Below are 102,901 nucleotides of genomic sequence, written 5' to 3' on the forward strand. Positions count from 1 at the left end.
GCCAGCTGTTCTGCGGTAGGATCCGGGTTGATTGCGCAGTCGCCGTAAACGTAAACCTGTTCAGGCAGCAGCATGAAGAACACGGAGGAGACCAGCGAGCTGCCCGGTGCCGTTTTGATCAGCTGCAGCGGTGGGCGGATGGTATTCGCGGTGGTGTGAACCGCACCGGAAACCAGGCCGTCAACTTCGTCCTGCTCCAGCATCAACGTGCCCAGCACCACGTTGTCTTCCAGCTGCTCGCGCGCAACGGCTTCGGTCATGCCTTTGTTCTTACGCAGCTCAACCAGGCGGGCAACGTAGCTTTCGCGAACCACTTCAGGGTCAACGATTTCGATACCTGTGCCCAGCTCAACGCCCTGAGACGCCGCTACGCGGTTGATCTCATCCGGGTTACCCAACAGCACGCAGGTCGCGATGCCGCGCTCTGCACAGATGGCCGCCGCTTTAACGGTACGTGGTTCGTCGCCTTCTGGCAGCACAACGCGTTTGCCCGCTTTACGCGCCAGCTCGGTCAGCTGGTAACGGAAGGCCGGTGGCGACAGACGACGGCTGCGCTCGGAGGTGGCAGTCAGGGATTCGATCCAGTCTGCGTTGATGTAGCCAGCAACGTATTCCTGAACTTTCTCGATACGCTCGTGGTCATCAACCGGCACTTCCAGGTTGAAGCTCTGCAGGCTCAGGGAGGTCTGCCAGGTGTTGGTGTTCACCATGAAGACCGGCAGGCCGGTTGCGAACGCGCGTTCGCACAGCTTGCCGACGCGTGGGTCCATCTCGTAGGCTCCGGTCAGCAGGATGGCGCCAATTTCCACGCCGTTCATCGCCGCCAGGCACGCTGCAACCAGCACGTCAGGACGGTCTGCGGAGGTGACCAGCAGGGAGCCTGCGCGGAAGTGTTCCAGCATGTGCGGAATGCTGCGCGCACAGAAGGTCACGGACTTCACGCGGCGGGTGTTGATGTCGCCTTCGTTAACGATGGTAGCGTTCAGGTGACGCGCCATATCGATTGCACGGGTGGCAATCAGATCGAAGCTCCATGGCACCGCGCCGAGTACCGGCAGCGGGCTGGATTCCTGCAGCTTAGCCGGGTCAACTTTGATGACTTTCGCTTTGGAAGAGTCATCGAAGATTTCGGACAGGTCAGGACGCGTACGGCCCTGCTCATCCACAGGCGCGTTCAGCTTGTTGACGATCACGCCGGTGATGTTGGTGTTTTTCGCGCCGCCGAAGCTGCTGCGCGTCAGTTCGATGCGCTCGTTCAGCTGCTCAGGGGTATCAGTGCCCTGAGACATCACGAAAACGATCTCTGCGTTCAGGGTTTTCGCGATTTCAAAGTTCAGAGACTGGGCAAACTGGTGTTTGCGGGTTGGGACCAGACCTTCAACCAGCACCACTTCCGCGTCCTGCGCGTTAGCGTGGTAGTTAGCGATGATCTCTTCCATCAGCACGTCTTTCTGGTTGCTGGAGAGCAGAGACTCAACGTGGCTCATCTTCAGCGGTTCAGCCGCTGGCAGATTGGAGTTTTTACGAACGATGGTGGTGGTCTGGTCTGGCGCATCGCCACCGGCACGTGGCTGGGCGATAGGCTTAAAGACGCTCAGACGAACGCCTTTGCGTTCCATAGCACGGATCACGCCAAGGCTGACGCTGGTCAGGCCGACGCTGGTTCCGGTAGGGATCAGCATAATAGTACGGGACACGGTTTATCCTCTTTCGTTACCGCCGCGTTGGGCGGGTTACAAAACAGCACCGCCAGCATTGCTGGCGGTGTGGAATCAGGCAGTCAGGCGGTGCGCGTCTTGCGCGATGACCAGCTCTTCGTTAGTTGGGATAACGATAGCAGGACGGGTGCCTTCTTTGTTGATGAAACCAGACTTGCCGAAGCGAGCAGCCAGGTTACGCTCGTGATCAACGTCGAAGCCCAGAACGCCCAGTTTGCCCAGGGACAGTTCACGAACCATTGCCGCGTTCTCACCGATGCCACCGGTGAAGATAACCGCGTCCAGGCGACCGTCCATCAGCGCAGTGTAAGAACCGATGTATTTCGCCAGACGGTGGCAGTAAACGTCCATTGCACGTTTAGCGTCTGCTTTTTCTGCGTAGTTGTCTTCAACGTAACGGCAGTCGCTGGTGACTTCGGTCAGACCCAGCAGGCCAGACTCTTTGGTCAGCATTTTGTTGATGTCGTCAACGCTCATGCCCAGGGTGTCGTGCAGGTGGAAGATGATCGCCGGGTCGATGTCACCGGAACGGGTACCCATCACCAGACCTTCCAGCGGGGTCAGACCCATGGAGGTATCAACACATTTACCGTTGCGGATAGCAGAAACAGAACCACCGTTGCCCAGATGGCAGGTGATGATGTTCACTTCTTCAACAGGTTTGTTCAGGATTTTCGCGGCTTCCTGAGTCACATAGAAGTGGCTGGTGCCGTGCGCGCCGTAACGACGTACTCCGTGCTCTTTGTACAGGCTGTACGGCAGGGCATAGAGGTAAGACTCTTCCGGCATGGTCTGGTGGAACGCGGTGTCGAATACGGCCACGTTTTTGTCTTTCAGATTCGGGAAGGACTTCAGCGCTTCAGCGATACCGATCAGGTGCGCCGGGTTGTGCAGCGGTGCGAAGGATGCAGAGTCTTTGATGCCCTGAATCACTGATTCGTCGATCACAACGGAGCTGGTGTATTTTTCGCCGCCGTGGACGATACGGTGACCAATCGCAGTCAGCTGAGCAGACAGTTCTGGTTTTTGTGCCAGAATAGTGTTAACGATAAAGTTCAGCGCTTCACTGTGAGCGGCGCCTGCACCTAAAGCCGCTTCTTGTTTGCTGCCGTCCATCTTCCACTTGATACGTGCTTCAGGCAGATGGAAACATTCGGCCAAACCAGAGAGGTACTCGTCACCGTTGAGCGCATCGATGATGGCGAATTTCAGTGAGGAGCTACCGCAGTTCAGAACCAGTACTAACTTACTCGACATGGAAGTACCTATTATTGATACGTGGCTAAAAAAACGTCAGTGAGTCTAACAGCGTAACGCATGATGACTCAGACATTTATGATTAACATCATGGCAAACGAACATTCTGGCATGATGAAAGAAATAACTATGATTTTATGCCATTTTGCACAATTTTCAGCCAATGGCATAATATGCGATAATTTGACGAGTTAATGCTTCTCGTCTACGGCCCTATCAGGCTGGCACAGGATACCCGATACGGGGTAGCGATGACAAAATATTTTGAACGTTGTCATAGCCTGTTGTGGTTTTGCACAAAAATTTTAATTTTTATATGTGAAGTTGAGGTACAGCCATGTCGACACCGGAAATCCCGTCCGTGAACTTTTTCAGTCTGTTTCGTCGGGGACAGCATTACGCAAAGACGTGGCCAATGGAAAAGCGCCTTGCGCCAATGTTTATTGAGAATCGCACTATCCGCGCCACGCGCTATGCGATTCGCTTTATGCCCCCGGTCGCCATCTTTACCCTGTGCTGGCAAATCGCCCTCGGTGGACAGCTTGGTCCTGCCGTCGCGACGGCGCTCTTCGCGTTAAGCCTGCCGATGCAGGGGCTGTGGTGGTTAGGCAAACGCTCCATTACGCCGCTTCCGCCTTCTATTTTACACTGGTTTTATGAAGTACGTGGAAAACTGGAGGAGGCCGGGCAGGCGCTGGCCCCGGTTGAAGGCAAGCCGGATTACCAGGCGCTGGCGGACACGTTAAAGCGTGCTTTTAAGCAGCTGGATAAAACATTCCTCGATGACTTGTGATTGATCATCGAAACGACTAACAAAAGAAGGCACAGTAACCCACCGTTACCGTGTCTTTTTTTTACAGTGCAATGCGCTACAGGAGTCGAAAGATGGAAATGACCCATGCTCAACGTCTGATTTTGTCTAACCAGTACAAGATGATGACTATGCTTGATCCCGATAACGCTGCGCGCTACAGCCGCCTGCAGACCATCGTCGAACGTGGGTTTGGTTTGCAAATGCGCGAACTGGACCGCGAGTTTGGCGAGCTGAAAGAAGAAACCTGCCGCATCGTGATCGACATTATGGAGATGTACCACGCCCTGCATGTGTCCTGGACGAATCTCAAAGACCAGCAGACCATTGACGAACGTCGTGTGACCTTCTTAGGCTTTGACGCAGCGACGGAAGCGCGCTATCTGAGCTATGTTCGCTTTATGGTGAACACCGAGGGGCGTTATACCCACTTTGATGCGGGCACCCACGGCTTCAACGCGCAGACCCCAATGTGGGACAAATACCAGCGCATGCTGAGCGCGTGGCACGCCTGCCCGCGTCAGTACCATTTAAGCAGCAACGAAATTCAACAAATCATTAATGCCTGACGGAGGTGCGTGTGCAGTGTAAAGGTTTTCTGTTTGATCTGGACGGTACGCTGGTGGATTCACTGCCGGTTGTGGAGCGCTCGTGGTGCCACTGGGCCGACCGGCACGGCATCGACCACCAGGACGTGCTGAATTTTATCCATGGCAAACAGGCCATTACCTCATTGCGGCACTTCTTAGCGGGGCGTTCTGAGGAAGAGATCCAGACGGAGTTCAAATACCTGGAGCAGATTGAGGCCACCGACACCGAGGGCATTACCGCGCTGCCCGGGGCGCGCGAACTGCTTGAGCATCTGAACGAAGCGCAGATCCCGTGGGCTATCGTCACCTCCGGCTCTGTTCCGGTCGCTCATGCCCGCCATAAGGCGGCCGGCTTACCGAAGCCAGAGGTGTTCATTACGGCTGAGCGCGTCAAACGCGGCAAGCCGGAGCCGGATGCCTTTCTGCTTGGTGCAGAAATGCTGGGCTTCGCGCCTGCAGAGTGCGTGGTGGTGGAAGATGCGGCCGCTGGCGTGCTGGCCGGGCTGAACGCCGGTAGCCACGTCATTGCCGTAAACGTTCCGGCGGGGTCCCCACGCCTGGACGAGGCGGACATTGTGATTAATTCCCTGGCGGCACTGGCGGTGTCAAAAGCACCCGACGGAGTTGTAACCGTCTCGCTAAAAATGTAATCCCATGATATAGCCCCACGCTGCTGGGGCTTTTTTATGGCAAAATTTCTCATCTTCCACTGACAAGGATAGGTTGTGAACGGTGAACTGATCTGGGTTCTGAGCCTGCTTTTAATCGCCATTATTCTCTTCGCCACAGGCAAGGTGCGCATGGATGCCGTCGCCCTGTTTGTCATCGTCGCGTTTGTGCTGAGCGGCACGCTCACGCTACCGGAAGCCTTCTCCGGGTTCAGCGACCCTAACGTTATTCTGATTGCCGCCCTGTTTATCATTGGCGACGGCCTTGTTCGCACCGGCGTGGCGACCATCATGGGCGCGTGGCTGGTCAAGGTGGCCGGCAGCAGTGAAACCAAGATGCTGATCTACCTGATGCTGACGGTCGCCGGGCTGGGAGCGTTTATGAGCTCAACGGGCGTGGTCGCCATTTTTATCCCGGTGGTGCTGAGCGTCTCCATGCGGATGCAGAGCTCGCCGTCGCGCCTGATGATGCCCCTGAGCTTTGCCGGTTTGATCAGCGGTATGATGACGCTGGTGGCGACGCCGCCGAACCTGGTCGTCAACAGCGAGCTGATTCGGGAAGGATTTCAGGGCTTCAGCTTTTTCAGCGTCACCCCGCTTGGGCTGGTGATTCTGGCGATGGGCGTGGTCTACATGCTGCTGACCCGTTTTGCCCTGAAAGGCGACAAGCAGGATAAGAACAAAGAGGGGTGGAAGCGACGCACCTTCCGCGATTTGATCAAAGAGTACCGCCTCACCGGGCGGGCACGCCGCCTGGCCATTCGCCCCGGCTCGCCGCTGATCGGCCAGCGGCTTGATGACCTGAAGCTGCGCGAGCGTTATGGCGCGAACGTGATCGGCGTAGAGCGCTGGCGCCGTTTTCGCCGGGTGATCGTCAACGTTAACGGGGTGTCCGAATTCCGCGCGCGAGACGTCCTGCTGATAGATATGTCTACCGCCGAGGTGGATCTGCGCGAGTTCTGCAGCGAACAGCAGCTGGAGCCGATGGTATTGCGCGGGGAGTATTTCTCCGATCGGGCGCTGGATGTGGGTATGGCCGAAGTGTCGCTGATCCCGGAATCGGAACTGTTGGGTAAAACCGTGCGTCAAATGGGGTTCCGTACCCGATATGGCCTGAACGTTGTTGGGCTGAAGCGCGATGGCGTAGCGATGGAAGGGGCGGTAGTGGATGAGCCGATCCTGCTGGGCGATATCTTCCTCGTCGTCGGTAACTGGAAGCTAATCAGCCAGCTCGGGCAAAAAGGGCGCGATTTTGTGGTGCTTAACATGCCGGTCGAGGAGAGCGACGCCTCCCCGGCGCACAGCCAGGCGCCCCACGCGATTTTCTGTCTGGTGCTGATGGTGGCGCTGATGCTGACCGATGAAATCCCCAATCCGGTCGCAGCAATCATCGCCTGCCTGCTGATGGGGAAATTCCGCTGCATAGACGCCGAAAGCGCGTATAAAGCCATTCACTGGCCGAGCATTATTCTTATCGTCGGGATGATGCCCTTTGCCCTGGCGCTGCAAAAAACCGGCGGGGTGGATCTGATCGTAAAAGGCTTGATGGACGTGGGCGGCGGGTATGGACCGTACATGATGATGGTCTGTCTGTTTGTCATGTGCGCCACGATCGGGTTGTTTATCTCCAACACCGCGACGGCAGTGCTGATGGCGCCCATTGCGCTGGCGATGGCGAAATCCATGGGCGTGTCGCCGTACCCGTTTGCGATGATGGTCGCGATGGCGGCGTCCGCGGCGTTTATGACGCCGGTTTCATCGCCGGTGAACACGCTGGTGCTGGGGCCGGGGAATTATAAGTTCAGCGATTTCGTGAAGCTGGGCGTGCCGTTCACCGTGCTGGTGATGGTAGTGTGCGTGGTGTTAATTCCGGTTTTATTCCCGTTTTAAGCGTGAGCGCAGAAGCGCTGGCCGGGTAAGGCGAAGTCGTTACCCGGCGAAAAATTACAACGGTGAATCCTGGCTAATCTCATCCAGCGATAGATGGAAGCTCGGCACAAATACCTGCATGAAATAGTCCATCTCTTCGCTGCGGCGGGATTCCAGCGTTTTTTCCAGGCGCGTTTTCGCCAGTAAAAACTCATTATTGCCCGCAGACAGCTCTTCCAGACACTTCAGATAGGCGCACAGCGCGTCGGCCTGCTTGACCAGCGACTTTTCATCTTCCGTGTACTGGTGCTCGTCGATGAGCGGTTCAAAGATATCGCGCAGCTCTTCGGGCACCATCTCGATAAGCTTTTGCTGGGCAATCTTCTCGATAGCCTTATATTCCTGAGCAATCTGCGAATTGAAATATTTTACCGGCGTAGGCAGGTCGCCGGTCAGCACCTCTGATGCGTCGTGGTACATCGCCAGCAGCGCGATGCGCTCGGCATTCACCTGCCCGTTAAATTTGCGATTCTTAATGGCAGCCAGCGCATGAGCGACCATGGCAACCTGCAGGCTGTGCTCAGATACGTTCTCTGTACGCACGTTGCGCATCAGCGGCCAGCGGTTGATCAGTTTCAGGCGGGAGAGGTGGGCAAAGAAATGGCTCTGACTCATAGGTTACCTTTTGTCTTTACTGCGACAGGACTTTATTGTGCGGGGAGGGGAGGGAAGATGCAAATCAGGCTACCGAAGTAGCCTAATTTTTAAGATTACTGATGGTATCCAGAGAGGAATCGCCCAAATCGGCTGATGGCCATTTCGAGATCGTCTTCGCGCGGCAGGGTCACGATACGCACGTGGTCCGGCCACGGCCAGTTAAACGCCGTCCCCTGAACCAGCAGCACTTTTTCCTGCAGCAGGAAATCGAGCACCATTTTCTGATCGTCGTGGATATTGAAGCGCTTCGCGTCAATTTTCGGGAACATATACAGCGCCCCGTTCGGCTTCACGCAGGAGACGCCCGGGATATCGTTGATCAGTTCCCATGCGCGGTTACGCTGCTCGTACAGACGACCGCCAGGGACGATGAACTCGCTGATGCTCTGGTAGCCGCCCAGCGCCGTCTGGATCGCGTGCTGCGCGGGCACGTTGGCGCAAAGACGCATCGACGCCAGCATCTCCAGCCCTTCAATATAGCCTTTGGCGTGTTTTTTTGGGCCGTTCAGCACCATCCAGCCCTGACGGAAACCGGCTACGCGGTAGGTTTTAGACAGGCCGTTGAAGGTGACGGTCAGCAGGTCCGGGGCCAGCGCGGCGATAGAGTGGTGCTGCGCCGCGTCATACAGGATCTTGTCGTAGATTTCGTCAGCGAAGATGATCAGGTTGTGCTGGCGGGCGATCTCCACGATCTCCAGCAGCAGCTCTTTTGAATAGACCGCGCCCGTCGGGTTGTTCGGGTTGATGATCACAATCCCACGCGTGCGAGGTGTGATTTTCGCGCGAATGTCATCCAGATCCGGGAACCAGTCAGAGGATTCGTCGCAAAGATAATGTACCGCTTTACCGCTGGAGAGCGATACGGCAGCGGTCCACAGCGGATAGTCCGGCGCGGGAACCAGCATTTCGTCACCGCTGTTCAGCAGCGCCTGCATGGCCTGAACGATTAGTTCGGAGACGCCGTTGCCGATATAGATATCTTCGACGGTAACGTCACGCATACCGCGCGCCTGGTAGTGCTGCATAATGGCTTTACGGGCGGAGTAAAGTCCCTTTGAGTCACAATAGCCTTGTGCCGTAGGCAGGTTGCGGATCACATCAACCAGAATTTCATCCGGCGCTTCAAAACCAAATGGCGCGGGGTTACCAATATTGAGCTTCAGAACCTTGTTGCCTTCTTCTTCAAGGCGTTTTGCCTCTTTCAGAACCGGGCCACGGATGTCATAACAGACGTTATCAAGCTTGCTGGATTTTTCGATAGGGGACATGAACCTTTAACCTTTTCGCTATTATTGCCGCTCCCTGCCGTGGAAGTCAGCACGGAATAATGTACTCCCCCCTCGCTTCGTTTTGAAGGGTGTGCAGTAGAAGATTTTGTGCTTACTGCGAAATTGTGATGAATCTTTTTTACTATTGACTGACGCTTTTACTGCCTTAACGTAACGCGCAAACCATAAGTAAAGGTTAATTGTGCTGCATATTTCTATGAAATATGTATATTGTTCTGGTGTAAAATAAAAGGCGCGCAGACAACAAGCAGAAGTCACGCTGGGTGACTTTTCGTAAAACCTGAGTGTTGAAGGGGTCTTGCAGTAATAGCCCGGAGCGGCTAAAAGTTAATCATGTGAAATTAATGTTAAGTGTTATTAATGAATGGCCATAATCTAAATTAAAATTTATTTATTATTAACCAACAAAATGCAACTTTAGTTAATTCTAATAAAATTAGTTTAGAAGCTTAACAAACCCCTTTAATCCTGAATATTGCAATAAGACTTATAAATAAAGTGGATTTGGGTTAAGATGTCTATAAGGAAAGCAGTAGAAAGATGCAGTGATTTTGCATATTTGAAACTGATTTTCCGATTTAATTGATTGTTATTGTTGGAGTTATCTCTGGCTGGAATGTGTCAAACATCTCCTGCTACGTTGACAGCGCTGCGAAAAAGATGGCAGAAAAAGTGTTACGCCTTTAATGTAATTTACATAACCCTGCGAACATCTAAATATCCTGAACGTTTAAGAGAATAAAAATAACGTCATGAAACGTGCTTTCTGACTGTTGATATAAAGCAGCACAATAACTATCTGTCAGGCAGTCTGCCGGGCCGGGATGCGAGGGAAAACCTTCAGAAGGAATTGCTTAACTGTTACACACAGCTTCAACCCGGGCAGCTCCGCACGAGCAACCTGAAAGTGAATAGATATGATAAATGCAAATCGTCCGATAATGAATCTCGACCTCGATCTGCTGAGAACGTTTGTTGCGGTCGCCGATCTCAACACTTTTGCAGCAGCTGCTGCCGCCGTCTGCCGAACTCAGTCCGCCGTTAGCCAGCAAATGCAGCGGCTGGAGCAACTGGTTGGGAAAGAGCTTTTTGCCCGTCACGGGCGCAATAAGCTCTTAACGGAACACGGTATTCAGCTACTGGGTTATGCCAGGAAAATTCTTCGCTTTAATGATGAAGCATGTATGTCATTAATGTTTAGCAACCTTCAGGGGGTGTTAACCTTAGGGGCATCTGATGAGTCAGCGGATACTATATTGCCGTTTCTTCTCAATCGAATTAGCTCGGTTTATCCGAAGCTTGCGCTGGATGTAAGCGTAAAACGTAACGCCTTTATGGTTGAGATGTTAAATGAGAACAAGGTCGACCTTGTGGTTACGACGCATCGTCCCGGGCAGTTTGATTGTCTGACCTTGCGCACATCGCCAACGCACTGGTATTGCGCGGCGGAATATGTGCTGCAAAAAGGGGAGCCTGTACCGCTGGTTTTACTGGACGATCCGAGTCCTTTCCGCGATATGGTGCTGACGGCGTTAAATGAAGCCAACATTCCGTGGCGTCTGGCCTATGTAGCGTCCACGCTGCCCGCGGTGCGTGCCGCCGTGAAAGCGGGTCTTGGCGTAACGGCCCGTCCGGTAGAGATGATGAGCCCTGATTTGCGCGTTCTCGGTAAATCTGATGGTCTCCCCGCGCTGCCGGATACCGAGTATCTGCTTTGCCATAACGCCTCCAGTCATAACGAGCTGGCGAAGGTGGTGTTTGAGGCAATGGAAAATTACCATAACCCATGGCAGTTCGAGCATGTTACCTCCGAAGGGGGGGATGATTCCCTGATCGTTGAAGGTGACTTTGAGTGATCAAAAGCTCAAAATTCTGGTAACAAATTGTAAGTGTAAAAAAAAGCCACTCGTGCCGTTTTCGCACGCAGTGGCTTTTTTTTGCCAATATTATCCTCGCTCGTTACAAGGTTTTCATAAATAAGTCATACATATCAATGGGGTAAATGCATCTGCTCAAATGCTGTTCACTTTCTGTTCTAACTTCATCCATAACCCGTTGATGTTAAAAAAGCAGCAAATATGTTGCCGGTTTTTTGGGTGAATTAACAAAAGCGTGTCTCAGATCAAGAAAATACTCCTATTTGGGGGGAGGAATCGTTGGCAAATCCTGTCAAAATAGGAGGGTTATTTTTTTTACTTCCAAAACGGACACGATTCAACAACGCGCATTTGACGAAAAGTCAGGTAACCACCAGGGTTAAAGGGCACCAAATGTTAATGAGAATCGCTCGATGTAATTTAATGTGAAGAAACCTTTGTTAAAGTTGACAAAAGGTTATAGAAAGGAGTAAAAAACCCCATCATTTTGCTGTCTATGTCCCATTTCTGACAGTTAGTGTAAGGTTATTTGTTCCTCCCCATGAATCGATGTGATGCCTATCTGCCAGCAAGAGCAGTGTCGTCGGTATCACTTTTGATGAGTAAGCAATGAGTATGTCAACATCCACAGAAGTCATCGCTCATCACTGGGCATTCGCAATCTTTCTTATTGTAGCCATTGGCCTGTGCTGCCTGATGTTAGTCGGCGGCTGGTTCCTGGGCGGTCGCGCCCGTGCAAGGCACAAAAACACACCTTTCGAATCAGGTATTGATTCAGTAGGTTCCGCTCGCTTACGCCTGTCTGCCAAGTTTTACCTGGTAGCGATGTTCTTCGTCATCTTCGACGTGGAAGCGCTCTACCTGTTCGCGTGGTCGACCTCCATTCGCGAAAGTGGTTGGGTGGGCTTTGTCGAGGCCGCAATTTTCATTTTAGTGCTACTGGCCGGTCTGGTTTATCTGGTGCGTATTGGCGCGCTTGACTGGACGCCTGCGCGTTCACGTCGTGAACACATCAACCCGGAAAACAGTATCTCTAATCGTCAGCAGTAACAGCGAGGCAATAAGATGGATTATACGCTCACCCGCATAGATCCTAACGGTGAGAATGACCGTTACCCCCTGCAAAAACAGGAGATCGTAACCGACCCCCTGGAGCAAGAAGTCAACAAAAGCGTGTACATGGGCAAACTCGAACATGCCATGCACGATATGGTCAACTGGGGTCGTAAGAACTCCATCTGGCCATACAACTTTGGCCTTTCTTGCTGCTACGTTGAAATGGTGACGTCATTCACTGCGGTGCATGACGTTGCGCGTTTTGGGGCCGAGGTACTGCGTGCTTCCCCGCGTCAGGCTGACCTGATGGTGGTGGCCGGTACCTGCTTTACCAAGATGGCACCTGTTATCCAGCGTCTGTATGACCAGATGCTGGAGCCAAAATGGGTTATTTCCATGGGCGCATGTGCAAACTCTGGCGGTATGTACGACATTTATTCCGTTGTGCAGGGCGTTGATAAGTTCATTCCGGTGGATGTTTACATCCCGGGCTGCCCGCCGCGTCCAGAAGCCTATATGCAGGCGCTGATGCTGCTGCAGGAGTCTATCGGTAAAGAACGTCGCCCACTCTCATGGGTTGTTGGCGATCAGGGTGTCTATCGCGCGAACATGCAGTCCGAGCGCGAGCGTAAACGTGGTGAACGTATTGCCGTCACCAACCTGCGTACGCCTGACGAAATTTAATTTGCGCCTGTAGGCCTGGAGAAAACCTTCGCATATCACTACTCAAATAGCGCGAAGCCAGGCTTAACAGTCACCACGGACCATTTGCAATGGTGAACAATATGACCGACTTAACCGCGCAAGAAGCCGCCTGGCAGACCCGGGATCATCTTGATGACCCCGTCATTGGCGAACTGCGCAACCGTTTTGGGCCGGATGCCTTTACCGTTCAGGCGACCCGCACCGGGGTACCCGTTGTTTGGGTGAAGCGTGAACAATTGCTGGAAGTTGTCGATTTCCTCAAGAAATTGCCAAAACCTTACGTCATGCTGTTTGACTTACACGGCATGGACGAACGTCTGCGTACTCACCGCCAGGGTCTCCCTGCTGCGGATTTTTCCGTTTTCTACCACCTGATCTCAATAGACCGCAACACGGATATCATGCTCAAGGTGGCATTGTCTGAAAACGACATGCATCTGCCGACGATCACCAAACTTTTCCCGAACGCCAACTGGTACGAGCGTGAAACCTGGGAAATGTTCGGCATGACCTTCGACGGCCACCCGCACTTGACGCGCATCATGATGCCGCAGACCTGGACCGGCCACCCGCTGCGTAAAGACTACCCGGCACGTGCGACTGAATTCGATCCGTTTGAGCTGACCAAAGCCAAGCAGGATCTGGAGATGGAAGCGCTGACCTTCAAGCCGGAGGACTGGGGCATGAAGCGCGGTACCGAAAACGAGGACTTCATGTTCCTCAACCTCGGTCCGAACCACCCGTCTGCGCACGGTGCATTCCGTATTATTCTTCAGCTTGATGGCGAAGAGATTGTCGACTGCGTCCCTGACATCGGTTACCACCACCGCGGTGCTGAGAAGATGGGCGAGCGTCAGTCCTGGCACAGCTACATTCCGTATACCGACCGTATCGAGTACCTCGGCGGCTGCGTAAACGAAATGCCATACGTGCTGGCCGTTGAGAAACTGGCAGGCATCACCGTACCGGATCGCGTTAACGTGATTCGCGTTATGCTGTCAGAACTGTTCCGCATCAACAGCCACCTGCTGTACATCTCCACGTTCATTCAGGACGTCGGCGCGATGACCCCGGTCTTCTTCGCCTTTACCGATCGTCAGAAAATCTACGATCTGGTGGAAGCGATTACCGGTTTCCGTATGCACCCGGCCTGGTTCCGTATCGGCGGCGTGGCGCACGATCTGCCGCGCGGCTGGGACCGCCTGCTGCGTGAGTTCCTCGACTGGATGCCGAAACGTCTGGCGTCTTACGAGAAAGCCGCACTGCGCAACACCATCCTGAAAGGCCGTTCCCAGGGCGTTGCCGCCTACGGCGCGAAAGAAGCGCTGGAGTGGGGTACGACAGGTGCTGGCCTGCGCGCGACCGGTATTGATTTCGACGTGCGTAAAGCCCGTCCTTACTCTGGCTACGAGAACTTCGACTTTGAAGTCCCGGTTGGCGGCGGCGTGTCCGACTGCTACACCCGCGTGATGCTGAAAGTGGAAGAGCTGCGCCAGAGTCTGCGCATCCTTGAGCAGTGCCTCAATAACATGCCGGAAGGCCCGTTCAAAGCGGATCACCCGCTGACCACGCCGCCGCCGAAAGAGCGCACGCTGCAGCATATCGAAACCCTGATCACCCACTTCCTGCAGGTTTCCTGGGGCCCGGTCATGCCGGCGCAAGAATCCTTCCAGATGATTGAAGCGACCAAGGGTATTAACAGTTACTACCTGACCAGCGACGGCAGCACCATGAGCTACCGTACCCGCGTGCGTACGCCGAGCTTTGCGCACCTGCAGCAGATCCCGTCCGCCATCCGCGGCAGTCTGGTCTCCGACCTGATTGTGTATCTGGGTAGTATCGATTTTGTTATGTCAGATGTGGACCGCTAATTATGCACGAGAATCAACAACCACAAACCGAGGCTTTTGAGCTGAGTGAAGCAGAGCGTGCAGCCATTGAGCACGAGATGCACCACTACGAAGACCCGCGTGCGGCGTCCATTGAAGCGCTGAAAATCGTACAGAAACAGCGTGGTTGGGTGCCGGATGGGGCGATCTATGCGATCGCGAAAGTGCTGGGTATTCCGGCCAGTGACGTAGAGGGCGTAGCCACGTTCTACAGCCAGATCTTCCGTCAGCCGGTCGGCCGCCATGTGATCCGCTACTGTGACAGCGTTGTCTGCCACATCACCGGCTATCAGGGCATTCAGGCTGCGATTGAGAAGAAGCTCAATATCAAGCCGGGCCAGACCACGTTCGATGGACGCTTTACTCTGCTGCCAACCTGCTGCCTGGGTAACTGCGACAAGGGGCCGACCATGATGATTGATGAGGACACTCACAGCCATCTGACGCCGGAAGCGATTCCTGACCTGCTGGAGCAGTACAAATGAAAACTGTAATTCGTACTGCTGAGACGCATCCGCTGACCTGGCGTCTGCGCGATGACAAACAGCCGGTATGGCTTGACGAATACCAGAGCAAAAACGGCTATGCCGGCGCGCGTAAAGCCCTTGGTGGCATGGCGCCGGACGACATCGTTAACGCGGTAAAAGATTCCGGCCTGAAAGGCCGCGGCGGCGCGGGCTTCTCCACCGGCCTGAAGTGGAGCCTGATGCCGAAAGACGAATCCATGAACATCCGTTACCTGCTGTGTAACGCCGATGAAATGGAGCCGGGCACCTATAAAGACCGCCTGCTGATGGAACAGCTGCCGCACCTGCTGGTGGAAGGCATGCTGATCTCCGCGTTTGCGCTAAAAGCGTACCGTGGCTACATCTTCCTGCGCGGGGAGTACATCGAAGCGGCAGAAAACCTGCGTCGCGCGATTGCAGAGGCTACCGAAGCGGGCCTGCTGGGTAAAAACATCCTGGGCACAGGGTTTGACTTCGAACTGTTCGTGCACACCGGCGCCGGGCGTTACATCTGTGGTGAAGAAACCGCGCTGATTAATTCCCTTGAAGGCCGCCGTGCGAACCCGCGTTCCAAGCCACCGTTCCCGGCAAGCTCCGGCGTCTGGGGTAAACCGACCTGCGTCAACAACGTCGAAACCCTGTGTAACGTCCCGGCTATCCTCGCGAACGGCGTGGAGTGGTATCAGGGCATTTCCTCAAGTAAAGATGCCGGTACCAAGCTGATGGGCTTCTCCGGTCGCGTGAAGAATCCTGGCGTCTGGGAACTGCCGTTCGGTACCACCGCGCGCGAAATTCTTGAAGACTACGCCGGCGGCATGCGCGATGGCCTGAAATTCAAAGCCTGGCAGCCGGGTGGGGCAGGGACGGACTTCCTGACCGAAGCCCACCTTGACCTGCCGATGGAATTCGAAAGCATTGGTAAAGCAGGCAGCCGTCTGGGTACGGCGCTGGCGATGGCCGTCGACCACGAGATCGGCATGGTCTCGCTGGTGCGTAACCTGGAAGAGTTCTTTGCTCGCGAGTCCTGCGGCTGGTGTACACCGTGCCGTGACGGTCTGCCGTGGAGCGTGAAGATCCTGCGCGCTATCGAGCGCGGCGAAGGCCAGCCGGGCGATATCGAGACGCTTGAGCAACTGTGTCGATTCTTAGGGCCAGGCAAAACCTTCTGTGCCCACGCACCGGGTGCCGTCGAGCCGCTGCAGAGCGCGATTAAATATTTCCGCGACGAATTCGAAGCAGGCATCAAGCAGCCGTTCAGCAATACCCATTCGATCAATGGTATTCAGCCGAACCTGCTGAAAGCGCGCTGGTAAAAACAGAATTTTGATTAACGCTCGGTTTCGGCCGAGCCAACTGGAAGCATGCTAATGGCTACGATTCATGTAGACGGCAAAGAATACGAAGTCAACGGGGCGGACAACCTGCTGGAAGCTTGTCTGTCTCTTGGCCTCGATATTCCGTACTTTTGCTGGCATCCGGCGCTGGGCAGCGTCGGTGCTTGCCGCCAGTGTGCGGTGAAGCAATATCAAAACGCGGAAGACACGCGTGGTCGCCTGGTGATGTCCTGTATGACGCCAGCCACCGAAGGCACCTTTATTTCGATTGATGACGAAGAAGCCAAACAGTTCCGCGAAAGCGTGGTGGAGTGGTTGATGACCAACCACCCGCACGACTGTCCGGTTTGTGAAGAGGGCGGTAACTGCCACCTTCAGGATATGACCGTGATGACCGGTCACAGCTTCCGTCGCTATCGCTTTACCAAGCGTACCCACCGTAACCAGGACCTTGGGCCGTTCATCTCTCACGAAATGAACCGCTGCATCGCCTGCTACCGCTGCGTGCGTTACTACAAAGACTATGCAGACGGTCAGGATCTGGGCGTGTACGGCGCGCATGACAACGTCTACTTCGGTCGTCCGGAAGACGGTACGCTGGAGAGCGAATTCTCCGGTAACCTGGTAGAAATCTGCCCGACCGGCGTATTCACGGATAAAACCCACTCCGAGCGCTACAACCGTAAATGGGACATGCAGTTTGCACCTAGCATCTGCCAGCAGTGCTCCCTCGGCTGTAACACCAGCCCGGGTGAACGTTACGGCGAACTGCGTCGTATCGAAAACCGCTACAACGGTACCGTTAACCACTACTTCCTGTGCGACCGCGGTCGTTTCGGCTATGGCTATGTGAACCTGAAAGACCGTCCGCGTCAGCCGGTTCAGCGCCGTGGTGACGACTTCATTACCCTGAACGCCGAGCAGGCGATGCAGGGCGCGGCAGATATTCTGCGCCAGTCGAAGAAAGTGATCGGTATCGGCTCCCCGCGCGCCAGCATCGAAAGCAACTTTGCGCTGCGCGAGCTGGTTGGGGCAGAAAACTTCTATACCGGTATCGCCCAGGGCGAGCAGGAACGTCTGCAGCTGGTACTGAAAGTGCTGCGCGAAGGCGGTATTCATACCCCTGCGCTGCGCGAAATTGAATCTTACGATGCGGTTCTGGTGCTGGGTGAAGACCTGACGCAGACCGGTGCACGCGCGGCTCTGGCGGTTCGTCAGGCGGTGAAGGGCAAAGCGCGCGAGATGGCAGCGGCACAGAAAGTGGCTGACTGGCAGATTGCGGCAATCCTTAACATCGGCCAGCGCGCGAAGCATCCTCTGTTTGTGACCAACGTCGACAACACCCGCCTGGACGATATCGCCGCGTGGACCTACTGCGCGCCGGTTGAAGATCAGGCGCGTCTTGGCTTTGCGATTGCCCACGCGCTGGACAACAACTCTCCGGCCGTCGAGCTGGAGCGCGACCTGCAAAACAAGGTCGACGTGATTGTTCAGGCCCTGGCGGGCGCGAAAAAACCGCTGATTATTTCCGGTACCAACGCCGGCAGCGCGGAGATTATTCAGGCGGCAGCCAACGTTGCCAAAGCCCTGAAAGGCCGCGGTGCGGACGTTGGCGTGACGATGATTGCCCGTGCGGTGAACAGCATCGGTCTGGGGATGATTGGCGGCGGCTCGCTGGAAGAAGCGTTAAGCGAACTGGAGTCCGGTTCCGCTGACGCCGTTGTGGTGCTGGAAAACGACCTGCATCGCCACGCGTCTGCCGCTCGAGTTGACGCCGCGCTCTCCAAAGCGCCGCTGGTGATGGTCATTGACCATCAGCGCACCGCGATCATGGACAAAGCGCACCTGGTGCTCTCTGCGGCAAGCTTCGCAGAAAGTGACGGTACGGTTATCAACAACGAAGGCCGCGCCCAGCGTTTCTTCCAGGTTTACGACCCGGCGTACTACGACAGCAACACCGTGATGCTGGAAAGCTGGCGCTGGCTGCACTCCCTGCACAGCACCGTGCAGAGCCGTGAAGTGGACTGGACGCAGCTCGACCACGTTATCGACGCGGTAGTCGAAAAACTGCCTCAGCTGGCAGGCATTAAAGATGCCGCGCCTGAAGCAAGCTTCCGCATTCGCGGCCAGAAGCTGGCGCGTGAACCGCACCGCTACAGCGGCCGTACCGCAATGCGCGCCAACATCAGCGTGCACGAACCGCGCCAGCCGCAGGATAAAGACACCATGTTTGCCTTCTCCATGGAAGGGAACAACCAGCCGTCTGCGCCGCGTTCGCAAATCCCGTTCGCATGGGCTCCGGGCTGGAACTCCCCGCAGGCGTGGAACAAGTTCCAGGCTGAAGTGGGCGGCTCCCTGCGCCACGGCGATCCGGGCGTGCGTCTGATTGAAGCCTCCGATACCGGTCTGGACTTCTTCACCAGCGTACCGGCGAGCTTCCAGTCTCAGGATGGTCAGTGGCGTATTGCGCCGTACTACCATCTGTTCGGTAGCGACGAGCTGTCCCAGCGTTCACCGGTCTTCCAGACCCGTATGCCGCAGCCTTACATCAAGCTCAACCCGGCGGATGCCGCGAAGCTTGGCGTTAACGCGGGCGCGAACATCGCCTTTAGCTACGAGGGCCAGACAATCAGCCTGCCGCTGATTATCTCTGAAAGCCTGACAGCAGGGCAGGTGGGTCTGCCGATGGGTATGCCTGGCATCGCGCCGGTTCTGGCGGGTGCGCGTCTTGATAATCTGCAGGAGGCAAAAGCATGAGTTGGTTAACGCCGGATCTTATCGACATCCTGCTGAGCATTCTGAAAGCGATTGTTATCCTGCTGGTGGTGGTCACCTGCGGCGCGTTCATGAGCTTTGGTGAACGTCGTCTGCTCGGTCTGTTCCAGAACCGTTACGGGCCGAACCGCGTGGGTTGGGGTGGTTCACTCCAGCTGGTGGCGGACATGATCAAGATGTTCTTTAAAGAGGACTGGGTTCCGCGCTTCTCTGACCGCGTGATCTTTACTCTGGCACCGATGATCGCCTTCACCTCGCTGCTGCTGGCGTTTGCTATCGTTCCGGTCAGCCCGACCTGGGTGGTGGCTGACCTTAACATCGGCATTCTGTTCTTCCTGATGATGGCAGGCCTCGCGGTTTACGCGGTGCTGTTCGCAGGCTGGTCCAGTAACAACAAATACTCGCTGCTGGGTGCGATGCGTGCTTCCGCGCAGACCCTGAGCTACGAGGTGTTCCTGGGGCTCTCCCTGATGGGCGTGGTGGCGCAGGCCGGTTCATTTAACATGACCGACATCGTCAACAACCAGGCCGACATCTGGAACGTTATCCCGCAGTTCTTTGGGTTTATTACCTTTGCTATCGCGGGCGTGGCCGTGTGTCACCGTCACCCGTTTGACCAGCCAGAAGCCGAACAGGAACTGGCCGACGGTTACCACATTGAATACTCCGGCATGAAGTTCGGCCTGTTCTTCGTGGGCGAGTACATCGGTATCGTCACCATTTCCGCGTTGATGGTAACGCTGTTCTTTGGTGGCTGGCATGGCCCGTTCTTACCGCCGTTCATCTGGTTCGCGCTGAAAACCGCGTTCTTCATGATGATGTTCATTTTGATTCGCGCAGCGTTACCGCGTCCGCGTTATGACCAGGTAATGTCCTTCGGCTGGAAAGTGTGCCTGCCGCTGACGCTCGTCAACTTGTTGGTAACGGCGGCTGTCATTCTCTGGCAGCAGCCATAAGGGGCTATAGACCATGACCTTAAAAGAATTATTGGTAGGTTTCGGCACCCAGGTACGCAGTATCTGGATGATCGGCCTGCACGCGTTTGCCAAACGCGAAACCCGGATGTACCCGGAAGAGCCGGTATATCTGCCGCCGCGCTACCGTGGCCGTATCGTGCTGACGCGCGACCCGGACGGTTCCGAGCGCTGCGTTGCCTGTAACCTGTGTGCGGTAGCGTGCCCGGTCGGCTGTATCTCTCTGCAAAAAGCAGAGACGGTAGACGGCCGCTGGTATCCTGAGTTCTTCCGCATCAACTTCTCACGCTGCATCTTCTGCGGCCTGTGCGAAGAAGCGTGCCCAACCACGGCGATTCAGCTGACTCCAGACTTCGAGCTGGGTGAGTACAAGCGTCAGGATCTGGTGTACGAGAAAGAGGATCTGCTGATTTCCGGTCCGGGCAAATACCCGGAATATAACTTCTACCGGATGGCGGGTATGGCAATCGACGGCAAAGATAAGGGCGAAGCAGAGAACGAAGCTAAGCCTATCGACGTCAAGAGCCTGTTACCGTAAGGAGAGGGCAATGGAATTCGCTTTTTATATCTGTGGCCTTATCGCCATCCTGGCTACGCTGCGAGTGATTACGCACACCAATCCGGTGCATGCGCTGCTGTACTTAATCATCTCGCTGCTGGCTATTTCCGGGGTGTTCTTCGCGCTGGGCGCGCACTTCGCCGGTGCGCTGGAAATCATCGTTTACGCCGGGGCCATCATGGTGCTGTTCGTCTTCGTTGTGATGATGCTGAACCTGGGCGGCTCTGAAATTGAGCAGGAACGTCAGTGGTTAAAACCGCAGGTGTGGATTGGCCCGGCAATTTTGTCGGCCATCATGCTGGTGGTGATCGTTTACGCCATTCTGGGTGTTAACGATCAGGGCATCGATGGCACGCCAATTGGCGCGAAAGAGGTGGGTATCACGCTCTTTGGCCCATACGTTCTGGCGGTGGAACTGGCCTCTATGCTGCTGCTGGCAGGCCTGGTTGTGGCTTTCCACGTTGGCCGGGAAGAGCGTGCTGGCGAGGTGCTGAGCAACCGCACTGACGACCGCGCGAAAAGAAAAACGGAGGAGCGCGCATGATCCCCTTAACACATGGACTGATCCTCGCTGCGATTTTATTCGTTCTGGGTCTGACCGGTCTGGTTATCCGCCGCAATCTGCTGTTTATGCTGATCGGCCTGGAAATCATGATTAACGCCTCCGCGCTGGCCTTTGTGGTCGCCGGAAGCTACTGGGGCCAGACCGATGGTCAGGTGATGTACATTCTCGCCATCAGCCTCGCGGCTGCCGAAGCGAGTATTGGCCTGGCGCTGTTGCTGCAGCTCCATCGTCGCCGCCAGAATCTGAACATCGATTCAGTAAGTGAGTTGCGTGGATGAACATGCTTGCCTTAACCATTATTTTTCCGCTGATTGGCTTCGTGCTGCTGGCGTTTTCTCGCGGCCGCTGGTCTGAGAATCTGTCCGCGACCGTTGGCATGGGCTCTGTCGGCCTGGCCGCGCTGGTCACAGCGTATGCGGGTATCGACTTCTTTAACAACGGACGCCAGCCTTTCAGCGTGCCGCTGTGGACCTGGATGTCGGTCGGTGATTTCAACATCGGTTTCAACTTGGTGCTGGATGGTCTGTCTCTGACCATGCTCTCCGTGGTGACCGGCGTGGGCTTCCTGATCCACATGTTCGCCTCCTGGTACATGCGCGGTGAAGAGGGATACTCCCGCTTCTTCGCCTACACCAACCTGTTTATCGCCAGCATGGTCGTTCTGGTGCTGGCCGATAACCTGCTGCTGATGTATCTGGGCTGGGAAGGCGTGGGTCTGTGTTCTTACCTGCTGATCGGTTTCTACTATACCGATCCGAAGAATGGCGCTGCGGCCATGAAAGCGTTCGTCGTGACCCGCGTGGGTGACGTCTTCCTCGCGTTCGCGCTGTTCATTCTCTACAACGAACTGGGCACGCTGAACTTCCGCGAAATGGTGGAACTGGCGCCGGCGCACTTCGAAGCAGGCAACAACATGCTGTGGTGGGCGACGCTGATGCTGCTGGGTGGTGCCGTGGGTAAATCCGCGCAGCTGCCGCTGCAGACATGGCTGGCCGACGCGATGGCGGGTCCAACCCCTGTCTCCGCGCTGATCCACGCCGCGACCATGGTAACCGCCGGTGTTTACCTGATTGCGCGTACTCATGGCCTGTTCCTGATGACTCCGGAAATTCTGCATCTGGTGGGTATCGTCGGTGCGGTGACGCTGGTGCTGGCAGGCTTTGCCGCGCTGGTGCAGACCGACATCAAACGCGTGCTCGCGTACTCCACCATGAGCCAGATTGGCTACATGTTCCTGGCGCTGGGCGTTCAGGCGTGGGACGCGGCCATTTTCCACCTGATGACGCACGCGTTCTTTAAAGCGCTGCTGTTCCTCTCATCCGGTTCCGTCATTCTGGCCTGCCATCACGAGCAGAACATCTTCAAGATGGGCGGACTGCGTAAGTCCATCCCGCTGGTCTATGTCTGCTTCCTGGTGGGCGGCGCGGCGCTGGCGGCACTGCCGCTGATTACCGCGGGCTTCTTCAGTAAGGACGAAATCCTTGCGGGTGCCATGGCGAATGGTCATATCAATCTGATGGTTGCGGGTCTGGTCGGTGCGTTCATGACCTCCCTGTATACCTTCCGTATGATTTTCATCGTATTCCACGGTAAAGAACAAATTCACGCTCACGCAGGGAAGGGGATTACCCACCACCTGCCGCTGATTGTGCTGCTGGTACTCTCCACCTTCGTTGGCGCGATGATTGTGCCACCGCTGCAGGGCGTACTGCCAGACACCACCGAGCTTGAGCACGGTCGCGTTCTGACGCTTGAAATCACCTCCGGTGTGGTCGCTATCGCGGGCATCCTGATTGCGGCATGGCTGTGGCTGGGCAAACGTACGCTGGTAACCGCCGTTGCCAACAGTGCGCCGGGCCGTCTGCTGGGCACCTGGTGGTACAACGCGTGGGGCTTCGACTGGCTGTACGACATGATCTTCGTTAAGCCGTTCCTGGGCATTGCGTGGCTGCTGAAACGCGACCCGTTGAACAGCCTGATGAACATCCCGGCGATCCTCTCCCGCTTTGCAGGTAAAGGCCTGCTGTACAGCGAGAACGGCTACCTGCGCTGGTATGTGGCGTCCATGAGCATCGGTGCGGTTGTCGTGCTGGCGCTGCTGATGGTATTGCGTTGATCGTTAAGTGAATTTTATTCGAATTCGTTGAAAATCAGGCCCCTGCTGGGGGCCTTAAAAAGGAATGTAAATCGCCATGTTACTACCCTGGCTAATATTAATTCCCTTCATCGGCGGCTTCCTGTGCTGGCAGACCGAACGCTTTGGCGTGAAGATGCCGCGCTGGATCGCGCTGATCACCATGGGATTGACGCTCGCGCTTGGCCTGCAACTGTGGTTGCAGGGCGGTTACTCACTGACCCAGTCTGCGGGCATTCCGCAGTGGCAGTCTGAGTTCATCCTGCCGTGGATCCCGCGTTTCGGCATTACGATCCACCTGGCGATTGACGGTCTGTCGCTGCTGATGGTGGTGCTGACCGGTCTGCTCGGCGTTCTGGCGGTACTTTGCTCCTGGCGAGAAATCGAAAAATACCAGGGCTTCTTCCACCTGAACCTGATGTGGATCCTGGGCGGCGTGATCGGCGTGTTCCTTGCCATCGACATGTTCCTGTTCTTCTTCTTCTGGGAGATGATGCTGGTGCCGATGTACTTCCTGATCGCGCTCTGGGGCCACAAGGCGTCCGACGGTAAAACGCGTATCACGGCGGCAACCAAGTTCTTCATCTATACGCAGGCGAGCGGTCTGGTGATGCTGATTGCCATTCTGGCGCTGGTGTTTGTTCACCACAGCGCAACCGGCACCTGGACCTTCAACTACGAAGACCTGCTGAAGACCCCGATGTCGCACGGCGTTGAATACCTGCTGATGCTGGGCTTCTTCATCGCCTTCGCGGTGAAAATGCCGGTCGTTCCGCTGCACGGCTGGCTGCCAGACGCGCACTCCCAGGCACCAACGGCGGGTTCCGTTGACCTGGCGGGCATCTTGCTGAAAACGGCGGCCTACGGTCTGCTGCGCTTCGCACTGCCGCTGTTCCCGAACGCCTCCGCGGAATTCGCACCGATTGCTATGTGGCTGGGTGTGATCGGTATCTTCTACGGTGCCTGGATGGCCTTCACGCAGTACGACATCAAGCGTCTGATTGCTTACACCTCCGTTTCCCACATGGGCTTCGTGCTGATTGCTATCTACACCGGCAGCCAGCTGGCGTACCAGGGCGCGGTGATCCAGATGATTGCGCACGGTCTGTCCGCAGCCGGTCTCTTCATTCTTTGCGGTCAGCTGTACGAACGTCTGCATACCCGCGACATGCGCATGATGGGCGGCCTGTGGAGCAAAATTAAATGGCTGCCAGCGCTGTCCATGTTCTTCGCGGTGGCTACCCTGGGGATGCCGGGCACCGGTAACTTCGTTGGCGAATTTATGATTCTGTTCGGCAGCTTCAAAGTGGTACCGGTAATTACCGTGATCTCCACCTTTGGTCTGGTGTTCGCTTCCGTCTACTCGCTGGCGATGCTGCACCGCGCATACTTCGGTAAAGCGAAGAGCGAAATTGCTGCACAAGAACTGCCGGGGATGTCGCTGCGCGAGCTGTTCATCATCCTGCTGCTGGTCGTACTGCTGGTGCTGCTGGGCTTCTTCCCGCAGCCGATTCTGGATACCTCGCACAGCGCGATGGGTAACATCCAGCAGTGGTTTGTTAATTCTGCTTCTACTACAAGGCCGTAATTCGCCATGACAATAACTCCACAACAACTGATCGCGCTGCTACCGCTGCTGATCGTCGGATTGACGGTGGTGGTTGTGATGCTCTCCATTGCGTGGCGACGCAATCACTTCCTGAATGCCACGCTGTCGGTCATCGGCCTGAACGCCGCGTTAGTCTCTCTCTGGTTTGTTGGCCAGGGCGGGGCGATGGACGTCACCCCGCTGATGCGCGTTGACGGCTATGCCATGCTTTACACCGGTCTGGTGCTGCTGGCGAGCCTGGCAACCTGTACCTTTGCGTACCCGTGGCTTGAAGGCTACAACGACAACAAAGAAGAGTTTTACCTGCTGGTTCTGATTGCCGCGCTGGGCGGCATTCTGCTGGCGAATGCCAACCATCTGGCCGCGCTGTTCCTCGGCATTGAGCTGATCTCTCTGCCGCTGTTCGGCCTGATTGGTTACGCCTTCCGTCAGAAGCGCTCTCTGGAAGCGAGCATCAAGTACACCATTCTGTCTGCTGCTGCGTCCTCCTTCCTGCTGTTTGGTATTGCGCTGCTGTACGCACAGTCCGGTAACCTCTCCTTCATGGCGCTCGGTAAGAGCCTCGGCGACGGCATGCTGCATGAGCCGCTGCTGCTGGCAGGTCTGGGCATGATGATCGTTGGCCTCGGCTTCAAGCTCTCTCTGGTTCCGTTCCACCTGTGGACGCCAGACGTCTACCAGGGCGCTCCGGCTCCGGTGTCGACCTTCCTGGCGACGGCGAGCAAAATCGCTATCTTCGGTGTGGTCATGCGTCTGTTCCTGTACGCACCGGTGGGTGACAGCGAAGCCGTTCGCGTGGTGCTGGGCATCATCGCGTTCGTCTCCATCATCTTCGGTAACCTGATGGCGCTGAGCCAGACCAACATCAAGCGTCTGCTGGGCTACTCGTCTATCTCTCATCTGGGCTACCTGCTGGTGGCGCTGATTGCGCTGCAGAGCGGTGAGATGTCGATGGAAGCCGTGGGCGTGTATCTGGCAGGTTACTTGTTCAGCAGCCTCGGCGCCTTCGGCGTGGTGAGCCTGATGTCCAGCCCGTACCGTGGTCCGGATGCCGATTCACTGTTCTCCTACCGTGGTCTGTTCTGGCACCGTCCAATTCTGTCCGCGGTAATGACCGTGATGATGCTCTCTCTGGCGGGTATCCCGATGACGCTGGGCTTTATCGGTAAGTTCTACGTGCTGGCCGTTGGTGTGCAGGCGCACCTGTGGTGGCTGACTGCGGGCGTGGTTATCGGCTCCGCGATTGGTCTCTACTACTACCTGCGCGTGGCCGTGAGCCTGTACCTGAGCGCGCCTCAGCAGCTCAATCGCGATGCGCCATCCAACTGGCAGTACAGCGCCGGTGGTATCGTGGTGCTTATCTCCGCGCTGCTGGTGCTGATCTTCGGTATCTATCCGCAGCCGCTGATTGACATCGTGCAGCGAGCGATGCCGCTGATGTAAGCCGGTAAAAAATAAAAAGCCCGCATCTGGACTGCCCCATAAAATCGGGCAGTTCATGAAAAGCGACTAACAGGGCCTGGGTTCGGTTTTCTACCGGACTCAGGCCTTTTAATTTATGCCATGAATACCGTGAGTTACCAGGCTCTTACCCAGCGTCGAACCAATGTTCTCTCTACACCAAAGCGTACAGCTGTACGATGTACTCCCTCTTTTCCGGGAAAAAAATAGTTTTCTTCTTTAGGGTTTATGCTAAATATAAATATACCCTTTGCTTTGTCAGAGAATAAATCCGTTATTTCATGTGAAGCAAATAAATGTATACATTTATTTGGTAATTATTATTTTTGAGCGCCATGTTAAGCGGCGTGTGAATTTAATTATAACGCTGCTGTGAATTAACAAAGTATTAATGCTGACATTCAGAAGAAACGTTTAACTCTTATTCGGTGGTTTCTCTGCTGAGAATAAAATTATATTTTGATGATGGATAAGAAAGAGATGAAAAAAAGATTCATAACCACGCTGACGCTGGCCGCTATTTTGATCTCGCCTGCGCACGCCATTAGCGAGAAATACCGTGCCCAGCTTGAGCGCTCGGGATGCACGCAGGTTACGGACGGTAACGGGTGCGATATTCACAAAACCAAAGCGCAGAATGCGGCAGCCGCTCAAAAGAGTGGACCTGCGGTAGCCGACTTCCAGCCTTACGTGGGCACCTGGCAGTCACTCGATCAGAACGGAAAAGCGATCGATACGTTTACTGTCACCCGTACCAGCGTGAAGATGCGTGGCCATCTTGTCGAGCAGGCGAGGGTGGTCGACGGTCGCCTGACGTTCCGTGTTCAGGCCGCGGAGTTCAATCTGCTTCCGGAAGGTTTTGGAAGCTGGTTAACCTCAACACAATCAGGCGCAATTAAGCGTCATTAATCAGAGAGGAAAGAGCATGTGCGTTAATCTTTATGACAATGCGCGTCGCTATGCCGACGACAAGAAGTAATCATCAGCTAAAATCGCGTGCACTGCCCGAAATAAGGGCAGTGCATTCGACAGTTATGCCAGCGCTTTACGGCTGATCAACGGCCCGTCAATCTTCTTCATAGAGCGGTCCAGCACTTCCTCAATGACCGACGACAGCTCGTTCAGCTCAAACTTCGCCACATACCCGTCCGCCTTCACCTTGCGAATATGGTCTTCGTTGGCGTTGCCGGAAAGGGACGAGTGGATCACCACCGGAATATCCTTCAGCACCGGGTCGGTTTTGATTTTGCGCGTCAGCGTAAAGCCGTCCATCTCCGGCATTTCGAGGTCCGTCAGCACCAGAGCGATCTTATCGGTGATCGGCACACCCTCGGCCTGCGCCTGAGCGGCCAGCACGCCAATTTTCTCCCACGCGTCTTTGCCGGTGATGTGCAGCTGCGCCGGGATCTCCATCGCCTGCAGACCTTTCTCAAGCATCGAACGGGCCACTTTGGAATCTTCCGCCACAATGGCGACAGAACCCGGCTTGATGTTGAATTTGGTGGTCTTCAGATTGGTCGCGTGGAGATCGTGATTGGCCGGGGTGATGTCATAGAGGATCTGCTCAACGTCCAGCACCATCGCCAGATCGTTGGTGTCCGTTTTCTCATCCAGGCAGGCAATGCTGGTGATATAGCGGCCGCTGACGGCGGTTTCCGCCGCGTGCACCTGCTTCCAGTCCAGACGCATGATGTTCTCAACCGATTCCACGGCAAAGGCCTGCACGCTGCGGGCATATTCGGTGATCAGCAGGATGTTCAGCCCGGTAGTGGGCTTACAGCCCGCCACGGCGGCCAGGTCGATCACCGGGATCACCTGATCGCGAATATTCACCATCCCCATCAGGGGCGACTTCATCCCGGCGGGTTTTGTGAATTCCGGCATTGGCACAATTTCACGCAGCTTAAAGACGTTAATGCCAAACAGCTCGGATTTATTTTCGTTCAGAGAGGTGCCAAGACGGAACAGCAACAGTTCAAAACGGTTCGACAGGGTGAGATTCGCCCTGTCATCAATATCTTTCTGGAAATTATCCATTCTACCCTCGAGAGAAATGCTGACCTTTTAATCGTTATCGGCATTCTGAGAGAAAAATGAAGGGCTAAACGCTGACCTTAGCGAAATCTTCCGCCAGCTCGCACGCCGGGAACACCGCCAGGCACTCTGCCAGCAGGCTTGCACACCCCCGCGCGTCGTAGCGGGAACTGACGTGAGTGACGATCAGCCTCCCGACGCCCGCGTCGCGGGCAAGCTGCGCCGCCTGTCGCGTTGAGCTATGGCCGCGGCCGTTGGCTTTCTCTTCCATCGCCGTTTCCAGCGTGGCTTCGTGCACCATCACGTCCACGCCCTGGGCAAGCTGCAGGGCGGCAGGGCACGGCGCCGTGTCGCCGAAAATCGCCAGCTTCTTGCCCGGCTCGGGCGCGGCGAGATAATCCTGGCCGTCGATCGTGCGCCCGTCCTCCAGCGTAACGCTCTCGCCCTGTTTGAGTCGCTGGAACAGCGGCCCTGGCTTGACGCCGTCGGCAACGAGCGCGGCGGCATTCAGCGCGCCGGGTTTATCATGTTCTTCCACGCGATAGCCGTAGCACTCTACCGGATGGTTAAGCGGAAAAGCCCGCACCTGATAATCCCCGTCGTCGAATACCAGACCTTCGCCAATTTCGACCACTTCCAGCGGATAATCTGTCCACGAGCCGCTCAGGCGCAGCGTGGTTTCAACGAACTCCCGAATACCTGCAGGCCCGTAGATCGTCAGCGGGTTGGCGTTACCCGCCATGGAGCGGCTGCACAGCAGGCCGGGCAGGCCAAACAGATGGTCCCCATGCAGGTGAGTGATAAAAATTTTGTCCAGCTTGCCGGGGTGATACGCGGTGTGCAGCAGCTGATGCTGCGTCCCTTCACCGCAGTCAAAAAGCCACAGCCCGCCGCGGGTGGGGTGCTTAAGATCCAGCAGAATTGCCGTCACGTTTCGTGAGCGGGTTGGCACGCCAGCGGACGTACCCAGAAAAATCAGTTCCATAACGCAATCAGCCCTTTGCCGAACGGGGAGGGGTTTAGTATAACGTGATGAACCCCAGGAAGGAGAAAGAGATGATCCAGTGGCAAGATTTACATCATAGCGAGCTTACCGTTCATTCCCTTTACGCGCTGCTTAAACTGCGCTGCGAAGTGTTTGTGGTTGAACAGACCTGCCCGTATCAGGACATCGACGGCGATGACCTCGTTGGCGAAAACCGCCATATTCTCGGCTGGAAGGATAACGAGCTGGTGGCGTATGCGAGGATTCTGAAAAGCGAGGACGACGTCGAGCCCGTAGTGATAGGCCGCGTCATCATCAGCGGTAACGCGCGCGGTGAAAAACTGGGCTATCAGCTGATGGAAAAAACGCTGGAGGCGTGCCAGAAACAATGGCCGGACAAGGCGTTATACCTGGGCGCGCAGGCGCACCTGCAATCCTTCTACGGTCATTTCGGTTTTATGCCGGTCACCGACGTCTACGACGAAGACGGTATTCCGCACATCGGCATGGCGCGCGAAGCGAAACAGGCGTAATGGCGCGTCGTTGTCTATAGTTAGCGGACTGGTGTACTAACATGGAGAAAAATATGTCATTTCAATCCTGGGATACCCGTATCGACGACGACCTGAACTTACTGAGCGAAACGCTGGAAGAGGTGTTACGTTCCTCGGGCGACCCTGCCGATCAGAAATATATCGAGCTGAAAGCCCGTGCCGAGCAGGCGCTCCACGACGTTAAAAACCGCGTCAGCCATGCGTCTGATACATACTACTACCGCGCCAAAAAAGCGGTTTATCGTGCCGATGATTACGTCCATGAAAAACCGTGGCAGGGCATTGGGGTGGGTGCAGCCGTAGGGCTGGTGCTGGGTCTGCTGTTAGCCCGTCGATAAGCCGCATAACCACTCCCTATACGTGGGTACTGATATTTCTGATGGTACCCCGTATAATATGAGGTTTTAACAGGGAGAGGTTCGCGTGAATTCGATTTTCCTCGCGCTGGAACAACTGCGTACCCATCTTTCGCAAGCGTTACCTGCCACATCCGGCCTGCGTCATTTCGACGTCTCTTTCCCGTTAAACGATGCCTTCGATCCCCTCGCCTGGCTGGGCGAGCAGCAGTGCTATCCGCAGTTTTACTGGCAGCAGCGTAACGGCGATGAAGAGCTGGCCGCGCTGGGAGCGGTCGTCCAGTTCTCCTCTCTGGCGTTAGCCTCGCAGTTTTTAAGCGCGCAACAGGCGCCTGAAGATACCCGAATCTGCGGCCTGAACGCGTTTAACCCGGAGCAGGGCAGCCTCTTTTTACCGCGCCTGCTGTGGCGACGTACCGCGGGCAACGCCACGCTGCGCCTGCAGCTGTGGAGCGACAGCTCGCTTGAGGACGATGCCGGGGCCGCGCGGGCGTTCTTACAGCAGCTGCTTCCTGCCAGACCTATCCGTCCGCTCTCCGTGCAGGTTGAGCGCGAAACCCATCACCCGGAAAAACCGCAATGGCTTAGCCTTATCGGCAAAGCGACAGAGACGATTGCACGCGGTGATTTCGAAAAGGTGGTTCTCGCCCGCGCAACAGACCTGCAGTGTAAAGCGCGCGTTAACCCCGTCGCGCTGATGGCGGCCAGCCGCGCCCTGAACTTAAACTGCTATCATTTCTGCATGATATTCGACGCCAGCAACGCGTTTCTCGGCTCCACGCCCGAGCGTCTCTGGCGGCGGCGCGGCAAGCTTTTGCGCACCGAAGCGCTGGCGGGTACCGTCGCCAGCCATACTGACGATAAGCAGGCGCAGCGTCTGGGCGAGTGGCTGCTGAATGACGATAAAAACCAGCGTGAAAATATGCTGGTGGTGGAAGATATCTGCCAGCGTCTTCAACACCATACGCAGACGCTTGAGGTGCTGCCGGCTCAGGTCGTCCGCCTGCGTAAAGTGCAGCACTTACGCCGCTGTATCTGGACCGAGCTCAAGCAGGCCGACGATGAGCTGTGCCTGCACGTGCTCCAGCCGACGGCGGCGGTAGCCGGGCTGCCGCGACAGCCAGCGCGCGAGTTTATTCAGCACGTTGAATCCTTTAGCCGCGAGTGGTACGCCGGTTCGGCCGGGTATCTATCCCCTGAACAAAGCGAGTTCTGCGTGGCGCTGCGCTCGGCGCGCGTGCGAAATGACGCTCTGAGGCTCTACGCCGGGGCGGGCATTGTCAGCGGGTCTGATCCGGAGCAGGAGTGGCAGGAGATCGAAAACAAAGCCGCCGGGTTGCGCTCTCTGCTCCTAAGGGATTAATACTGATTCGCGCAATCCCGATTCATATCAAAATTCCAATTTTTTCTATTATTTATACTGTGTCGCATTCTTGATACCGGACAATCTCATGTCAGTAAGTTCTTTTAACCGACGCTGGGCGGCGGTGATCCTTGAAGCCCTGACGCGCCATGGCGTCAGGCACGTGTGTATTGCACCGGGTTCTCGTTCAACGCCGCTGACGCTGGCGGCCGCTGAAAACCGGGCGTTGATTCACCACACCCATTTTGACGAACGCGGCCTTGGCCATCTGGCGCTCGGGCTGGCGAAGGTCAGTAAAGAACCCGTGGCGGTGATTGTCACCTCCGGTACCGCCGTGGCTAACCTCTATCCGGCCCTGATTGAGGCCGGGTTAACCGGTGAAAAACTGATCCTGCTGACGGCCGACCGCCCGCCTGAGCTAATCGACTGCGGCGCCAATCAGGCCATTCGCCAGCCGGGACTTTTTTCTTCGCACCCTTCGCAGACGGTTTCGTTACCGCGTCCCACCCAGGACATTCCGGCAAGCTGGCTGGTCTCCACCGTCGATCACGCCATGGCGACATTGCGCAGCGGGGCGCTGCATATCAACTGCCCGTTTGCCGAGCCGCTGTACGGCGAGCTGGACGATACCGGCCTTGACTGGCAGCGGTCGCTTGGCGACTGGTGGCAGAGCGAAAAGCCGTGGCTGCGCGAGCAGACGCATCTTGAGAGCGCGAAACAGCGCGACTGGTTCTTCTGGCGGCAGAAGCGCGGCGTGGTCATCGCCGGGCGCATGAGCGCCGCGGAAGGCAGGCTGGTCGCTGAATGGGCGCAAACCCTTGGCTGGCCGCTGATTGGCGACGTGCTTTCCCAGACCGGCCAGCCGCTGCCGTGCGCCGATCTCTGGCTGGGTAACGCGAAAGCGGTTACTGAGCTTTCGCAGGCGCAGATTGTGGTCCAGATCGGCGCAAGCCTCACCGGAAAACGTCTGCTGCAGTGGCAGGCGACCTGCACCCCGGAAGAGTACTGGGTGGTGGACGCGCTGGAAGGGCGGCTCGACCCGGCGCACCATCGCGGCCGTCGTCTGGTGAGCAAAATTGACAGCTGGCTGGAACTGCACCCGGCGGAAAAACGTCAGCCCTGGGCGGTGGCGATCCCGGAGCTGTCGCGTCAGGCGTGGGAAATCACCAAAGCGCGCTGTGAGGCATTCAGCGAAGCCGGGCTGGCGCACCGTATTCGCAAGTACCTGCCGGAACAGGGGCAGCTGTTTGTCGGCAACAGCCTGGTCGTTCGGCTGATTGACGCCTTTTCGAAGCTGCCGGCGGGCTACCCGGTATACAGCAACCGCGGTGCCAGCGGCATCGACGGGCTGATCTCGACGGCGGCGGGCGTGCAGCGCGCCAGCGCGAAATCGACGCTGGCGATCGTGGGCGATCTCTCCGCGCTCTACGACCTCAACGCGCTGGCGCTGCTGCGTCAGGCGTCCGCGCCGTTTGTGCTGATTGTGGTCAACAACAACGGCGGGCAGATTTTCTCCCTGCTGCCAACGCCCCAGAGCGAGCGCGAGCGCTTCTATCTGATGCCGCAGAACGTGCAGTTTGAACACGCCGCGGCGATGTTCAGCCTGAAATACCATCGCCCGGAAAGCTGGGAACAGCTGGAAGCGGCGTTAAGCACCGCCTGGAAGCAGCCGGGCGCGACGCTGATTGAGCTGGTGGTAAACGAGGCCGACGGCGCGCAGACTCTGCAAAGCCTGCTGGCGCAGGTAAGCCAGCTGTGATCCTCTCGGGCGTGCAGCAGGCTGGAAAACCAGGCTATCCCTGGCTGGTCTTTTTGCACGGTTTTTCCGGCGACTGCCGCGAGTGGCAGGCTGTCGGGAAGCAGCTCAGCGACTATCCCCGGCTCTATCTTGACCTGCCGGGCCACGGTGAGTCAGGGGAGATAGCCGTGACGGGGTTCGACGAGATGAGCAATTTGCTCACCCGAACCCTTTTTAGTTACAACATACTAAAATTCTGGCTGGTGGGGTACTCCCTCGGCGGCCGCATTGCAATGTTTCATGCCTGCCAGCGGCCGAAGGGGCTGCTGGGGGGGATTGTTGAAGGCGGGCATCCGGGCCTGCAGGATGAGAACGAGCGTACTGCGCGGCGGGTATCCGACCACCGCTGGGCGACGCGTTTTCGCACCGAACCGCTGGAAACGGTCTTTACCGACTGGTACCAGCAGCCGGTGTTTGCCTCCCTCACGGACCACCAGCGCAAGGCGCTTATTGCCCTGCGCAGCCAGAACAACGGCGCGACGCTGGCGAAGATGCTCGAAGCGACGTCGCTGGCCGTGCAGCCCGATTTGCGTGCCGCGATTAGCGTATGCAATTCCCCTTTTGACTATATCTACGGTGAACGTGACCAGAAGTTCGCGGCCCTGGCCGCTGAGCTGGACGCCGTTCGCCATGCGATTCCCAACGCCGGACACAACGCCCACCGGGAAAACCCCGACGCGGTTGCCGCGTGTCTGGCTCAGATACTGCGTCTTCGAATAAAGGACACTCTATGATCTATCCTGATGAACACATGCTTTATGCGCCGGTTGAATGGCAGGACTGCTCCGAAGGCTACACCGACATTCGTTACCACAAATCCACCGACGGCATTGCCAAAATCACCATCAACCGTCCGCAGGTGCGTAACGCCTTCCGTCCGCTGACCGTCAAAGAGATGATTCAGGCCCTGGCGGATGCGCGCTATGACGACAGCATCGGCGTGATTGTCCTGACCGGTGAAGGCGAGAAGGCCTTCTGCTCCGGTGGCGATCAGAAAGTGCGCGGCGACTACGGCGGATACCAGGACGATGCGGGTACGCACCACCTGAACGTCCTCGACTTCCAGCGCCAGATCCGCACCTGCCCGAAACCGGTTGTCGCGATGGTGGCGGGTTACTCCATCGGCGGCGGCCACGTGCTGCACATGATGTGCGACCTGACCATTGCCGCTGAAAACGCCATCTTCGGCCAGACCGGCCCGAAAGTGGGCTCCTTCGACGGCGGCTGGGGCGCCTCTTACATGGCGCGCATCGTCGGGCAGAAAAAAGCCCGCGAAATCTGGTTCCTGTGCCGCCAGTACAACGCGCAGGAAGCGTTGGATATGGGCCTGGTCAATACCGTAGTGCCGATTGCCGATCTCGAAAAAGAGACCGTCCGCTGGTGCCGCGAGATGCTGCAAAACAGCCCGATGGCGCTGCGCTGCCTGAAAGCGGCGCTCAACGCTGACTGTGACGGTCAGGCGGGTCTGCAGGAGCTGGCGGGCAACGCCACCATGCTGTTCTACATGACCGAAGAGGGTCAGGAAGGACGCAACGCGTTTAATGAAAAACGCCAGCCGGACTTCAGCAAATACAAACGGAACCCGTAATGCGTCGCGCGCAGGTTTACCGCTGGCAGATACCGATGGACGCGGGCGTGGTGCTGCGTGAACGGCGGTTAAAAACCCGTGACGGCTTCTTCGTGCATCTGCAGCAGGACGGGCGGGAAGGCTGGGGAGAGATTTCACCTCTGCCGGGCTTTAGCCTCGAATCGCTGGATGACGCGCAGTGTGTATTGCTGGCGTGGGTAAAGGCGTGGCGTGAGGGCGCAAACCCGGCGTTGCCGGACGCGCCTTCCGCGGCCTTTGGCATCAGCTGCGCGCTGGCGGAGCTGGACGGCAGCCTGCCGGAAGAGGCTAACTACCGCGCGGCACCGCTCTGCACGGGCGACCCGGACGAGCTGTTCGCGCTGCTCTCCGCCATGCCGGGCGAGAAAGTGGCGAAAATCAAAGTCGGCCTCTACGAAGCGGTGCGCGACGGCATGGTCGCCAACCTGCTGCTGGAAGCAATCCCCGATCTGCACCTGCGTCTGGATGCCAACCGCGCCTGGACGCCGCTTAAGGCGCAGCAGTTCGCGAAGTACGTCAACCCGGCGTACCGCAGCCGCATTGCCTTCCTCGAAGAGCCGTGCAAAACCCGCGATGACTCGCGCGCGTTTGCCCGCGAAACGGGGATTGCCATTGCCTGGGATGAAAGCCTGCGCGAGGACGATTTTGAATTTATCGCCGAGCCCGGCGTCAGCGCGGTGGTGATTAAGCCGACGCTTACCGGCAGCCTGGCGAAGGTGCGCGAGCAGGTCGCGGCGGCGCACGCGCTGGGGCTGACGGCGGTGATCAGCTCGTCGATTGAGTCCAGCCTGGGGCTGACCCAGCTGGCGCGCATTGCCGCCTGGTTAACGCCGGATACGGTTCCCGGCCTCGACACGCTGAACCTGATGCAGGCGCAGCTTCTCCGCCAGTGGCCTGACAGCACGCTGCCGTGCCTCGACGCAGAGGCGCTGGAGCCGCTGCTATGAGCTTTACCGACTGGCCCTGGCGGCACTGGTGCGCGCGTTTTGCCGATAAACCGGCCCTGAGGCTAAATGACGAAGCGCTCACCTGGCAGCAGCTTTGCGCGCGCGTCGACCGCCTTGCGGCAGGGTTTCACCAGCAGGGCGTGGCGGAGGGCGACGGCGTACTGCTGCTGGCCTATAACCACCCGCAAACGCTGCTGGCATGGCTGGCGCTGCTGCAGTGCGGGGCGCGTATTCTTCCCGTTAATCCCCAGCTGCCGCGCCCGCTGCTCGACGTGCTGATCCCGCAGATGACGCTGCGCTTTGCGCTGGTGCTGGACGGCAGCTACGACGGCCTTCATGGCCTGAGCATGCGCGAGCCGGCGGATGCGTACTGCGCTGCGTGGCAGCCGGCGCGGCTGGCCTCCATGACGCTCACCTCCGGCTCCACCGGGCTGCCGAAGGCAGCGGTGCATACCTGCGCCGCCCATCTTGCCAGCGCCCGCGGCGTGCTGTCGCTGATGCCCTACGGGGATAACGACGACTGGCTGCTTTCTCTGCCTCTGTTCCACGTTTCCGGCCAGGGGATTTTGTGGCGCTGGCTGCAGGCCGGTGCGCGCTTAACCGTGCGCGAGAAGCAGCCGCTGGAGCAGGCGCTGCGCGGCTGCACCCACGCCTCGCTGGTGCCGACCCAGCTCTGGCGTCTCCTGAATAGCGAAAGCCACATCGCACTGAAAGCGGTGCTGCTTGGCGGAGCGGCCATTCCCGTGACGCTGACGCAAAAGGCCCGGGAGCAGGGCGTTCGGACGTACTGCGGCTACGGTCTGACCGAGTTTGCCTCTACCGTCTGCGCAAAAGAGGCTGACGGCGATCCGGACGTGGGGCGTGTGCTGCCGGGCAGAGAGGTGCAGGTCGTTAACGGTGAAGTCTGGATCAAAGCGCAGAGCATGGCTTCCGGCTACTGGCGGGACGGCGCGCTGATGCCGCTGACCAACGCGCAGGGCTGGTTCGCCACCCGCGATCGCGGGGAATGGCATGGGGACCGTCTGACGATTTTAGGCCGCATGGACAATCTCTTTTTCAGCGGAGGAGAGGGGGTCCAGCCGGAATCACTGGAGCGCGTTATCGCCGCGCACCCGCAGATTAACCAGGTGTTTATCGTCCCGCTGGATGACGCCGAGTTTGGACAGCGTCCGGTGGCGGTGGTGGAGTGCGAGCCGGGAACGGATATCACCCGTTTCCCGGAATGGGTGCAGGGCAGGCTGGCGCGGTTTGAACAGCCCGTTCACTGGCTGGTGCTGCCGGCTGAGCTAAAAAATGGCGGGATTAAGATCTCCCGCCAGGCGTTAAAGCAGTGGGTGAATGCCCAGCTGTCCGCGTAGTTAGCCGATATCCGGCTCCGGCTTGCGCTGGCGACGACGCAGCAGGCGCAACACCGGCGGCACCACAATCACCATGACCGCGAGCGCTAGCAGAACCTTCGCGACGCTGCTGTCCCACAGTATCGACATATTGCCGTTGCTGATGGAGAGGGCGCGGCGCAGGTTCTGCTCCAGCATCTCACCCAGCACAAAGCCCAGAATCAGCGGTGACATCGGGAAGTGCATTTTTCGCAAGATGTAGCCGAACACGCCCAGAACCACCATCAGCACCAGGTCAAACGTGGTGCTGTGCACCGCGTACACCCCCACCGCAGAGACGGCGGCAATGGCGGGCACCAGGAACCACAGCGGAATGGTCAGCATGCGGGTGAACAGCCCAATCAGCGGGATATTCATCACCAGCAGCATCACGTTAGCGATCAGCAGCGCGGCAATCAGCCCCCAGACAATATCGGGCTGCTCGGTGAACATCGCCGGGCCGGGCGTGATGTTATAGAGCGTCAGCGCGCCCATCATCACCGCCGTTGTGCCGGATCCCGGCACGCCCAGGGTCAGCATCGGGATAAACGAGCCGCAGGCCGAGGCGTTATTGGCCGCCTCAGGCGCGGCGACGCCGCGAATATCACCTTTACCAAAGCTATCGCTGTTGCCGCTGAGCTTCTTCTCGGTCATGTAGGTGATGGCGCTGGCGATAGTGGCCCCGGCGCCCGGCAGGATACCGACGAAGAAGCCAATCACCGACGAGCGCAGCGTGGTGCCGATGCACTGCGCACCCTCTTTAGCGCTAAAGAGCATCCGGCCGGTTTTGCGCACCAGCGTCTGCCCGCTGCTGGTATGCTCCAGCATCAGTAAGATCTCAGACACAGAGAACAGGCCGATCACGACGACAATGAACTGCACGCCGTCGGACAGGTGAACGCTGTCGAAGGTAAAGCGATAGACCCCGGTGTTGGCATCCACGCCGACGGTGGCTAACCCTAAGCCAATCAGCGCGGATAAAAACGACTTCAGCGGATTTTGCGCCATCATGCTGCCGAGGCAGGCAATGGCGAACACCATCAGGGCAAAATATTCTGCCGGACCAAACGCCAGCGACCACTGGGCCAGCGCAGGGGCAAACAGAATGATGCCGCCAATGGCAATCAGCGAGCCACAGAACGAACTGACCGCAGAGATGGAGAGCGCCACGCCGCCGCGTCCCTGCCGCGCCATCGGGTAGCCGTCCAGCGCGGTCATAATCGCCGCGGCATCTCCCGGCACGTTAAGCAGGATCGACGAAATGCGTCCGCCATATTCGCAGCCGATGTAGACCGTTGCCAGCAGGATCAGCGCCGATTCCGCAGGCAGATGCAGGGCAAACGCCAGCGGGAGTAAAATCGCCACGCCGTTGATCGGCCCAAGGCCCGGCAGCAGGCCGACAATCGTGCCCACGAAACAGCCTATCAGGGCGATCACCAGGTTTTCCGGGGTCATCGCCACGGCGAACCCCTGCGAGAGGTAAATCCAGGTATCCATAGCGTGCTCCGTTAATTAAGCCAGGCGCCGAGCGGTAACGTCACGTCCAGCAGGCGGTCAAAGGCGTACCACAGTAAAATCCCCATCACCACGCCAGAGATCCCCGCCGCGGGGAGGGTGGCGTTAAACAGCATGCCGATGACCATCGTCAGGATGGCGGTTGCCACAGGGAAGCCGAGCCACTCAAAGCCCCAGGCATACATCAGCAGGACAATCACCATCACCAGCAGACGCTGCAGAATGCGACGCGGCGGCCACTCGACGGTATCCGGGTGGCGCAGCAGCAGCGCCACCGAGCAGAGCAGCATCAGGCCGACGATGCCCATCGGAAAGGGGCGGGGCCCTACGGGTTCATAGCTGTATTCGCTGTGGATCTGCCAGGCGACAAACATCCCGCCAACGCAGAGCAGCAGCCATATCCCGGCAAAAATACGATCGCTCATAGCGCCTCCGGTTATTTCGCCAGGCCAAAGGCTTTCGCCTGTTCGCGATAGTCATTCACCTGTTTTTTGACGTACTCATCCAGCGGCTTACCGGTCAGGTTGAACTCAAACAGCCCGCGCAGATCGCGCTGCTTCTTAAACTCTTCGGTCTGCTGGAGTTTGTTGAACGTGTCAACCCACCACTGGTACTCGGCATCGGTCACTTTTGGCCCGACGAAGAACCCGCGGATGATCGGCCAGACCAGGTTATAACCCTGCTCTTTGGCGGTCGGGACGTTCGCCAGCTGGCCCGGCAGACGGTTTTCCGAGAAGACCGCCAGCACGCGGATCTTATCCCCGCTCAGGTACGGCACCATCTCGCTGAGATCGCCGGAAACGGCCTGAACGTGGTTGCCCATCAGCGCGGTGACCGGTTCGCCGCCGCCCTCAAAGGCCACGTAGCGCATCTTGTGCGGGTCAACCTTCGCCTGCTGGGCGAGAAGGGCCGCTTTCATCCAGTCCTGGCTGCCGATAGACGCCCCCGCGCCAATCACCACGCTGTTCGGATCTTTTTCCATAGCGGTCAGCAGATCTTTCAGGGATTTCCACGGGGAATCGGCACGTACGGCGATCATCCCGTAGTCGGTACCGACGGTCGCCAGCCAGCGCACGTCGTCCACGCCGTAGCGGCCAAACTTGCCCTGCGACAGGTTCAGCAGCGAGCCGCCGGAGAAGGCCACCACCGTTCCCGCTTCCGCTGGACGTTGCGCGACGATGGCGTTATAGGCCACCGCGCCCACGCCGCCTGGCATGTAGGTGACGCGCATCGGTTTCTCAATGGCCTTCGTCTCCAGCAGGCTGACCTGAATCAGTTTGCAGGTGAGATCGAAGCCGCCGCCCGGCTTGGCCGGGGCGATACATTCGGTACGGGACGGAGCGTCCTGGGCCTGAACGACAGAGGTACTCAACAGCAATACGCTTGCAGCAAGGGTAGAAAGCAATTGTTTTTTCATCGTTTATCCTCACGCCGGGGTACGGGTATGGGTCTTTTTTCTGATTATGTGAACCACCTTGTAGCGGTTCCGTTGCGTGATTGTTAAAACAATAACCTTTCATTTCCCTTTCAATGGGGCACCAACTTTACAGGATGTGACATGCGTCTCTTACTGGCAGAAGATAATCGTGAGCTGGCTCACTGGCTGGAGAAAGCGCTGGTGCAGGAAGGCTTTGCCGTGGACTGCGTCTCCGACGGACGTGCCGCCGACCATCTACTGCAGGGTGAAAACTACGCGGTTGCCATTCTGGACATCGGCATGCCCGGTTTTGACGGCCTGGAAGTGGTCCAGCGCCTCAGAAAACGGGGGCAGACGCTGCCGGTGCTGTTTCTTACCGCCCGCAGCAACGTGGCGGATCGGGTTAAGGGGCTGAACGCCGGGGCAGATGACTATCTGCCAAAACCGTTTGAGCTGGAGGAGCTTGACGCGCGCCTGCGCGCCCTGCTGCGCCGAAGCGAGGGGCGGACGCAGGAGCGCCAGCGCCTTGGGGAGCTGGAGTATGACGACGAGGGCTTTTTCCTGCTGCGCGATGAACCGCTTTCCCTGACGCCGCGGGAGCTCTCCCTGCTGAAGGTGCTGATGCACCGCCGGACCCGTCCGGTTTCACGCCAGCAGCTTTTCGACCAGGTGTTCAGCCTGAACGACGACGTCAGCCCTGAAAGCATCGATCTTTATATTCACCGGCTGCGTAAGAAGCTGACCGGCAGCGGCGTGCGGATCACCACCCTGCGGGGGCTTGGGTACGTGCTGGAGTGCGGCGATGAGGTGGGTTAAGCCGCAGTCGCTCTACCTCCAACTGCTGCTTTTCCTGGGCCTGCCGCTGCTGCTGCTGTGGGGACTGTCGGCCTTTAACAGCTACGTCAGCGCGCTGCAGGCGGCCACGCAGGCCTATGACCGCACGCTGTTATCCTCTGCCCGCACCATCTCGGAGCGGCTAGAGGTACGCAACGGCAGGCTGGCGGTGGACGTGCCCTGGGTGGTGCTCGACAGCTTTGAACTCAACATGAACGACCGGCTCTACTATAAGGTGGTCGACCCCGACGGCCGGGTGATCTCCGGCTATGACGATCTGCCGAAGATGCCGCCTGCGACGTCGCGCACCACGCTCTATCCGGCGCTGGCGTGGTTTTACCACACCGAATATCGCGGCCAGGCGATTCGGGTGGCGCGCCTGCTGCAGCCCGTAAATGAAGATAATATTTTTGGCATGGCGGAGATTTACGTCGCGGAGACGCTCCAGTCCCGCCGCTATCTCGCCAGCCAGCTGCTTTTTTCATCCTGGGTTTCGCAGGGGCTGCTGGTGCTGTTGACGCTGGTGCTGACCGCGTGGCTGCTGCGCCGCGTGCTGCGCCCAATGCGCCAGCTTTCGTCTCTGATGGTGCGGCGCGAGCCGGGCCTGCTCGCACCGCTGCCGGAGCTGCTGCCCTGGTCGGAGACCCGGCTGCTGATTGTCGCCTTTAACCGCTATATCGACCGGCTGCGCGGCGTGCTTTCGCGTCAGGAACGCTTTAACGCGGATGCGTCGCACCAGCTCAAAACGCCGCTGGCGGTGCTTAAAACCCAGGTCTCCGTCGCCCTCTCGCGTCAGGATCCCGCCCTGTGGCAGGAGAGCCTGCGGGCAATGAATGCCACCCTGGACGACACTATCGTGCTCACCGAGCGGCTGCTGCAGCTTTCAGCGGTGAAGGGAAAAGAGCAGGGGGAGCGTCATTTTACGCCCGTGGATCTGGTTCAGGTGGTGCAGAACTGCTGCTTCTCCCGGCTGGCGCAGGCGCGGAGCAAAGCGATCGATTTAGGGTATGACGGTGTACAGCAGCCAGTGACGATCGAGGGCGATGACGTTCTGCTGGGTGAACTGTGCGCCAACCTGCTGGAGAACGCGATTAAATATACGCCTGCAGGCGGAACCGTGACCGTTTTCCTGCGCGTGGACGGTGCTGCCGTTGAGCTGAGCGTTGAGGACAGCGGACCTGGCATTGAAGAGGATCAAATCTACCAGGCGATGCTGCCGTTCCATCGGCTGGACAACGTCGGGGACGCCCCCGGTGCCGGGATTGGGCTGGCGCTGGCGGGGGACATCGCCCGGCTGCACCGCAGCCATTTGCAGCTGACCCGCAGCGAAACGCTGGGTGGTCTGTGCGTCAAAATGCGCTTTCTGCTGCTTACGTAAAAAAGCCGCAGGTTTCAAATCGTTACAATCTTCCTGTCCGCCGCACGCAGAGTGCTTGATCCCCGGGAGACTCAGGTTAAAATCTCGCGGTTTTGGGGACTTCTCTATAATTATGCGGGATCGCGACAATGAAAAAAGTGGTATTACTGGGCCTCGGCCTGATGGTTGTATCTGCGGCGGCTAACGCCATTAGCATTAATGGTTCGGCGGGTCAGGACTATACCCACCTCGGTTTTGGTTTGGGTACTGACACCTCCGGTCTGGCAATGACCGGCGGCTGGACGCACAACGATGACGACGGCGATGCGGCAAGCCTCGGCCTCGGTCTGAATATTCCTCTTGGCCCATTCCTGGCCACCGTTGGCGGTAAAGGTATCTATACCAACCCGAACGACGGTGATGAAGGGTATGCGGCGGCCGTGGGTGGCGGCCTGCAGTGGAAAATTGGCGACAGCTTCGGCCTGTTTGGCGAGTACTATTACTCTCCGGATTCCCTCTCCAGCGGCATCGACAGCTATGAAGAAGCCAACGCCGGCGCGCGCTGGACCATCATGCGTCCGATTACCATCGAAGCGGGCTATCGTTATCTGAACCTGGCCGGTAAAGACGGCAACCGCGATAACGCGCTGGCTGACGGCCCGTACGTGGGCGTGAGCGCAGGCTTCTAATCGTTCCGGCGCGGCGTTCCGTCGCGCCAGTTTCTCTCATCTCCACCCCGCGTTTGCGCTATAGTGTTTTGACTAAATAAGCGGGAGAACACAATGATTAACGTGGAGATGTTATCCACCGGCGACGAAGTGCTGCATGGACAGATTATTGATACCAATGCTGCCTGGCTTGCCGATCTTTTCTTTGAGCAAGGATTACCGTTAACGCGCCGCAATACGGTGGGAGACAATCTTGAGTCCCTGGTCAGCATTCTGCGCGAGCGTAGCGAACAGTGCGACGTGCTGATCGTGAACGGCGGGCTCGGCCCCACCGGTGACGATCTCAGCGCGCTGGCCGCCGCGACCGCAAAAGGCGAAGGGCTGGTGCTGCACGAGGCGTGGCTTTCACAGATGGAACGCTTCTTCTCCGAACGTGGCCGCGTCATGGCCCCCAGCAACCGCAAGCAGGCTGAAATTCCCGCCAGCGCCGAGCTGGTCGATAACCCGGTTGGTACCGCATGCGGGTTTGCCATGCAGCTGAACCGCTGCCTGATGTTCTTCACGCCGGGCGTGCCCTCCGAATTTAAGGTAATGGTCGAGCAGCAGATCCTGCCGCGCCTTCGCGACCGTTTTACCCTGCCTGAACCCCCGCTGTGCCTGCGCCTGACCACCTTTGGCCGCTCGGAAAGCGATCTGGCCCAGAGCCTTGATCACCTGCCGCTGCCGCCGGGCGTGTCCATGGGCTATCGCTCCTCTATGCCGATCATTGAACTCAAATTGACAGGACCGGCCACGCAAAAAGAGGCGATGCTGGCCCTGTGGCCTGAGGTGCAGCGCGTGGCAGGCGAAAGCCTGATCTTTGAAGGAACGCAAGGGTTACCTGAGCAGATTGCAAAGCATCTCCAGACTCGCCAGCTCAGCGTGACCTTAAGCGAGCAGTTCACCGGTGGCCTGCTGGCGCTGCAATTGTCGCGCGTCAACGCGCCGCTGCTCGCCAGCGAAGTGGTGCCGTTCCAGCAGGAGACCCTGGCGCAAACCGCCCGCTGGGCGTCCGAGAGAAGGGTGAAGCATTTTGCCGGTCTGGCGCTGTTTGTCGGCGGGCTGGATGAGGATTTCCTCAACTTCGCGCTGGCGACGCCGGAAGGCACCTGGGCGCTGCGGGTAAAAATGAGCATCACCCGCCATAGCCTGGCGGTGCGTCAGGAGGTGTGCGCCATGATGGCGCTGAACATGCTGCGCCGCTGGCTCAACGGCAAAGAGGTCGCCAGCGAGCACGGCTGGATTAACGTTGTCGAGTCGCTGTTCGTTGAGTAATGCCTGTGCCGGGGCCTTTCGCCCCGGCAACGTTCAGCCCAGCGCTTTCGCCAGCAGGGTAATCGGATGTTCGCAGCGCTTGCTGGTGGACATCTCAATCTGCCATTTACAGGTTTCGCAATCCGTCACCACGATATCCGCGCCGCTCTCTTCAATCTGGCGGAACAGCGGGGCGCCAATCGCCTGCGAGGTTTCGTAGTTTTCACGCTTAAAGCCGTAGGTGCCTGCGATGCCGCAGCAGCGCGAATCCAGCACCGTCAGCTCCAGCCCCGGAATTAACCGCAGCAGCTCCAGCGTATAGAGCGACCAGCCCATTTTCTCCATATGACACGGGGTGTGATAGACCACCTTCAGCGGCAATGTTCCCAGCGGCAGCGTCTTCCCGCTGTCGAGCTTGCGCCACAGGAAGCGCGTCGCCAGCTCGATGTGCTCGCGCAGGCCGGCGTTATCCACGTCCAGCAGATGCGGATACTCATCGCGCAGGGTGAAGGTGCAGGTGGACGACGTCGCCAGCACCGGCATGCCTTTATCGACAATCGCTTCCCGCAGGGAGGTAACGTTGCTTTTGGCCTGCTTGCGCGCTTTATCGGTAAACCCGTTGGCAATCAGCGGCACGCCGCAGCACTTCTCTTTGCTGAGCAGCTGGACGCCGATTCCCATCGCGTTCAAAACCTTCAGCAGGTCTTTGCCCAGCTGTGGGTGGTTGTAATTCACATAGCAGCCGTGGAAAAAGGCTACCCGATCGTCGTACTGCGCCTGCTCCGCCGCGACGGACTTGTACCAGCGGCGGAAGGTGCCGTGAGAATATTTCGGCAGGCTGCGGTGATGGTCTATCTTCAGCGTCGCATCCAGCAGCTGGCGTACCGGCTTGAGTGAGGTCGCGGCATTCACCAGCGGGGCAAACGGCGTTGAGACGTTGCCCATCAGGTCGGTATGGCTCAGGATCGCATCGCGCAGCGACGGCTTTTGCGTGCTGTAGCGCGCCCGGGCGCGCTGGATGATGTCGCCGATTTTCACGTCCGACGGGCAGGCGACCTCGCAGCGTTTACAGTTGATGCAGTATTTCAGCGCCTCGTCGTACAGCTTGCCGTCCTTCAGGCGCAGGCGCTCGCCGTCCGGCCCGGCCTGCTTTGGCCCAGGGTAGCGCGGGTTCACGCCGCTGACCGGGCAGACGGTGGTGCACACCGTGCATTTAATGCAGCTTTCAAAACGGGTGTCGTTCATCGTTCAGCCTCCACGCGCTGGCTAATCTGCTCTGCCACATACAGCGCTGTGACGGCGCAAACCCCGCCGCCGCATCCCTGGGCGATCGGATCGTATCCGCCCAGCAGCGAGCCGATGGCAAAAAGATTACCGACGGGCTGACCGGAACGCTGCGGATGTAGCCGGTTATCGACAATCACGCCAAACTGCTGCCAGGGCTGCGGCGTAAAGAAATCACTTTGATACCAGTCCGCGCGGGAGGCGCTTTGCCGCACGTCCAGCCCCATAATGGCTTCCCGGATGCCCTCCCGGCTGCTCAGCAGCCCGTTGCTGAAGAAGCTCCCGCTCGCCAGCACCGTATAGCGGGCGCGAAGCGGGATATCCTCGTGGTTGCGTGTCCAGATTTCGCTCACCGCGCCGTCGGTCAGTGTGATTTTTTTCACCTCGTCACCCGCCATCCACACGCCGCCCTGCGCAACAAACTGGCGCTGGAGCTGGCTATGCAGGCGAATGCCGGGTACGGAAGGGGGCAGCGTGGGCAGCAGGCCGAGCGAGCAGGGCAGACGGTCCGACAGCCAGCGCCACAGGCGGTTGTCGTTTAAACCAAAGCAGGCGGGCATTAACAGGGCATCGCAGGTTTCGCCGAGCGGCCTGAGCGCGTCATACAGCAGCGGCCATTTGTCCTCGTTATCCAGAAAACGGGCGATATTCACCGCGCGAAACTCGCTCGGGTTATCGCGCAGGATATCCAGCTCGGGCAGCTCTATTTCCGCCGTGTCGGCGTTGACGCCCTGGCGACAGAGCGATGCTGCCGCGAGATGGGGCTGAAAATCCAGAAAGCCGCTGATACCCACCACCCGCACTCGTCGCGCGCTGACGGGGGCAACGGGGACTTCCTCCGGGCTGAGCCACGCGGATCGCAGGGTGCCGAGCGGCGTAATGCGCTGATGATTTTGCCTGGCGCTTCCCTGCAGACGCGCGCCGCAGTCCGCCAGCAGCGCTTCGGCTTCCAGCGCAAAGCGGTCAATATGCTGTGCGCCAATCAGGTGGTAGGGGTGCTCCGGCGCCAGCCTGTCGCGGTACGCTTCATTCACCAGGTCCAGCGAGCCCGACGAGAAGTGCAGGGCGCTCTGGCCGCGGGTGATAATGGCGCAGCGCAGCCCCTGCCTCGTGAGTTTGATGCCGCAGAGCAGGCCTGCCAGCCCGCCGCCGACGATGACGGTGTCAAATTTCATCGTGTTGCTCCTTCTCCAGGCCGCAAAGCCCCTGATAGACCCAGCGGGTAAATTCGCTTTCGCGCAGGGCATCTCCCCAGGCGACAGGCTGAATGCCTTTCCAGCGCTCGTTCAAAAATGCGCTGAGCTGATCGAGCGACTGGGTGGCGGTGGTGGTATGAAAACGCTGCAGCAGCCCGGCCGCACGACAGGCGCACAGCTCGCCCTGACAGGTTCCCATTCCGACGCGGGTGCGGCGGCGGAGATCCAGCAGGCTGTTGACCGTCAGGTTCTCTACCGCGTACTGCACCTCGCCTGCGGTAACGGCTTCGCACTCGCACACCAGGCTGCGGCTCAATCTTCCTTCACCGAGCCACTGTGGCGTTCTGTCGCCGTGGCGGTAGATGGCCGAACCGCGCAGCGGCGCGGGCAGGGAGATGATTTTTTGCAGCGTTTTTTCGGTAGGCTGGCGCGATCCCGGCAGCGGCTGTTCTGCCGTAACGCACGGTTCGGTATTCCCGAGCTTGCGGCAGACGGCATCGGTCGCCCACTCGGCCATCAGGCGGTAGGTCATCAGCTTGCCGCCGGTGATGGTGATAAACCCGTCCATGCCGTCGCGCTCGGCGTGATCGAGCAGCACAATGCCCCGACTCACGTTGCGTCCGCTCGGATCGTTATCGCTGGCGACAAGGGGGCGCACGCCCGCGTAGGCGCGCAGAATACGCGTTTGCGCCATCACCGGCGCCAGTTTTTCCCCTTCGCGCAGCAGGGTGTCGACCTCCTCGGCGGTCACGCGGTTGACGTCAATCTCGCTGTAGTCCACGTGGGTGGAGGTCGTGCCGATTAACGAAATGGTGTCGCCCGGCACGAGGATATCGGCGTCAGACGGCTTGCGGCAGCGGTTGATGACGTGGTTATTGATGCGGTGGTCGAGGATCAGCAGCGAGCCTTTGGCCGGGAACATACGTACCGACAGGTCGGCATACTCCGCAATGCGCTGGCCCCAGATCCCCGCCGCGTTGACCACCACGGCGGCGTGCAGCTCGCCGTGCTCGTTATACTGCGTATCAAACACCCGCACGCCGCAGATGCGATGACCCTCGCGGATAAGCCCGGTCACTTCATGCCCGGTCAGAATGCGCGCGCCGTGCTCGCGGGCGTCCAGCATGTTGGCGGCGGTCAGGCGGAACGGATCCACGGTGCCGTCAGGCACCTTCACCGCACCGATCAGTGACGGGTTCACCGACGGCTCCAGCCGCCGGGCTAGCGCCGGATCCATAGCCTCAGCCTGAATACCCGCCGCAGTGCAGGCGGTTATAAAGGTTTTCTGAAAGGCGAGGTCATCTTCGGGAAGGGTAATAAAGAGGCCGTCGGTTGGCTCAATGCAGTGCCGGGCGATGCGCTTGAGGATCTGGTTTTCAGCGATACATTCGCGCGCGGATTCACCGTCGGTAACCGCATACCGCGCGCCGCTGTGCAGCAGGCCGTGGTTTCGTCCGGTTGCGCCCGTGGCAATATCGTGGCGCTCCAGAAGCGTGACGCTTAAGCCGCGAAGGGCGCAGTCGCGTGCGATGCCGGCGCCGGTTGCGCCACCGCCAATGATAATCACATCGCTGTAGCGTGGATCGTGAATTGTCATTGCCTTTCCTCTATGTTCGTTTTTTAGCATTTAGCCACATAGATCGTGTGGTTTGTTTGATTTCGAACATAAACGCGCGAAATTCGAAACTGAAACGTGATTTCATGCGCTATTTTGCGCATCCTGTCATATTTCTGTAACAATCTGTGCGTTGATTCACAGTAACAAACCGCATGTTTTTTTAACATCCCCGCCTCTGTAACCGGGCGCGAGATGCCTGGTCATTTTTTGAAAGGCCACGGAGGCTGTTATGCTCAGTATCTTCAAACCTGCGCCGCATCGGGCGCGTCTGCCAGAGGCAGAAATTGATCCGCTATACCGTCGTCTGCGTTGGCAAATTTTCCTGGGGATCTTCTTCGGGTACGCGGCGTACTACCTTGTACGTAAAAACTTTGCGCTCGCCATGCCGTATCTGGTGGAGCAGGGCTTTTCACGCGGCGATCTGGGATTCGCGCTGTCGGGGATCTCTATCGCCTACGGTTTTTCTAAATTCATCATGGGTTCCGTGTCGGATCGCTCGAATCCGCGCGTGTTTCTCCCTGCCGGTCTGATCCTGGCGGCAGCGGTGATGCTGTTCATGGGCTTTGTGCCGTGGGCGACGTCCAGCATTGCCATTATGTTTGTTCTGCTGTTCCTCTGCGGCTGGTTCCAGGGGATGGGGTGGCCGCCGTGCGGACGTACCATGGTGCACTGGTGGTCGCAGAAAGAGCGCGGCGGCATTGTATCGGTGTGGAACTGCGCGCATAACGTCGGGGGCGGGCTTCCGCCTCTGCTGTTCCTGCTGGGGATGGCCTGGTTCAACGACTGGCACGCGGCGCTCTACATGCCTGCCTTTGGCGCTATTCTGGTGGCGATTATTGCTTTTGCGCTGATGCGCGATACGCCGCAGTCCTGCGGCCTGCCGCCAATTGAAGAGTACAAGAACGACTATCCGGACGATTACAGCGAGAAGCACGAAGAAGAGCTGACCGCGAAACAGATATTCATGAAGTACGTGCTGCCGAACAAGCTGCTGTGGTACATCGCGGTGGCGAACGTGTTCGTTTACCTGCTGCGCTACGGCATCCTCGACTGGTCTCCGACCTATCTGAAAGAGGTGAAGCACTTCGCGCTGGATAAATCCTCCTGGGCGTACTTCCTGTATGAATACGCCGGGATCCCGGGCACGCTGATTTGCGGCTGGATGTCGGACAAAGTGTTTAAAGGCAACCGCGGCGCGACGGGCGTGTTCTTCATGACCCTGGTGACCATTGCCACTGTCGTTTACTGGCTCAACCCGCCGGGCAACCCGTCCGTAGACATGGCCTGTATGATCGTTATCGGCTTCCTGATTTACGGTCCGGTGATGCTGATTGGTCTGCACGCGCTGGAGCTGGCGCCGAAAAAAGCGGCGGGCACGGCGGCAGGCTTTACCGGTCTGTTTGGCTACCTCGGCGGTTCGGTCGCGGCGAGCGCCATTGTGGGCTATACCGTTGACTTCTTCGGCTGGGACGGCGGCTTTATGGTGATGATCGGCGGTAGCGTGCTGGCGGTTCTGCTGCTGGTTATTGTGATGATCGGCGAGAAACGTCACCACGCGGAAGTGCTGGCGCGTCGTCAATAAGGAGCATTGCGATGAAATTAACTCAATTAACCACCGGCCTGCTGCTGGCAGGCCTGATGACAGGCTCTGCGCTGGCGGCGGATAAAATTGTTATCGCCCACCGCGGTGCCAGCGGCTATCTGCCGGAGCATACGCTGCCGGCGAAAGCGATGGCCTATGCCCAGGGCGCGGATTATCTGGAGCAGGATCTGGTGATGACCAAGGACGACCAGCTGGTCGTCCTGCATGACCACTATCTTGACCGCGTGACCGACGTGGCGGAGCGTTTCCCGGACCGCGCGCGCAAAGATGGTCGTTATTACGCCATCGACTTTACTCTGGATGAAATCCGCTCTCTGAAGTTTACCGAAGGCTTTGAGATTGAAAACGGCAAGAAGGTGCAGGTCTATCCGGGTCGCTTCCCGATGGGCAAATCCGACTTCCGGATCCATACCTTCCAGGAAGAGATTGAGTTTGTTCAGGGGCTGAACCACTCTACCGGGAAAAACATCGGTATCTACCCGGAAATCAAAGCGCCGTGGTTCCACCATCAGGAAGGGAAGGACATTGCCGCGAAGACGCTGGAGGTGCTGAAACAGTACGGCTACACCAGCAAGAAGGACAAAGTTTACCTGCAGTGTTTTGACGCCGCCGAGCTGAAGCGCATTAAAACCGAGCTGGAGCCGAAGATGGGGATGGATCTCAACCTGGTGCAGCTGATTGCCTATACCGACTGGAACGAAACCCAGGAGAAACAGCTGGACGGGAAGTGGGTGAACTACAGCTACGACTGGATGTTTAAGCCAGGCGCGATGAAGCAGATTGCGCAGTACGCCGACGGCATCGGGCCGGATTACCACATGCTGGTGGCGGAAGGCTCAACGCCTGGCCACGTGAAGCTGACGGCGATGGTGAAAGAGGCGCACGCCAGTAAGATGCAGGTGCATCCTTATACGGTGCGTGCAGACCAGCTGCCGCCGTATGCCACGGACGTGAATCAGCTTTACGAGGTGTTGTATAAGCAGGCGGACGTGGACGGGCTGTTTACGGATTTCCCGGATAAAGCGGTGACGTTCTTAAAATAGAAAAAAGGGCCGTAAGGCCCTTTTTTACATCTCGATCTCAATATCGCCTTTTGCCCGGCAGCAGCAGGGCAAAATTTCCCCATCACTGATAAAGGCCAGCGGCTCGGTCAGCCAGTCCACCTGGCCTGCGACCAGACGGCAGCGGCAGGAGCCGCAGTAGCCTTCACGACACTGGTACTCTACCTCCACCTGATGCGCTTCAAGCGCCACCAGCAGTGAAGGGTGCTCTTCCTGGCACAGCACTTCGGTGCCAGAAAGGCTCAGCGTTACGCGGCTCATCAGAGCTGGAAGTCGCTCAGGTCGTCGGTGTTGACTTCAGAATCAATCTGACCGACCAGATAAGAGCTCACTTCCACTTCCTGCGGCGCAACCTGAACGTTATCGGATACCAGCCAGGTGTTGATCCACGGAATCGGGTTAGAGCGCGTCTGGAACGGCAGGTCCAGGCCAACCGCCTGCATGCGGATGTTGGTAATGTACTCAACGTACTGGCACAGGATGTCTTTGTTCAGGCCAATCATGGAGCCGTCGCGGAACAGGTAGTCTGCCCACTCTTTCTCCTGCTGGGCCGCCAGCACGAACAGGTCATAGCACTCCTGCTTGCACTCTTCGGCGATTTCCGCCATCTCCGGGTCGTCCGTACCGCTGCGCAGCAGGTTCAGCATGTGCTGGGTGCCGGTCAGGTGCAGGGCTTCATCACGGGCGATCAGGCGAATGATTTTGGCGTTGCCTTCCATCAGCTTGCGCTCGGCAAAGGCGAAGGAGCAGGCGAAGCTCACGTAGAAGCGGATCGCTTCCAGGGCGTTAACGCTCATCAGGCACAGGTAGAGCTGCTTTTTCAGCGCGCGCAGGTTCACGGTAACGGTTTTGCCGTTCACGCTGTGGGTGCCTTCACCCAGCAGATGCCAGTAGCTGGTCATCTCGATCAGCTCGTCGTAGTAGTGCGCAATGCCTTCCGCGCGCTTCTGGATCTGCTCGTTGGTGACGATATCGTCAAACACCACCGCCGGATCGTTCACGATGTTGCGGATGATGTGGGTATAAGAGCGGGAGTGGATCGTCTCGGAGAACGCCCAGGTTTCCACCCAGGTTTCCAGCTCGGGAATGGAGATCAGCGGCAGCAGCGCCACGTTCGGGCTGCGGCCCTGAATGGAGTCCAGCAGCGTCTGGTACTTCAGGTTGCTGATGAAGATATGCTTTTCGTGATCCGGCAGCGACTGGTAGTCAATACGGTCGCGGGAAACGTCCACTTCTTCCGGACGCCAGAAGAAGGAGAGTTGCTTTTCAATCAGCTTTTCGAAGATGTCGTATTTTTGCTGATCGTAGCGTGCCACGTTGACCGGCTGGCCGAAGAACATCGGCTCTTTGAGCTGGTCGTTTTTCGTCTGTGAAAAGGTGGTATATGCCATGAGTGTGTCCTGTCTTACGAAATAAAGGCGGGGATATCCCCGCCCTTCATTAGATCTTACATGCGCCGCTTTCGCAGCCATCGTCCTGAATTGACGGTACCAGGTCGTCCTGCGCGTCTTCTGCACCGTCACGGGTGTTGTGATAGTACAGCGTTTTCACGCCAAATTTGTAGGCGGTCAGCAGGTCTTTCAACAGCTGCTGCATCGGAACCTTGCCGGACGGGAAGCGCGTCGGGTCATAGTTGGTGTTGGCAGAGATCGACTGGTCGATAAACTTCTGCATGATACCCACCAGCTGCAGGTAGCCGTCGTTGTTTGGCATCTCCCACAGCAGCTCGTAGTTGTTGCCCAGCGTTTCGTAATCCGGCACCACCTGACGCAGCACGCCGTCTTTCGATGCTTTGATGCTGACGTGGCCGCGAGGTGGCTCAATACCGTTGGTGGCGTTGGAGATCTGCGAAGAGGTCTCGGACGGCATCAGGGCAGAGAGCGTGGAGTTACGCAGGCCGTGCGTTTTGATGGACTCGCGCAGGCCTTCCCAGTCCAGGTGCAGCGGCTCGCTGACGATCGCATCCAGGTCTTTCTTATAGGTGTCGATCGGCAGAATGCCTTTTGCGTAGGTGGTTTCGTTGAACCACGGGCACGCGCCTTGCTCTTTCGCCAGCTCGTTAGAAGCTTTCATCAGGTAGTACTGAATGGCTTCGAACGTCTGGTGCGTCAGGTTGTTAGCGCTGCCGTCGGAGTAACGCTTGCCGTTTTTCGCCAGCCAGTAGGCGAAGTTGATCACGCCGATACCCAGGGTACGACGGCCCATCGCACCGCGCTTAGCGGCCGGGATTGGGTAATCCTGGTAGTCCAGCAGGGCATCCAGCGCGCGAACCGCCAGTACGGCCAGCTCTTCCAGCTCGTCCAGGCTCTTAATCGCACCCAGGTTGAACGCGGACAGCGTACACAGGGCGATTTCGCCGTTTTCGTCGTTCACGTCTTCCAGCGGTTTGGTCGGCAGGGCGATCTCCAGGCACAGGTTAGACTGGCGCACTGGCGCAACCACCGGATCAAACGGGCTGTGGGTGTTGCAGTGGTCAACGTTCTGGATGTAGATACGGCCAGTAGAGGCACGTTCCTGCATCATCAGGGAGAACAGGTCTACCGCCTTCAGGCGCTGTTTGCGGATGCTGTCGTCTTTTTCATATTTGGTGTACAGACGCTCGAACTCGTCCTGATCGGCGAAGAACGCGTCGTACAGGCCCGGGACGTCGGACGGGCTGAACAGGGTGATGTCTTCCCCTTTCAGCAGGCGGGTGTACATCAGCTTGTTGATCTGCACGCCGTAGTCCATGTGACGCACGCGGTTGCCTTCCACGCCGCGGTTGTTTTTCAGTACCAGCAGGCTTTCCACTTCCAGGTGCCACATCGGGTAGAACAGGGTCGCTGCGCCGCCGCGCACGCCGCCCTGAGAGCAGGATTTTACCGCCGTCTGGAAGTGCTTATAGAACGGGATACAGCCGGTGTGGAACGCTTCACCGCCGCGAATCGGGCTGCCCAGCGCGCGGATGCGACCGGCGTTGATGCCGATACCGGCACGCTGGGAAACGTATTTCACGATGGCGCTGGAGGTGGCGTTGATGGAATCCAGGCTGTCACCGCACTCGATCAGCACGCAGGAGCTGAACTGACGGGTCGGGGTGCGCACGCCAGACATGATTGGCGTTGGCAGAGAAATTTTGAACGTCGATACCGCATCGTAGAAACGCTTCACGTAGTCCAGACGGGTGTCGCGCGGGTAGTTTGAGAACAGGCAGGCGGCCACCAGAATATAGAGGAACTGGGCGCTTTCGTAGATCTCACCGGTCACACGGTTCTGAACCAGGTATTTGCCTTCGAGCTGCTTCACCGCCGCGTAGGAGAAGTTCATGTCGCGCCAGTGATCGATAAACCCGTTCATCTGCTCGAACTCTTCTTCCGTATAGTCTTCCAGCAGATGCGTGTCGTATTTGCCCAGCTCGACCATTTTCACCACGTGATCGTAAAGCTTCGGCGGCTCAAACTGGCCGTAGGCTTTCTTACGCAGGTGGAAAATCGCCAGACGCGCAGCGAGGTACTGATAATCCGGCGCTTCGCGGGAGATAAGGTCAGCCGCTGCTTTAATGATCGTTTCGTGGATATCAGACGTTTTGATGCCGTCGTAGAACTGAATATGAGAACGCAGTTCAACCTGGGATATAGATACGTTGTTCAGTCCTTCTGCTGCCCAGTCGAGAACTCGATGGATTTTGTCCAGATTGATACGCTCGGTAGTACCGTCGCGCTTTGTCACCAGCAGACTCTGATTCATGTGGGTTTTACCTGTCCGTGAAATAAAAAATATCCCCCGCTTATCCACAGATCCGTCTTGTGACTAACTCTGTGGATAAATACTACATATAGGGGGTTTGCGATAAGAAAAACGCTATATGGTGAGTATTCTAGTATCGAATCTTTTCAGCACAAGGGTTGATTTTGACGTTAAATTGAGGTTGTGAAAGGGTAAAAAAGCGTAAGTCCTCGTACCGTAAGGCCTGGACGACATGTCAATAATTAAGAAAAAAAATTCAAAATTTGATCGAGTGCTGATTTCTTCAACGGGAGGTCAGAATTGCGCAACATGATGTCGCGCAATCTTTATAAGAATAACGAATGACGTTAGTCGTTTTTGGCGGTTGTGTGCAACATATAGTTAACATCCACGCCCGGTGCGAGTTTGAATTTATCGGTCAGGGGATTGTAGTGCAGGCCGGTGATGTGCTGCTCTTTCAGCCACGTCTGGTCAACCCAGCTTAACAGCTCGGCCGGCTTGATGAATTTCTTCACGTCGTGCGTGCCTTTCGGCACCATGCGCAGCACATATTCTGCGCCGACGACGGCCATCAGCCAGGCTTTGCCGTTGCGGTTGATGGTCGAGAAGAAGACCTGGCCGCCCGGCTTCACCAGTTTTGCACAGGCGTTGACCACGGACTGCGGATCGGGAACGTGCTCCAGCATCTCCATGCAGGTCACCACATCGTACTGGTGGGCATGTTTTGCCGCGTGCGCTTCCACGGTTTCCTGCACGTAATCCACCTGTATACCGGACTCCAGCGCATGAAGACGGGCAACCTGCAGCGGCTCAAAGCCCATGTCCAGGCCGGTGACGGTGGCCCCTTCGCGCGCCATGCTCTCCGCCAGGATGCCGCCGCCGCAGCCGACGTCGAGCACTTTTTTACCGAACAGACCGCCGGAACGCTCCGCGATATAGCCCAGACGCAGCGGGTTAATGCGATGCAACGGTTTGAACTCACCTTCGAGATCCCACCAGCGGGACGCCACCGCTTCAAATTTGGCAATCTCTTCGTGGTCAACGTTGTGTGCCACCGGGGATTTTTCGGCATTCATGGGCGCTTTTACTCCTTATTTAGCAAGACAAATGAGTATATCAGGCAATCCCTGTGAATAAAGCGTATAGGTTTACCTGTATCACCGCGGCTGTGTTATAATTTGCGACCTTTGAATCCGGGATACAGTAGAGGGATAGCGGTTAGATGAGCGACCTTGCGAGAGAAATTACACCGGTTAACATCGAGGAAGAGCTGAAGAGCTCCTATCTGGACTATGCGATGTCGGTCATTGTTGGCCGTGCGCTGCCGGACGTCCGCGATGGCCTGAAGCCGGTACACCGTCGCGTACTATACGCCATGAACGTATTGGGCAATGACTGGAATAAAGCCTACAAAAAATCTGCCCGTGTCGTTGGTGACGTAATCGGTAAATACCATCCCCATGGTGATTCCGCGGTGTACGACACTATCGTCCGTATGGCGCAGCCATTCTCGCTGCGTTACATGCTGGTAGATGGTCAGGGTAACTTTGGTTCTATCGACGGCGACTCCGCCGCGGCAATGCGTTATACGGAAATCCGTCTGGCGAAGATTGCCCATGAGCTGATGGCCGACCTGGAAAAAGAGACGGTTGATTTCGTTGATAACTACGACGGCACGGAAAAAATTCCTGACGTTATGCCAACGAAGATCCCTAACCTGCTGGTGAACGGCTCGTCCGGTATCGCCGTCGGTATGGCAACCAACATTCCGCCACACAACATCACGGAAGTGATCAACGGCTGCCTGGCCTATATCGACGATGAAGACATCAGCATTGAAGGGCTGATGGAACACATCCCGGGCCCGGACTTCCCGACGGCGGCGATCATAAACGGTCGTCGCGGCATTGAAGAAGCGTACCGCACCGGTCGCGGCAAGATTTACATCCGTGCCCGCGCTGAAGTAGAAGCGGACGCCAAATCCGGCCGTGAAACCATCATTGTTCACGAGATCCCGTATCAGGTGAACAAAGCGCGTCTGATTGAAAAAATCGCCGAGCTGGTCAAAGAGAAACGCGTTGAAGGCATCAGCGCGCTGCGCGACGAGTCTGACAAAGACGGTATGCGCATCGTGATTGAAATCAAGCGCGACGCGGTGGGTGAGGTTGTGCTGAACAACCTGTACTCCCAGACTCAGCTTCAGGTCTCTTTCGGTATCAACATGGTTGCGCTGCACCATGGCCAGCCGAAGATCATGAACCTGAAAGAGATCCTGAGCGCGTTCGTGCGTCACCGCCGCGAAGTGGTGACCCGTCGTACCATCTTCGAACTGCGTAAAGCGCGCGATCGTGCGCACATCCTTGAAGCGCTGGCGGTTGCGCTGGCCAACATCGACCCAATCATCGAACTGATCCGTCGTGCGCCAACCCCGGCCGAAGCGAAAGCGTCGCTGGTTGCGCGTCCGTGGGATCTGGGTAACGTGGCGGCGATGCTGGAACGTGCGGGCGATGACGCCGCGCGTCCTGAGTGGCTGGAGCCTGAATTCGGCGTGCGTGACGGTCAGTACTACCTGACTGAACAGCAGGCCCAGGCGATTCTGGATCTGCGTCTGCAGAAGCTGACCGGCCTTGAGCATGAAAAACTGCTCGACGAGTACAAAGAGCTGCTGGAACAGATTGCAGAGCTGCTGCACATCCTGGGCAGCGCCGAGCGCCTGATGGAAGTGATCCGCGAAGAGCTGGAGCTGGTCCGCGATCAGTTCGGCGACGAGCGCCGCACTGAAATCACCGCGAACAGCTCTGATATCAACATTGAAGATCTGATCAACCGCGAAGACGTGGTGGTCACCCTGTCTCACCAGGGCTATGTGAAGTATCAGCCGCTGACCGACTACGAAGCACAGCGTCGTGGCGGTAAGGGCAAATCTGCGGCACGTATTAAAGAAGAAGACTTTATTGACCGCCTGCTGGTGGCCAACACCCACGACACGATCCTCTGCTTCTCCAGCCGCGGTCGTCTGTACTGGATGAAGGTCTATCAGCTGCCGGAAGCGAGCCGCGGCGCGCGTGGTCGTCCAATCGTCAACCTGCTGCCGCTGGAAGCGAACGAACGTATCACCGCCATCCTGCCGGTACGCGAGTACGAAGAGGGCGTGAACGTCTTTATGGCGACCGCCAGCGGTACCGTGAAGAAAACCGCGCTGACCGAGTTCAGCCGTCCGCGTTCTGCCGGTATTATTGCGGTGAACCTGAACGAAGGCGACGAGCTGATCGGCGTGGATCTGACCTCCGGTTCTGATGAAGTGATGCTGTTCTCTGCGGCCGGTAAAGTGGTGCGCTTCAAAGAGAACGCCGTGCGCGCAATGGGCCGTACGGCGACCGGCGTACGCGGTATCAAGCTGGCGGGTGAAGACTCCGTTGTTTCCCTGATCGTTCCACGTGGCGAAGGCGCAATCCTGACCGTCACCCAGAACGGCTACGGTAAACGTACGGCGGAAAGCGAATACCCGACCAAGTCGCGCGGCACGCAGGGCGTTATCTCCATCAAGGTTACCGAGCGCAACGGGTCCGTTGTGGGCGCGGTGCAGGTGGACGATGCCGACCAGATCATGATGATCACCGATGCCGGTACGCTGGTGCGTACCCGCGTATCCGAGATCAGCGTGGTGGGCCGTAACACCCAGGGCGTGATCCTCATCCGTACGGCGGAAGATGAAAACGTGGTGGGTCTGCAGCGCGTAGCTGAGCCGGTGGACGACGAAGAGCTCGACTCCATCGACGGCAGCGTCGCGGAAGGTGATGATGAAATCGCACCGGAAGCGGAGACCGACGACGACGCAGCGGATGACGCTGACGAGTAATCTCTTCTGACGCATAAAGGGCCGGATTCCGGCCCTTTTCTTTTGCAGATGCAGATACGTGAACGTTGCGACAAGCCGCGTTTACCGCTACCTTAACCACATTCTTTTGACCCCGACGGCGGAGCCTCGCCCCTTTGAAATACCTCGTCTCCTTTCGTACCACGCTGAAAGTTTCTCGCTATCTGTTCCGGGCGCTGGCGCTCCTGCTTTGGCTGCTGGTGGCCTTGCTGTCGGTGTTTTACATCGTCAATGCGCTGCACCAGAAAGAAGCGGAGATCCGCCAGGAGTTTAATTTAAGCTCCGATCAGGCCCAGCGCTACATTCAGCGAACGTCTGACGTGATGAAGGAGCTGAAGTATATTGCCGAAAACCGGCTGACGGCGGAAAACGGTATCCTTGCCCTGCGCGGGCGCAATGACAAAACCGAAGTGCCGGACTTCCAGCCGCTGTTCCCGGACTCCGATTGCTCCACCATGAGCAGCACCTGGCGCGGGTCGCTGGAATCCCTCGCCTGGTTTATGCGCTACTGGCGCGACAATTTCTCCGCCGCCTACGATCTCAACCGCGTATTCCTGATTGGCAGCGAAAATCTCTGCATGGCCGACTTCGGCCTGCGCGATGTGCCCGTCGAGCGCGATGATGCGCTGAAAAGCCTGCACGAGCGTATTGTGAAATATCGTAATGCGCCGCAGGACGAGCGCGGGAACAACATCTTCTGGATTAGCCAGGGGCCGCGCATGGGCGTGGGCTATTTCTACGCGCTGACGCCGGTCTACCTGGGCAATCGCCTGCAGGCGCTGCTGGGGATTGAGCAGACCATCCGCATGGAAAACTTCTTCACGCCGGGCAGCCTGCCGATGGGCGTGACCATTCTGGATGAAAACGGGCATCAGCTGATCTCCCTCGCCGGGCCGGATAAAAGTTTGAACGTCGATCCGCACTGGATGCAGGAACGCTCATGGTTCGGCTACACCTCCGGCTTCCGCGAGCTGGTGCTGAAAAAAAGCCTGCCGCCATCGTCGCTGAGCATTGTTTACTCGCTGCCGGTGGATATGGTGCTTGAGCGGATACGCATTCTTATCATGAATGCGATTCTGCTGAACCTGCTGGTGGGCGGGGCGCTGTTTACGCTGGCGCGCATGTATGAGCGGAGAATCTTTATTCCCGCCGAAAGTGACGCCCAGCGTCTGGAGGAGCACGAGCAGTTCAACCGCAAGATTGTCGCTTCGGCTCCGGTGGGGATCTGCATTCTGCGTACTCAGGACGGGACCAATATCCTGAGTAACGAGCTGGCGCACAACTACCTGAACATGCTGACGCACGAGGACCGGCAAAGGCTGACGCAAATCATCTGCGGCCAGCAGGTGAACTTTGTCGACGTGCTCACCAGCACCCATACCAACCTGCAGATCAGCTTTGTCCATTCCCGCTATCGCAATGAAAACGTGGCGATTTGCGTGCTGGTGGATGTCTCCGCGCGCGTGAAGATGGAAGAGTCGCTGCAGGAGATGGCGCAGGCCGCGGAGCAGGCCAGCCAGTCGAAATCCATGTTCCTGGCCACCGTCAGCCACGAGCTGCGTACGCCGCTGTACGGGATTATCGGTAACCTCGATCTGCTGCAGACGAAGGAGTTGCCGAAAGGCGTCGACCGGCTGGTAACGGCGATGAACAACTCCTCCAGCCTGCTGCTGAAGATCATCAGCGATATTCTCGACTTCTCCAAAATTGAGTCTGAGCAGCTGAAAATCGAGCCGCGCGAGTTTTCGCCGCGTGAGGTCATGAACCACATCAGCGCCAACTATCTGCCGCTGGTGGTGCGTAAACAGCTGGGGCTCTACTGCTTCATCGAACCGGACGTGCCGCTGACGCTGCACGGCGACCCGATGCGTCTGCAGCAGGTCATCTCTAACCTGCTCAGCAACGCCATCAAATTCACCGATATCGGCTGCATTGTGCTACACGTCTGCCGGGCGGGAGATTACCTCAGCATCCGCGTGCGCGACACGGGGGTAGGCATTCCGGCGAAAGAAGTGGTTCGTCTGTTCGACCCGTTCTTCCAGGTCGGGACCGGCGTGCAGCGTAACTTCCAGGGCACCGGTCTGGGCCTGGCGATTTGCGAGAAGCTCGTCAGCATGATGGACGGTGATATCTCGGTGGATACCGAGCCCGGCATGGGCAGCCAGTTCACCATCCGTATTCCGCTCTATTCCGCGCAGTATCCGGCGAAAGCCACGGTTGACGGGCTGAGCGATAAGCGCTGCTGGCTGGCGGTCAATAACGCCTCGCTGAATGACTATCTGTCGGCGCTGCTCAGCCATAGCGGCGTGAGGGTCTGCCGCTATGAAGGCCAGACGCCGGACGTGGACGATGTGCTCATCACCGACGAGATGCCGGAGCAGCCGTGGCAGGGGAGAGGAACGGTGCTCTTCTGCCGTCGCCACATTGGCATCCCGGTTGAACGTTCGCCGGGGGAATGGGTGCACAGCGTCGCAACGCCGCATGAGCTGTTGAGCCTGCTGGCCCGTATCTATAAAGTCGAGCTGGAAGAGAACGACGGTGCAGGCGCGCTGCCGTCACCGGAAGGTCTGGCGTCCGTGAATGACGATATGATGATTCTGGTGGTGGATGACCATCCGATTAACCGTCGCCTGCTGGCTGACCAGCTAGGATCGCTGGGCTACCAGTGCAAAACCGCCAATGACGGCGTGGATGCGCTGAATGTGCTGAGTAAAAATCATATTGATATCGTGCTAAGCGACGTCAACATGCCTAACATGGACGGCTACCGTCTGACGCAGCGCATCCGACAGCTTGGCCTGACGCTGCCGGTCGTGGGCGTAACGGCGAACGCGCTGGCGGAAGAGAAACAGCGCTGTCTGGAGTCGGGCATGGACAGCTGCCTGTCGAAACCGGTGACGCTGGACGTGCTGAAGCAGACGTTGTCGATTTACGCGGATCGCGTGAGAAAAACGAGAATATAAAAAAGGCCCGCAAGGGCCTTTTATGTTTTTCACCCTCTCCCTGTGGAAGAGGGATAGGGTGAGGGCATCAGGCCGCACACCCGTCCTGGATCAATCCTTATCCGATGCGCTCAGCGTAACGGAGGAGAGATAGTTCAGCAGGGCAATATCGTTGTCCACGCCCAGCTTCATCATTGCGGATTTCTTCTGGCTGCTGATGGTTTTAATGCTGCGGTTCAGCTTCTTGGCAATTTCGGTCACCAGGAAACCTTCGGCGAACAGGCGCAGAACTTCACTCTCTTTCGGCGACAGGCGTTTGTCACCGTAGCCACCCGCGCTGATTTTTTCCAGCAGACGAGAGACGCTCTCAGGCGTGAACTTCTTGCCTTTCTGCAGCGCAGCCAGCGCTTTTGGCAGATCGGTCGGGGCGCCTTGCTTCAGCACAATCCCTTCGATGTCCAGATCCAGCACGGCGCTCAGGATCGCCGGGTTGTTGTTCATGGTCAGAACAATGATCGAGATGTCCGGGAAGTGACGTTTAATATATTTGATGAGCGTGATCCCATCACCGTATTTATCCCCAGGCATGGAGAGATCGGTAATGAGCACGTGTGCATCAAGCTTTGGGAGGTTATTGATCAGTGCTGTAGAGTCTTCAAATTCACCGACTACATTCACCCACTCGATCTGTTCAAGTGATTTGCGAATACCGAACAGTACAATCGGATGGTCATCGGCAATAATTACGTTCATATTGTTCATGTATAAGGCTACCTTGCTACAGCAAGCTTTTGACGTAGGCGTCAATGTCGCTGATGTATTTTTCAATGCCAGAGGCATCTTTCTCACGAATTAGATGTTCCAGCGTTTCACATAACTGCTTGCCGGGAACCAGATTAAGCATGGCAAACACCCCTTTAAGCCGGTGTGCTGTCTGTGCCAGCGCTGCAAAATCATTCGCAGCGGACTCAGTATACAACCGCTTCACATCATCTGGTACTGTATCAACAAAGAGGGAATAATATCCGCTGGCGTGAAGCTCGGCATTTTCATTGCCGCCTAACGGGGATTCCGTTATCTCTTCCTGCGCCAGCTGCTCTTCTATTAGTTGTAGTACAGCTTCCTGCATCGCATTGCTTATATTAAAGTTGACGCGCAGCTGGCCAGGGCCGATTTTCCGCACGCCTGACTCATCATCGCTTAAAAGCAAGCCCGAGGCAGTAAGATTAGACGGATTATCAGTTAAAAACAGATCAAATTCTTGACTTGCCAGCCTTTCATCCGGCGTGATGCAGGTCGCGCCCCAGTTTTCGAGCTGACGAACCACAATATTGCGGATCTCGTTTGAGGTCACATCCACCATCACCACGACATCATCCAGCAGGCGTTCTTCATCTTCTTCCTGCGGATTGGCGGCCATTTTCACGTGCAGAGAGTAACGGGTGCCGAGCGATTCACGGGCCTTAATATTCAGATGGCCGCCGAGCTTACGCGCCAGCTGATCGCACAGCCAGAAGGTCAGGGCGTTAGCTTTGCCGTAATGATCGCTTTGCGTGTCATTCAGGAACGGGAAGTGCAGATTATCAATTTCACTCGCCGTGACACCTTCTCCGGTGTCCAGGATACGGAACGTCAGGCGATCCTCCGCCGACTCGTCGGTGCTCACTTCAAGGGTGATCTTGCCGATTTGCGTGGTGGTCACGGCGTACTGAATAATCATCAGAAGAATACGACGCAGCGCCTCGCGGTCGCCGTGACGTTCGTCATTGGCGGGTAAATGGTTGTTGATCAGCAGCTGCAGCCCTTTGCGCTTAATTACGGGCAGGACTTCGGGAACCACTTCATCGATCAGATCCTGAATGGAGAAGAGAGAAGGGGTGCCTTTCCAGAAATCATTCTCCAGCATGTTTGCCAGCTGGATCTCATCCACCATACGGACCAGCGAGTCGGCCTGGCAGGCGAGCTGGTGGCTTTCAGACGTGTTCAACGCCGCCGCCTGGGTCGCCAGCGTTTTTAACGGCTGCTTGAAGGCATCGCCAATATTCTGCATAAATGCCGCGCGTCCCTGCTGGTTCTTCTCATACAGCCTTTGCGCCTGCTTGAGCTTTTTATTCACCAGCACTTCGCGATCCTGATCGCGAATGATGAAGATTTGCGTACGAGGGGCCACCTGGCTGCGGAACTGACGGATCTCGTACAGTTCATTGTTAATGGTGGCCTGAATAACCCCCTGGTGCTGATCCGCCATGGCGGTGATGTTCTGCAGGTTAAGGTGCGGCAGCAGATGGTCAGCAATTTTATTGCTCATCACCGTGCGGTTCGCTTCCTGATCGTGAACTAACACCCCTAGCGGCAGCACGGAGACAATCTCTTCATTGAGCGCGCGCATTACGCGCAGCTCGTTGGTGTTGCCTGCGGAGACCGCAGACGCGTCGCTCTGGCGTCCCGGCTGGAAACGGAAGGTGCTGTAGCCAAACAGGGCCAGCGCCAGCAGGCCAATATTCAGCAGCAGCGGCAGCAGAATATTTTGCAGGGTATCAAGCAGCAGCGTGCCGAACGGTACCTGCCACACCAGTCGCATGCCGGTTGAGTTCAGCGACGAGGCAATTTCAATTTTTGAGCCGTTAAAGGAGATGGTGACGCTCTCTGCGGCCTCTTTGTCAGACGCCGCGCGCATGTTCTGGGTGCTGCTGTCTGGCTCCAGACGGAAGCTGTCGAGCGGCATATCCGGCGGGATCAAATCATTAATGGGTAAATCGAAGGCCACGACCGTCGCCAGATGTCCCGGCTGGTTAAAGGTGGTACGCAGGGTAAAATAGTGACCATTCTGCCAGGCCAGGCGGCGCAGCGATGAGAAGCTCTCACGTTCATCAAGGGCGTTGGCCTGCTGCAGCATTTCTGCCCGGCGGGAGTCGACAATGCTGCCGACCGTCGTCTCTTTAAATCCGGAGGAGAGATCCTTCAACGGCAGGGTCGAGATCAGGATCATGCTGTTGTCCTGACCGTTCAGATAGTACATCGACCACGGTACCGTTTCGGCGCCCCAGAGGGTATCGAGGTAGGTCGAAATACGCTGCGTCATCTCAAGGGTCGCGCTGTCGTGAGAGCCAAAGATAAGCGCCTCAGTCTTACGCTGCGGTTTTTCGAGATAGTAGACATCCTGCTTCAGCCGCGTCTCCTGAAGCCCATCCCCGGACGAGCTGGCAGGCGCTGCCGCAATATTGTCGTAAATCTGCCAGGTGGCGTAGCGCCAGGTATCAATGCGCTTGTGGACGGCGTGGGTAATATCCACCACCTGATAGCTCTTATCTTTTAGCCAGGCGTTAACCGCGCTCTGCACCATCACGCCCATTGTGACCAACAGCACCACGATCAAAAGAAGAAAGAAACGGGTGATGCTCCCGGGAAGGAGGGAGAATTTGCTCTGGGCGGTAGTTTCAGTCTGACTCATTGATATCTTTAACCCGTGATGGTCGTGCTCTGTGGCGATAGGGCAGTATAAAGGGTAATAACTGAATTTCCAGCGCCACTGTTCTGGAACAAGCGACTTTTTCGATGACCCGCGCGAGAGATGAAGTGCGCCTTAAATGTGTACAAGCACACAGGGCATGTACAAATAAAAAATCCATTTCGCCAGAAAATAGCACGAATTAACAAGAAATTAAGTTTTGAGCGAATTTTCCTGTTATGCAGAGGGGCTGGCGTGAATTTAGTTAATAGTCGTTACAATTACGGTGCGGTAGCACAAAAAAAGAAAAGTTACGTAAAGAAGGGTAAAAAAAAAACCGAATGCGATGCATCCGGTTGAATTAGGGATAAACAGACATTCAAAGCTGAATGACGGTAATAAATAAAGTTAATGATGATAGCGAGAGTTATTTTAGAGACTGGCGTCGATCTTGTTTTGTCATTCAGTGCGGTAACGTTTTTTATTTTAACTCTTTGATATATATTGGTTGTTTTTTCTTTTTGATTATAAGTGCTAAATTTCTAAGCTTTTTGTGCTTTGTAAAAGTTCCTTTTCATTTACACCTTGAAACATGTTGATAGATAAATGAAACATCTTCAAAGTTTTCGTATCATATTCGCATTGGATTATTCTGTAATTTTGCGGAGAATGAAATTGCCGACTGGTTAATGAGGGTTAACCAGTAAGCAGTGGCAATTATAAGGCATATAACAGAGGGTTAATAAAATGAAAGTTAAAGTACTGTCCCTCCTGGTACCAGCACTGCTGGTAGCAGGCGCAGCAAATGCGGCCGAAATTTATAACAAAGATGGCAACAAATTAGATCTGTACGGTAAAGTTGATGGTCTGCACTATTTCTCTGACGACAAGGGTGCTGACGGCGACCAGACCTACATGCGTCTTGGCTTCAAAGGCGAAACTCAGGTTAACGATCAGCTGACCGGTTACGGCCAGTGGGAATACCAGATCCAGGGTAACACCACTGAGAGCGACAACCAGTCCTGGACGCGTGTGGCGTTTGCCGGTCTGAAATTCGCTGAAGCAGGTTCTTTCGATTACGGTCGTAACTACGGCGTGATCTACGACGTAACTTCCTGGACTGACGTTCTGCCAGAATTTGGCGGCGATACCTACGGCTCAGACAACTTCCTGCAGTCTCGTGCTAACGGCGTGGCGACCTACCGTAACCAGGACTTCTTTGGTCTGGTGGATGGTCTGAACTTTGCGCTGCAGTATCAGGGTAAAAACGGTAGCGTAAGCGGCGAAAACGTCGGTGGACGCAGCCTGCTGAAACAGAACGGCGACGGCTACGGTGCATCCGTAACCTATAACCTGGGCGAAGGCTTCAGCGTGGGTGGTGCGATGTCCTCCTCCAAACGTACAGCTGACCAGAACGCACCGGGCGTTTATGGTAACGGCGATCACGCAGAAGTCTATTCTGGCGGCCTGAAATACGATGCCAACAACATCTACCTGGCTGCGCAGTACTCTCAGACCTACAACGCAACCCGCTTCGGTACTTCTAACGGCGACAGCCCGACTACCGCTTACGGCTTTGCTAACAAAGCGCAGAACTTCGAAGTGGTTGCTCAGTACCAGTTCGACTTCGGCCTGCGTCCATCCGTGGCTTACCTGCAGTCCAAAGGTAAAGACATCGAAGGTTACGGCGATCAGGATCTGCTGAAATATGTTGATGTGGGTGCCACTTACTACTTCAACAAAAACATGTCCACCTACGTGGATTACAAAATCAACCTGGTTGATGAAAATGAGTTCACCCGTCAGGCCGGTATCGGTACTGATGATATCGTCGCGCTGGGTCTGGTTTACCAGTTCTAATCGCGTCATCGTGTGACTAAGGGGCCGGATGGCCCCTTTTTTGTGCCTTTTTGGGGCCTCACAATGCAACCGTTTTGGTGTACTCTTGCCGCCCTGGCATGAGGATAATAATGAATGGACATGACTTTTTTACGCGCCAGCTTTCTGGCTATGCTTTTTTTCCTGACCGCGTGTGACGATTCCGCGCCCGTGGCGAAAACCGATGCACCCGCCGCGACGGTGCTCGAAGGCAAAACGATGGGTACCTTCTGGCGCGTCAGCGTGATGGGCCTGGATAAAACCCGCGTTGATGAACTTCGCGGTAAAATCCAGTCTCAGCTGGATGCCGACGATCAGCTGCTCTCAACCTATAAAAATGACTCGGCGCTGATGCGCTTCAATCTCTCCACCAGTACCTCCCTGTGGCCGGTGAGCGAAGCGATGGCCGATATCGTCACTGAATCAATGCGCGTGGGATATAAAACCAACGGCGCGATGGACGTCACCGTCGGGCCTCTGGTCAATCTCTGGGGATTTGGTCCCAACAAACAGCCGGTGACCACACCCGATCGGGCGGCCATTGATGATGCCCGCGCCCGGACAGGGCTAAAGCATCTGACGGTGATCAACCAGTACGGCCAGCAGTATCTGCAGAAAGACATCCCGGATCTGTTTGTCGATCTGTCGACGGTAGGTGAAGGCTACGCGGCGGATCATCTTGCCGCGCTGATGACGCAGGAAGGGATATCGCGCTACCTGGTCTCCGTGGGCGGCGCGTTAGTCAGCCGGGGCATGAACGCCAGCGGTAAACCGTGGCGCGTGGCGATTCAAAAACCGACCGATCGGCAAAACGCCGTGCAGGCCATAGTGGATATTAACGGGCACGGCATCAGCACGTCCGGGAGCTACCGTAACTATTACGAACTCGACGGGAAGCGTATTTCGCACGTGATTGACCCTCAGACCGGGCGTCCCATCACGCATAACCTGGTCTCGGTGACCGTGATTGCCCCTACCGCGCTGGAAGCCGATGCCTGGGATACCGGCTTAATGGTTCTCGGCCCGGAAAAAGCCAAAGAGGTGGTTCGTCAGGAAGGGCTGGCGGTTTATATGATCACTAAAGAGGGCGACGGGTTCAAAACCTGGAGCTCGCCGCAGTTCAACAGCTTCCTGGTGAACGACAAAAATTAAAAAGCAAGGTTGCGGGTTTTTTATCACTGGCGCTCATGCACGCTAAAGGTATGCTTGTAAGAGGAGCTGATGATGAAAAATCCAACCTACATGAACGATGAGGATCGCTGGCAGGCCGTTCTGGCTCGCGATCCACGCGCTGACGATCGGTTTGTCTTTGCCGTGCAGACGACGGGGATTTTCTGCCGCCCGTCCTGCCGCGCCCGTCATGCGCTGCGTAAAAACGTCTGCTTTTATCCCGATGTCCAGCATGCCATTCAGGCAGGGTTTCGCCCGTGCAAGCGCTGTATGCCGGACAAACGCGATCCGCAGCAGCAGAAGCTGGCGAAAGTGGAGCACGCCTGCCGTCTTCTGGAGCAGGATCCCGCGCTGACGCTGGAAGGCCTGGCGCAGCAGGTCGCCATGAGTCCTTTCCATTTCCATCGGCTGTTTAAGTCCGTCACCGGGATGACGCCAAAAGCCTGGCAGCAGGCGGCGCGGGGGCAACGTCTGCGCGCGGCGCTTGCGCAGGGAAACAAAATTACCGATGCCGTGCTGGCGGCAGGTTTTCCCGACAGCAGCACCTATTACCGCAAGGCCAACGACGCGCTGGGGATGACGGCGAAACAGTACCGCAAAGGTGAGGTATCGGTGCAGTACGCCATTGACGACTGTTCGTTAGGACGCTGTCTGGTCGCTGAAAGCGAGCGGGGGATTTGCGCGATACTGCTGGGCGACAGCGATACTGAATTAGCCGAAGAGCTGGCGACGCTGTTTCCAAACGCGGAGCCTGCTCCACGGGAAGATGCCTTTGCGCAGCGTATCCGTCAGGTCATTGCCAGTATTGATAACCGCGCGGCGCCGCTGGCGCTGCCGCTGGATATACGCGGCACCGCGTTCCAGCAGCGGGTCTGGCAGGCCCTTCGTGACATCCCCTGCGGGGAAACGGCCAGCTATCAGCAGGTGGCGCAGGCGATTGGCCAGCCCAACGCGGTGCGTGCCGTCGCCGGAGCCTGCGCGGCAAACAGGCTGGCGATTGTGATCCCCTGTCACCGCGTGGTTCGTAACGACGGCGCGCTGTCGGGCTATCGCTGGGGGGCGGCGCGAAAAGCACTATTACTGAAACGTGAGGCGAAACGCCGGGAGGGATAATGCTCGATCTTTTTGCGGATGCTGAACCCTGGCAGGAGCCGCTTGCGCCTGGAGCGACGATCCTGCGCCGCTTTGCACTCTCACGCGCGCAGGCGCTGCTTGCCGGCATAGAAGAGGTGACGGCCGTTTCACCGTTTCGCCATATGGTGACGCCGGGCGGCTACACCATGTCGGTAGTCATGGCCAACTGCGGGGAGCTGGGGTGGGCGACGAACGTGCGCGGCTATCTGTATGCCCCGAACGATCCCGCCACCGGCCAGCCGTGGCCCCCGATGCCGGCAGCTTTTCAGGCGCTCTGCCACGAGGCTGCCGTTGCGGCAGGTTACCCGGACTTCCGGCCGGATGCCTGCCTGATTAACCGCTACGCCGTCGGCGCGAAGCTCTCCCTGCATCAGGACAAAGATGAACCCGATCTGCGGGCGCCCATCGTCTCGGTATCGTTAGGTCTGCCCGCCGTCTTCCAGTTTGGCGGATTGCGCCGCAACGATCCGCTCAGGCGCATTATGCTGGAGCATGGCGACGTGGTGGTGTGGGGCAGGGAGTCACGGCTGTACTATCACGGCATTCAGCCCCTGAAGCCCGGGGTTCATCCCCTTACTGGCGAGTACCGCTATAATCTGACGTTCCGTCAGGCGGGATTGAGCAAACAAAAATAAGAATTATTCTTGATGTCCGCGCAGGGCAGTTTACACTGCTGGCTGATTTTTATTGTCCGGATTGCCTGCATGCAACTACTTCTTCTTGTCTGGCGTCAGTACCGCTGGCCCTTTATTGCCGTAATGGCCTTAAGCCTCGCCAGCGCCGCGCTGGGTATTGGCCTGATCGCGTTTATCAACGTGCGGCTAATCGAAATGGTCGATACCTCACTCTCGGTGCTGCCGGAGTTTCTCGGCCTGCTGCTGCTGTTGATGGCGGTTACGCTTGGCTCTCAGCTGGCGCTGACCGCGCTTGGCCACCATTTTGTTTTCCGCCTGCGCAGCGAGTTCATCAAGCGGATCCTCGACACGCAGGTTGAGCGCGTGGAGCAGCTCGGCAGCGCCTCCCTGCTGGCGGGGCTGACCAGCGACGTACGCGCGATTACCATCGCGTTTGTCCGCCTGCCGGAGCTGGTGCAGGGGATCATCCTGACCTTTGGCTCGGCGGCCTATCTCGCCTGGCTTTCGACAAAAATGCTGGCGGTGACCGCGGTGTGGATTGCCATCACCATCTGGGGCGGTTTCGTGCTGGTGTCGCGCGTCTATAAACACATGGCGGTCCTGCGCGAAACGGAAGATAAGCTCTATAACGATTACCAGACGGTGCTCGAAGGGCGTAAAGAGCTGACCCTCAACCGCGAGCGTGCCGAGCATATCTTCAATAACCTCTATATTCCGGACGCGCGCGAATACCGGCACCACATTATTCGCGCCGATACCTTCCACCTGAGCGCGGTGAACTGGTCCAACATTATGATGCTGGGCGCCATTGGCCTGGTGTTCTGGATGGCGAACAGCCTGGGCTGGGCTGACACCAACGTGGCGGCGACCTACTCGCTGACGCTGCTGTTCCTGCGTACGCCGCTGCTCTCGGCCGTCGGCGCATTGCCCACCTTGCTGAGCGCACAGGTGGCGTTTAATAAGCTCAAAAAATTCGATCTCGCGCCGTTCAAAGCCGAATTCCCGCGTCCGCAGGCTTTCCCGAACTGGCAGACCCTGGAGCTACGTAACGTCACGTTCCGCTATCAGGACAACGACTTCTCCGTGGGGCCGGTCAACCTGACGATTCACCGCGGCGAACTGCTGTTCCTCATCGGCGGCAACGGCAGCGGAAAATCTACGCTGGCGATGCTGCTCACCGGACTTTACCAGCCGCAGTCGGGCGAGATCCTGCTGGACGGCAAGGCGCTAAGTGCGGAGAAGCCCGAGGATTACCGCAAGCTTTTCTCAGCGGTATTCACTGACGTCTGGCTGTTTGACCAGCTGCTGGGGCCGGAAGGGCAGCAGGCCAATCCTGAGCTGGTGGAAAAATGGCTTACGCAGCTGCAGATGGCGCACAAGCTGGAGCTTCAGGACGGTAAAATCCTGAACCTCAAGCTCTCCAAGGGGCAGAAGAAGCGCGTGGCGCTGCTGCTGGCGCTGGCGGAAGAGCGTGACATCATCCTGCTGGATGAATGGGCGGCGGATCAGGATCCGCACTTCCGCCGCGAGTTTTATCAGGTGCTGCTGCCGCTGATGCAGGAGATGGGCAAGACCATTTTCGCCATCAGCCACGACGATCATTACTTCATTCACGCCGACCGTCTGCTGGAGATGCGCGACGGCAGGCTGAGCGAGCTGACCGGCGACGAGCGCGATGCGGCATCGCGTGATGCGGTGGCGCGTACGGCCTGATGCCCTCACCCTAACCCTCTCCCACAGGGAGAGGGGATAGATCGTGGCTGTAATGACGTTTTTTTCTCCACCTCGGCCCGTTGTTTATTCTTATTTACATATCCCCGCGCTATGCTTAACGCCAACTCATTTAATGGATTTATGATTGATGTCGGTATTAAAGAAAAACAGCGCCAGGCAGCGTGACCAGGAACGTGCGCGACTCATCTGGCTTCTCACGACAGATAAAGCGGTCACGTCTACGCTATTAGGCAAACTGACCCTGGCTGAGCAATATGATGTCGGCACCTTAGCCGACGATATTGCTGAGGTAGGTGCGCTGGTTGCTCATTTACCGCCGCCGGATCTGGCGGATACCCTGGAAGCGCTTCCTTCGGAAGAGCGTCACGCCCTGTGGCGCCTGGTGCAGGATCACGAGCGTGGCCAGGTCCTGCTTGAGGCATCCGAAAACGTCTGGGATGACCTGATCGACGAGATGAGCGACCGGGACATCCTCGACGCCCTGCAAACCCTGGATATCGACGAGCAGATTTACCTTGTACAGCACCTGCCGCGTAATCTGACCGGTCGCCTGCTGGCCTCTCTGCCTGCCGATGAACGCGCGCGCGTGCGTCAGGTGATGCACTACGAGAAAAACAGCGTTGGCGCGATCATGGAGTTTGGCGTTATCACGGTACGTCCGGACGTCACGCTCGGTACCGTACAGCGCTACCTGCGCCGCCTGGGCAAAATGCCGGACAACACCGATAAGCTGTTTGTCACCGCGCGGGATAAAACCCTGCTAGGCGAGCTGGAGCTGAAAACCATCCTGCTCAACAGCACACAGCGGAAGGTGAGCGAGGTGATGGAAAACGAGCCGATGGTCTTCTCCCCGGAAGACGATGCGGAAAAAGCGGCGCGTACCTTTGAACGTGATGACCTTGTGAGTGCGGCGGTCGTAGACTCCGTCGGCAAGCTGATGGGTCGTCTGACCATCGATGAAATCGTTGACGTGGTTTATGAAGAGACCGATAACGACCTCCGCGCGCTAGGCGGGATCAGCGCCGAAGATGACGTCCACGCCTCCGTCGGCAAGGCGGTGAAAACCCGCTGGGCGTGGCTGGCTATTAACCTGTGTACCGCCTTTATCGCCTCCCGCGTGATTGACGGCTTTGAACACACCATTTCGCAGCTGGTGGCGCTGGCATCGCTGATGCCTATTGTGGCCGGGATTGGCGGCAACACCGGAAACCAGACCATCACCATGATCGTCCGCGCGCTGGCGCTGGAAAATATTCAGCCCGGTAACTTCGCCTTTCTGATCTTCAGGGAAATGGGGGTGGCGCTGATCAACGGCCTGGTATGGGGCGGCATTATGGGCGGCATCACCTGGTGGCTGTATGACGATATGGCTTTAGGCGGCGTGATGATGCTGGCGATGGTGCTGAATTTGCTGGTGGCATCGATGATGGGCGTCATTATCCCGCTGACGATGACCAAACTGGGGCGCGACCCCGCGGTGGGGTCGAGCGTGATGATCACCGCCATCACCGATACCGGCGGCTTCTTTATTTTTCTTGGGCTGGCAACGATTTTTCTGCTTTAACCCGACGCTTAATCCGGGCGGGGATCAGTGCCATGACGATAATCCCGCCCAGTACGCCAACCGCCAGATTGCCGGTTGAAACCGTTGCGGCAACGGTCACCAGCATTACTACCGTTTCTGCAACCGGGGCATTTTTTATCGTGGCGGGCTGAAGGCTGTGCCAGCTGAAGGTTTTGACGGCGACAATCGCCATAATCCCCGCCAGCACCGCCATCGGGATTTTAGCCATCACTTCACTGAGTGCCGTCACCAGGATCAGCAGCACGATGCCCGCCGCAATGGTTGAAATGCGGCTTCGCCCTTTTCCCATCTCCACGTTAACGATGGTTTGTCCGATCATCGCGCAGCCCGCAATGCCACCGTAAAGCCCGGCCATGATATTTCCGACGCCCAGCCCGATGCTCTCGCGACGCTTGCTGGAGGGCGTAACCGTCAGTTCGTCCACCAGTTTTGCCGTCAGCAGGGATTCCAGCAGACCGACGAAGGCAATGCTCAACGCGCACGGCCAGATAATGCTCAGCGTTTGCAAATTAAGCGGCACCAGCAGCTGGGTAAATCCAGGCAGACCGCCAGTCATTGAGCCTTCATCACCGACGGTCGGCAGGATCTGACCGGTGGTGACGGTGAAAAGGGTTAACAGCACAATCGCAATCAGCGGGGAAGGGACGCTTTTAATATAGCGCGGCACCCACAGCACAATCAGCAGCGTCAGGACGAACAGGCCCACAATCAGCGGGCTTCGGCTCCAGAAATGCGGCACCTGAGCGAAGAAAATCAAAATGCCCAGGGCGTTAACAAATCCGGTCATCACCGACTGGGGAATAAAGCGCATCAGTCTTGCCATGCCCAGCACGCCAAACAAAATCTGGATCGCGCCAGCCATCAGCACGGCGGGAAGAATGTACTGTACCCCGTGCTGATGCACCATCGGGCCAATCACCAGCGCCACGGAACCGGCCGCAGCCGTGACCATCGCCGGACGACCGCCCAGCACAGAGAGAGTAAGACACAGCACCACGGAGGCGATCAGGCTAACCTTCGGGTCAACGCCCGCCACCACGGAAAATGAGATGACCTCGGGGATCAGCGCCAGAGCGGTAATTACGCCCGCCAGCGTTTCACGCGTCAGTTGTTTAGGAGAGCGCAGCACGCTGGCTACGCTGTCTTCAGGGGATACAGCAGAATGGGGTAAGGACATAACAGTTCGCTGGTTAGGGCAGGCTTCCGTGCGCGCGATCACAAAGTGCAGCATAGTAGCCATAAATTCCCCCTAATGCCAGTTGCGCGCCGCAATCCCCTACAAACAATCCATCATTAAATTTCACAATTACAATAATTTCGTAACCTTTAAACAATATTTAAAAGTTGTTACCGTGCCCACGCAGCTTTTTTCACCTGCAATTTCCACGCATCAAGCACTTTTACACTAAGGCATAAATTATGAAAAAAATGACTGCCATGCTCTTTTCTCTGGCCGTTGGGCTCAGCGCCGTCTCAATGGCAGCGAAAGCAGACGCACCAAAAGAGCAGGAAACGGACGTCCTTTTGATTGGTGGCGGCATCATGAGCGCCACGCTGGGAACCTATCTGCAAGAACTGCAGCCGGACTGGTCCATGACCATGGTCGAGCGCCTCGATGGCGTGGCGCAGGAGAGTTCGAACGGCTGGAATAACGCCGGTACGGGCCATTCGGCACTCATGGAACTGAACTATACGCCGCAGAAAAAGGACGGTTCCATTAGTATCGAGAAGGCGGTAGAGATCAACGAAGCGTTCCAGATCTCGCGTCAGTTCTGGTCTCACCAGGTCAACAGCGGCGTGATGCACGACCCGCACTCCTTCATCAATACCGTGCCGCACATGAGCTTTGTGTGGGGCGAGCAGAACGTGAATTTCCTGCGCGCGCGCTACGCTGCGCTGCAGCAGAGCACCCTGTTCCGCGGGATGAAATACTCTGAAGACCACGCGCAGATTAAAGAGTGGGCACCGCTGGTCATGGAAGGTCGTGACCCGAACCAGAAAGTGGCGGCGACCCGCACCGAAATCGGGACCGACGTGAACTACGGCGAGATTACCCGTCAGCTGGTGGCGTCCCTGAAGAAGAAAGATAACTTCAATCTGCAGCTCAGCACCGAAGTGCGCGGCTTTAAGCGCAATGCGGACAACAGCTGGAGCGTGACCGTTGCCGATCTGAAAAACAATGAAGCCGAGCACGTCATTAAGGCGAAGTTTGTCTTCATCGGTGCGGGCGGCGCGGCGCTGAAGCTGCTGCAGGAGTCCGGTATTCCTGAAGCTGACGACTACGCGGGCTTCCCGGTCGGCGGTCAGTTCCTGGTGTCCGAGAACCCGGAAGTGGTGAATCGCCATCTGGCGAAAGTGTACGGTCAGGCTTCCGTAGGCGCGCCACCGATGTCCGTCCCGCACATCGACACCCGCATGCTTGACGGTAAACGCGTGGTGCTGTTCGGACCGTTCGCGACCTTCTCCACCAAGTTCCTGAAAAACGGCTCACTGTGGGATCTGCTGAGCGCGACCACCACCTCTAACGTTAAACCGATGATGGACGTGGGGCTGGATAACTTCGATTTGGTGAAATACCTGATTAGCCAGGTGATGCTTTCTGATGAAGAACGCTTCGAGGCGCTGAAAGAGTACTATCCGCAGGCGAAGAAAGAAGACTGGCGTCTGTGGCAGGCGGGTCAGCGCGTGCAGATCATCAAGCGCGATCCGAAAGAGGGCGGCGTGCTGCGTCTGGGTACCGAAGTGGTGAGCGATAAGGATGGCACGATCGCCGCGCTGCTGGGTGCGTCACCGGGTGCGTCTACCGCTGCGCCAATCATGCTGCACCTGATGGAAAAAGTGTTTAAAGATAAAGTCGCCAGCCCGGAATGGCAGGCGAAGCTGAAAACCATTATTCCTTCCTACGGCACGAAGCTGAACGGTAACGTGGATGCGACGGAGCAGGAGCTGGAGTACACCAGCCGCGTGCTGCAGCTGCAGTACGTTAAGCCGCAGGCTGCGGACGCTGCACCGAAGGCGGAGCTGAAGCCTCAGCCGGAAAACAAACCGGTTGCGGATATTGCGCTGTAAGGTAAAAGCAAAACGGTAACATCCGTTACCGTTTTTAGCGTTTTCTCCCTCTCCCGGTGGGAGAGGGGTGGGGTGAGGGCACCAGAGCGCACCCTTTCCGGGTCGGGTAAGGCGAAGCCGCCACCCGACTTATTTTTAGCGTACTACCGCTTGTCCGACCGTCTCTTCTGCCTTCCACACGCGATATTTTACTTCCACGTTTTCAGGCGTATAAACCACGATCGGCAACTTGCTGTTGTAGCGCAGCAGGCTGTTGTCGCCCAGATACGCCGTCACAAATTTCTTTTCTTTCTTGCCGTCCGGGCAGGCCATCATGGTGGAAACCGGAGAGGTCACTTTATCAAAGACGTAATAGTCGTAGCCCCAGCCTTCCAGGGTTTTGCTTTCCAGCTGACCGCCCAGACGATGCTGATTGCAGTCCACTTCCAGCGTCTTGCCAATTAACAGTTCCACTTTGTAATTCGCTTCGTCCTGCTGAACCGGCAGCTGAATCACCTGACGCTTCATGCCTTTTTCCGCTTGCGGATAGGGGGCAACTTTTTCCAGCGGCTGCGCTTTTTGGGCGTCGCTGGCGAAAGCGCTGGTGCTGGCGCACGCGGCGGCGAGAAGCGCGATGGCAAATTTAGGTGCGTTTTTCATTTTCATTCCTTTATGTCAAAACGGTCCTGAACAGACTAACATAACGAGTATGAATGATTGGTGTGATTTACCTACATTTTCATTATATGTAGCGTAATAAACTTAATATTTACCGTTTTGGCAGGTGTTTGTACTGGTGTGGAGTGTGACGGGCGTTCGTGTTATTTTAGACCCTCTATAATGTTATTCATCTGTGAAAGGGAAGAGAGATGGTTCGTGCAAAACTGAAAACACCTGAAGGCCGCAAGTTCCTCCTGGCGCTACTTGTCGTGTTTATGATTGCTGCCGCCTGCGTCGGGCGGGCCACCATTGTTGGCGTCATCGAACAGTACAACATTCCTCTCTCCGCCTGGACTACCAGCATGTATGTGCTGCAGTCGGCGATGATCTTCGTTTACAGCCTTGTCTTCACCGTTCTGCTGGCAATCCCGCTGGGCATTTTCTTCCTGGGCGGACGTGAAAAACACTAAGCGTTTATCTGCTATAAGAAGCCAGCCTGCGGGCTGGCTTTTTTACAGGCAATAAAAAAACCAGCCATAAGAGGCTGGTTTTCAATGTATTTTTGGTCGGCACGAGAGGATTTGAACCTCCGACCCCCGACACCCCATGACGGTGCGCTACCAGGCTGCGCTACGTGCCGACGCATAAAAAGATACTACTCGATTCCGTTTCGAATGCAAGGGAATCTGTCGCTAACTGGTTTATAATTAATCAGTTAGCGATAAAACGTTTCTCATCCGTCAGGACCTGCAGCAGCAGGCTAAGCTGTGGTTTCTGGTCCTTCAGCCGTTCACCCTGCAGATTATAGGTCTGATAGTTCCCGTTGCTGTTCAGCACCAGCGTCAGCTTCGGCGTGGTCACCACCAGCGTGTTGCCGTCAGCTGCTGTCACCCAGTTATGGCGGCGCGTGGCGCTGAAGAGATCCTGCCCCTGGGAATACTCGTTTGCTGGCGTACTGACGTGCAGCAGGCGCTGCATCAGGGTCGTCATAACGTCTTTATGTTCTGTGAGCATATTGATGCGCTGCGCCGGCGTTCCCGGCCAGTGGATCACCAGCGGAACGTGCAGGTTTGGACGTGACCAGCTCATGCTCTTCGTCTCGTCGCCTAACGGTACGCCATGCCCCGCGGTCACGATCACGACCGTGTTATCAAGCTTGCCCGATTCACGTAGCGCGTCAAGCACGCGGCCAATCTGTGCGTCAACATCGCTGGCCGCGCGGCCGTAGCGGCGCGCAAAGCCAGCCTGGTTGCTGTCGTTAAGCGTCGTGCCGTTAAAGGCCACCCACGAGAACCAGCGGTTATCTTCCTGCGCATAGCGATTCAGCCAGTTTATCCACTGGTTTGCGGTCTGGGCATCAGACTGGCTCTGCGCGGCAGGCAGTGAGAAATCAGAGAGCAGCGCCTGGCGGTACAGTGAACTGTTGAAGCCGTCCGATGAGAACAGCCCTAACTGATAGCCCTGCTGATTAAGCCCGGTGATCAGCGCCGCAGGAATGCGCGCAGACAGCACGCCGTCCATGTATCCGGCAGAAATGCCGTAGAACAGGCCAAAGATACCCGCATCGGTTGAGTTACCTGAACTCATATGCTGGGTAAACGACACGTTCTGACTCGCGAAATCGGCCAGCGCAGGCATCTGCTTCTCGTAACGGGAATAGTTCAGGCCATCGACGGTAATCAGCAGGACGTTTTGCCCGCGACCCATATCGCGATAGCGCAGATCGCTCAGCGGATACTGCACGCTAACCGCTTCCGGATTACCCTGTTCGACCAGACGGCGCTGATACTCCTGGGCATCAAGCAGGCCGTGCTTCTCAAGGAAACGACGGGCCGTCATCGGATAAGAGAGCGGCAGGTTAGCGCGCTGCATGGTAATAGGGCGGTAGAAGTTCGCATCCGCCCAGATATACATGATGTGCGAACTGATAAATGAGACGAAAAAGAGCGCGGCGACGGGCTTCGCGTAATGGCGGCGTCGGGTCAGGCTGCGGAGCTTTTGCCAGCTCCAGGTGGCAAACAGCATCTCGATCAACAGGATCACCGGGACGCTGATGAACATCAGCTGCCAGTCGCGGGCCGTTTCGTTCTGGTCCGGGTTTATTACCAGTTCCCAGACGATAGGGTTGAGATGCAGGTGGAAACGGGTGAACACTTCACTGTCGATAAGCAGCAGCGTCATCCCCACCGTCGCAAGGATTGCGGACAAGAACCGCATCAAACGCTGCGACATGACGATAAACGTCAGAGGAAACAGGATCAGCAGATAGGTGGCGAAGACCAAAAAGCTAAAGTGACCGACAACGCTTATCCAGGAGTAGATACGCCCGGTTAGCGTTGTGGGCCAGTCTGCGACAAACAGATAACGACAGCCAATTACCGTCGCTAGCAGAATGTTGAACAGGGCAAACCAGTGTCCCCAGCTGACCATCTGGGAGACTTTTTCACGGTAGCGCTGACGATTCGTCACCATAAACTGTTGTTCGTTTCCCTTAATGGGCCTGGTCGTTGCTGACGGATGACTGTAATGCCTGGGCGAAAGATTTGGCGATCGCCTGACGCTGAGCCGGAGCAACGCTGGTGTTGATAAGGTTGGTGACCATATTTCCCAAAACCATCAGGGAGAGATCGGTCGGCGTTTTCTGTTTTTCCAGTACGTTGACCAGCTCACTGAGCAGTTGTTCAACGTGTTCATCACTGTAGCGGGAATGTTGTGGCATAAATCAAAATCAGTTTGTTGATGAAAGGGCAACATATTACCGTAGCAACAGCTTTTTTTCCCCTTTTTTATCTGTTGTTGCACACATGTCCTGGTGGTGGTTGAATACCGCCCGGTCTAAAAGGAGAGTTTATCATGAGTCTGGAAATCAACCAGATTGCCTTGCACCAGCTTATCAAGCGTGATGAGCAAACCCTTGAAGTGGTGCTACGCGATTCGTTACTGGAACCCACGGCAACCGTTGTGGAAATGATGGCAGAGCTGCATCGCGTCTACAGCGCTAAAAATAAAGCCTATGGTCTGTTCAGCGAAGAGAGTGAGCTGGCCGATAGCCTGCGCCTGCAGCGTCAGGGCGAAGAGGATTTCCTGGCGTTTAGCCGTGCGGCAACCGGGCGTCTGCGCGACGAGCTGGCAAAATATCCGTTCGCCGACGGCGGCATCGTCCTGTTCTGCCACTATCGTTATCTGGCGGTCGAATATCTTCTGGTCAGCGTGCTGAACAACTTAAGCAGCATGCGCGTGAACGAGCAGCTGGACATCAGCTCCACGCACTATCTGGATATCAACCATGCGGATATTGTGGCGCGTATTGATTTGACCGAGTGGGAAACCAACCCGGAGTCGACCCGCTACCTCACCTTCCTGAAGGGGCGCGTGGGCCGTAAGGTGGCCGATTTCTTTATGGACTTCCTCGGCGCCAGTGAAGGCCTGAACGCCAAAGCGCAGAACAAAGGGTTGCTGCAGGCCGTTGATGACTTTACGGCTGAAGCGCAGCTCGATAAATCTGAACGCCAGACCGTACGCCAGCAGGTTTACAGCTACTGCAACGAGCAGCTGCAGGCGGGGGAAGAGATTGAACTAGAGTCGCTGTCAAAAGAGCTGGCGGGCGTCAGCGAAGTGAGCTTCCAGGAATTTACCGCGGAGAAAGGCTATGAGCTTGAGGAGAGCTTCCCGGCGGATCGCAGCACGCTGCGTCAGTTAACCAAATTTGCCGGCAGCGGCGGTGGGTTAACCATCAACTTTGACGCCATGCTGTTAGGTGAACGCATCTTCTGGGATCCGGCCACCGACACCCTGACCATCAAAGGTACGCCGCCGAACCTGCGCGATCAGCTTCAGCGCCGCACCTCTGGCGGTAAATAACAGCCATAAAAAAACCCCGCAGCTGCGGGGTTTTTTTTCGACTGGTTTGCGATTACGCGCGAACGAAGTCGATGTGAGTCAGTTTTGGCTTGAACGCGTGACGCTGAACGGCCTGAACCTTCACTTTTTCTTCTTTACCGCCAACAACGATGGTCAGAACTTCGCTGTAGAACTCAGCTTTGTTCTGCATGTTCCATACTTTGTCGTGATCCAGTTCGATAGCAACTGGAGCAGCTTCGCCACCGTAAACGATAGCCGGGAACTTGTTAGCGGTACGCAGGCGGCGGCTCGCACCCTTACCCTGCACGTTACGTACTTCTGCTTCGATAGTGAACATTGATTTCTCTCTGTATTTAAAACCCTACTACAGGCGACCCAGCAGCAGGTGAGTGTTCTGCTCCACGGATGTGAAGCGGGCGGCATTTTATACTCAAATGCCCCGCACATCAATGAAAAGTCCCGTTAACCGCGCAATTCATTTGCCCGACGGAAGCGGCCTTCATAGTCAAAGACCTTCTCGCGAACCTGCCAGAACTGGCCTTTCTTGCGGGCGACCACGAAGTCGGGGTGGCGCAGCAGCACCTGCTGATGAACGATATCCGCGACGGTTATCCAGCGCAGCGGCACGCCAGGCGTACGGGTATGCGGGCGGATGAAGAGCTGCTCAAATGCCGTGCGCTGGGCAGGCGTCTGAACCCTGAACCGTTCGCTGACGTCGGCGCCATCCTCGTCGTAATAGGTGATTTTCAGCCATTCGCCTTTTTCATCCGCGCCGGGCTGCAGCGCCATGCCGGAGCAGCGCAGTACCAGCGCATCCTTCAGCTTCAGCGCCGCTTTCAGCATGTCGTCCGGGTCGACAAGCACCGTGTCGCACTCGCGGCAGCGGCGGGCGGCGATGTCGTTTTCGGCGTTGCACTGCGGGCAGTTTTTGAAGCGGAAGCGGAAATCGCACTGCTCGCGATGTCCCTCATCATCTTCAAACCAGCCCTGACAGCGGCGGCCAAAGTGTTCAATCAGCGTGCCGTCGGCGGTGGTTTTCCCCCAGAAGGTGTTGGCAAAGCCGCAGGCCGGGCAAAACACCTGCACCGGCACGTTGTCGCTTTTGCCTTTCGGCGTGCCCACTTCGGGGGAGTAGAGATCGTGCGGGTTACCCGCGTAATCGAGGATCAGACAGTCGGTTTTTCCCGGGGCCAGGCGCAGGCCGCGGCCGACAATCTGCTGATACAGGCTGACGGATTCGGTAGGGCGCAGAATGGCGATCAGATCCACGTGCGGGGCATCGAAACCGGTAGTCAAAACAGAGACGTTGACCAGATAGCGAAACTGCTGCGCTTTGAAGGCCTCAATCAGCCTGTCGCGCTCCGGGCCGGGCGTTTCGCCAGTGATCAGCGCCGCGTCGTCAGCGGGCAGCAGGCCGGTGATTTCGCGCGCGTGCTCAACGGTGGCGGCAAAAATCATGACCCCTTTGCGCGTCTGCGCAAATTCTTCGATCTGGCTAATGATGTGCGGCGTGATCCGCTTTTGCTTTTTCAGCTCCTGATTGAGGTCAGCTTCGCTGAACAAGCCGTTGTTCTGCGGCTGCAACCGGCTGAAATCATACTGCACCACCGGCATATCCAACCGCTCGGGCGGCGTCAGGTAGCCGTGCTTAATCATGTAGCGCAGCGGAAGTTCATAGATACAGTCGCTGAACAGCGCTTTCTCGTCGCCGCGCACCATGCCGTGATAATGAAAGCGATAGATCCAGCCTTTGCCCAGGCGAAACGGGGTGGCCGTCAGGCCGAGCAGGCGTAAGTGAGGGTTCACCTCTTTAAGGTGAGTGAGGATTTGCTGATACTGGCTGTCGTCGTCATCGCTGATGCGGTGACATTCGTCGACAATCAGCAGCGAAAACTCGCTGCGGAACAGATCCAGGTTGCGGGCCACCGACTGTACGCTGCCGAAAACCACTTTGCCGTGGCTCTCTTTGCGCTTCAGCCCGGCGGCGAAAATGTCGGCTTCCAGCCCCAGCGCGCAATATTTGGCATGGTTTTGCGCGACCAGCTCTTTGACGTGCGCCAGCACCAGCACGCGACCGCGCGCCAGGCGGGCCAGCTCGGCAATGACCAGGCTCTTGCCTGCACCGGTCGGGAGGACAATGGCCGCCGGTTCCCGGTGTTTGCGGAACCAGGCGAGGGTCGCGTCAACGGCTTCCTGCTGATAGGGACGAAGTGTAAAAGTCATAGGGTCTCGGTTTCGTTATTCCGCACATATACCCGTCATACTTCAAGTTGCCTTTGCGTTGGCTGCACTCGTTCACCCCGGTCACTTACTTATGTAAGCTCCCGGGGATTCACTCCTTTGCCGCCTTCATGCAACTCGAATTATTTAGGGTATAGATAGTATGCCACGAAACTTTTTCCCTTGAGTGGCGCAACCAGACCATTATACTGAACCGTTCCTGACTGCTTCTTTTTTCGGACGCACGGTCCGACTTCCAGCACCATTAAGGCTAAAAAGATTTCATGCGACTTGATAAGTTTATCGCTCAGCAACTCGGCGTAAGCCGCGCTATTGCCGGGCGCGAAATACGCGCCAGCCGCGTTACCGTGGATGGCGACATTGTGCGAGACAGCGCGTTCAAACTCCAGCCTGACCATCAGGTTGAGTACGACGGCAATCCGCTGACCCAGCAGCACGGTCCCCGCTATTTCATGCTCAATAAGCCGGAAGGCTATGTCTGCTCAACGGACGATCCGGATCACCCGACGGTGCTCTATTTCCTCGACGAACCGGTTGCGCATAAGCTGCACGCCGCGGGCCGCCTCGACATCGACACCACCGGTCTGGTGCTGATGACCGACGACGGTCAGTGGTCGCACCGCATTACTTCCCCGCGCCACCACTGCGAGAAAACCTATCTGGTCACGCTGGAGTCGCCGGTTTCTGATGACACGGCAGAGCAATTCGCGAAAGGCGTTCAGCTGCATAATGAAAAAGATCTGACTAAACCCGCCGTGCTTGAGGTCATCACCCCGACGGAGGTCCGTCTGACCATCAGCGAAGGGCGCTACCATCAGGTGAAACGTATGTTTGCCGCCGTGGGTAACCACGTTGTGGGCCTGCACCGTGAACGCATCGGTGCGATTGCGCTCGATCCCGACCTGGCGCCCGGTGAATATCGTCCGCTGACGGAAGAAGAGATTGCCAGCGTCGGTCTGCCTTCGCACTAATTTCAGGAGAACCCTGTGACCACCAGGCCACACTCGTCGTTCAAAATTGTCTTCATTCTTGGCCTGCTGGCGATGCTGATGCCGCTGTCTATCGACATGTATCTGCCTGCGCTGCCTGTGATTTCCGCGCAGTTTGGCGTACCGGCAGGCAGCGCGCAGATGACGCTCAGCACCTATATTCTCGGTTTCGCGCTCGGACAGCTGCTGTATGGCCCAATGGCCGACAGCCTGGGGCGCAAACCGGTGATTCTGGGCGGGACGCTGGTCTTTGCGGCCGCTGCGGTCGCCTGTGCGTTGGCGCAGAGTATCGATCAGCTGATTATCATGCGCTTCCTGCACGGGCTGGCCGCTGCCGCGGCGAGCGTGGTGATCAACGCCCTGATGCGCGATATCTACCCGAAAGAAGAGTTCTCCCGCATGATGTCGTTCGTCATGCTGGTGACGACGATTGCGCCGCTGGTGGCACCGATGGCCGGTGGGGCGGTGCTGGTGTGGTTTAGCTGGCACGCAATTTTCTGGATCCTGGCGCTGGCCGCGCTGCTGGCTTCGGCGATGATTTTCTTCTTTATTGATGAAACGCTGCCCGTCGAGCGCCGCCAGAAATTTCATATTCGGACCACGATAGGTAACTTTGCCTCGCTGTTTCGCCACAAGCGGGTGCTGAGCTACATGCTGGCGAGCGGATTCAGCTTCGCCGGAATGTTCTCCTTCCTGAGCGCCGGGCCGTTTGTCTATATCGAGCTGAACCACGTTTCGCCGCAGCACTTTGGCTATTATTTTGCGCTCAATATCGTCTTCCTGTTTGTCCTGACCATCATTAACAGCCGCTTTGTCCGACGCGTCGGGGCGCTGAACATGTTCCGCGCCGGGCTGTGGATCCAGTTTGTGATGGCGGTCTGGCTGGTGGTGAGCGCGTTCCTGGGCGTGGGCTTCTGGGCGCTGGTGATCGGCGTGGCGGCCTTTGTCGGCTGCGTGTCGATGATCTCGTCCAATGCGATGGCGGTGATCCTCGACGAGTTCCCGCACATGGCGGGAACCGCATCGTCTCTGGCGGGAACCTTCCGCTTCGGAATTGGTGCCATCGTCGGGGCGTTACTCTCTATGGCGACTTTTACTACGGCCTGGCCCATGCTGTGGGCGATGGCATTTTGCGCATCCAGCTCTGTTCTCTTCTGTCTTTACGCCAGCCGGCCGCGAAAAGCGGCACACTAACGCGCAGATAAGGCCCGAAAGGGCCTTTTTTGTTGACACACATCAACCAAACTCGCGTTCGTTTATCCCGTGTTTGTTTATTTTATGTAAAATCTATTTATGTAAAAAGTCACATCATTGTATTCAAAAAGGTTGAGTTAGATCGCAGAAACGGGTACATATAGCGCCGACGCGAGCCTCGATACCGATAAAAAAGCGCTGAATAGTGCAGGTTGGCGATGATGTGTTACTATAAATGTAAATAAATTGTGAAGTAAATTTTGCTTCCGGGGAACGAACGTGAATACATTACAACTCTCCATTGTCCATCGCTTGCCCCAGAGCTATCGCTGGTCGGCGGGTTTTGCAGGTTCGAAAGTTGAACCGATTCCGCAAAGCGTCGCGGGCTGTGAGAATTGCCTGGTGGCGCTCAAGCTGCTGAGCCCGAGCGACGAAAATGCGTGGCGGGTGATGGAGCGTCTCAGCCAGGCCCTGACGGATATCGAAGTGGACAGCTCCGTACTGGAGTGCGAAGGGGAGCCGTGCCTGTTTGTGAAAAGCCAGGACGAATTCGCCGCGACCTGCCGTCTGAAAAACTTTGGCGTTGCGATTGCTGAGCCTTTCTCCGGCCAGTATCCGTTTTAAGCGCTAGTCTGCCGCGAGCAGCTGGCGCGTGTAGCTCTGCGTTGGCGCAGTAAATACGCGCTGGCAATCACCCTGTTCGACCACCTCACCCTGTCGCAGCACAATCACCTGATGGCATAGCGCCCGAACCACCTGTAGATCGTGGCTGATAAAGATATAGGCCAGCCGGTGCTTTTCCTGTAGCCCTTTGAGCAGCGCCAGGATCTGCGCCTGGACGGTTCTGTCCAGAGACGAGGTCGGCTCATCCAGAATAATCAGCTCCGGTTTCAGGATCAGCGCGCGGGCGATGGCGATACGCTGGCGCTGTCCGCCGGAAAATTCCGCAGGGTAGCGGTGGCGGGTGTCGGGATCTAAGCCCACTTCCGCCATCACCCGCATGACCTCCTGTTCCCGCTGCTGCGCGCTCAGGCCAGGCTGGTGAACGCGCAGGCCCTCTTCGATAATCTGCAACACGCTGAGGCGCGGGTTAAGCGAGGAGTTGGGATCCTGAAACACCACCTGCATGCGCGGACGTACGGGCAGCATCTGGCGGCGGTTCCAGCGGTGCAGCGGCATATCGTCAAACAGGATCTCGCCCTGAGAGGCAATTAAGCGCAGCAGCGCCAGACCGGTAGTGCTTTTCCCCGAACCGGATTCGCCCACCAGCCCCAGGGATTCACCCGGTCGCAGCGAGAAGCGGATGTTTTTCAGCACCGGATTCTGGTCGACGATGCGCCGCAGAATGCCTCTGCGGATCGGGAACGAGACGGATAAATCATCGACGCGCAGCAGCGGTGTGCTGTCTGCCGCGAGTGGCACCGGGTCGCCGGAAGGCTCGCTGTCGAGCAGGCGCTGCGTATAGGGATGCTGCGGCGCGCTCAGCAGCGTGGACGCGATATTCTGTTCAACGCAGCGCCCGTTTTGCATGACCGCGACGCTGTCGGCCAGCTTTTTCACGATGCTCAGGTTGTGCGTGATAAACAGCAGGCTCATGTCCAGCTCGTCACGCAGCTCCCGTAAGAGCGTAAGAATTTGCGCCTGCACCGTGACGTCCAGCGCCGTCGTTGGCTCGTCGGCAATTAACAGCTCGGGGCGCGTGAGGAGGGCCATGGCGATCATCACCCGCTGGCGTTCACCGCCGGAGAGCTGATGTGGAAAATCATTCAGCCGTTTGGCCGCGTTGCGTATGCCCGTTCGTTCCAGACAATCCAGAATTTCGCCCCGCGCGGCCTCTTTGCGCATCCCCCGGTGCAGGGAGAGCACCTCATAAAGCTGTTTTTCCAGGGTATGGAGCGGGTTAAGGGAAACCATGGGCTCCTGAAAGATCATAGCAATCTTATTGCCGCGAATACCGCGCAGGGTATGTTCGTCAGCGTGCAGCAGCGAACGACCGTGGAAAAGAATATCCCCTTGCGGATAGCTTACGGGCGGAGAGGGCAGCAGACGCAGGATGGAGAGCGCCGAGACGCTCTTGCCTGAGCCGGATTCCCCCACCAGCGCCAGCGTTTCACCGCGCTGGATCTGCAGCGACAGGTCGGTGACCACGGTGCGGGTCTCGCCCTGCTTCGAGAAGGCAATCGACAGGTTATCAATACTGAGAAGAGGCTGCGTCATCTTATACCGCCTTGTTGGGATCGAAGGCATCGCGCACGGCTTCGCCAATAAAAATCAGCAGCGAAAGCAGCACGGCCACGGAAAGAAAGGCGGTGATGCCCAGCCACGGTGCCTGCAGGTTGTTCTTGCCCTGCAGCAGCAGTTCGCCGAGCGACGGCGACCCCAGCGGCAGGCCGAAGCCCAGAAAGTCCAGCGAGGTGAGGGTAGTAATGGAGCTGCACAGAATAAACGGCAGGAAGGTGAGGGTCGCCACCACGGCGTTAGGCAGCATATGGCGGAAGATGATCCCCCGGTCGCTTACCCCAAGCGCCTGCGCGGCGCGGATATAGTCGAAATTACGGGTGCGCAGAAACTCTGCCCGCACCACGCCGACCAACGCCATCCAGCCAAACAGAACGGTGATGCCCAGCAGCCACCAGAAGCCCGGCTGCACCACGCTGGAAAGCAGAATGATCAGAAACAGCGTTGGCATACCGGACCAGACTTCGATGATACGCTGCCCCCACAGGTCAATTTTCCCGCCGTAGTAGCCCTGAACGGCGCCGGCCACCACGCCCATTACGCTGGAGAAGACGGTCAGCATCAGCCCAAAAAGAATCGAAATCCGCGTACCGTAGAGGATGCGCGCCAGCACGTCGCCGCCGTTGGCGTCCGTTCCCAGCCAGTTTTGCGAAGAAGGCGGAGAAGGGAAGGGGGTTGTGGTCGCGAAGTTAATGCTGTTGGCGCCAAAGCGCACCGGCGCCCAGAGGGCCCAGCCGTGCTGTTCTATCTGCTGGCGCAGCCACGGATCCTGATACTCCGCAGGCGTGGCAAACGGGCCGCCGAAGTCGCTTTCACTGTAGTTAGCCAGTACCGGCACGTACCAGCGGTCGTTAAAGTGCACCAGCAACGGTTTGTCGTTGGCGATCAGCTCCGAACACATGCTCAGGACAAACAGGACGGCAAAAATCCACAGCGACCAGTAGCCGCGGCGGTTGTGACGAAAACGGGCCCAGCGGGCCTGGTTGACGGGGCTTAAACGCGGCATCAGCGGCCCTCAAAATCAATTCGGGGATCGACCAGCGTATAGCTGATATCGCTGATGATATTCAGCAGCAGGCCAATCAGGGTGAAAATATAGAGCGTACCGAACATTACCGGATAATCGCGCGACACGGTGGCTTCGTAACCCAGAAGGCCGAGACCGTTGAGCGAGAACATTACCTCAATCAGCAGCGAGCCGGTAAAAAACATGCTGATGAACGTGGCCGGAAATCCGGCAATCACCAGCAGCATGGCGTTGCGGAAAACGTGTTTCCACATGATTTGCTTTTCGCTGACCCCTTTGGCGCGGGCGGTGACGACATACTGCTTGCGGATTTCATCGAGAAAGGCGTTTTTGGTCAACATGGTCAGGGCGGCAAACCCGCCGATCACCGTTGCCAGCACCGGCAGCGTGATATGCCAGAGATAGTCGGTGATTTTCTGGTACCACGGCAGCGTGCTGAAATCGGCGGAGACCAGCCCCCGCAGCGGGAAGATGTCGAAATAGCTGCCCCCGGCAAAGAAGACGATCAGCAGAACGGCAAACAGAAACGCCGGAATAGCATAGCCGATGATGATGAAGGTGCTGCTCCAGATATCGAAGCGGCTGCCGTTGTGCACCGCTTTTCGGATCCCGAGCGGTATAGAGACCAGATAGATAATCAGCGTCCCCCACAGCCCCAGCGTGACCGAGACCGGCAGGCTTTGCTTGATCAACGTTAACACGGAGGCACTGCGGAACAGGCTATCGCCAAAATCAAAGCGGATATAATCCCAGAGCATTTTGAAATAGCGCTCGTGAATCGGCTTATCAAAGCCGTAGCGGTGGGTGATCTCGGCGATCACCTCAGGATCCAGCCCGCGCCCGCCGCGGTAGTGGCTTTCACTGATATTCCCCACGCCGGTGCGCGCATGGCTGGCACCCATGCCTTCTCCGCCGCCGCCGGGCATGCCGCCGCTGTTGCCAAACTCAATGGCGGCAATGGCCTGGTCGACCGGCCCGCCCGGGGCAATTTGCACGATAAAAAAGTTAATGGTGATGATGGCCCACAGAGTGGGAATGACCAGCAGAAGACGGCGTATTAAATAGGCACCCATGGTAATTCCTTATCGCCGCTCGGCGGGCAGTCTGGCGGCTTTATTTACGTCATACCACCAGGTGTCAAAGCCCAGGGAATAGACAGGGCGCACGGCAGGCACGGAGAACTTGTCCCAGCGCGCAAGGCGGTCTTCGCCCATATACCACATGGGCAGCATGTAGTAATTCCAGGTTAACACCCTGTCGAGGGCGCGACCGAGCGGCAGGAGCTTGTCTTTATCACCCTGCGCCGCCACAATTTTCGCAATCAGGGCATCAATCGCCGGGCTTTTTACGCCTGGCGCATTGTACGAAGAGTCGATGTAGCTGGAGGCCCAGGAGATTTGCAGGTCCGAGCTGGGCCACGGCTGCGCGGGCCACAGGCGCTGCATCATGTCGTAATCACGGCTGCGCATTCGGTTTGTGATCTGCGCGTTATCAACCTGGCGAATGTTCATGGTGATCCCCAGCCGCGCAAGGTTGTGCTTAAACGGCAGTACCCACTGATCGTTGCCGCCGGAGGAGAGCAGCAGCTCAAAGCTTAAAGGCTTGCCGGTTTTCGCATCGACGCGTTTCTGGTTCTTCAGCTGCCAGCCTGCTTCATCCAGCAGCTTGCTGGCCTTCAGCAGGTTGTCCCGGTCGTAACCGTCACCCTTTGAGGCGGGCGGCTGAAACACCGAGGTAAACACCTCCGGCGGCACTTCCGCTTTCAGCGGCGCCAGCAGGACCAGTTCCTCGGCTTTCGGGTAGTCGCGTGCGGCATATTCGGTATTCTGGAAATAGCTGTTCGCACGGCTGTACGCCCCGTAAAACAGCGCTTTGTTCATCCATTCAAAATCAAAGGCCAGGGAGATTGCTTCCCGAACGCGGCGGTCTTTAAATACCGGGCGCTGAATATTAAACGCCAGCCAGCGCGTGTCCTGGGCGGATTCGTTTTTATGCTCGTCTTTCACGATGTAGCCTTTCGTGAAGTTTTTACCGATATAGCGGGTCGCCCAGTTTTTGGCGCTGTTCTCCACGCGCAAATCGAAGGCGCCGGCTTTGAACGCTTCAAACGCTACGTTATCGTCGAGATAGTAGTCATAGCGAAGGGTGTCGAAATTCCAGCGCCCGCGGTTTACCGGCAGGTTAGCCGCCCAGTAATCTTTCACGCGGGAATAGACGACGTACTGCCCCATGCGCCAGTCGGTAATGCGGTAAGGGCCGCCCGCCAGCGGCGGCGTGGAGAGCGGGTCGCTTAACTTATGGTTTTTCCAGAACGATTCAGGCATTACCGGCAGCGAGAACAGGCTGAGCATATTCTCTTTATTTGGTTCGCTCAGCTCAATGCGTACGGTGAGGGGCGCAATGGCGCGCACCGTTGTGCCTTTATACACAATGCGGAACTGGGGAACGCCTTCGGTCATAAATTTATGAAACGTAAAGGCCACGTCGCTGGCCTTGACCGGCGTGCCGTCGTGAAAGCGGGCCCGGGGGTTTAGGATAATTTCGGCCCAGGCGAAGTTATCCGCGTAGCGCACGTTATCGGCAATCAGCGGATAATAGCTGCCGGGTTCATCATCAGACGTAACAAAAAGCGTGTCATAGAGCGATTCCGTTCGCGCCGCGGCCACGCCGCGCAGGGCGAAGCGGTTAAAGTTGTCGAACGTTCCCGTTGCCGAGAGCGTGACTTTTCCACCCTTAGGGGCGGCAGGATTGACGTAATCGAAGTGCGTAAAATTGACCGCGTATTTTGGCTCGCCAATCACGGCGAACGCGATGTTCTCTTTGATGGTTTGCGCCTGGCTGGACAGGCTCACGACTGCCAACCAAAGCAACATAAAGCGCATAAACATCTCGCGGCGGCTCCCTTTTTTACAGACCGGCTCAGTTAAGCTGAATAATAAGTGACGCCACGGGCAATGTGAAATTATTCCCCGTCGGGCGACAGCGTATTTTGCCACGTGCGGAACTGCTCCAGCGGCATCGGGCGGCTAATCCAGTAACCCTGCAGGTAATTAACCCCATGCTCGCGAAGCCAGGCCGCCTGCTCCGGCGTTTCCACCCCTTCCGCAACGGTCGACATATTCAGCCGTCTTGCCAGCGTCAGTACGGCATCCAGCACCGGGGAGGTCACGGTTTCTGTACCAATGGCGTTGACAAAACCACGGTCGATTTTCAGATAGTCCATGGTGAAATGTTCAAGATAAATCAGCGCGCTGTGGCCGGTGCCGAAATCGTCAATGGCAATTTCAAACCCTTCGTTATGCAGCCATTCGAAGAGGCTGTTAGCTTCCCGATGGTTCAGCATGTCGCGCTCGGTAATTTCCAGTACGATCTGGAAGTAATCAGGCGGCAGCAGGGCCTTGAAGGTGCGCATATCGTCTTTGAAGCTTTCCGCATGCAGATGCCCCGGCGCGATATTAATGCCTACTTTGGCACCTGGCGGCAGCACGGTCTGTAGCACTGGCGCATCGTGAATAATCAGGTCAAAAAGATGCAGCGTGAGCGGAACAATCAGCTTCTGCGCTTCGGCAAAATTGATAAAGGCGTCCGGCGGGATCTCACCCATGGTCGGGTGCTTCCAGCGCATCAGCACTTCAAGCCCGGTCATCCTGAGCGATTTGGCGTCGACAACGGGCTGATAAACCACGTAAAACTGGCCGCGCTTGATGGCGCTCAGAATCTCTTTGCCCGGATTGAGACGCGTCGTGAGGATGTAGAAGTTAAGCGATCCTGCCGCAATCCCGCACACCAGCCCGAAGAACAGGGCGTAAAGTATCTCATCGGTCGTCCACTCCTCGGCGTACAGGTTGATGGTCAGAGGAACTTCTTTGAGCGTTGCGGTGCGCGCCGGCGTTTCATGTAAATCCTGCGCCCTGACGAGGGTGCCCGACGTGGTGGACAACGCATTGTCGCCGATGACGATTGCGATGCCTGCAAACTCGTCCTGGCGCGCGGTATAGAGCAGGTACGGCGTCAGGTTGAGATTCACCGAGGTGAATACGCCGCCGTCCTTCACAAGCGGATTACGATACCAGATGGCAATCGCGGGCTTATTGGGGAGCATGGGCGTGCCGGGGAGCAGTGCGATATCAACCTGCTTGTTGATGTGCAGCTCGGGTATCAGCTCCTCCATCGGGGCGTTCATTGGCCCTGTGGCTGACGAGCAGAACGCCATTTTATCTCTGACCAGCAGGAAGGCGCGTACGTTGAGGCTGAAGGCCGCGCGCGAGGTCAGCTCTGCGTTAACGTCCTGGCAATTATTGAGCGTGAGCGGCTGGAGCACGTCGATCGAGGCTTTCAGCTCTTCAAAATAGCTCTCCATGTAGATGCGCACATCCATGATCAGCGTATCGAATCGGATTTCCCGCTTGTGGTAGCTCCAGAAAAACTGCAATGAACCCAGGAGCAGGGCGGCGATCAGGCCGGTAATGATACTGAGGAACAGTATCTTTCGATGACTGGAGAAGTAGCGGGTGAGCATAAACGTCGTGGTTCCTGAATTGCCGCTGATTGTATTCATTGTAACGGGCAAAAAAAAACACCGCCGAAGCAGTGCTTTTTTTTATTGTATCGCCAGCCAAGGGATAACCAACGATACAATTATCATATTAACTGCGGGTCAGTACGCGTCGCGCTTCATTGTAGCGCTTCTTCCAGTACGGTTCATTCATGCTGGAAATGGTCACACCGCTGCTGGTGGAGGCATGTACAAACTGGTCATTACCAATGTAGATGCCCACATGTCGACCGGTAGAACCTGCACGGAACAGCACTAAATCGCCGGTGCGCAGTTTGGTACGTGAAATCGACTTGCCCATCTCCTGCTGTTCGTAGGTCGAACGCGGAAGATCTAACCCAAATTGCTCGCGGAAGGTACGCTGTACAAAACCGGAACAATCAATGCCTTTTTTGGTGCTGCCGCCAAGACGGTAACGCACGCCTTTCCAGTCAGCATACTGGTCCATAATGCGGGACTTCACGTCCAGATTACGTACCATATTTTCAAATTCATCCTGAGAGGCTTGCAGTGAAGAGGAATCTTCCATTCCCACAACACGCGTCTCAGGATGCATATTCTTTGCGGTGTTCGATGTACTACATGCAGATAACAGTACCGCGACTGCTATCGCCGGGATCCCCCGTAAGATATATCTCAGAAACGGTTGAGATTTGACCATTTTGTTTATTTTCCCTTGAAGTCCTTAACGACAAATATCGTTATAAAAATGCCAAACGTGACGAGACTAATTATCTGTTCACAATGAGACAATTGTTTCTGGTGACATTTGTGGCGCAGCGCACAAAATTATTCACCATCGAAATAATTATCTCTATGGGGCAAAACGAGTTCGAGATTAACCGATTGCCAGGGGTATTGCGAGTAAAAAAAAACGTTTTTTTATAAGAAATTGTGATACAGAAAGTAAAAATCCGTAATTGAGCAAAATAGCGCCAGATCCGCAGCGTTATCGCGCAATTGCTTCATTTTTATCATGAATACGATGACGAGAATATGACAGGGCGGAAGGATCGTTGGAGGAATGCTATCAGGGATCGCTATGATCCCCGAGCGTTAACGTTAAAAAACGTTGGTTATTTGTTTAATTCTTGTTGCTTTCTACGCGGGAGATGGCGATCGAAAACGGCAATCAGGCGATCGCTCAATGGCGTCATCAAAACCCACGGCAGACCAATCAGTACCGCAGAAAGCGAACCCACGACAATATCCGTCAGCCAGTGAGCGCCTATCATCACGCGCGGGAAGGCAAATATCACCACAATAAGCAGGGCAATTGCGAACGCCTTCTTGCCGAAATAGCGCAGCATGAACCCAGAAAAAATAAGCAGCATCATGCCGTGATCGCCCGGGAAGCTGTCTTTCGAGGCATCTTTTGTTGGAATATGCAGCAGTTCACTCACGCGATAAATATTCGGTAAAGAGAGCGAAGGACTTGCGCGTTTTACCGGCATCAGATGTTGCGCCAGCTGATTAATGATCACCGCAGTCAGAAGCATCACCAGTCCGATAATCAGAATACGGCGACGCCCCGTAACATCCTCTTTCAGCCAGAAAGAGAGCATCAGGCAGCCCATGGCCAGCAGGGAAAAGCCGTCAAAGGCGCGGTTGTTGGTAATTGCCACCAGCCACAGGAAGGCGTCACTCTTCACCAGCCCCTGGTTGAAGAAATGGAACAGGTTTGAATCCAGCGGGAACCAGAAACCGTGATTCACCGGGATATACCAGGAGAAGAAAAGCGCCAGACCGGCGACATTAAGCAGTAATATCTGGGGAATTCGAGTTGTCATAACGTTCAGCATAGAAGGAAAACTGGGGCAACGTTAGCCGCCCGAACTTAAACGAAGCTTCAACAGGCTGGACTGCAGGGCATTCCAGTCGGCGTTAACCGCACTAATTAACTCTATTCGGCTGTCAGGCGGCGCGACGTTTTGCGTTTCGATAAAGAAATCGTCGCCCTGGCGGTTTATCCGCACCAGCCCGTCAGGCGTGCGCATGATCCCTTTCACGCGGTCGACCGGCGCAAGCCTGGCCCACTCAAGGACGCCAATGGTGTCGAAAACGCTATCGGCATCGAAAATCCATCCGCAGGCCTGATACCCCTGACCGCTGTTCAAATTACGACGCCAGCGCTGGTGTTCCGGCAGGCTTAGCGCGGCCAGACCCTGCTTTGCAGGATGGTGATGCGCATGCTCCGCGCTGGCCGGGAGTTCCGTCAGGTTCAGGCGGGGAAGGTCCAGCAGGGCGCTATCAATGTTCCCCTGAGTGGCCTGCACCCGCGTCCGATTGCCGCCGAAATGCTGCCACCACGCGTCCAGCGCGGCCCGGCTTTCCGCCGTGGCGCGATCGTCTTTATTGACGACAATAACGTCTGCTGCGGCGAGCTGATCGCGAAAGTTCTCATTGGCCACCGCTTTTTCATCCAGAAGCTGACGCGGATCGAGCAGGCACAGCGTGGCGCGCAGATCGATCCACGGCTCGTAAACCGGGGCGGTCAGTAAATCGAGGATCTGCTTCGGATGGCCCAGACCGGTAGGTTCAATCAGCAGGCGGTCCGGTTTGCCCTGACGCAGCAGCGTATTGAGGCCTACCTGCATCGGTAAGCCGTTGACGCAGCACATGCATCCGCCGGGGATCTCTTTAATCATCGCGCCGCTGGATGACAGCAAAGCGCCATCAATGCCCACTTCGCCGAATTCATTGACCAGCACGGCCCATTTCTCTGCCGGATCTTTATTCGCCAGCAGATGAAGAATTGAGGTGGTTTTACCGCTGCCGAGAAAACCGGTGATGAGGTTGGTTTTGGTCACGTGCGCTCCGCAAGAGAATTGTGATGCTATAACACTATGCTCTTATCCTGGCGAAAAACGGGCGCAATGAGAAGGGGGAGGGCGAACGGAGGCGATATCCGTTCGCATTAAGCGCAATAATCGCTAAAGATTTAACGTTTCAATAACAGCCTGGCGTGCGCCACGGCGGGTGATGCGCTGCCAGGCCTGGCTGACAGCCTCAACGAAAACGCTATTTTGCGCAAGATCGTGGCCAAAGACCTCGCTCAGCCCCAGCAGCGCGTTGACGCGGTCGGCATCGCTGCTGGCCTCGACAATCGTGCGTATTTTATCGCTGAGGGGATCGCGGACGTCAATCGCGTTGCCGCGTTCGTCGAACCCGCTGACGTAGCGTATCCAGCCGGCGACGCCCAGCGCCAGCAGCGGCCATGCTGTTTTACGCTCAAGGTGGACGCGGATCCCATCCAGCATCCGCTGCGGCAGCTTCTGGCTGCCGTCCATCGCGATTTGCCAGGTACGGTGCTGCAGCGCCGGGTTAGCAAAGCGCTCAATCAGGCTGTCGGCATAGGCCGTCAGGTCGACATCCTTTATACGCAGCGTGGGCGCCTGTTCATCCAGCATTAACCGCCGGGCGGCTTCGCGGAAGGTGGCGTCCTCCATGCATTCATTAATATGCGCGTACCCGGCGAGATACCCCAGATACGCCAGGAAGGAGTGGCTGCCGTTGAGCATGCGTAATTTCATCTGCTCCCACGGCAGAACGTCCTGCACCATCTGAACGCCCGCCACTTCCCACTCCGGACGCCCGGCGACGAAATTATCTTCCACTACCCACTGAATAAACGGCTCACAGCTGATGGCGCACGGATCGTCAACGCCGAGCGCGTCGGCGATTTCTGCAAGCGAGTCCTCCGTCGCGGCGGGAACAATTCTGTCGACCATCGTTCCCGGAAAACTCACGTGGCCTTCGATCCACTCGGCCAGCGCCGGGGAACGCTTTTGCGCCATGCCGAGCACCGCATTTTTCACCACGTGACCGTTGTCCGGAATGTTGTCACAGGAAAGCACGGTAAACGCAGGCAGGCCGCGCTCGCGGCGCCGATTCAGGGCTTCTACCAGGATCCCCGGCGCGGAATGCGGCTCAGCGGGATTTTCCAGATCGTGAACGATCCGGGCGTTTTGTAAATCCAGCTTACCGGTCGCGGGATCGATGCAGTAGCCTTTCTCCGTAATGGTGAGCGATACGATCGCCACCTGCGGCTCGCAAAACTTCTCTATGATGGCGGGCAGAGAGTCCAGCTTTGCATTCAGGCATTCATGTACGGCCCCGACAATAATCGGCTGATTTCCTTCAGCGCCTTTCTCCAGCACGGTAAACAGGTGATCCTGCGCGCGCAGCTGGCTCATCAGCACGTCGCCGCTGAACAGGCTAATCTCACAAATACCCCAGTCGCCGCCTTTTTCATTCAGCACCCGGTTTGTTAACAATGCCTGATGCGCGCGATGAAACGCACCGAAGCCAAAATGGACGATGCGGGAGCGCAGCTGCTTGCGATCGTAGCGCGGTTGTTGAACCTGGGCTGGAAGGGCGGCGGAGGCAATTGTCTTCATGAAATACACACCTGATTAACCATTAATTAACAATGCCAGTGTAAAGTTATATGACAGCAAATAAAATTGGTGAGCCGTAAATATCCCCGTTCTGTGAGATTGATCAATCAATGTGTGGCGGTGTGTTGACCCTTCACGGCAAACATGTATGGTAGTCGTCATTGCGGTAACCCATATTGGTATAACAACTTGAGAGGAAGAGGCAATGGAACAAACCTGGCGTTGGTACGGGCCGAACGATCCGGTTTCTCTTGATGATGTGCGTCAGGCTGGCGCAACGGGTGTCGTCACGGCGCTGCATCACATTCCTAACGGCCAGGTCTGGCCGGTTGAGGAGATTCAACAGCGCCAGGCGCTGCTGGCGGAGAAGGGATTAACCTGGTCTGTTGTGGAAAGCATTCCGGTTCACGAAGATATCAAAACCCATTCCGGGGAATACCGGTCCTGGATTGCAAACTATCAGCAGAGCATTCGCAACCTGGCGGCCTGCGGCATTGATACGGTCTGCTATAACTTCATGCCGATTCTGGACTGGACGCGTACCGACCTGGAATATCAGATGCCGGACGGCTCGAAAGCGCTGCGTTTTGACCAGATTGCCTTTGCGGCATTCGAGCTGCATATTCTGAAACGCCCTGGCGCCGAAGCGGATTATACCGATGAAGAGCAGCAGCAGGCCCTTGAATGGTTCAATGCCGCCAGTGAAGCGGACATTGAAAAGCTGACCCGCAATATCATTGCTGGCCTGCCGGGTGCGGAAGAGGGCTACACGCTGGATCAGTTCCGCGCGCGTCTGGCGGAATACGGCGATATTGATAAGAACCAGCTGCGTGAAAACATGGCGTATTTCCTGCGCGCTATCGTGCCGGTTGCGGAAGAGGCCGGCGTGCGTCTGGCGGTGCACCCGGACGATCCGCCGCGTCCTATTCTCGGCCTGCCGCGTATTGTTTCCACCCTTGAAGATATGCAGTGGCTGAAAGAGACGGTAAACAGCATCTATAACGGCTTTACCATGTGTACCGGCTCCTACGGCGTTCGCGCGGATAACGACCTGGTGCGGATGATTGAAACCTTTGGCGATCGCATTCACTTCACGCACCTGCGTGCGACCTGCCGTGAAGAAAATCCAAAAACCTTCCACGAGGCCGCGCACCTGGGCGGAGACGTAAACATGGTGGCGGTCGTAGACGCTATCCTGGCTGAAGAGGCGCGTCGCAAGCGGGCGGGCGATGTGCGTCCTATTCCGTTCCGCCCGGACCACGGACACCAGATGCTGGACGATCTGCGTAAGAAAACCAACCCGGGCTATTCGGCGATTGGCCGCCTGAAGGGGATGGCGGAAGTGCGCGGCGTTGAGCTGGCGCTGAAGATGACGAAGTATCCGGAGCTTCTGTAACCGGAATTGGGGGGGGGGGAGGCCGCCACCCGACAAAAGCCACAATCAGTCAGCACGACCCATATAGCGTTTTTCTTCGATATGGATGCGGATCTTCTCGCCCGCGGAGAGGTATTCCGGCACCTGCACAACCAGGCCGGTGGTCAGAGTAGCTGGCTTGTTACGCGCACTTGCAGACGCGCCTTTGATGCCCGGTGCGGTTTCAACGATTTCCAGATCCACGGTCTGCGGCAGTTCCAGCGCCAGCAGCACGCCGTCCCAGGTCAGCACCTGCATGTCTGGCATCCCGCCTTCAGGAATGAACAGCAGCTCTTCTTCAATCTGATCTTTGGTGAAGATGTACGGGGTGTAATCTTCCTTATCCATGAACACGTATTCGTTGCCGTCGACGTAGGAGAAATCAACGTAGCGACGGGTCAGGGTCACGGTATCAACGATATCGTCACCTTTAAAGCGTTCTTCCACCTTCAGGCCGGTACGCACATCGGCGAAACGCATTTTGTACAGCGTCGCTGCACCACGGGCGCTTGGTGCCTGAATGTCGATGTCTTTCACAATCAGCAGTTTGCCGTTGTAATTCAGTACCATACCTTTCTTAATTTCGTTCGCTCTTGGCATTGCAGTAATCCTGTCTACGGGAGGTAAAAAATATCGCGCCAAATTACTCGCGCGCGGCCTTTCAGGCAAGAGGAATTCGTGGCTTTTGCTATCAATACGCAAAAGGTGTTACTGTGCGCCCGATGCCCGACTGTACGGGCGTTCGCCACTGAGAGAGCATGTATGGATTGTCGTCCAGATTGCGGCGCGTGCTGTACCGCTCCGTCCATTTCAAGCCCCATTCCAGGTATGCCTGAAGGCAAGCCTAACAGTCAATTATTCTCAGTATAAAAAATGACATAGCTAAGCAGAAATGACTTTTTTGCTAAGTGTTTCAATTGAATGTGAAAAGCTTTCTCCATAGCCAGTTTTAGACAGTTGTAATAACTCATTTAGTCCAGAATGACTTGTAAACGAAAGGTTTTCATAAAGACATATAGGAAGTTCTGAATTGTCTTTAAATCTTCTGTCTGGGCCTCCAGACTTGTTCACATACTTCCATGTCCTGCCAACGACTATGGCATCTCCAGGTACACCTTCGCTCTCAATGAATCGACTATCACCTACATTAACGAATAGCTGGTTATAACCAACAGCGCCTACACCTTCACGGTCATAAACCAGTACTCTATCTGGAAAAAAATGCAATGTTTGGCGACCGACATTGATAGCAATCGTCTCAATATTTGTTTTAACAAAGGGAGGCTTTGATTTGCTGATTGAGGTGACTTTTCTGCGTAGTAAGTTACCAGCTCCGGCATGATACTTGGGGTCATAAACGGCTCCAGAAGCTTCTATATGCCATACTTTTGAGCAGCTTGCGAGCTTGGCTCCACTATCATGAAGTTGCTGGTAACATGCCATCATTTGATCATCAAAGTCATAAAAAAGAACAGTAGTCTTTATTAGCTGATCGTACATGTAAGCAAAAACAGAGATTGCTACCCCTACGATAAAGCCTATAGCGAGGCACCACTCAGGCCATGTCTGTGAAAAACCGTAAAGTAACAGCGCAATCGAAAGGCACATGACCAAGGGCCATATTTGTGACTTCTTACGTTTGTTGTTCAACTCTTCAAGCAGTTCTCGGGAACTTGAATCAACGATTTCCGAGATATGGGATGACTCGATTTCCTCGAGAGGTGCATGTGTAGTGTCATGTTCAATTGGGGATTCATTAGGTACACGTTGGACCTTTTTACCGTTCTCTGGGATCATGCTTGGTGAAAGCGAAGCACGATCATAGACTCCGCCAGCACCAACATGGATGTAATTTCCTCTTGGACCAGTACCGAATCTCAGCCCTTTTATGCCAATAGATGCGCCGACTCCAGATTTGGATAGGTTGAATCTTATCGGTCCAACGCGAATGCTTTTCCTAACGTAAATGCCCATAGTAACTCCATGTAATAGGTAGCATGAGAATGTGAGTCAACGAAAATCCTAACAAATTCTACATCAGAAAATGATGAGGCTAGATGTCTTAAAGACAGCACTACGTATTTTTATATTTTTCAATTGGTTAGTAAGCATTTCCCATTTTGATTTAGTTGCCTCTAAACAGTGACCTGTCTGTGGAAGTGTCTTTCTGTTATTGTTGACGATTGAGCTAAATTTTGAACAGAAGGCTAAATGGACTGTCGTAGCGATTGTGGGGCTTGTTGTATTGCTCCTTCCATCTCATCTCCAATCCCAGGGATGCCACAGGGAAAGCCAGCAAATGTAAGATGTGTACAGTTATCGGAAGATAATCTATGCAACATCTTTGGGTCAATCCACCGCCCCACGGTGTGTAGCAGTCTGCGCCCTTCACTCGATATGTGCCATAAAAATCGCGAAGAGGCTATGGCTTACTTGATCCATCTTGAAAAACTAACCTCACCATAAAATCGTTGCCATAAATAATTTTGTGGTGTATAGTGAAGGAAATTTACTGTGGAAACTTTTCAGAGTTTCTATTTATCTACTAACACCGCATTTATGCCAGTAGCTGTTGGGCTTGGTCCTCCCCAAGAGTCTCTCCCTCATACTGGTTATTATTAATATCTGCTATGTGGTGTTAGTTGTATGTCCATAGATCTGCCTTTCCCTGCTGTTCAAAAAATAACCAATCATCGTGATGATGGTCGTTACTCACTTATCCATAGCTCTGAATATGTACTTGATGGGCTTGTATACCGTTTGAACTATGATTCGATGAAGAAGGGTTATCATCCGATCAGAAAAGAAATCATTGATGCGTTCATTAAGCAGATCCATGCAATGCAATCGCACTACAGCAAGGTTTTTGCTTTCCGGTTCGATTTGTCAGTACCGGAGGGAATGCCTGTTTCGGAAAGTAATGGATTAGTGAGTGATCTTTTTGAACGATTGAGAGGGCGCTTTAAAAAGAAGGCGTGGAATGGACAACCAATAAAAAAATTTGCTTACGGTTGGGTTCGAGAAAAGGAAAGGGCTATGCAGGTTCATTACCACTGCTGGATAGCATTACCTCATTTCCAAGTTCAAACCGCTGGCTTTGGTAACACAGGCATGATTGGGTTGATAAGTGAGCTTTGGAATGAATTGACAGACGATACCAGCCGTGTGCATTTAGCTGAGAATGGCCGATACTCTATCGTAAGGGGTCATCATGATTCCCTTGCTGATTTTGTTGAGCGTATTTCGTACCTTGCGAAAAACAGCGGTAAATTTTCATCTGGAGAAGGGCACAGGATCTTTTCAACATCCAAGCTCAGAATGAAAGCGGGAAATTAACAAAGACAGTCAAATCTTTCCTGTATCGCTTTAAGAGCCGTTTTTATGGGATGTGAATACATTTTATTGGTTTTCACCTAAAAGTTCTCCGTAGTGGTATTCAAGGCTTTTTTGAGGGGGTATGGAGCACTCTTGGTATAGATTCGGTAACAAACTAATTACGCGCTCTAGAATCTGCTACAAAGATAGATGAAACCCGGAAAATTGCTTTATGAGAGAAATATTTCCGGGTTTACATGTATTTATAGATTAAGTGTGTGAGTGCCTTTAGGATAATAAGGGCCAACACAATATGAAGTGTCGTTTAACTCTGGAGATATCATGGATGTTGTAAATATTAACTGATACTCATCATGTAAATTTTGGCATTCATTAATTATAACGTGTTGGAAATTATGGCTTCGTGCATCAACCATTATAGAAAGTATATTTGGATAATGATTTATAACAAACATGTTGCTAACAAGTAAAGGTTTTATGATCATTCGAGTATGCTTAATTATATTAAGTACACTATCAGTTGGTTGTTCTACAGAGGGGGTTCAATCACTTATTGTTGAGCTTCTTGATGAGTCTAATGT

The 102,901-nt window shown here is 56.5% G+C and carries 85 protein-coding genes, 1 tRNA gene and 1 pseudogene (1 of these 87 running past the window's edge); 51 read left to right on the top strand and 36 right to left on the bottom strand.

Annotated elements, in window-relative coordinates:
- Nucleotides 1-1,697 carry the 5' portion of a phosphate acetyltransferase gene (pta, locus tag UTO39_RS14885; RefSeq protein ID WP_320727486.1) on the bottom strand. The gene continues 445 nt to the left of window position 1, outside the view, so the window shows 1,697 of its 2,142 coding nt (coding positions 1-1,697); the start codon lies at nt 1,695-1,697; its stop codon lies beyond the left edge, outside the window.
- Nucleotides 1,698-1,772: 75 nt separating this feature from the next.
- Nucleotides 1,773-2,975, bottom strand: coding sequence for an acetate kinase (gene ackA, locus UTO39_RS14890; protein WP_061097538.1), 1,203 nt, complete (start codon nt 2,973-2,975; stop codon nt 1,773-1,775).
- Between the two features lie 337 nt (nt 2,976-3,312).
- On the opposite strand from ackA, the gene yfbV reads away from it, so the two are divergent.
- The 4 genes from yfbV to UTO39_RS14910 all read left to right on the top strand — a co-directional run bounded on the left by yfbV (nt 3,313) and on the right by UTO39_RS14910 (nt 6,934).
- A complete protein-coding gene (yfbV, locus tag UTO39_RS14895) occupies nt 3,313-3,768 on the top strand; it encodes a terminus macrodomain insulation protein YfbV (protein ID WP_061097539.1) in 456 nt (151 codons plus the stop codon).
- A 92-nt stretch (nt 3,769-3,860) separates the two neighbouring features.
- A complete protein-coding gene (locus tag UTO39_RS14900; protein WP_003861461.1) occupies nt 3,861-4,355 on the top strand; it encodes a YfbU family protein in 495 nt (164 codons plus the stop codon).
- 11 nt (nt 4,356-4,366) lie between these two features.
- A complete protein-coding gene (locus UTO39_RS14905; protein ID WP_320727487.1) occupies nt 4,367-5,026 on the top strand; it encodes a sugar phosphatase in 660 nt (219 codons plus the stop codon).
- Between the two features lie 75 nt (nt 5,027-5,101).
- A complete protein-coding gene (locus tag UTO39_RS14910) occupies nt 5,102-6,934 on the top strand; it encodes an SLC13 family permease (protein ID WP_320727488.1) in 1,833 nt (610 codons plus the stop codon).
- Nucleotides 6,935-6,988: 54 nt separating this feature from the next.
- On the opposite strand, the gene yfbR is transcribed toward UTO39_RS14910, so the two are convergent.
- Nucleotides 6,989-7,588, bottom strand: a complete 600-nt coding sequence (yfbR, locus tag UTO39_RS14915; protein WP_028013935.1) for a 5'-deoxynucleotidase — start codon at nt 7,586-7,588, stop codon at nt 6,989-6,991.
- A gap of 95 nt (nt 7,589-7,683) precedes the next feature.
- Nucleotides 7,684-8,898, bottom strand: coding sequence for an alanine transaminase AlaA (gene alaA / locus UTO39_RS14920; protein ID WP_061097542.1), 1,215 nt, complete (start codon nt 8,896-8,898; stop codon nt 7,684-7,686).
- Between the two features lie 938 nt (nt 8,899-9,836).
- On the opposite strand from alaA, the gene lrhA reads away from it, so the two are divergent.
- The 15 genes from lrhA to UTO39_RS14995 all read left to right on the top strand — a co-directional run bounded on the left by lrhA (nt 9,837) and on the right by UTO39_RS14995 (nt 27,272).
- Nucleotides 9,837-10,775 (top strand): transcriptional regulator LrhA, encoded by a 939-nt coding sequence (gene lrhA / locus UTO39_RS14925; protein ID WP_028013934.1) that lies wholly within the window; start codon nt 9,837-9,839, stop codon nt 10,773-10,775.
- A gap of 630 nt (nt 10,776-11,405) precedes the next feature.
- A complete protein-coding gene (nuoA, locus tag UTO39_RS14930) occupies nt 11,406-11,846 on the top strand; it encodes an NADH-quinone oxidoreductase subunit NuoA (protein WP_014171000.1) in 441 nt (146 codons plus the stop codon).
- 15 nt (nt 11,847-11,861) lie between these two features.
- Nucleotides 11,862-12,536, top strand: a complete 675-nt coding sequence (gene nuoB / locus UTO39_RS14935; protein WP_003861482.1) for an NADH-quinone oxidoreductase subunit NuoB — start codon at nt 11,862-11,864, stop codon at nt 12,534-12,536.
- An 89-nt stretch (nt 12,537-12,625) separates the two neighbouring features.
- Nucleotides 12,626-14,428: an NADH-quinone oxidoreductase subunit C/D gene (gene nuoC, locus UTO39_RS14940; RefSeq protein WP_028013933.1), complete on the top strand. Its 1,803-nt coding sequence runs from the start codon at nt 12,626-12,628 to the stop codon at nt 14,426-14,428.
- A gap of 2 nt (nt 14,429-14,430) precedes the next feature.
- The gene (gene nuoE / locus UTO39_RS14945) at nt 14,431-14,931 is read left to right on the top strand and encodes an NADH-quinone oxidoreductase subunit NuoE (RefSeq protein WP_008500208.1); all 501 of its coding nucleotides are present in this window, start codon (nt 14,431-14,433) and stop codon (nt 14,929-14,931) included.
- Nucleotides 14,928-16,265: an NADH-quinone oxidoreductase subunit NuoF gene (gene nuoF, locus UTO39_RS14950; protein ID WP_006811381.1), complete on the top strand. Its 1,338-nt coding sequence runs from the start codon at nt 14,928-14,930 to the stop codon at nt 16,263-16,265. Before nuoE ends, nuoF begins: the two co-directional genes overlap by 4 nt.
- Before the next feature lie 54 nt (nt 16,266-16,319).
- Nucleotides 16,320-19,043, top strand: coding sequence for an NADH-quinone oxidoreductase subunit NuoG (nuoG, locus tag UTO39_RS14955; RefSeq protein WP_320727489.1), 2,724 nt, complete (start codon nt 16,320-16,322; stop codon nt 19,041-19,043).
- A complete protein-coding gene (gene nuoH / locus UTO39_RS14960; protein WP_061097544.1) occupies nt 19,040-20,017 on the top strand; it encodes an NADH-quinone oxidoreductase subunit NuoH in 978 nt (325 codons plus the stop codon). The genes nuoG and nuoH overlap by 4 nt, the downstream gene beginning before the upstream one ends.
- A 13-nt stretch (nt 20,018-20,030) precedes the next feature.
- Complete coding sequence (gene nuoI, locus UTO39_RS14965) at nt 20,031-20,573, top strand: NADH-quinone oxidoreductase subunit NuoI (protein WP_003861491.1); 543 nt, start codon at nt 20,031-20,033, stop codon at nt 20,571-20,573.
- A gap of 10 nt (nt 20,574-20,583) precedes the next feature.
- Nucleotides 20,584-21,138 (top strand): NADH-quinone oxidoreductase subunit J, encoded by a 555-nt coding sequence (nuoJ, locus tag UTO39_RS14970; RefSeq protein ID WP_008500212.1) that lies wholly within the window; start codon nt 20,584-20,586, stop codon nt 21,136-21,138.
- Complete coding sequence (gene nuoK / locus UTO39_RS14975) at nt 21,135-21,437, top strand: NADH-quinone oxidoreductase subunit NuoK (RefSeq protein ID WP_003861496.1); 303 nt, start codon at nt 21,135-21,137, stop codon at nt 21,435-21,437. Before nuoJ ends, nuoK begins: the two co-directional genes overlap by 4 nt.
- Nucleotides 21,434-23,275, top strand: coding sequence for an NADH-quinone oxidoreductase subunit L (nuoL, locus tag UTO39_RS14980; protein ID WP_061097545.1), 1,842 nt, complete (start codon nt 21,434-21,436; stop codon nt 23,273-23,275). Before nuoK ends, nuoL begins: the two co-directional genes overlap by 4 nt.
- A gap of 76 nt (nt 23,276-23,351) precedes the next feature.
- Complete coding sequence (nuoM, locus tag UTO39_RS14985) at nt 23,352-24,881, top strand: NADH-quinone oxidoreductase subunit M (protein WP_151413963.1); 1,530 nt, start codon at nt 23,352-23,354, stop codon at nt 24,879-24,881.
- A 6-nt stretch (nt 24,882-24,887) separates the two neighbouring features.
- On the top strand, nt 24,888-26,345 hold the full coding sequence (gene nuoN / locus UTO39_RS14990) for an NADH-quinone oxidoreductase subunit NuoN (protein WP_061097547.1): 1,458 nt from the start codon (nt 24,888-24,890) through the stop codon (nt 26,343-26,345).
- 498 nt (nt 26,346-26,843) lie between these two features.
- Entirely contained in the window at nt 26,844-27,272 is a 429-nt protein-coding gene (locus tag UTO39_RS14995; RefSeq protein ID WP_320727490.1) for a hypothetical protein, read from the top strand.
- Nucleotides 27,273-27,395: 123 nt separating this feature from the next.
- On the opposite strand, the gene UTO39_RS15000 is transcribed toward UTO39_RS14995, so the two are convergent.
- Nucleotides 27,396-28,400 (bottom strand): chemotaxis protein, encoded by a 1,005-nt coding sequence (locus UTO39_RS15000; RefSeq protein WP_061097549.1) that lies wholly within the window; start codon nt 28,398-28,400, stop codon nt 27,396-27,398.
- A 64-nt stretch (nt 28,401-28,464) separates the two neighbouring features.
- Nucleotides 28,465-29,382, bottom strand: coding sequence for a ribonuclease BN (gene rbn / locus UTO39_RS15005; protein ID WP_320727491.1), 918 nt, complete (start codon nt 29,380-29,382; stop codon nt 28,465-28,467).
- Between the two features lie 71 nt (nt 29,383-29,453).
- On the opposite strand from rbn, the gene UTO39_RS15010 reads away from it, so the two are divergent.
- From UTO39_RS15010 to menE, 8 genes are all read left to right on the top strand, one after another.
- Nucleotides 29,454-29,915: a GNAT family N-acetyltransferase gene (locus tag UTO39_RS15010; protein WP_151413966.1), complete on the top strand. Its 462-nt coding sequence runs from the start codon at nt 29,454-29,456 to the stop codon at nt 29,913-29,915.
- Between the two features lie 53 nt (nt 29,916-29,968).
- Nucleotides 29,969-30,274 carry a stress response protein ElaB gene (elaB, locus tag UTO39_RS15015; RefSeq protein ID WP_320727492.1) on the top strand — a complete coding sequence of 102 codons (306 nt, stop codon included), beginning with the start codon at nt 29,969-29,971 and terminating at the stop codon, nt 30,272-30,274.
- 85 nt (nt 30,275-30,359) lie between these two features.
- Nucleotides 30,360-31,655: an isochorismate synthase MenF gene (menF, locus tag UTO39_RS15020; protein ID WP_320727493.1), complete on the top strand. Its 1,296-nt coding sequence runs from the start codon at nt 30,360-30,362 to the stop codon at nt 31,653-31,655.
- Between the two features lie 88 nt (nt 31,656-31,743).
- Nucleotides 31,744-33,414, top strand: coding sequence for a 2-succinyl-5-enolpyruvyl-6-hydroxy-3-cyclohexene-1-carboxylic-acid synthase (gene menD, locus UTO39_RS15025; protein ID WP_061097553.1), 1,671 nt, complete (start codon nt 31,744-31,746; stop codon nt 33,412-33,414).
- A complete protein-coding gene (gene menH / locus UTO39_RS15030; RefSeq protein ID WP_320727494.1) occupies nt 33,411-34,187 on the top strand; it encodes a 2-succinyl-6-hydroxy-2,4-cyclohexadiene-1-carboxylate synthase in 777 nt (258 codons plus the stop codon). Before menD ends, menH begins: the two co-directional genes overlap by 4 nt.
- The gene (menB, locus tag UTO39_RS15035; RefSeq protein WP_061097555.1) at nt 34,184-35,041 is read left to right on the top strand and encodes a 1,4-dihydroxy-2-naphthoyl-CoA synthase; all 858 of its coding nucleotides are present in this window, start codon (nt 34,184-34,186) and stop codon (nt 35,039-35,041) included. The genes menH and menB overlap by 4 nt, the downstream gene beginning before the upstream one ends.
- Nucleotides 35,041-36,006, top strand: a complete 966-nt coding sequence (menC, locus tag UTO39_RS15040) for an o-succinylbenzoate synthase (protein ID WP_320727495.1) — start codon at nt 35,041-35,043, stop codon at nt 36,004-36,006. Before menB ends, menC begins: the two co-directional genes overlap by 1 nt.
- Nucleotides 36,003-37,364, top strand: coding sequence for an o-succinylbenzoate--CoA ligase (menE, locus tag UTO39_RS15045; protein ID WP_320727496.1), 1,362 nt, complete (start codon nt 36,003-36,005; stop codon nt 37,362-37,364). The genes menC and menE overlap by 4 nt, the downstream gene beginning before the upstream one ends.
- Here the strand turns inward: menE and UTO39_RS15050 are convergent, their stop codons facing one another.
- From UTO39_RS15050 to UTO39_RS15060, 3 genes are read right to left on the bottom strand one after another with little or no spacing between them, the layout of a single operon-like run.
- Nucleotides 37,365-38,879 (bottom strand): tripartite tricarboxylate transporter permease, encoded by a 1,515-nt coding sequence (locus tag UTO39_RS15050; RefSeq protein ID WP_061097558.1) that lies wholly within the window; start codon nt 38,877-38,879, stop codon nt 37,365-37,367.
- Nucleotides 38,880-38,890: 11 nt separating this feature from the next.
- Entirely contained in the window at nt 38,891-39,322 is a 432-nt protein-coding gene (locus tag UTO39_RS15055) for a tripartite tricarboxylate transporter TctB family protein (protein ID WP_014884622.1), read from the bottom strand.
- An 11-nt stretch (nt 39,323-39,333) separates the two neighbouring features.
- Nucleotides 39,334-40,314 (bottom strand): tripartite tricarboxylate transporter substrate binding protein, encoded by a 981-nt coding sequence (locus UTO39_RS15060; protein ID WP_266178917.1) that lies wholly within the window; start codon nt 40,312-40,314, stop codon nt 39,334-39,336.
- Nucleotides 40,315-40,455: 141 nt separating this feature from the next.
- Here UTO39_RS15060 and tctD point away from each other — a divergent pair, with 141 nt between their 5' ends.
- The 4 genes from tctD to UTO39_RS15080 all read left to right on the top strand — a co-directional run bounded on the left by tctD (nt 40,456) and on the right by UTO39_RS15080 (nt 44,487).
- Nucleotides 40,456-41,130 (top strand): transcriptional regulator TctD, encoded by a 675-nt coding sequence (tctD, locus tag UTO39_RS15065; RefSeq protein ID WP_061097559.1) that lies wholly within the window; start codon nt 40,456-40,458, stop codon nt 41,128-41,130.
- Nucleotides 41,117-42,526, top strand: coding sequence for a sensor histidine kinase (locus UTO39_RS15070; RefSeq protein WP_320727497.1), 1,410 nt, complete (start codon nt 41,117-41,119; stop codon nt 42,524-42,526). The genes tctD and UTO39_RS15070 overlap by 14 nt, the downstream gene beginning before the upstream one ends.
- Nucleotides 42,527-42,654: 128 nt before the next feature.
- Nucleotides 42,655-43,194, top strand: coding sequence for a YfaZ family outer membrane protein (locus UTO39_RS15075; RefSeq protein ID WP_320727498.1), 540 nt, complete (start codon nt 42,655-42,657; stop codon nt 43,192-43,194).
- Between the two features lie 93 nt (nt 43,195-43,287).
- On the top strand, nt 43,288-44,487 hold the full coding sequence (locus UTO39_RS15080; RefSeq protein WP_320727499.1) for a nicotinamide mononucleotide deamidase-related protein YfaY: 1,200 nt from the start codon (nt 43,288-43,290) through the stop codon (nt 44,485-44,487).
- Nucleotides 44,488-44,520: 33 nt separating this feature from the next.
- Here UTO39_RS15080 and glpC read toward each other — a convergent pair whose 3' ends face one another.
- From glpC to glpA, 3 genes are read right to left on the bottom strand one after another with little or no spacing between them, the layout of a single operon-like run.
- Nucleotides 44,521-45,711, bottom strand: a complete 1,191-nt coding sequence (glpC, locus tag UTO39_RS15085) for an anaerobic glycerol-3-phosphate dehydrogenase subunit GlpC (protein WP_320727500.1) — start codon at nt 45,709-45,711, stop codon at nt 44,521-44,523.
- Nucleotides 45,708-46,925: a glycerol-3-phosphate dehydrogenase subunit GlpB gene (glpB, locus tag UTO39_RS15090; RefSeq protein WP_320727501.1), complete on the bottom strand. Its 1,218-nt coding sequence runs from the start codon at nt 46,923-46,925 to the stop codon at nt 45,708-45,710. Before glpB ends, glpC begins: the two co-directional genes overlap by 4 nt.
- A complete protein-coding gene (gene glpA / locus UTO39_RS15095; protein ID WP_320727502.1) occupies nt 46,915-48,543 on the bottom strand; it encodes an anaerobic glycerol-3-phosphate dehydrogenase subunit A in 1,629 nt (542 codons plus the stop codon). The genes glpB and glpA overlap by 11 nt, the downstream gene beginning before the upstream one ends.
- 250 nt (nt 48,544-48,793) lie before the next feature.
- Between glpA and glpT the strand changes: the two genes are divergently transcribed.
- Together glpT and glpQ are read left to right on the top strand one after the other, a co-directional pair.
- On the top strand, nt 48,794-50,146 hold the full coding sequence (glpT, locus tag UTO39_RS15100; RefSeq protein WP_266178699.1) for a glycerol-3-phosphate transporter: 1,353 nt from the start codon (nt 48,794-48,796) through the stop codon (nt 50,144-50,146).
- 11 nt (nt 50,147-50,157) lie between these two features.
- Nucleotides 50,158-51,210 (top strand): glycerophosphodiester phosphodiesterase, encoded by a 1,053-nt coding sequence (gene glpQ / locus UTO39_RS15105; protein ID WP_320727503.1) that lies wholly within the window; start codon nt 50,158-50,160, stop codon nt 51,208-51,210.
- A gap of 24 nt (nt 51,211-51,234) precedes the next feature.
- On the opposite strand, the gene yfaE is transcribed toward glpQ, so the two are convergent.
- The 4 genes from yfaE to ubiG form a co-directional block, all read right to left on the bottom strand.
- Entirely contained in the window at nt 51,235-51,489 is a 255-nt protein-coding gene (yfaE, locus tag UTO39_RS15110) for a class I ribonucleotide reductase maintenance protein YfaE (protein ID WP_061097567.1), read from the bottom strand.
- Nucleotides 51,489-52,619, bottom strand: coding sequence for a class Ia ribonucleoside-diphosphate reductase subunit beta (gene nrdB, locus UTO39_RS15115; RefSeq protein ID WP_041908962.1), 1,131 nt, complete (start codon nt 52,617-52,619; stop codon nt 51,489-51,491). The genes yfaE and nrdB overlap by 1 nt, the downstream gene beginning before the upstream one ends.
- A 49-nt stretch (nt 52,620-52,668) precedes the next feature.
- The gene (gene nrdA, locus UTO39_RS15120) at nt 52,669-54,954 is read right to left on the bottom strand and encodes a class 1a ribonucleoside-diphosphate reductase subunit alpha (protein WP_061097568.1); all 2,286 of its coding nucleotides are present in this window, start codon (nt 54,952-54,954) and stop codon (nt 52,669-52,671) included.
- 347 nt (nt 54,955-55,301) lie between these two features.
- A complete protein-coding gene (gene ubiG, locus UTO39_RS15125; RefSeq protein ID WP_151413971.1) occupies nt 55,302-56,030 on the bottom strand; it encodes a bifunctional 2-polyprenyl-6-hydroxyphenol methylase/3-demethylubiquinol 3-O-methyltransferase UbiG in 729 nt (242 codons plus the stop codon).
- 146 nt (nt 56,031-56,176) lie between these two features.
- Between ubiG and gyrA the strand changes: the two genes are divergently transcribed.
- On the top strand, nt 56,177-58,813 hold the full coding sequence (gene gyrA, locus UTO39_RS15130) for a DNA topoisomerase (ATP-hydrolyzing) subunit A (RefSeq protein WP_061097570.1): 2,637 nt from the start codon (nt 56,177-56,179) through the stop codon (nt 58,811-58,813).
- Nucleotides 58,814-58,947: 134 nt separating this feature from the next.
- Nucleotides 58,948-61,794: a two-component system sensor histidine kinase RcsC gene (gene rcsC / locus UTO39_RS15135; protein ID WP_266178701.1), complete on the top strand. Its 2,847-nt coding sequence runs from the start codon at nt 58,948-58,950 to the stop codon at nt 61,792-61,794.
- A 90-nt stretch (nt 61,795-61,884) separates the two neighbouring features.
- Here rcsC and rcsB read toward each other — a convergent pair whose 3' ends face one another.
- Together rcsB and rcsD are read right to left on the bottom strand one after the other, a co-directional pair.
- Nucleotides 61,885-62,535 (bottom strand): response regulator transcription factor RcsB, encoded by a 651-nt coding sequence (gene rcsB / locus UTO39_RS15140; RefSeq protein WP_006176468.1) that lies wholly within the window; start codon nt 62,533-62,535, stop codon nt 61,885-61,887.
- 16 nt (nt 62,536-62,551) lie between these two features.
- Nucleotides 62,552-65,224, bottom strand: coding sequence for a phosphotransferase RcsD (rcsD, locus tag UTO39_RS15145; protein WP_320727504.1), 2,673 nt, complete (start codon nt 65,222-65,224; stop codon nt 62,552-62,554).
- Nucleotides 65,225-65,968: 744 nt separating this feature from the next.
- Between rcsD and UTO39_RS15150 the strand changes: the two genes are divergently transcribed.
- From UTO39_RS15150 to mgtE, 6 genes are all read left to right on the top strand, one after another.
- A complete protein-coding gene (locus UTO39_RS15150; protein WP_061097573.1) occupies nt 65,969-67,081 on the top strand; it encodes a porin OmpC in 1,113 nt (370 codons plus the stop codon).
- 114 nt (nt 67,082-67,195) lie between these two features.
- Entirely contained in the window at nt 67,196-68,251 is a 1,056-nt protein-coding gene (gene apbE / locus UTO39_RS15155) for an FAD:protein FMN transferase ApbE (RefSeq protein WP_320727505.1), read from the top strand.
- A gap of 72 nt (nt 68,252-68,323) precedes the next feature.
- Nucleotides 68,324-69,382: a bifunctional DNA-binding transcriptional regulator/O6-methylguanine-DNA methyltransferase Ada gene (ada, locus tag UTO39_RS15160; RefSeq protein ID WP_320727521.1), complete on the top strand. Its 1,059-nt coding sequence runs from the start codon at nt 68,324-68,326 to the stop codon at nt 69,380-69,382.
- The gene (gene alkB, locus UTO39_RS15165; protein WP_320727506.1) at nt 69,382-70,038 is read left to right on the top strand and encodes a DNA oxidative demethylase AlkB; all 657 of its coding nucleotides are present in this window, start codon (nt 69,382-69,384) and stop codon (nt 70,036-70,038) included. The genes ada and alkB overlap by 1 nt, the downstream gene beginning before the upstream one ends.
- 69 nt (nt 70,039-70,107) lie before the next feature.
- On the top strand, nt 70,108-71,751 hold the full coding sequence (locus tag UTO39_RS15170) for a multidrug ABC transporter permease/ATP-binding protein (protein WP_320727507.1): 1,644 nt from the start codon (nt 70,108-70,110) through the stop codon (nt 71,749-71,751).
- A 148-nt stretch (nt 71,752-71,899) separates the two neighbouring features.
- On the top strand, nt 71,900-73,336 hold the full coding sequence (gene mgtE, locus UTO39_RS15175) for a magnesium transporter (RefSeq protein ID WP_061097577.1): 1,437 nt from the start codon (nt 71,900-71,902) through the stop codon (nt 73,334-73,336).
- On the opposite strand, the gene UTO39_RS15180 is transcribed toward mgtE, so the two are convergent.
- Entirely contained in the window at nt 73,299-74,588 is a 1,290-nt protein-coding gene (locus UTO39_RS15180; RefSeq protein ID WP_320727522.1) for a SulP family inorganic anion transporter, read from the bottom strand. The genes mgtE and UTO39_RS15180 overlap by 38 nt on opposite strands.
- 188 nt (nt 74,589-74,776) lie before the next feature.
- Between UTO39_RS15180 and mqo the strand changes: the two genes are divergently transcribed.
- Entirely contained in the window at nt 74,777-76,426 is a 1,650-nt protein-coding gene (gene mqo / locus UTO39_RS15185) for a malate dehydrogenase (quinone) (RefSeq protein ID WP_151413974.1), read from the top strand.
- A 135-nt stretch (nt 76,427-76,561) separates the two neighbouring features.
- On the opposite strand, the gene eco is transcribed toward mqo, so the two are convergent.
- On the bottom strand, nt 76,562-77,065 hold the full coding sequence (gene eco, locus UTO39_RS15190) for a serine protease inhibitor ecotin (protein WP_061097580.1): 504 nt from the start codon (nt 77,063-77,065) through the stop codon (nt 76,562-76,564).
- Between the two features lie 209 nt (nt 77,066-77,274).
- On the opposite strand from eco, the gene UTO39_RS15195 reads away from it, so the two are divergent.
- Nucleotides 77,275-77,535, top strand: coding sequence for a DUF2534 family protein (locus UTO39_RS15195; protein ID WP_008500962.1), 261 nt, complete (start codon nt 77,275-77,277; stop codon nt 77,533-77,535).
- Between the two features lie 93 nt (nt 77,536-77,628).
- Here the strand turns inward: UTO39_RS15195 and UTO39_RS15200 are convergent.
- The 3 genes from UTO39_RS15200 to UTO39_RS15210 form a co-directional block, all read right to left on the bottom strand.
- A tRNA-Pro gene (locus tag UTO39_RS15200) sits at nt 77,629-77,705 on the bottom strand.
- Nucleotides 77,706-77,776: 71 nt separating this feature from the next.
- Nucleotides 77,777-79,537 (bottom strand): LPS biosynthesis-modulating metalloenzyme YejM, encoded by a 1,761-nt coding sequence (gene yejM / locus UTO39_RS15205; protein WP_320727508.1) that lies wholly within the window; start codon nt 79,535-79,537, stop codon nt 77,777-77,779.
- A gap of 19 nt (nt 79,538-79,556) precedes the next feature.
- Nucleotides 79,557-79,784, bottom strand: coding sequence for a YejL family protein (locus UTO39_RS15210; RefSeq protein WP_320727509.1), 228 nt, complete (start codon nt 79,782-79,784; stop codon nt 79,557-79,559).
- 134 nt (nt 79,785-79,918) lie between these two features.
- Between UTO39_RS15210 and yejK the strand changes: the two genes are divergently transcribed.
- A complete protein-coding gene (gene yejK / locus UTO39_RS15215; RefSeq protein ID WP_032641831.1) occupies nt 79,919-80,926 on the top strand; it encodes a nucleoid-associated protein YejK in 1,008 nt (335 codons plus the stop codon).
- Nucleotides 80,927-80,978: 52 nt separating this feature from the next.
- Here yejK and rplY read toward each other — a convergent pair whose 3' ends face one another.
- Together rplY and UTO39_RS15225 are read right to left on the bottom strand one after the other, a co-directional pair.
- Entirely contained in the window at nt 80,979-81,263 is a 285-nt protein-coding gene (gene rplY / locus UTO39_RS15220; RefSeq protein ID WP_061097582.1) for a 50S ribosomal protein L25, read from the bottom strand.
- A gap of 125 nt (nt 81,264-81,388) precedes the next feature.
- Nucleotides 81,389-83,149: a DEAD/DEAH box helicase gene (locus UTO39_RS15225; RefSeq protein ID WP_320727510.1), complete on the bottom strand. Its 1,761-nt coding sequence runs from the start codon at nt 83,147-83,149 to the stop codon at nt 81,389-81,391.
- Nucleotides 83,150-83,430: 281 nt separating this feature from the next.
- On the opposite strand from UTO39_RS15225, the gene rsuA reads away from it, so the two are divergent.
- The 3 genes from rsuA (at nt 83,431) to UTO39_RS15240 (ending at nt 85,974) form a co-directional block, all read left to right on the top strand.
- Complete coding sequence (rsuA, locus tag UTO39_RS15230; protein ID WP_320727511.1) at nt 83,431-84,138, top strand: 16S rRNA pseudouridine(516) synthase RsuA; 708 nt, start codon at nt 83,431-83,433, stop codon at nt 84,136-84,138.
- Between the two features lie 15 nt (nt 84,139-84,153).
- On the top strand, nt 84,154-85,350 hold the full coding sequence (locus UTO39_RS15235) for a Bcr/CflA family multidrug efflux MFS transporter (RefSeq protein ID WP_061097585.1): 1,197 nt from the start codon (nt 84,154-84,156) through the stop codon (nt 85,348-85,350).
- Between the two features lie 279 nt (nt 85,351-85,629).
- Nucleotides 85,630-85,974 carry a YejG family protein gene (locus tag UTO39_RS15240; RefSeq protein ID WP_028013883.1) on the top strand — a complete coding sequence of 115 codons (345 nt, stop codon included), beginning with the start codon at nt 85,630-85,632 and terminating at the stop codon, nt 85,972-85,974.
- 3 nt (nt 85,975-85,977) lie between these two features.
- Here UTO39_RS15240 and yejF read toward each other — a convergent pair whose 3' ends face one another.
- From yejF to UTO39_RS15285, 9 genes are all read right to left on the bottom strand, one after another.
- The gene (yejF, locus tag UTO39_RS15245) at nt 85,978-87,567 is read right to left on the bottom strand and encodes a microcin C ABC transporter ATP-binding protein YejF (protein WP_320727512.1); all 1,590 of its coding nucleotides are present in this window, start codon (nt 87,565-87,567) and stop codon (nt 85,978-85,980) included.
- A 1-nt stretch (nt 87,568) separates the two neighbouring features.
- Entirely contained in the window at nt 87,569-88,594 is a 1,026-nt protein-coding gene (locus UTO39_RS15250; RefSeq protein ID WP_320727513.1) for an ABC transporter permease, read from the bottom strand.
- Nucleotides 88,594-89,688, bottom strand: a complete 1,095-nt coding sequence (locus UTO39_RS15255) for a microcin C ABC transporter permease YejB (protein WP_028013880.1) — start codon at nt 89,686-89,688, stop codon at nt 88,594-88,596. Before UTO39_RS15255 ends, UTO39_RS15250 begins: the two co-directional genes overlap by 1 nt.
- A gap of 9 nt (nt 89,689-89,697) precedes the next feature.
- Nucleotides 89,698-91,503 carry an extracellular solute-binding protein gene (locus tag UTO39_RS15260; RefSeq protein ID WP_320727514.1) on the bottom strand — a complete coding sequence of 602 codons (1,806 nt, stop codon included), beginning with the start codon at nt 91,501-91,503 and terminating at the stop codon, nt 89,698-89,700.
- A 74-nt stretch (nt 91,504-91,577) separates the two neighbouring features.
- Nucleotides 91,578-93,134, bottom strand: a complete 1,557-nt coding sequence (locus tag UTO39_RS15265) for a cyclic di-GMP phosphodiesterase (RefSeq protein WP_320727515.1) — start codon at nt 93,132-93,134, stop codon at nt 91,578-91,580.
- Between the two features lie 127 nt (nt 93,135-93,261).
- Nucleotides 93,262-93,831, bottom strand: coding sequence for a bifunctional murein DD-endopeptidase/murein LD-carboxypeptidase (mepS, locus tag UTO39_RS15270; protein WP_028013877.1), 570 nt, complete (start codon nt 93,829-93,831; stop codon nt 93,262-93,264).
- 415 nt (nt 93,832-94,246) lie between these two features.
- Nucleotides 94,247-94,960 (bottom strand): phosphatase PAP2 family protein, encoded by a 714-nt coding sequence (locus UTO39_RS15275; RefSeq protein WP_320727516.1) that lies wholly within the window; start codon nt 94,958-94,960, stop codon nt 94,247-94,249.
- Between the two features lie 33 nt (nt 94,961-94,993).
- A complete protein-coding gene (locus tag UTO39_RS15280) occupies nt 94,994-95,980 on the bottom strand; it encodes a GTP-binding protein (protein WP_320727517.1) in 987 nt (328 codons plus the stop codon).
- A gap of 123 nt (nt 95,981-96,103) precedes the next feature.
- A complete protein-coding gene (locus tag UTO39_RS15285; RefSeq protein ID WP_320727518.1) occupies nt 96,104-97,570 on the bottom strand; it encodes a fructuronate reductase in 1,467 nt (488 codons plus the stop codon).
- 205 nt (nt 97,571-97,775) lie between these two features.
- On the opposite strand from UTO39_RS15285, the gene uxuA reads away from it, so the two are divergent.
- Nucleotides 97,776-98,966 (top strand): mannonate dehydratase, encoded by a 1,191-nt coding sequence (uxuA, locus tag UTO39_RS15290; RefSeq protein WP_320727519.1) that lies wholly within the window; start codon nt 97,776-97,778, stop codon nt 98,964-98,966.
- Nucleotides 98,967-99,011: 45 nt separating this feature from the next.
- On the opposite strand, the gene yeiP is transcribed toward uxuA, so the two are convergent.
- Complete coding sequence (gene yeiP, locus UTO39_RS15295; protein WP_014884579.1) at nt 99,012-99,584, bottom strand: elongation factor P-like protein YeiP; 573 nt, start codon at nt 99,582-99,584, stop codon at nt 99,012-99,014.
- Nucleotides 99,585-99,746: 162 nt separating this feature from the next.
- On the opposite strand from yeiP, the pseudogene UTO39_RS15300 reads away from it, so the two are divergent.
- Nucleotides 99,747-99,830, top strand: a pseudogene (locus UTO39_RS15300) (YkgJ family cysteine cluster protein); the annotation flags it as partial.
- Nucleotides 99,831-99,866: 36 nt separating this feature from the next.
- Here the strand turns inward: UTO39_RS15300 and UTO39_RS15305 are convergent.
- A complete protein-coding gene (locus UTO39_RS15305; RefSeq protein WP_320727520.1) occupies nt 99,867-100,958 on the bottom strand; it encodes a DUF4236 domain-containing protein in 1,092 nt (363 codons plus the stop codon).
- Nucleotides 100,959-101,195: 237 nt separating this feature from the next.
- Here UTO39_RS15305 and UTO39_RS15310 point away from each other — a divergent pair, with 237 nt between their 5' ends.
- On the top strand, nt 101,196-101,450 hold the full coding sequence (locus UTO39_RS15310; protein WP_071841176.1) for a YkgJ family cysteine cluster protein: 255 nt from the start codon (nt 101,196-101,198) through the stop codon (nt 101,448-101,450).
- Between the two features lie 180 nt (nt 101,451-101,630).
- Nucleotides 101,631-102,320 carry an inovirus-type Gp2 protein gene (locus tag UTO39_RS15315; RefSeq protein ID WP_048224167.1) on the top strand — a complete coding sequence of 230 codons (690 nt, stop codon included), beginning with the start codon at nt 101,631-101,633 and terminating at the stop codon, nt 102,318-102,320.
- The last annotated feature ends 581 nt before the right edge of the window (nt 102,321-102,901 follow it).

Origin of the sequence: Enterobacter sp. 118C5 (assembly GCF_034107645.1) — a bacterium.
In the GTDB taxonomy this organism is placed as follows: domain Bacteria; phylum Pseudomonadota; class Gammaproteobacteria; order Enterobacterales; family Enterobacteriaceae; genus Enterobacter; species Enterobacter nematophilus.

Excerpts from the sequence above, each read along its gene's own strand:
- UTO39_RS15150 (WP_061097573.1), top strand. The coding sequence starts at position 65,969 with ATGAAAGTTAAAGTACTGTCCCTCCTGGTACCAGCACTGCTGGTAGCA.
- UTO39_RS15075 (WP_320727498.1), top strand. The coding sequence starts at position 42,655 with ATGAAAAAAGTGGTATTACTGGGCCTCGGCCTGATGGTTGTATCTGCG.
- UTO39_RS15225 (WP_320727510.1), bottom strand. The coding sequence starts at position 83,149 with ATGACTTTTACACTTCGTCCCTATCAGCAGGAAGCCGTTGACGCGACC.
- rsuA (WP_320727511.1), top strand. The coding sequence starts at position 83,431 with ATGCGACTTGATAAGTTTATCGCTCAGCAACTCGGCGTAAGCCGCGCT.
- UTO39_RS15170 (WP_320727507.1), top strand. The coding sequence starts at position 70,108 with ATGCAACTACTTCTTCTTGTCTGGCGTCAGTACCGCTGGCCCTTTATT.
- UTO39_RS15180 (WP_320727522.1), bottom strand. The coding sequence starts at position 74,588 with ATGCTGCACTTTGTGATCGCGCGCACGGAAGCCTGCCCTAACCAGCGA.
- UTO39_RS15305 (WP_320727520.1), bottom strand. The coding sequence starts at position 100,958 with ATGGGCATTTACGTTAGGAAAAGCATTCGCGTTGGACCGATAAGATTC.
- alkB (WP_320727506.1), top strand. The coding sequence starts at position 69,382 with ATGCTCGATCTTTTTGCGGATGCTGAACCCTGGCAGGAGCCGCTTGCG.
- nuoH (WP_061097544.1), top strand. The coding sequence starts at position 19,040 with ATGAGTTGGTTAACGCCGGATCTTATCGACATCCTGCTGAGCATTCTG.
- UTO39_RS15055 (WP_014884622.1), bottom strand. The coding sequence starts at position 39,322 with ATGAGCGATCGTATTTTTGCCGGGATATGGCTGCTGCTCTGCGTTGGC.
- glpB (WP_320727501.1), bottom strand. The coding sequence starts at position 46,925 with ATGAAATTTGACACCGTCATCGTCGGCGGCGGGCTGGCAGGCCTGCTC.
- lrhA (WP_028013934.1), top strand. The coding sequence starts at position 9,837 with ATGATAAATGCAAATCGTCCGATAATGAATCTCGACCTCGATCTGCTG.
- nuoF (WP_006811381.1), top strand. The coding sequence starts at position 14,928 with ATGAAAACTGTAATTCGTACTGCTGAGACGCATCCGCTGACCTGGCGT.
- glpA (WP_320727502.1), bottom strand. The coding sequence starts at position 48,543 with ATGACAATTCACGATCCACGCTACAGCGATGTGATTATCATTGGCGGT.
- rbn (WP_320727491.1), bottom strand. The coding sequence starts at position 29,382 with ATGGAACTGATTTTTCTGGGTACGTCCGCTGGCGTGCCAACCCGCTCA.
- apbE (WP_320727505.1), top strand. The coding sequence starts at position 67,196 with ATGGACATGACTTTTTTACGCGCCAGCTTTCTGGCTATGCTTTTTTTC.
- nuoG (WP_320727489.1), top strand. The coding sequence starts at position 16,320 with ATGGCTACGATTCATGTAGACGGCAAAGAATACGAAGTCAACGGGGCG.
- UTO39_RS15210 (WP_320727509.1), bottom strand. The coding sequence starts at position 79,784 with ATGCCACAACATTCCCGCTACAGTGATGAACACGTTGAACAACTGCTC.
- UTO39_RS14995 (WP_320727490.1), top strand. The coding sequence starts at position 26,844 with ATGAAAAAAAGATTCATAACCACGCTGACGCTGGCCGCTATTTTGATC.
- mgtE (WP_061097577.1), top strand. The coding sequence starts at position 71,900 with ATGTCGGTATTAAAGAAAAACAGCGCCAGGCAGCGTGACCAGGAACGT.
- UTO39_RS15265 (WP_320727515.1), bottom strand. The coding sequence starts at position 93,134 with ATGCTCACCCGCTACTTCTCCAGTCATCGAAAGATACTGTTCCTCAGT.
- yejK (WP_032641831.1), top strand. The coding sequence starts at position 79,919 with ATGAGTCTGGAAATCAACCAGATTGCCTTGCACCAGCTTATCAAGCGT.
- ada (WP_320727521.1), top strand. The coding sequence starts at position 68,324 with ATGAAAAATCCAACCTACATGAACGATGAGGATCGCTGGCAGGCCGTT.
- yejM (WP_320727508.1), bottom strand. The coding sequence starts at position 79,537 with ATGGTGACGAATCGTCAGCGCTACCGTGAAAAAGTCTCCCAGATGGTC.
- nuoA (WP_014171000.1), top strand. The coding sequence starts at position 11,406 with ATGAGTATGTCAACATCCACAGAAGTCATCGCTCATCACTGGGCATTC.
- UTO39_RS15250 (WP_320727513.1), bottom strand. The coding sequence starts at position 88,594 with ATGCCGCGTTTAAGCCCCGTCAACCAGGCCCGCTGGGCCCGTTTTCGT.
- uxuA (WP_320727519.1), top strand. The coding sequence starts at position 97,776 with ATGGAACAAACCTGGCGTTGGTACGGGCCGAACGATCCGGTTTCTCTT.
- glpT (WP_266178699.1), top strand. The coding sequence starts at position 48,794 with ATGCTCAGTATCTTCAAACCTGCGCCGCATCGGGCGCGTCTGCCAGAG.
- rcsD (WP_320727504.1), bottom strand. The coding sequence starts at position 65,224 with ATGAGTCAGACTGAAACTACCGCCCAGAGCAAATTCTCCCTCCTTCCC.
- UTO39_RS15080 (WP_320727499.1), top strand. The coding sequence starts at position 43,288 with ATGATTAACGTGGAGATGTTATCCACCGGCGACGAAGTGCTGCATGGA.
- nrdA (WP_061097568.1), bottom strand. The coding sequence starts at position 54,954 with ATGAATCAGAGTCTGCTGGTGACAAAGCGCGACGGTACTACCGAGCGT.
- yfbR (WP_028013935.1), bottom strand. The coding sequence starts at position 7,588 with ATGAGTCAGAGCCATTTCTTTGCCCACCTCTCCCGCCTGAAACTGATC.
- nuoC (WP_028013933.1), top strand. The coding sequence starts at position 12,626 with ATGGTGAACAATATGACCGACTTAACCGCGCAAGAAGCCGCCTGGCAG.
- yfaE (WP_061097567.1), bottom strand. The coding sequence starts at position 51,489 with ATGAGCCGCGTAACGCTGAGCCTTTCTGGCACCGAAGTGCTGTGCCAG.
- nrdB (WP_041908962.1), bottom strand. The coding sequence starts at position 52,619 with ATGGCATATACCACCTTTTCACAGACGAAAAACGACCAGCTCAAAGAG.
- UTO39_RS15195 (WP_008500962.1), top strand. The coding sequence starts at position 77,275 with ATGGTTCGTGCAAAACTGAAAACACCTGAAGGCCGCAAGTTCCTCCTG.
- gyrA (WP_061097570.1), top strand. The coding sequence starts at position 56,177 with ATGAGCGACCTTGCGAGAGAAATTACACCGGTTAACATCGAGGAAGAG.
- nuoJ (WP_008500212.1), top strand. The coding sequence starts at position 20,584 with ATGGAATTCGCTTTTTATATCTGTGGCCTTATCGCCATCCTGGCTACG.
- menE (WP_320727496.1), top strand. The coding sequence starts at position 36,003 with ATGAGCTTTACCGACTGGCCCTGGCGGCACTGGTGCGCGCGTTTTGCC.
- glpQ (WP_320727503.1), top strand. The coding sequence starts at position 50,158 with ATGAAATTAACTCAATTAACCACCGGCCTGCTGCTGGCAGGCCTGATG.
- UTO39_RS15010 (WP_151413966.1), top strand. The coding sequence starts at position 29,454 with ATGATCCAGTGGCAAGATTTACATCATAGCGAGCTTACCGTTCATTCC.
- UTO39_RS15050 (WP_061097558.1), bottom strand. The coding sequence starts at position 38,879 with ATGGATACCTGGATTTACCTCTCGCAGGGGTTCGCCGTGGCGATGACC.
- rcsB (WP_006176468.1), bottom strand. The coding sequence starts at position 62,535 with ATGAACAATATGAACGTAATTATTGCCGATGACCATCCGATTGTACTG.
- glpC (WP_320727500.1), bottom strand. The coding sequence starts at position 45,711 with ATGAACGACACCCGTTTTGAAAGCTGCATTAAATGCACGGTGTGCACC.
- nuoM (WP_151413963.1), top strand. The coding sequence starts at position 23,352 with ATGTTACTACCCTGGCTAATATTAATTCCCTTCATCGGCGGCTTCCTG.
- rplY (WP_061097582.1), bottom strand. The coding sequence starts at position 81,263 with ATGTTCACTATCGAAGCAGAAGTACGTAACGTGCAGGGTAAGGGTGCG.
- alaA (WP_061097542.1), bottom strand. The coding sequence starts at position 8,898 with ATGTCCCCTATCGAAAAATCCAGCAAGCTTGATAACGTCTGTTATGAC.
- tctD (WP_061097559.1), top strand. The coding sequence starts at position 40,456 with ATGCGTCTCTTACTGGCAGAAGATAATCGTGAGCTGGCTCACTGGCTG.
- nuoK (WP_003861496.1), top strand. The coding sequence starts at position 21,135 with ATGATCCCCTTAACACATGGACTGATCCTCGCTGCGATTTTATTCGTT.
- nuoI (WP_003861491.1), top strand. The coding sequence starts at position 20,031 with ATGACCTTAAAAGAATTATTGGTAGGTTTCGGCACCCAGGTACGCAGT.
- eco (WP_061097580.1), bottom strand. The coding sequence starts at position 77,065 with ATGAAAAACGCACCTAAATTTGCCATCGCGCTTCTCGCCGCCGCGTGC.
- UTO39_RS15070 (WP_320727497.1), top strand. The coding sequence starts at position 41,117 with ATGAGGTGGGTTAAGCCGCAGTCGCTCTACCTCCAACTGCTGCTTTTC.
- elaB (WP_320727492.1), top strand. The coding sequence starts at position 29,969 with ATGTCATTTCAATCCTGGGATACCCGTATCGACGACGACCTGAACTTA.
- UTO39_RS15310 (WP_071841176.1), top strand. The coding sequence starts at position 101,196 with ATGGACTGTCGTAGCGATTGTGGGGCTTGTTGTATTGCTCCTTCCATC.
- mepS (WP_028013877.1), bottom strand. The coding sequence starts at position 93,831 with ATGGTCAAATCTCAACCGTTTCTGAGATATATCTTACGGGGGATCCCG.
- UTO39_RS15060 (WP_266178917.1), bottom strand. The coding sequence starts at position 40,314 with ATGAAAAAACAATTGCTTTCTACCCTTGCTGCAAGCGTATTGCTGTTG.
- menD (WP_061097553.1), top strand. The coding sequence starts at position 31,744 with ATGTCAGTAAGTTCTTTTAACCGACGCTGGGCGGCGGTGATCCTTGAA.
- yfbV (WP_061097539.1), top strand. The coding sequence starts at position 3,313 with ATGTCGACACCGGAAATCCCGTCCGTGAACTTTTTCAGTCTGTTTCGT.
- nuoL (WP_061097545.1), top strand. The coding sequence starts at position 21,434 with ATGAACATGCTTGCCTTAACCATTATTTTTCCGCTGATTGGCTTCGTG.
- UTO39_RS15000 (WP_061097549.1), bottom strand. The coding sequence starts at position 28,400 with ATGGATAATTTCCAGAAAGATATTGATGACAGGGCGAATCTCACCCTG.
- UTO39_RS15285 (WP_320727518.1), bottom strand. The coding sequence starts at position 97,570 with ATGAAGACAATTGCCTCCGCCGCCCTTCCAGCCCAGGTTCAACAACCG.
- UTO39_RS14900 (WP_003861461.1), top strand. The coding sequence starts at position 3,861 with ATGGAAATGACCCATGCTCAACGTCTGATTTTGTCTAACCAGTACAAG.
- nuoN (WP_061097547.1), top strand. The coding sequence starts at position 24,888 with ATGACAATAACTCCACAACAACTGATCGCGCTGCTACCGCTGCTGATC.
- ubiG (WP_151413971.1), bottom strand. The coding sequence starts at position 56,030 with ATGAATGCCGAAAAATCCCCGGTGGCACACAACGTTGACCACGAAGAG.
- menB (WP_061097555.1), top strand. The coding sequence starts at position 34,184 with ATGATCTATCCTGATGAACACATGCTTTATGCGCCGGTTGAATGGCAG.
- UTO39_RS15260 (WP_320727514.1), bottom strand. The coding sequence starts at position 91,503 with ATGTTTATGCGCTTTATGTTGCTTTGGTTGGCAGTCGTGAGCCTGTCC.
- mqo (WP_151413974.1), top strand. The coding sequence starts at position 74,777 with ATGAAAAAAATGACTGCCATGCTCTTTTCTCTGGCCGTTGGGCTCAGC.
- ackA (WP_061097538.1), bottom strand. The coding sequence starts at position 2,975 with ATGTCGAGTAAGTTAGTACTGGTTCTGAACTGCGGTAGCTCCTCACTG.
- nuoE (WP_008500208.1), top strand. The coding sequence starts at position 14,431 with ATGCACGAGAATCAACAACCACAAACCGAGGCTTTTGAGCTGAGTGAA.
- yejF (WP_320727512.1), bottom strand. The coding sequence starts at position 87,567 with ATGACGCAGCCTCTTCTCAGTATTGATAACCTGTCGATTGCCTTCTCG.
- nuoB (WP_003861482.1), top strand. The coding sequence starts at position 11,862 with ATGGATTATACGCTCACCCGCATAGATCCTAACGGTGAGAATGACCGT.
- yeiP (WP_014884579.1), bottom strand. The coding sequence starts at position 99,584 with ATGCCAAGAGCGAACGAAATTAAGAAAGGTATGGTACTGAATTACAAC.
- menC (WP_320727495.1), top strand. The coding sequence starts at position 35,041 with ATGCGTCGCGCGCAGGTTTACCGCTGGCAGATACCGATGGACGCGGGC.
- UTO39_RS15315 (WP_048224167.1), top strand. The coding sequence starts at position 101,631 with ATGTCCATAGATCTGCCTTTCCCTGCTGTTCAAAAAATAACCAATCAT.
- UTO39_RS15255 (WP_028013880.1), bottom strand. The coding sequence starts at position 89,688 with ATGGGTGCCTATTTAATACGCCGTCTTCTGCTGGTCATTCCCACTCTG.
- UTO39_RS15275 (WP_320727516.1), bottom strand. The coding sequence starts at position 94,960 with ATGACAACTCGAATTCCCCAGATATTACTGCTTAATGTCGCCGGTCTG.